100 protein-coding genes and 4 riboswitches are annotated in these 115,343 nt (G+C 49.9%); of the genes, 79 read left to right on the plus strand and 21 right to left on the minus strand.

Annotated elements, in window-relative coordinates; genetic code table 11:
* Positions 1-79 precede the first annotated feature (79 nt).
* From RB298_RS12150 to RB298_RS12175, 6 genes are all read left to right on the plus strand, one after another.
* A complete protein-coding gene (locus RB298_RS12150) occupies positions 80-2,317 on the plus strand; it encodes an MMPL family transporter (protein WP_486047174.1) in 2,238 nt (745 codons plus the stop codon).
* Positions 2,318-2,451: 134 nt separating this feature from the next.
* Positions 2,452-2,934, plus strand: coding sequence for a tetratricopeptide repeat protein (locus RB298_RS12155; protein ID WP_486047175.1), 483 nt, complete (start codon positions 2,452-2,454; stop codon positions 2,932-2,934).
* Between the two features lie 213 nt (positions 2,935-3,147).
* Positions 3,148-3,396 carry a hypothetical protein gene (locus RB298_RS12160; RefSeq protein ID WP_486047176.1) on the plus strand — a complete coding sequence of 83 codons (249 nt, stop codon included), beginning with the start codon at positions 3,148-3,150 and terminating at the stop codon, positions 3,394-3,396.
* A 231-nt stretch (positions 3,397-3,627) separates the two neighbouring features.
* Positions 3,628-5,415: an ABC transporter ATP-binding protein gene (locus RB298_RS12165; RefSeq protein ID WP_486047177.1), complete on the plus strand. Its 1,788-nt coding sequence runs from the start codon at positions 3,628-3,630 to the stop codon at positions 5,413-5,415.
* Positions 5,412-7,268 (plus strand): ABC transporter ATP-binding protein, encoded by a 1,857-nt coding sequence (locus RB298_RS12170; RefSeq protein ID WP_486047178.1) that lies wholly within the window; start codon positions 5,412-5,414, stop codon positions 7,266-7,268. Before RB298_RS12165 ends, RB298_RS12170 begins: the two co-directional genes overlap by 4 nt.
* 76 nt (positions 7,269-7,344) lie before the next feature.
* The gene (locus RB298_RS12175) at positions 7,345-7,821 is read left to right on the plus strand and encodes a GNAT family N-acetyltransferase (protein WP_213578968.1); all 477 of its coding nucleotides are present in this window, start codon (positions 7,345-7,347) and stop codon (positions 7,819-7,821) included.
* Positions 7,822-7,957: 136 nt separating this feature from the next.
* On the opposite strand, the gene RB298_RS12180 is transcribed toward RB298_RS12175, so the two are convergent.
* Positions 7,958-8,803, minus strand: a complete 846-nt coding sequence (locus tag RB298_RS12180; protein WP_096774164.1) for a chemotaxis protein — start codon at positions 8,801-8,803, stop codon at positions 7,958-7,960.
* Positions 8,804-9,047: 244 nt separating this feature from the next.
* Between RB298_RS12180 and RB298_RS12185 the strand changes: the two genes are divergently transcribed.
* Both RB298_RS12185 and RB298_RS12190 read left to right on the plus strand, forming a co-directional pair.
* Positions 9,048-9,875 carry a sensor histidine kinase gene (locus RB298_RS12185; protein ID WP_036660854.1) on the plus strand — a complete coding sequence of 276 codons (828 nt, stop codon included), beginning with the start codon at positions 9,048-9,050 and terminating at the stop codon, positions 9,873-9,875.
* On the plus strand, positions 9,872-10,531 hold the full coding sequence (locus tag RB298_RS12190; RefSeq protein WP_486047179.1) for a response regulator: 660 nt from the start codon (positions 9,872-9,874) through the stop codon (positions 10,529-10,531). The genes RB298_RS12185 and RB298_RS12190 overlap by 4 nt, the downstream gene beginning before the upstream one ends.
* 74 nt (positions 10,532-10,605) lie before the next feature.
* Here the strand turns inward: RB298_RS12190 and RB298_RS12195 are convergent, their stop codons facing one another.
* From RB298_RS12195 to RB298_RS12205, 3 genes are all read right to left on the minus strand, one after another.
* Positions 10,606-10,953 (minus strand): hypothetical protein, encoded by a 348-nt coding sequence (locus RB298_RS12195; RefSeq protein ID WP_015735863.1) that lies wholly within the window; start codon positions 10,951-10,953, stop codon positions 10,606-10,608.
* Positions 10,954-11,210: 257 nt separating this feature from the next.
* Positions 11,211-12,917, minus strand: a complete 1,707-nt coding sequence (locus RB298_RS12200) for an ABC transporter ATP-binding protein (RefSeq protein WP_486047180.1) — start codon at positions 12,915-12,917, stop codon at positions 11,211-11,213.
* Positions 12,918-12,979: 62 nt separating this feature from the next.
* Positions 12,980-13,324 (minus strand): hypothetical protein, encoded by a 345-nt coding sequence (locus RB298_RS12205; protein ID WP_096774160.1) that lies wholly within the window; start codon positions 13,322-13,324, stop codon positions 12,980-12,982.
* 221 nt (positions 13,325-13,545) lie between these two features.
* On the opposite strand from RB298_RS12205, the gene RB298_RS12210 reads away from it, so the two are divergent.
* On the plus strand, positions 13,546-14,025 hold the full coding sequence (locus RB298_RS12210; RefSeq protein WP_096774159.1) for a nucleoside deaminase: 480 nt from the start codon (positions 13,546-13,548) through the stop codon (positions 14,023-14,025).
* Positions 14,026-14,069: 44 nt separating this feature from the next.
* Here the strand turns inward: RB298_RS12210 and RB298_RS12215 are convergent, their stop codons facing one another.
* Entirely contained in the window at positions 14,070-14,852 is a 783-nt protein-coding gene (locus RB298_RS12215) for an arylamine N-acetyltransferase family protein (protein ID WP_096774158.1), read from the minus strand.
* Positions 14,853-14,971: 119 nt separating this feature from the next.
* On the opposite strand from RB298_RS12215, the gene RB298_RS12220 reads away from it, so the two are divergent.
* Positions 14,972-16,618 carry a YcdB/YcdC domain-containing protein gene (locus tag RB298_RS12220; RefSeq protein ID WP_486047181.1) on the plus strand — a complete coding sequence of 549 codons (1,647 nt, stop codon included), beginning with the start codon at positions 14,972-14,974 and terminating at the stop codon, positions 16,616-16,618.
* A gap of 365 nt (positions 16,619-16,983) precedes the next feature.
* Here the strand turns inward: RB298_RS12220 and gcvPB are convergent, their stop codons facing one another.
* Genes gcvPB through gcvT form a run of 3 tightly spaced genes read right to left on the minus strand, consistent with a single transcriptional unit; the run spans position 16,984 to position 20,896 of the window.
* On the minus strand, positions 16,984-18,441 hold the full coding sequence (gcvPB, locus tag RB298_RS12225) for an aminomethyl-transferring glycine dehydrogenase subunit GcvPB (RefSeq protein WP_277746165.1): 1,458 nt from the start codon (positions 18,439-18,441) through the stop codon (positions 16,984-16,986).
* The gene (gcvPA, locus tag RB298_RS12230) at positions 18,438-19,787 is read right to left on the minus strand and encodes an aminomethyl-transferring glycine dehydrogenase subunit GcvPA (RefSeq protein WP_375120110.1); all 1,350 of its coding nucleotides are present in this window, start codon (positions 19,785-19,787) and stop codon (positions 18,438-18,440) included. The genes gcvPB and gcvPA overlap by 4 nt, the downstream gene beginning before the upstream one ends.
* On the minus strand, positions 19,784-20,896 hold the full coding sequence (gene gcvT / locus RB298_RS12235) for a glycine cleavage system aminomethyltransferase GcvT (RefSeq protein ID WP_486047182.1): 1,113 nt from the start codon (positions 20,894-20,896) through the stop codon (positions 19,784-19,786). The genes gcvPA and gcvT overlap by 4 nt, the downstream gene beginning before the upstream one ends.
* Positions 20,897-21,004: 108 nt before the next feature.
* Positions 21,005-21,110, minus strand: a riboswitch (glycine riboswitch).
* Positions 21,111-21,113: 3 nt separating this feature from the next.
* Positions 21,114-21,216, minus strand: a riboswitch (glycine riboswitch).
* Positions 21,217-21,401: 185 nt separating this feature from the next.
* A riboswitch (glycine riboswitch) is annotated at positions 21,402-21,524 on the plus strand.
* Positions 21,525-21,693: 169 nt separating this feature from the next.
* On the opposite strand from gcvT, the gene gcvH reads away from it, so the two are divergent.
* Complete coding sequence (gene gcvH / locus RB298_RS12240) at positions 21,694-22,083, plus strand: glycine cleavage system protein GcvH (RefSeq protein WP_036660848.1); 390 nt, start codon at positions 21,694-21,696, stop codon at positions 22,081-22,083.
* A 116-nt stretch (positions 22,084-22,199) separates the two neighbouring features.
* Here the strand turns inward: gcvH and RB298_RS12245 are convergent, their stop codons facing one another.
* Positions 22,200-23,117, minus strand: a complete 918-nt coding sequence (locus tag RB298_RS12245) for a DMT family transporter (RefSeq protein WP_096774153.1) — start codon at positions 23,115-23,117, stop codon at positions 22,200-22,202.
* A gap of 101 nt (positions 23,118-23,218) precedes the next feature.
* On the opposite strand from RB298_RS12245, the gene RB298_RS12250 reads away from it, so the two are divergent.
* The 6 genes from RB298_RS12250 (at position 23,219) to RB298_RS12275 (ending at position 32,754) form a co-directional block, all read left to right on the plus strand.
* Positions 23,219-24,667, plus strand: a complete 1,449-nt coding sequence (locus RB298_RS12250) for an aminotransferase-like domain-containing protein (protein ID WP_486047183.1) — start codon at positions 23,219-23,221, stop codon at positions 24,665-24,667.
* A 172-nt stretch (positions 24,668-24,839) separates the two neighbouring features.
* On the plus strand, positions 24,840-26,027 hold the full coding sequence (locus RB298_RS12255) for an NAD(P)/FAD-dependent oxidoreductase (protein WP_486047184.1): 1,188 nt from the start codon (positions 24,840-24,842) through the stop codon (positions 26,025-26,027).
* Positions 26,028-26,065: 38 nt separating this feature from the next.
* Positions 26,066-26,926 carry an RNA polymerase sigma-70 factor gene (locus RB298_RS12260; RefSeq protein WP_192571551.1) on the plus strand — a complete coding sequence of 287 codons (861 nt, stop codon included), beginning with the start codon at positions 26,066-26,068 and terminating at the stop codon, positions 26,924-26,926.
* 250 nt (positions 26,927-27,176) lie between these two features.
* Positions 27,177-29,246 (plus strand): catalase, encoded by a 2,070-nt coding sequence (locus tag RB298_RS12265; protein WP_486047185.1) that lies wholly within the window; start codon positions 27,177-27,179, stop codon positions 29,244-29,246.
* A 253-nt stretch (positions 29,247-29,499) separates the two neighbouring features.
* Positions 29,500-30,786 carry a histidine--tRNA ligase gene (locus tag RB298_RS12270; protein WP_486047186.1) on the plus strand — a complete coding sequence of 429 codons (1,287 nt, stop codon included), beginning with the start codon at positions 29,500-29,502 and terminating at the stop codon, positions 30,784-30,786.
* Between the two features lie 180 nt (positions 30,787-30,966).
* A complete protein-coding gene (locus tag RB298_RS12275) occupies positions 30,967-32,754 on the plus strand; it encodes an ABC transporter substrate-binding protein (protein ID WP_486047187.1) in 1,788 nt (595 codons plus the stop codon).
* A 413-nt stretch (positions 32,755-33,167) separates the two neighbouring features.
* Here the strand turns inward: RB298_RS12275 and RB298_RS12280 are convergent, their stop codons facing one another.
* The gene (locus RB298_RS12280) at positions 33,168-34,091 is read right to left on the minus strand and encodes a cation diffusion facilitator family transporter (protein WP_277746158.1); all 924 of its coding nucleotides are present in this window, start codon (positions 34,089-34,091) and stop codon (positions 33,168-33,170) included.
* Between the two features lie 252 nt (positions 34,092-34,343).
* On the opposite strand from RB298_RS12280, the gene RB298_RS12285 reads away from it, so the two are divergent.
* A complete protein-coding gene (locus tag RB298_RS12285; protein ID WP_486047188.1) occupies positions 34,344-35,447 on the plus strand; it encodes a threonine aldolase family protein in 1,104 nt (367 codons plus the stop codon).
* A gap of 42 nt (positions 35,448-35,489) precedes the next feature.
* On the opposite strand, the gene RB298_RS12290 is transcribed toward RB298_RS12285, so the two are convergent.
* Both RB298_RS12290 and RB298_RS12295 read right to left on the minus strand, forming a co-directional pair.
* Positions 35,490-35,903 (minus strand): hypothetical protein, encoded by a 414-nt coding sequence (locus tag RB298_RS12290; protein WP_486047189.1) that lies wholly within the window; start codon positions 35,901-35,903, stop codon positions 35,490-35,492.
* Positions 35,904-36,151: 248 nt separating this feature from the next.
* Positions 36,152-37,432, minus strand: coding sequence for an XRE family transcriptional regulator (locus RB298_RS12295; protein ID WP_486047190.1), 1,281 nt, complete (start codon positions 37,430-37,432; stop codon positions 36,152-36,154).
* Between the two features lie 452 nt (positions 37,433-37,884).
* Here RB298_RS12295 and RB298_RS12300 point away from each other — a divergent pair, with 452 nt between their 5' ends.
* The 11 genes from RB298_RS12300 to RB298_RS12350 all read left to right on the plus strand — a co-directional run bounded on the left by RB298_RS12300 (position 37,885) and on the right by RB298_RS12350 (position 47,377).
* Positions 37,885-38,667 carry a TetR/AcrR family transcriptional regulator gene (locus tag RB298_RS12300; protein ID WP_486047191.1) on the plus strand — a complete coding sequence of 261 codons (783 nt, stop codon included), beginning with the start codon at positions 37,885-37,887 and terminating at the stop codon, positions 38,665-38,667.
* A 26-nt stretch (positions 38,668-38,693) separates the two neighbouring features.
* A complete protein-coding gene (gene map / locus RB298_RS12305; protein WP_096774140.1) occupies positions 38,694-39,440 on the plus strand; it encodes a type I methionyl aminopeptidase in 747 nt (248 codons plus the stop codon).
* Positions 39,441-39,783: 343 nt separating this feature from the next.
* Positions 39,784-40,059, plus strand: coding sequence for a CD3324 family protein (locus RB298_RS12310; RefSeq protein WP_015735839.1), 276 nt, complete (start codon positions 39,784-39,786; stop codon positions 40,057-40,059).
* Between the two features lie 161 nt (positions 40,060-40,220).
* Entirely contained in the window at positions 40,221-40,952 is a 732-nt protein-coding gene (locus tag RB298_RS12315) for a class I SAM-dependent methyltransferase (protein ID WP_486047253.1), read from the plus strand.
* Positions 40,953-41,142: 190 nt separating this feature from the next.
* A complete protein-coding gene (locus RB298_RS12320; protein WP_486047192.1) occupies positions 41,143-41,655 on the plus strand; it encodes a GNAT family N-acetyltransferase in 513 nt (170 codons plus the stop codon).
* Between the two features lie 51 nt (positions 41,656-41,706).
* Positions 41,707-42,147 (plus strand): hypothetical protein, encoded by a 441-nt coding sequence (locus RB298_RS12325; RefSeq protein ID WP_486047193.1) that lies wholly within the window; start codon positions 41,707-41,709, stop codon positions 42,145-42,147.
* Positions 42,148-42,231: 84 nt separating this feature from the next.
* Positions 42,232-42,606, plus strand: coding sequence for a VOC family protein (locus tag RB298_RS12330; protein WP_486047194.1), 375 nt, complete (start codon positions 42,232-42,234; stop codon positions 42,604-42,606).
* A 30-nt stretch (positions 42,607-42,636) separates the two neighbouring features.
* Positions 42,637-43,263, plus strand: coding sequence for a histidine phosphatase family protein (locus tag RB298_RS12335; RefSeq protein WP_486047195.1), 627 nt, complete (start codon positions 42,637-42,639; stop codon positions 43,261-43,263).
* A 289-nt stretch (positions 43,264-43,552) separates the two neighbouring features.
* Positions 43,553-45,796 (plus strand): stalk domain-containing protein, encoded by a 2,244-nt coding sequence (locus tag RB298_RS12340; RefSeq protein ID WP_192571561.1) that lies wholly within the window; start codon positions 43,553-43,555, stop codon positions 45,794-45,796.
* A 357-nt stretch (positions 45,797-46,153) separates the two neighbouring features.
* Positions 46,154-46,807 carry a type A chloramphenicol O-acetyltransferase gene (gene catA, locus RB298_RS12345; RefSeq protein WP_486047196.1) on the plus strand — a complete coding sequence of 218 codons (654 nt, stop codon included), beginning with the start codon at positions 46,154-46,156 and terminating at the stop codon, positions 46,805-46,807.
* Positions 46,808-47,047: 240 nt separating this feature from the next.
* Positions 47,048-47,377 (plus strand): four-helix bundle copper-binding protein, encoded by a 330-nt coding sequence (locus RB298_RS12350; RefSeq protein WP_375120099.1) that lies wholly within the window; start codon positions 47,048-47,050, stop codon positions 47,375-47,377.
* A 1,308-nt stretch (positions 47,378-48,685) separates the two neighbouring features.
* Here the strand turns inward: RB298_RS12350 and RB298_RS12355 are convergent.
* Complete coding sequence (locus tag RB298_RS12355; protein WP_213578948.1) at positions 48,686-49,891, minus strand: MFS transporter; 1,206 nt, start codon at positions 49,889-49,891, stop codon at positions 48,686-48,688.
* Between the two features lie 151 nt (positions 49,892-50,042).
* Here RB298_RS12355 and RB298_RS12360 point away from each other — a divergent pair, with 151 nt between their 5' ends.
* The 5 genes from RB298_RS12360 (at position 50,043) to RB298_RS12380 (ending at position 54,494) form a co-directional block, all read left to right on the plus strand.
* Positions 50,043-51,263 (plus strand): aminotransferase class I/II-fold pyridoxal phosphate-dependent enzyme, encoded by a 1,221-nt coding sequence (locus RB298_RS12360; protein WP_486047197.1) that lies wholly within the window; start codon positions 50,043-50,045, stop codon positions 51,261-51,263.
* Positions 51,264-51,707 carry a hypothetical protein gene (locus RB298_RS12365; protein WP_486047198.1) on the plus strand — a complete coding sequence of 148 codons (444 nt, stop codon included), beginning with the start codon at positions 51,264-51,266 and terminating at the stop codon, positions 51,705-51,707. It begins immediately after the preceding gene.
* An 85-nt stretch (positions 51,708-51,792) separates the two neighbouring features.
* Positions 51,793-52,596, plus strand: a complete 804-nt coding sequence (locus RB298_RS12370) for a DUF6597 domain-containing transcriptional factor (protein ID WP_486047254.1) — start codon at positions 51,793-51,795, stop codon at positions 52,594-52,596.
* A gap of 113 nt (positions 52,597-52,709) precedes the next feature.
* The gene (locus tag RB298_RS12375) at positions 52,710-53,135 is read left to right on the plus strand and encodes a VOC family protein (protein ID WP_009593736.1); all 426 of its coding nucleotides are present in this window, start codon (positions 52,710-52,712) and stop codon (positions 53,133-53,135) included.
* A gap of 32 nt (positions 53,136-53,167) precedes the next feature.
* Positions 53,168-53,267: riboswitch (purine riboswitch) on the plus strand.
* Positions 53,268-53,330: 63 nt separating this feature from the next.
* The gene (locus tag RB298_RS12380; RefSeq protein WP_277746148.1) at positions 53,331-54,494 is read left to right on the plus strand and encodes an MFS transporter; all 1,164 of its coding nucleotides are present in this window, start codon (positions 53,331-53,333) and stop codon (positions 54,492-54,494) included.
* 141 nt (positions 54,495-54,635) lie between these two features.
* Here the strand turns inward: RB298_RS12380 and RB298_RS12385 are convergent, their stop codons facing one another.
* Complete coding sequence (locus RB298_RS12385) at positions 54,636-55,640, minus strand: substrate-binding domain-containing protein (protein ID WP_486047199.1); 1,005 nt, start codon at positions 55,638-55,640, stop codon at positions 54,636-54,638.
* Positions 55,641-55,778: 138 nt separating this feature from the next.
* Entirely contained in the window at positions 55,779-56,978 is a 1,200-nt protein-coding gene (locus RB298_RS12390) for an AGE family epimerase/isomerase (RefSeq protein WP_486047200.1), read from the minus strand.
* 255 nt (positions 56,979-57,233) lie between these two features.
* On the opposite strand from RB298_RS12390, the gene RB298_RS12395 reads away from it, so the two are divergent.
* The 6 genes from RB298_RS12395 to RB298_RS12420 all read left to right on the plus strand — a co-directional run bounded on the left by RB298_RS12395 (position 57,234) and on the right by RB298_RS12420 (position 63,328).
* Positions 57,234-58,214, plus strand: coding sequence for a glycoside hydrolase family 5 protein (locus RB298_RS12395; protein ID WP_486047201.1), 981 nt, complete (start codon positions 57,234-57,236; stop codon positions 58,212-58,214).
* Positions 58,215-58,718: 504 nt separating this feature from the next.
* Positions 58,719-59,261 carry a MarR family winged helix-turn-helix transcriptional regulator gene (locus tag RB298_RS12400; protein WP_486047202.1) on the plus strand — a complete coding sequence of 181 codons (543 nt, stop codon included), beginning with the start codon at positions 58,719-58,721 and terminating at the stop codon, positions 59,259-59,261.
* 27 nt (positions 59,262-59,288) lie between these two features.
* Positions 59,289-60,743, plus strand: coding sequence for an aryl-sulfate sulfotransferase (locus RB298_RS12405; protein WP_486047203.1), 1,455 nt, complete (start codon positions 59,289-59,291; stop codon positions 60,741-60,743).
* Positions 60,736-61,746: an ABC transporter substrate-binding protein gene (locus tag RB298_RS12410; protein WP_452515494.1), complete on the plus strand. Its 1,011-nt coding sequence runs from the start codon at positions 60,736-60,738 to the stop codon at positions 61,744-61,746. Before RB298_RS12405 ends, RB298_RS12410 begins: the two co-directional genes overlap by 8 nt.
* Positions 61,747-61,759: 13 nt before the next feature.
* Positions 61,760-62,536 carry an ABC transporter ATP-binding protein gene (locus RB298_RS12415; protein WP_486047204.1) on the plus strand — a complete coding sequence of 259 codons (777 nt, stop codon included), beginning with the start codon at positions 61,760-61,762 and terminating at the stop codon, positions 62,534-62,536.
* Positions 62,537-62,551: 15 nt separating this feature from the next.
* Positions 62,552-63,328 carry an ABC transporter permease gene (locus RB298_RS12420; protein WP_090908666.1) on the plus strand — a complete coding sequence of 259 codons (777 nt, stop codon included), beginning with the start codon at positions 62,552-62,554 and terminating at the stop codon, positions 63,326-63,328.
* A 79-nt stretch (positions 63,329-63,407) separates the two neighbouring features.
* Here RB298_RS12420 and RB298_RS12425 read toward each other — a convergent pair whose 3' ends face one another.
* Positions 63,408-63,965, minus strand: coding sequence for a helix-turn-helix domain-containing protein (locus tag RB298_RS12425; protein WP_277746141.1), 558 nt, complete (start codon positions 63,963-63,965; stop codon positions 63,408-63,410).
* Between the two features lie 128 nt (positions 63,966-64,093).
* Between RB298_RS12425 and RB298_RS12430 the strand changes: the two genes are divergently transcribed.
* Complete coding sequence (locus RB298_RS12430; protein ID WP_486047205.1) at positions 64,094-64,687, plus strand: LysE family transporter; 594 nt, start codon at positions 64,094-64,096, stop codon at positions 64,685-64,687.
* Positions 64,688-64,769: 82 nt separating this feature from the next.
* Here RB298_RS12430 and RB298_RS12435 read toward each other — a convergent pair whose 3' ends face one another.
* Both RB298_RS12435 and RB298_RS12440 read right to left on the minus strand, forming a co-directional pair.
* The gene (locus RB298_RS12435; RefSeq protein WP_096774118.1) at positions 64,770-65,702 is read right to left on the minus strand and encodes an L-lactate dehydrogenase; all 933 of its coding nucleotides are present in this window, start codon (positions 65,700-65,702) and stop codon (positions 64,770-64,772) included.
* A gap of 257 nt (positions 65,703-65,959) precedes the next feature.
* Complete coding sequence (locus RB298_RS12440) at positions 65,960-66,484, minus strand: thioredoxin family protein (RefSeq protein ID WP_486047206.1); 525 nt, start codon at positions 66,482-66,484, stop codon at positions 65,960-65,962.
* Between the two features lie 257 nt (positions 66,485-66,741).
* Between RB298_RS12440 and pdxR the strand changes: the two genes are divergently transcribed.
* The 29 genes from pdxR to nagA all read left to right on the plus strand — a co-directional run bounded on the left by pdxR (position 66,742) and on the right by nagA (position 100,050).
* Positions 66,742-68,166 carry a MocR-like pyridoxine biosynthesis transcription factor PdxR gene (gene pdxR / locus RB298_RS12445; protein WP_486047207.1) on the plus strand — a complete coding sequence of 475 codons (1,425 nt, stop codon included), beginning with the start codon at positions 66,742-66,744 and terminating at the stop codon, positions 68,164-68,166.
* A gap of 108 nt (positions 68,167-68,274) precedes the next feature.
* Positions 68,275-69,150, plus strand: a complete 876-nt coding sequence (locus RB298_RS12450; RefSeq protein ID WP_486047208.1) for an arylamine N-acetyltransferase family protein — start codon at positions 68,275-68,277, stop codon at positions 69,148-69,150.
* A gap of 176 nt (positions 69,151-69,326) precedes the next feature.
* Positions 69,327-69,656, plus strand: a complete 330-nt coding sequence (csaA, locus tag RB298_RS12455) for a chaperone CsaA (protein ID WP_486047209.1) — start codon at positions 69,327-69,329, stop codon at positions 69,654-69,656.
* 126 nt (positions 69,657-69,782) lie between these two features.
* Positions 69,783-71,156 carry a hypothetical protein gene (locus RB298_RS12460; RefSeq protein ID WP_486047210.1) on the plus strand — a complete coding sequence of 458 codons (1,374 nt, stop codon included), beginning with the start codon at positions 69,783-69,785 and terminating at the stop codon, positions 71,154-71,156.
* Positions 71,157-71,268: 112 nt separating this feature from the next.
* Positions 71,269-72,186: an HPr(Ser) kinase/phosphatase gene (gene hprK / locus RB298_RS12465; RefSeq protein WP_009593767.1), complete on the plus strand. Its 918-nt coding sequence runs from the start codon at positions 71,269-71,271 to the stop codon at positions 72,184-72,186.
* 61 nt (positions 72,187-72,247) lie between these two features.
* On the plus strand, positions 72,248-72,901 hold the full coding sequence (locus RB298_RS12470; RefSeq protein WP_096774114.1) for a M48 family metallopeptidase: 654 nt from the start codon (positions 72,248-72,250) through the stop codon (positions 72,899-72,901).
* Between the two features lie 271 nt (positions 72,902-73,172).
* Entirely contained in the window at positions 73,173-73,865 is a 693-nt protein-coding gene (locus RB298_RS12475; RefSeq protein WP_486047211.1) for an aspartate/glutamate racemase family protein, read from the plus strand.
* A gap of 118 nt (positions 73,866-73,983) precedes the next feature.
* Positions 73,984-74,829: a hypothetical protein gene (locus RB298_RS12480; protein WP_486047212.1), complete on the plus strand. Its 846-nt coding sequence runs from the start codon at positions 73,984-73,986 to the stop codon at positions 74,827-74,829.
* A gap of 135 nt (positions 74,830-74,964) precedes the next feature.
* Complete coding sequence (locus tag RB298_RS12485) at positions 74,965-76,455, plus strand: arylsulfatase (protein ID WP_486047213.1); 1,491 nt, start codon at positions 74,965-74,967, stop codon at positions 76,453-76,455.
* Positions 76,456-76,497: 42 nt separating this feature from the next.
* The gene (locus RB298_RS12490; protein WP_486047214.1) at positions 76,498-77,322 is read left to right on the plus strand and encodes a GNAT family N-acetyltransferase; all 825 of its coding nucleotides are present in this window, start codon (positions 76,498-76,500) and stop codon (positions 77,320-77,322) included.
* A gap of 148 nt (positions 77,323-77,470) precedes the next feature.
* The gene (locus RB298_RS12495; protein WP_096774109.1) at positions 77,471-78,412 is read left to right on the plus strand and encodes a copper amine oxidase N-terminal domain-containing protein; all 942 of its coding nucleotides are present in this window, start codon (positions 77,471-77,473) and stop codon (positions 78,410-78,412) included.
* A 219-nt stretch (positions 78,413-78,631) separates the two neighbouring features.
* Positions 78,632-79,939, plus strand: a complete 1,308-nt coding sequence (locus RB298_RS12500) for an ABC transporter substrate-binding protein (protein ID WP_096774108.1) — start codon at positions 78,632-78,634, stop codon at positions 79,937-79,939.
* 33 nt (positions 79,940-79,972) lie between these two features.
* Positions 79,973-81,709: a sensor histidine kinase gene (locus RB298_RS12505; RefSeq protein ID WP_486047215.1), complete on the plus strand. Its 1,737-nt coding sequence runs from the start codon at positions 79,973-79,975 to the stop codon at positions 81,707-81,709.
* Complete coding sequence (locus RB298_RS12510; RefSeq protein ID WP_375120084.1) at positions 81,687-83,333, plus strand: response regulator transcription factor; 1,647 nt, start codon at positions 81,687-81,689, stop codon at positions 83,331-83,333. Before RB298_RS12505 ends, RB298_RS12510 begins: the two co-directional genes overlap by 23 nt.
* 204 nt (positions 83,334-83,537) lie before the next feature.
* Positions 83,538-84,863 carry an ABC transporter substrate-binding protein gene (locus RB298_RS12515; protein ID WP_486047216.1) on the plus strand — a complete coding sequence of 442 codons (1,326 nt, stop codon included), beginning with the start codon at positions 83,538-83,540 and terminating at the stop codon, positions 84,861-84,863.
* Between the two features lie 106 nt (positions 84,864-84,969).
* Complete coding sequence (locus RB298_RS12520; protein ID WP_486047217.1) at positions 84,970-85,896, plus strand: carbohydrate ABC transporter permease; 927 nt, start codon at positions 84,970-84,972, stop codon at positions 85,894-85,896.
* Between the two features lie 12 nt (positions 85,897-85,908).
* On the plus strand, positions 85,909-86,736 hold the full coding sequence (locus RB298_RS12525; protein WP_015735795.1) for a carbohydrate ABC transporter permease: 828 nt from the start codon (positions 85,909-85,911) through the stop codon (positions 86,734-86,736).
* Positions 86,736-87,704 (plus strand): phosphoglycerate dehydrogenase, encoded by a 969-nt coding sequence (locus tag RB298_RS12530; RefSeq protein ID WP_486047218.1) that lies wholly within the window; start codon positions 86,736-86,738, stop codon positions 87,702-87,704. The genes RB298_RS12525 and RB298_RS12530 overlap by 1 nt, the downstream gene beginning before the upstream one ends.
* 40 nt (positions 87,705-87,744) lie before the next feature.
* The gene (locus RB298_RS12535; protein ID WP_486047219.1) at positions 87,745-88,674 is read left to right on the plus strand and encodes a dihydrodipicolinate synthase family protein; all 930 of its coding nucleotides are present in this window, start codon (positions 87,745-87,747) and stop codon (positions 88,672-88,674) included.
* Positions 88,675-88,871: 197 nt separating this feature from the next.
* Complete coding sequence (locus tag RB298_RS12540; protein WP_486047220.1) at positions 88,872-90,227, plus strand: ABC transporter substrate-binding protein; 1,356 nt, start codon at positions 88,872-88,874, stop codon at positions 90,225-90,227.
* Positions 90,228-90,507: 280 nt separating this feature from the next.
* On the plus strand, positions 90,508-92,781 hold the full coding sequence (locus tag RB298_RS12545; protein WP_486047221.1) for an FIMAH domain-containing protein: 2,274 nt from the start codon (positions 90,508-90,510) through the stop codon (positions 92,779-92,781).
* 306 nt (positions 92,782-93,087) lie between these two features.
* Positions 93,088-93,762, plus strand: a complete 675-nt coding sequence (locus RB298_RS12550; protein ID WP_486047222.1) for a hypothetical protein — start codon at positions 93,088-93,090, stop codon at positions 93,760-93,762.
* A gap of 24 nt (positions 93,763-93,786) precedes the next feature.
* Positions 93,787-94,143 carry a hypothetical protein gene (locus tag RB298_RS12555; RefSeq protein ID WP_486047255.1) on the plus strand — a complete coding sequence of 119 codons (357 nt, stop codon included), beginning with the start codon at positions 93,787-93,789 and terminating at the stop codon, positions 94,141-94,143.
* Between the two features lie 298 nt (positions 94,144-94,441).
* Entirely contained in the window at positions 94,442-95,473 is a 1,032-nt protein-coding gene (locus RB298_RS12560; protein ID WP_486047223.1) for an ROK family protein, read from the plus strand.
* A gap of 137 nt (positions 95,474-95,610) precedes the next feature.
* Positions 95,611-96,186 (plus strand): sugar O-acetyltransferase, encoded by a 576-nt coding sequence (locus tag RB298_RS12565; RefSeq protein ID WP_213578916.1) that lies wholly within the window; start codon positions 95,611-95,613, stop codon positions 96,184-96,186.
* 30 nt (positions 96,187-96,216) lie between these two features.
* Positions 96,217-97,134, plus strand: coding sequence for a prenyltransferase/squalene oxidase repeat-containing protein (locus RB298_RS12570; RefSeq protein WP_486047224.1), 918 nt, complete (start codon positions 96,217-96,219; stop codon positions 97,132-97,134).
* 235 nt (positions 97,135-97,369) lie between these two features.
* A complete protein-coding gene (locus tag RB298_RS12575; protein ID WP_486047225.1) occupies positions 97,370-97,843 on the plus strand; it encodes a GlcG/HbpS family heme-binding protein in 474 nt (157 codons plus the stop codon).
* A 270-nt stretch (positions 97,844-98,113) separates the two neighbouring features.
* Positions 98,114-98,899, plus strand: coding sequence for a DeoR/GlpR family DNA-binding transcription regulator (locus RB298_RS12580; RefSeq protein WP_486047226.1), 786 nt, complete (start codon positions 98,114-98,116; stop codon positions 98,897-98,899).
* Complete coding sequence (gene nagA / locus RB298_RS12585) at positions 98,899-100,050, plus strand: N-acetylglucosamine-6-phosphate deacetylase (RefSeq protein WP_486047227.1); 1,152 nt, start codon at positions 98,899-98,901, stop codon at positions 100,048-100,050. The genes RB298_RS12580 and nagA overlap by 1 nt, the downstream gene beginning before the upstream one ends.
* Positions 100,051-100,200: 150 nt before the next feature.
* On the opposite strand, the gene RB298_RS12590 is transcribed toward nagA, so the two are convergent.
* Entirely contained in the window at positions 100,201-101,163 is a 963-nt protein-coding gene (locus tag RB298_RS12590; protein ID WP_486047228.1) for a metallophosphoesterase family protein, read from the minus strand.
* Between the two features lie 235 nt (positions 101,164-101,398).
* Between RB298_RS12590 and RB298_RS12595 the strand changes: the two genes are divergently transcribed.
* The 9 genes from RB298_RS12595 (at position 101,399) to RB298_RS12635 (ending at position 114,813) form a co-directional block, all read left to right on the plus strand.
* Positions 101,399-102,325, plus strand: a complete 927-nt coding sequence (locus RB298_RS12595) for an ABC transporter permease (RefSeq protein WP_096774091.1) — start codon at positions 101,399-101,401, stop codon at positions 102,323-102,325.
* A 17-nt stretch (positions 102,326-102,342) separates the two neighbouring features.
* Positions 102,343-103,245 carry a carbohydrate ABC transporter permease gene (locus RB298_RS12600; RefSeq protein WP_176502412.1) on the plus strand — a complete coding sequence of 301 codons (903 nt, stop codon included), beginning with the start codon at positions 102,343-102,345 and terminating at the stop codon, positions 103,243-103,245.
* Positions 103,246-103,349: 104 nt separating this feature from the next.
* The gene (locus tag RB298_RS12605; protein WP_486047229.1) at positions 103,350-104,843 is read left to right on the plus strand and encodes an ABC transporter substrate-binding protein; all 1,494 of its coding nucleotides are present in this window, start codon (positions 103,350-103,352) and stop codon (positions 104,841-104,843) included.
* A 164-nt stretch (positions 104,844-105,007) separates the two neighbouring features.
* The gene (locus RB298_RS12610; protein WP_486047230.1) at positions 105,008-106,753 is read left to right on the plus strand and encodes a sensor histidine kinase; all 1,746 of its coding nucleotides are present in this window, start codon (positions 105,008-105,010) and stop codon (positions 106,751-106,753) included.
* Positions 106,754-106,775: 22 nt separating this feature from the next.
* Complete coding sequence (locus RB298_RS12615) at positions 106,776-107,141, plus strand: response regulator (RefSeq protein ID WP_486047231.1); 366 nt, start codon at positions 106,776-106,778, stop codon at positions 107,139-107,141.
* Between the two features lie 27 nt (positions 107,142-107,168).
* On the plus strand, positions 107,169-108,365 hold the full coding sequence (locus tag RB298_RS12620; protein ID WP_486047232.1) for a helix-turn-helix transcriptional regulator: 1,197 nt from the start codon (positions 107,169-107,171) through the stop codon (positions 108,363-108,365).
* Positions 108,366-108,573: 208 nt separating this feature from the next.
* Positions 108,574-111,069 carry a GH39 family glycosyl hydrolase gene (locus RB298_RS12625; RefSeq protein WP_486047233.1) on the plus strand — a complete coding sequence of 832 codons (2,496 nt, stop codon included), beginning with the start codon at positions 108,574-108,576 and terminating at the stop codon, positions 111,067-111,069.
* Positions 111,070-111,275: 206 nt separating this feature from the next.
* Positions 111,276-112,517, plus strand: a complete 1,242-nt coding sequence (locus RB298_RS12630) for a PTS sugar transporter subunit IIC (RefSeq protein ID WP_096774086.1) — start codon at positions 111,276-111,278, stop codon at positions 112,515-112,517.
* 19 nt (positions 112,518-112,536) lie between these two features.
* A complete protein-coding gene (locus RB298_RS12635; protein ID WP_096774585.1) occupies positions 112,537-114,813 on the plus strand; it encodes a beta-glucosidase family protein in 2,277 nt (758 codons plus the stop codon).
* A gap of 157 nt (positions 114,814-114,970) precedes the next feature.
* Here the strand turns inward: RB298_RS12635 and RB298_RS12640 are convergent, their stop codons facing one another.
* Positions 114,971-115,150, minus strand: a complete 180-nt coding sequence (locus RB298_RS12640; protein ID WP_009592545.1) for an H-type small acid-soluble spore protein — start codon at positions 115,148-115,150, stop codon at positions 114,971-114,973.
* A gap of 11 nt (positions 115,151-115,161) precedes the next feature.
* Entirely contained in the window at positions 115,162-115,332 is a 171-nt protein-coding gene (locus tag RB298_RS12645; protein WP_228468896.1) for a hypothetical protein, read from the minus strand.
* Between the last annotated feature and the right edge of the window lie 11 nt (positions 115,333-115,343).

The following is a 115,343-nucleotide window of genomic DNA, read 5'->3' on the forward strand; positions in this document are numbered from 1 at the left end:
CAATGTTATATCGAAAGGTTTACGAAGGAAGAACCATGATGAAGTACAAAGACTACGTAGGAATGGAGAGGATCTGCATATGCACGGATCAGGACCGAATTACGGAAAATGGGTAGCGGGAAAGCGAAGCAAATGGGTCACGCTCTGTGTATGGATACTCATCGCGCTGGCGTTGAATTTGCTATGGCCGGCTGTTGGAGATAAAGAGGATAACAATGCAGCCAATCTGAAGGAGGATGTTCCGTCCGTCGTAGCGGAAGCGATGGCCGACAAGGAATTTCCGAGCAACGGCGGCGTGCCGGCTCTCGTCGTATGGCATAAAGAAAGCGGATTAAACGAAGAGGATCTGACCAAGCTGCAGGAATTGACGGCAAGCCTTGAGTCCGATCCGCTCCCGTATCAGACGTTCGTCGTTCCTTTCCATCAGCTGCCTCCGCAAGCCTTAAGCGCCCAGTTATCAGAGGATCGGAGCACGCTGGTGATGCCTGTATTTTTTGAAGAAGATCAGGAGACGGACCAGCTTAAGGAAGGAACGGCCGAGCTGGAGAAGCGGTCGGAACAATTGCTGGGCAGCAATCCGTTTCAGGCTGCCGTTCAGAGCGGAGACGGAATCAGCGCTCGCGTAACGGGACCGGTGGGAATATCTATTGATGCAACCGGATTGTTTGAGGATGCCGACGTATCGCTCATGATTGCAACCGTGCTTCTTGTTCTGATATTGCTGCTGTTGATTTACCGTTCACCGATTCTGGCCCTGATTCCTTTGGTTGCGGTCGGCTTTGCGTATATGGTAACAAGCCCGATTCTCGGGTTCATGGCGGATCAAGGCTGGATCACGGTGGATTCCCAGTCCATCGCCATTATGACCGTGCTGCTCTTTGGAGCCGGAACGGATTATTGCTTGTTCCTGATCTCGAGATTCCGCCAGCTGTTATGGCACGAGCCCGATAAACGCAAGGCCTTGTTTCAGGCGATTACCAGCTCATCAGGCGCTATTGCGATGAGCGGCTTCACGGTTGTATTGTCTCTGTTCGCGCTGCTGCTGGCTCAGTACGGGGCATATCAACGTTTTGCCGTGCCTTTCAGTTTGTCGATTCTCATCATGTTTATAGCCAGTCTGACATTGGTGCCCGCATTGTTGGCTATTTTCGGCAGAGGTTCGTTCTATCCTTTCATTCCGAGAACCCCGGAGATGCAAGCGGAACGCGCCCTGAAAAAAGGAAAGCCGGTTCCTGCCCCTCACAAGGAGAAGGAGAGCCGGATCGGCCGCTTGGTGACAACGAAGCCTTGGACCGTCGTTTTGGCAGCATTGGTATTACTGGGTGGACTCGCGACGTTCTCGTCCCAAATCAAGTTCACTTACGATCTCTTATCCTCTTTCCCTGAGGATGTACCTTCGCGTGAAGGATTCGCCGTCATCGGCGAGCAGTTCTCGGAAGGAGAGCTTGCGCCGGTTCGCGTGATGGTGGACAGCGGGGGGCAAGCTTTGGACCTCGAGGAGCGGCTGAAAGCGCTGGATTTCGTGGATCGCGTATCCGAGCCGCAGAATGGGGCCGAGAATAACGATATCATCGGTTATGAAATCGAGCTGTCCATGAATCCTTACTCCATGGAAGCAATGCAGCACATTACGGATCTTCGGGAGATCGCGGAGGCTTCACTGGAGAAGGCAGGTGTCGGCAATCCGGCCGAAGCCGTGTGGATCTCCGGTCAAACGGCTACCCAGTACGACACCGAGATCGCTGGCGAGCATGATGCCAAATTGATCATCCCCGTCGTTATCGGTTTGATTACGCTGCTTTTATTGGTGTATTTGAGATCCGTTGTAGCTACCGTTTATCTGATTGCAACCGTCATTTTGTCTTACTTCTCGGCCCTCGGGCTTGGCTGGATCATCATTCATTACGGCCTGGGAGCCGAAGCCATCCAGGGAGCGATTCCGTTGTATTCGTTTGTGTTCCTGGTTGCGTTAGGCGAGGATTACAACATCTTCATGATCTCGAGCATATGGCAAAAGCGGAAGCAAATGCCGCTGAAGCAAGCGATCAAAGAAGGCGTTGGAGTGACCAGCTCGGTGATCACCTCGGCCGGCTTGATCCTGGCAGGAACCTTTGCCGTACTGGCCACGCTTCCGATTCAAGTGTTGGTACAGTTTGGGATCATCACGGCCATCGGGGTTATGCTGGATACGTTCATCGTGAGACCTTTCCTGGTACCCGCAATCACGACGCTGTTGGGCAAGTGGGCGTTCTGGCCGGGCAAAGCCCATATGGCGGCTGAGGAAAAGCCAGCTTTGAACGTTGAGAACAAAGCATAAACATTAGCAGCCTGTGACACCCGCCTCATCTTTAGACTATTTATAAGATGAGGCGGGTGTTGCATTTTGACCAGTGCGGATGGCGTCTGGTAAGATAAGGTAGGAAACGCGGAAAAAAACTCAGATTGTGCCCCATGACAACGATACAACAAGCCATTGAACTTCGCGCCGAAGGCAAACCGGAGGAAGCGAAAAAAATTCTCCTTGAGCTGCTGCCCCAATCCCCGGATGATCCGGATATCCATTATCAGCTGGCCTGGGTGCATGATATGATGGGCCTTGAGAGCGAAGCGGTTCCTTATTACGAGAAGGCGATCTCTTTAGGGCTGAAGGATCCCGAACGGTGCGGCGCCTTGCTTGGACTTGGAAGCACATACCGCACATTGGGGATGTACGGTAAATCCAAGGAGACATTCGAGCAGGGACTGTGGGATTACCCCGGGGCGCGGGAGTTCAGGGTGTTCTACGCGATGACCTTGTACAATTTGCGACAGTATGACAAGGCGATGGAACTGCTGCTTAGAGAATTAAGCGAAACCAGTAATGACGAGGGGACCAGGAGCTACCAGAGAGCCATTGCTTTTTATTCTGATAAACTTGATCAGGTTTGGAAATAAACGTTATCGGCATCACTTTATTATTCTTGTTAGACGAACGATTCGTTCGAGTCTATGAAAAAACAATGTTATGCATCCAGCCCAAAGACGGACTATCATGAAATTGATCCTATCGTCACTTGCTTAACTGAATTTTAGATTGCTTTCATCTCTCACTAAGGTTCGGACCTTATACTAAGTATGTCACTACAAGTGATGGAAGGAGCAACGACGATGAACAAGAAAAACAAAATGAGTATGTGGTCGATCGGATTGGGAAGTGCTTTTTTGATGATGATGTTAGCCAACCATGATAACGTTCATGATGGTCAAGCCCGAACCGGTATCGCTTCGAATGGAGTCAGATCCAACGTAGCCATTCAATCTGTCGACAAGAACGCAGCCGTTACAACCATGCCTGAGAAGCACCAAATAACCCCTGAAATGATCAATCAATTCTTGAAAATAGTTGCAGAGACATAAGAAATCTTGATTCCTATACGTAACCTGTTAGAAGACCAGCTCCCATGCCGAGGGGCTGGTCTTCTTGGCGTGATCCAGAAGCTAGGGCTCAGGTTTTACTTGGTGCTGGTGCGTCCCATAACGATTCCTAGTAATTTATTTGAAAAACGGGAACCCACGTTCTTGTCATATCTTACCATGGAGCTTATTATTATCAATAGGGTTAACCGAAGCGGAGGGATTATAAACGAAATGCAAAGCGATCACACGTTAAACAGCAAGCGAAGGACCACGGGGATTGGGATGTATCGGGAGATGCTCGCCAGGTACGTATTCCCCCATAAGAAGCTTCTGGCAGCCCTGACGGTGCTGCTGTTATTTTCCATCGGACTCCAATTGATCAATCCGCAGATCATCCGGTATTTCATCGATACGGCTCAAGGAGAGGGAAGCCTGACCTCCCTTTATTATGCGGCAGGATTTTTTATTCTCTTTTCATTGCTTCAACAAGGCGTTTCCATAGCGGCTGCTTATTATAGCGAGAACCTGGGCTGGACGACCACCAACAAGCTTCGTGCCGAGTTGGCGGAGCACTGCCTGTCGCTGGATATGAGCTTCCACAAAACCCAAACCTCCGGATCTCTAATTGAACGGGTGGATGGCGATGTGAATGCGCTCGCCAATTTCTTCTCCAGTTTCATTATCCATCTGTTCGGCAATCTGATCCTCATGATCGGGATCCTGGCTTTGCTGTATCGGGAGAACTTCTGGATCGGCCTTGTCATGACGGTGTTCGTGGTCGGCAGCATTTACGTCATTCAACATATCCGGCGATTTGCGATACCGGTCTGGAAGCGGTGGCGCGAGCTGAATGCGGACTTCTACGGATTCATCGGCGAGCACCTTGAAGGAACCGAAGATACGCGTGCCAATGGGGCGGCCGGATATGTCATGAATCGATTTTATGAGATGGCCAGGCGGATGCTGCCGGTTCGCGTTCGTGCGTTCATCGGATTTTTCTTGATGTGGAGCACCACGATATTGGTGTTTGCGCTTGGCAATGCAGCGGCTTTTATCGTCTGCGCCATACTGTGGAAGAACGGACAGGGCGGCTTGACGATCGGCTCCATCTATCTCGTGTTTTATTATACGGAGCTGTTGGCCAAGCCTATTGAAAAGATTCGTACCCAATTGGAGGATTTGCAAAAAGCGGATGCCAGCTTGATGCGGGTCCGCGACCTGCTTGCAACCGAGCCCAGGATCAAAGACGGCCCTGGCGCGCCGCTTCCGTCAGGCCCATTGTCGGTGGAATTCCGGAACCTTTACTTCGCTTACGAAGAGGGCGGGCAGGCTACGCTTGAAAATCTGCAGCTGCGCCTTGAGCCGGGCCAGACTCTTGGGCTGCTCGGCCGTACAGGCAGCGGCAAAACGACGATCGCCCGCCTGCTGCTACGCTTCTATGATCCACAGGAGGGAAGCATCGAGCTGGCGGGAACTGATATTCGAGGCTGCAAGCTCCATGAACTAAGGCGGAAGGTCGCCATGGTCACGCAGAATATTGAGATTCTTGAGGGAACCGTCCGTGATAATCTGACCTTGTTTGATGAAGGCATAGCCGATACCCGCATTATATCCGTGTTAGAAGAGCTTGGACTAGGGGATTGGTATGGCTCGCTTCCCCAAGGGCTGGATACCAATCTGGCTTCTGGAGGCGGAAGCCTGTCTGCGGGCGAGGCCCAGCTGCTGGCGTTTGCACGCGTATTTTTGACGGATCCGGGTCTTGTCATTCTTGATGAGGCTTCCTCCCGGCTTGATCCGTTAACGGAATACCGGATCGAAGCAGCCATTTCGCGTCTGCTGCAGGAGAAGACCTGCATTATAATTGCCCATCGTCTGGCTACGGTTCAGCGCGCCGACCGGATTCTCATACTGGAGAACGGAAGAATGCTCGAAAGCGGCCGCAGGGAAGAGCTGGCCTCAGATCCGCAATCGCGGTTCAGCCGCATGCTTGCCGTTGGAATGGAGGAGGTGCTGGCATGAAAACTAGGCATTTTTTCTGGCGGTTGATTATGTACCGCCCGGGGTTGTACCTCATCAACCTGTTCGCGTGGTCCCTTATCCATATGGCCCCGCTTGTGCCCGGACTGTTAACCAAGGCCTTCTTCGACCATTTGGAAGGCACTTATTCTTTTCCTTACGGCGTTTGGGCGATTGCGGTGCTGCTTATCGGCGCTGCCTTGGCACGGATTGCGCTGATCTTCGGCGGCTTTATGACAGACGTGCATTTCCGCTTCCGCATCAGCACCTTGCTCCGCCGCAATATGCTGTCGCATGTCATGAAGGAGCCCGGCGCGCGAGCGATCCCTTGCTCGCCCGGAGAAGCCATCAGCAATTTCCGGGATGACGTGGATCAGGCCGAAGAAGCGACGAGCTGGTCAGTAGATACATTAGGGCTTGTCGGTTTCGTCATTGTCGCCAGCTGGATTCTCATATCCATCGATCTGCAGCTAACGATTCTCGTGTTCGTTCCTTTGATTCTGGTGGTGACCGCAGCCCAGATCGCAACCGCGCGCATCCAGAAATACAGGGCGGCAAGCCGGGAATCGACCGCCAAGGTAACCGGGGCGATCAGCGAAATGTTTGCCAACGTGCAGGCGATCCAGGTCGCAGGAGCGGAGAAACGCGTGGTGGAGCGTTTCGTAAGTCTGAGCGAGAAACGGCGCCAATCCATGGTGAAGGATAAACTTCTGACGGAAACTTTGTCCTCCGTATTCACGAACTCCGTTAACCTCGGTACCGGCCTGATCCTCGTGCTCGCAAGCCTTAAGATGCGAAACGGCGATTTTACCGTCGGGGATTTGTCCCTCTTTGTATATTATTTAACATTTGTTACCCAGCTCATATCGAACGTCGGCAATTTCATGACGTATTACAAGCAGATGGGCGTCAGCTTTCAGCGCATCAAATCCATGCTGCAAGGAGCACCGGCTTCTCTGCTTACCGCAGCCCATTACATTGGTATCGGCAAGGTTAAGAGCAAGCGAACCCATGAAGAGAATTCCGGTCATCATGCCGCAGGATATGGGCAACAGCATGGGGCATCCAATCACGCTGCTGGCGCTCCGATCGATGACGGGATGGAAACGGCATATATCGAGGCACCTCCGCTATCGCTGCTGGAAGCGCAAGGGCTGTCGTACCAGTATCCCGAAACCGGACGGGGCATTTCGAATATCAATCTGAGACTCGCGCGCGGTACCTTTACGGTCGTAACCGGGATGATAGGCAGCGGAAAAACGACGCTGGTTCGCACATTGCTGGGCTTGCTGCCAGCCGAAAAGGGCGAAATCCGATGGAACGGCGAAAGGGTAACGGAGCCGGCTGATTTCTTCATACCGCCACAAAGTGCTTATACTGCGCAGATCCCAAGGCTGTACAGCGACAAACTGCGCAACAACATTCTGTTGGGTATATCCGAGCAGCCGGGCAGTCTGGAACGCGCGCTTCATGCGGCCGTAATGGAAGAAGATATCAAACATCTGCAAAATGGGTTGGAGACGATGGTGGGTCCGCGCGGAGTCAAGCTGTCCGGCGGTCAAGCACAGCGGACAGCCGCGGCAAGAATGTTGGTTCGGGATGCGGAACTCTACGTATTCGACGATTTATCCAGTGCATTGGATGTTGAGACGGAGCGCAAGTTATGGGAGAGGCTGTTCAGCGAGCGCGGAGGTGCGACTTGTCTTGTGGTATCGCATCGGAAGGCTGCGCTTAACCATGCTGACCATATCATCGTGTTGAACGGCGGTGAGATTGAGGCCGAGGGCACGGCGGAGCAGCTGCTGGCTTCCAGCGAAAGCTTCCGACAGCTATGGTACGGCGAAGAAACAGGATAATTAGGCGGGAACAAATGTTCAACGCGAAGAAGACCTGATTAAATCAACGTCACCTTAGACAGAGGAGTGAGGGCCCATGCCAATCGCAGAACAAATCCAGCTTGTTGTCCGCACGGCAGAACATCTGCCCGTCTTGAAAGAATTCGAGCTACCGGAGGACCAAGTCCAATTCACCTCTCATCCGAAAGAAGTTTTAAACCTAGGGGAAGGTCAGTTTCCCATCGTCATTTTAGCTGATGGTCATCCTGTCGGTTTCTTTATCCTGCATGCTACGGAGCGCGTCAAGGAATATACAAGTCATTCTCATGCGATGCTGTTGACTGCTTTATCCATTGATCATCGACAGCAGCGTAAAGGTTACGCCAAACGAGGGATGCTTGCACTGCCAGCGTTCATTAGGAGAGAATTTCCTTCCTGCAATGAGGTGGTGCTGGTCGTGAATCATAAGAATGTACCGGCTCAGCAGCTGTATGCAAGTGTTGGTTTCAAAGATACAGGCAGAAGAAGAATGGGGCCGATCGGAGAGCAATGGGTGATGAATCTAACCATCTGATATAACAGCAGCTTTCTAAAGTGAAAAACATGCTGCCATCTTCGATCAACGTTGGAATTGGTGCTTAAGTTCATTCTATGATCGGATCATCATATAAGAGCAATGCCGCAAAGATCCTATGTCTTTGCGGCATTGCTTATTTAACCTGATTTATGCTTCGCCAGGTCGCTTCCAATTGCGAAGCGATATATTCGAGAATCGGTTTACTGTAGAAATATCCGCTGTGCGACAACGGATTCCAGCTTGTCAGCCAGTTGCCCACGTTAACGGATATGTCTTGGCGTACCGTGCGGTCATACTCTTCGTTAATGCTTTTGAGGGGGTAAGCAAGGATATCGTCCTTATCATAGAAATTGACCCATTCACCCAGCAGATGTTCATAATAGAGCTTCAGCTGAGCTGAAGGAACCACGATCGGCTTGTCAAAGTCACGATAACGCATGCTCCACAGCGGCAAAGTGGTTCCGAGCGAATAGAACAAGGTCAGAAGTTCTCCTCGCTCCAGCGGTGCTTCGGGATTAACGACCAGACGATGCCCGCGGGAGGAAAATTGCAGATCGTAGAAAAAATTGCTGGCGATCACGGACCCCAAGCTATGGGAGATTACGCATAACGGAGCACGGGGGCCGGCTGACAGGGCAAGGCGGTGCAGCGCCTCGCTGATCGTCCGATGAATGGCCTCGTAGTTCTGATCTTCGGATTCCACGGGCTGATAAGCCACGGCATCCGCCAGATTGTTGATTACGTACTGCCGGAGGTGCTGATAACGTAAACGGTAAGGTTTAATGCTGCTGCCGATTAATTCATTCTCGCGTGCCGCAAAAACATCGGCCCAATGCACGGCCTCCATGGCCAACTGCTCATGCGGGATGCCGGAGGTCCGGGAGAAGGTGTCCCTCAAGTTTTTCATGAATTTATCCGCATAACTTTTCTTTTGTGTTCCCAATCCGTGTACAATGATCACTGCAATTTTTTGCGTCATCCAACTGCAGCCCCCTTCATCGGAAATGGAATGAATGGATATCTTTTACTCTTTATAAGCGATTAGCACTTGAATTGTAAATAGGTTATTACAGCACGAGAGAATCCGGTGATTATTCGTAGCTCTATTGAGTCATTCCGCTCATGAACGATTTTGGTTACAATGAAGAGATAACCAATGGTAACATGGTAGGAAGAAAGGCGGGGTCATTACATTACTTTTATATTGAAATAGGAGGCAGGGTATGTCTTATAAACAAATGAAATGGTTGATACTCATCATTCCAACCTTGACGATTGGCATATGGGAATATGTTCGCCATGAGTTCCTGCTGCCTTATATATCGATGGATCTTGGCAATCTGCTGGCACCTGTCATCGTTTTTTTGGTTTCCATACTGTTCCTTACCCAGTTATTTTCGTTGATTGAACGGAATCAAGAGGAGTTGAACCGATCGAGGGCATTGCAAGCAGCCATGCATGAACGGGAGAAGATCGGCCGGGAGCTCCATGACGGAATCGCCCAATCCTTGTTCCTGCTGAACGCCCAGATCGACCGAATCGAGAAGTCAGGCCGTACGGGGGACATTCCGTATCAGGAAATCAAGGAAAGCGTTCATCGTACCAACACCTACGTAAGAGAGGCTATTGCGAATCTCCGCTACCCGGCAGATCCGCAAGCCATTCCGTGGATGCACAGCATGAGCAGCCTGATCGAGGAAATCAAGCAGGAGACGGACCTGCATTTCGACATCAAGTGGGGAATTCCGGACGCCATGCTGTCAGCCAAAGAAAAGGTGGAGCTGCTGGCTTCGATCAGGGAATCCTTATTGAATATCCATAAGCACGCCGAGGCAAAACACGTCAAGATTACCGCGAATACAACGGATTCGGGCTGGCATTGCACTGTCACCGACGATGGAAAAGGCTTTGATCTGGACAAGCCGCTCGGCAGCAACCGGTATGGTATCAAAATCATGAAGGATCGGGCCGAGGCCATGGGCTGGAAGTTCCAGATGGAAAGGCGGCACGACCAGACGATTATCAACATCAGGAAGGAGAGCACAGCATGAACAGTCAACCTTTTCGCGTGTTAATCATCGATGACAGCGATCTGGCAAAAGAAGGAATTCGCACCATTTTGAGCAGCGATCCGACCTTTGAAGTCGTGGCGGAAGGGCAAAGCGGTGAGGATGCCCTGGAACTGACCGAAATATGGATGCCCGATATCATCTTGATGGATATTCAGATGCCCGGCATGGGCGGTTTGGAAGCGACCAAGCTGGTGAAGGACAAGTTCCCTTATGTTAAGATCGTTATGGTCACGGTATCCGACGACATCGCCCATTTGTTTGATGCCCTGAAGCGTGGAGCCCAGGGGTATTTGTTAAAGAACTTGAATCCCGAATCATGGCACGAGTACCTGAAAGCCATTGCGGTGGACGAAGCACCGGTGAGCAGGGAACTCGCGTTCCGCATCCTGAAGGAATTTTCGCAATACGACAAGCCGGACCCGAGCAAAAGTCCCTTAACGGCGCGGGAAAAGGAAATTCTGGGACTCGTCGCCGAGGGATTGTCCAACCGCGATATTTCGAGCGACCTCTGCATTTCCGAAAATACGGTCAAGAACCATTTGAAGAACATTTTGCAAAAGCTGCATTTGGAAAATCGGGTACAGCTGACCCGCTATGCCTTCGAACAAGGCTGGATGGGGAAGAGACAGCGATAAGCAAGGTACCGATGTCCGAAGGATGTTGGCGAAGAATGAATTTAGGCAAAACAGACATCCGTGCGCAGGGGCGCTCATTTTTGCTTCACCAGAAAGATCCCGAGCGCAATAATGCCGATCCCCGCCCAGTTTTTCCAGGTGGGAACCTCCTTCAGGAACAAGTAAGCCACGCCCAACGATATCAGGATCTCCAGACATTTGGAGAAGATCAACGTGTACCCCAGCTGATCGGTGGCTTTGTAACCAAAGCGGATCCCGTACCCGATGCACATATTGGCAATGACAAAGAGCGGAAGCATCCACAACTGAAACTGCAGGGTAGGCCAGAACAGATGCTGGATATGCTTGGTTTGGTACGAGAAGACCAGATTGATGATCGACAGTCCGCCGAAGAGCAAACCGACACTGTAGATATAAAACATATAGCCCTCCTGTAACGATGGTCTTTGTAGTACGCCATTAATGTTTCCCTGCGACAACTTTCTTATCCATGGACAATTTGCAAGGATCCTCTCAACAATATTCTGATTGCTCAAAATCAGCAGGATGCTTCTTATAGGTGCGCGGCAAAAAAAGGATGACTCCCTTTCGCTGGGAGCCATCCTTTTCAGTATTAATGCGGGATGTTCATTTCTTGGAGGCGAATCTTCATCCACAACCAAACCATTCATCGGCTTCATTAATGAACTTGGTGAAGCCTGCTGTACGCACCGCCGGAGTGAATCAATTCCTGATGCGTGCCTTGCTCGGCAATGCCTTCCGAATTGACGACGATAATTCGGTCCGCGCTCTGAATGGTGGTCAGTCGGTGAGCGATCACTAGCGTTGTTCTGCCGACGGACAGCTCAGCCAGGGACTTCTGGATTTGCGCTTCCGTCTCCGTGTCCAGTGCCGAGGTAGCTTCATCCAGAATCAAGATCGGCGGATTCTTCAGGAACATTCTCGCAATGGACAGACGCTGCTTCTGGCCGCCGGACAGCTTAACCCCGCGTTCCCCGATGACCGTCTCCATGCCGTCCGGCAGGCTTCGGATCAGTTCATCCAGCGAAGCGCGCCGTGCGGCTTCCCAGATTTGATGGTCGGTTGCATTCAAGTCGCCGTAGGCGATATTGTCACGGATCGTGCCGGAGAACAGGAACACGTCCTGCTGCACGATACCGATATGCTTGCGCAGGTTTTGCAATGTGATATTCCGGATGTCGATCCCGTCCACCGTGATCGAGCCCTGATCCACGTCATAGAAACGGGGGAGTAGGCTGCAGATCGTGGTCTTTCCGGCACCGGACGGCCCGACGAATGCAACCGTTTCTCCGGCACGGATCGTCAGGTGAATGTTATTCAGTATCGTTCGGGAAGGCTCGTACCCGAAGGTGACGCCTTCGAAGCGGATATCTCCCCGTACCGATGAAAGGGATACGGCATCAGGCACATCGGCGATCTCCGGCTCGGTATCCATGATTTCCAGGTAGCGTTTAAAGCCGGCAATGCCTTTGGGATAACTCTCAATAACCGCGTTGATCTTCTCGATCGGACGGAAGAAGATGTTGGAGAGCAGCAGGAATGCCATGAATTCGCCCATCTCGATTTTGCCTTGAATGAAGAACCATGCGCCGCAGATCATCACGAATACCGTGATCAAACGCATCAGCATATAGCTGACGGACGTGCTTTTTGCCATCGTTTTATAGGCCAGCAGCTTGGTGGTGCGGAACTGCTTGTTCTCTTCCTGAAACAGCTTATTCTCATGCTCTTCGTTCGCAAACGATTGAACCACGCGGATGCCGCCGACATTGTCTTCGATGCGGGCATTGAAATTGCCCACGTTTCGGAACAATTGACGATAAGTCGTGGTCATTCTGCCGCCGAACTTAATGATCAGCCATGCCATCAGCGGCACGATAATAAAGGTCAGCAGCGCAAGCTCCAGGTTGATGTAGGCCATCAAGGAGAAGGAACCGAGCAGCGTCATGACGGCGATGAACACGTCTTCCGGGCCATGGTGGGCCACTTCGCCGACGTCGTTAAGATCGTTCGTGATACGGCCCATCAGGTGGCCGGTTTTGTTGTTATCAAAGAAGCGGAAGGACAACTTCTGAATGTGGGAGAACATTTTCTCCCGCATGTCCGTCTCGATGTTGATGCCGAGCATATGACCCCAGTACGTCACGATATACTGCAGCGCGGTATTCAGCGCATAGATGGACAGCAGGACGATGCAGGCAATCAGGATAAGCGGCCAATCCTGGCTGGGCAGCAGCTCGTCGATGAATTTGCTGACGGCAAGCGGGAAAGCAAGCTCCAGCAGTCCCGCAATGACGGCGCACGTAAAATCCAGTACAAAAAGTCCCTTATAGGGCCGATAGTATGAAAAAAACTTTCTAATCAAAAATCATCACGCTCCAAGTCCTACCTCTGTCATGGTTATTGGTTTATGAATGGCCTGGGCCATTATTGCTGGCCGTCCTGAGACTGCCTCGTATCATACAATTCAAAAGCCTGAATGTACTCCTGAATGATCTGGTCCACCGCTTTCAGCTCTCCGCTGACCACGTCCCGAATGGCTTGCAGGTCCGGATCATTGACCTGTTTCTTCAGGGTCTCCCGTTTCACAACCAGGTTGTCCAGAAAAGAGAGCGCACGTCCCCGGCGGAACGTTTGCGCCATCTTCCCGCCTTCCCTGCCGCCATGCCCTTCCTCGCGCCGTCTTCCGTGGCGTCCGCCTTGCCGGTGGCTGTCCCGGTCGCGATGCTCCGACCGGCTCTGGCCCGGCATAGGTGGTTCCTCTTGCCGCATGTAACCAACCTCCTTCAACGTCAAATGTATACGTTTGTATACCAATACTCGTGATTGTATACGTTTGTATACGGTTCGTCAATCCATTTTAGCGAAAAGGTTGGAAAATGAAGGAGATCGAAAGAAGATATGCTATGATGAGAGTTAGCCGCCCGGTCGATTAGCGTGGTTTGATTACGCACACCGGGAACGGGATGAACATGGGAAGGGAGCTGTACATAATGAATGATCATAATCATGAGTACTGGATGCATCAGGCGATTGCAGAAGCCCATCGAAACGTTCAGCATGTGGAAGGAGGTCCGTTTGGGGCGATTGTGGTTAAGGATGGCCAAGTGATCGGCAGGGGCCGTAATTTGGTTACTGCGCTGAACGACCCTACCGCTCATGCCGAGGTGCAAGCCATACGGGAAGCCTGCCTGCATTTAGAGGATTTTCAATTGAAAGGTTGCACGATCTATACCAGCTGCGAACCCTGTCCGATGTGCCTGGGGGCTATCTACTGGTCAAGGCCCGATGCCGTTTATTATGCAAGCACGAAGCAGGATGCGGCCGAGATCGGGTTTGATGATCATTTCATATACGATGAAATCGCCATGCCGATGGATCAGCGTTCCATCCCCATGAAGCAGGTTCGGACAGCGGATTATTTGCTGCCATTCCAAGCGTGGAGCTCTGCGGAGCGAAAAATTGAATATTAATCGTAAAAACCGGGCTCCCTGCTAGGGGGAAGCCCGGTTTATTGTTATTTATCGATAGGGATACCGAAATAAGTATGAAGCGCTTCGGCATATTCCTGTGGATTTCCCGGTTTAAAGGTGTGAACGCCGCCGGACTTGTAGATTCTGAACTCGTCGTCATCCACGGTGTTTCTGCCTTCAGCGGTACGTATGGATACCCGGGCCGTTTTATTAAACGGCGAATCGGGGGCATGCTCGCACCAGAAGGAGGTGGTGATGAAATCTTTCGGTAGATTAGGTTCTTCCGTAAAAGAGAAGACCGGATCCCAGGCATCTTTTTTCCACTCCTCGAGCATCCAGCCATAAGCCTCGGTCTGAACCAGCCGGTAGGTTTCGTTCCCCTGGGTTTGTTCCAGGCCATCTACCAGCTCCAAAGGGTGGCGAGGTCCGGCGCCTCCCACTCCGACGTCGGCAATATATCGCTGGTCTTCGATATCCACCTGCAGGATATGGTGCCGCCGCTTAGCAGGCGTATCGGTCTCATCCCGCCAGAAGCGACCGAAGTAATGAGTGACCTTAAAGCCCAGTTCCTGCAGCAGCCAGCCAAACAACGCATTGAGCTCGAAGCAGTAGCCGCCGCGATGGCGGGTGACGATTTTATCGTAGAGATGGGGAATATCCAGGGACAGCGGAATTCGGTCAAGGATATCGAGATTTTCATAGGGGACGGTATGCACATGCTGCTCCTGCAGTCTGGCGAGCATATAAGCGCTGTTCACAATCGGGCCCGTATATCCTATACGATCAAGATACTGGTTAACATCCAGGCCATGTGTCGGGTTACTCATTCGATCACCGCATCTTTCGTAAATTGTCAGCTTGGTAGAAGTAAGCCGTATATAATTATATACTTTATATCATAAAATAGAGCTTTCTAATAGAGAAGGAGAAGGAGGCGAAGCGGGATATGACCATGGATATCCAGGCGCTCCGGTCAGCTGCAGGAACGATCACCCTCATTCCTGAGCATTATGAACTAGTTATGGAGGATAACACTCCTAAGGGGTTCGATGAAAAAGAGAGAACGTTTATCTGGGAGGACCCTCAATCCGAGAACAGTCGAATTGAGGTTTCATTAAGCCTGAAGACCGGTCAGCTGATGAGGCTTCAGATCGATCAAGAGCGTGATGATACGATATGGGGAAGCGCGATAGAGGCAGGACGCGCCATGGAGCAGGCAACCGACATAGCTAAAACCTTCATGACCCGGCGTCATCCGAATTATGCAGCGCTTACCTGGATTCGATCAGAGATCAAACGATACTATGTTGAGATTGAATTTAGGGCCGAGGTCGGCGGAGTGCCGCTGCCGCGCTCCGGTTGTGTGATCCGGCTTGACGCCAATCTCAATATCGTGCTTTACAAGGCGGAAGAATTCCCGGGAATGGAGCTGCCGGTTTGGCCGGACAGGCTTGTTAGCGCGGAGGCTGCGAAGCAAAGGATCCTTCAGGATATGGAGATGCAGCCCATCATAACCACACTGTATCCCTCTATATATGACATGGAGGGGGAAGAGGATCAGCATCGGCTGGTGTATGAACCGATTCAGGGCCGTCGTAAGATCGATGCCGTTACGGGTGAACCCTTACATAACCTGCAGCATGATTTGCTGCCGCCGACTGTTCCAATCACGCCTGCGGATCCCGGTAATTTAGATAACGTTTATACCGTTAAGCCTGTTCTCCCATCAAGGACCGGAACCGAACATTCAAGCTCAGATGAAAATTCAGATTTAATTCCATTCTGGGAGGCCCAGCTGGGCATTGATACGGAGCGGTATGTTCTGGATCGGCCAAGGGGAGACGATCAAAACCTGATATTATTGTACTTTGATAAAAGCGATATGAACAAGGATGAAGCGGATCAATCGGCGACCGATCCGTTATCGGTGGATCGATATTTTGAACGGCGGTGGGGAAATACGCTTCGCAATCTTCAGGCAGCTCACATGATACATATCGATAAGGCCACAGGCAGCTTAGAGGCGTACCAATATAAACCGGAAAGCTCCGACGGAGAGGCGGTGCTCACTCGCGAGCAATGCTGGGAACGAGCAGAGCAGTTCTTGCAGAGATTTTTTCCGTCATACGCCAAGTATTTGCGGTTGGAAGTGAAATGGGATTGGGAAGCCGGGATAACGGACAGTGAGCAAGTGGGAGATGAGGGTGAAGCTGAGCCGCGGGATCGGGAATTCTTCCACTTGCCGCTATATATCGATCAATACCGGGTACGTCTGGAGCGTGTAAATATTTGCGTAAGTACGATTACAGGAGAAGTGCTTCAGTACCGCAGTGTGTCACATGAGAAAATCCGTGAGCTGGAGGCTTGCGGGTTTAAGGCTGCGGTTTCTGCGGCATCGGCACTCGCACGATATGCGGAACGGCTGGAGATGTCGCTCAGGTGGTATATGGATGGTGATGACGGCACGGCCCGCTACCGGTTAATCTATGATCCCGTGCACAAGAGACGAGCCAAAACAGGAGTAAGCGTTTCAGAGTATCTTTTGGAATATATAGATGCCGTGAGCGGAGAACTGATATGGTCCAAATTGTGAGCCGCTGAGCGATGCTGAATCGTTGGCATGGGTAGTACCAGGAATGACAGCAGGATTATTGAGATAGATGGAAAGGGCCAGCGATTGTCCCTAGGGTGTCAGAGCATCATGGGAGGGCAAGTGGGCTGCTGTGTGTCTGAGATCCTACAGATGCATTAAGCCTTATATTATGCAACATAAAAAGGGTGTCCCAACAGCCGCTTGTGCGGTGAGGGACACCCTTTCTTATGAGATTAGAGAGCATGAAATTCAGAGACGTTCCACATCTAATCTTTAGCTTGCAAGAAACAGCCGCTGTATGCGGTCTGGCTTCTCAGAAGGCATGTCGATAGCTGTTAAGCTATTATAACGGATCAACTCCTGCGCTATCCGCAGGTGCAGTTTAATACCGGTTTGCGCGCTGCCGTCGTTTCGTCGAGTCGCTTCACAACCGTGGTGTAAGGGGCGTTAATGACAACGTCAGGCGTAGACTCTGCTTCTTTTGCGATTTGGATCATCGTGTCGATGAAACCGTCCAGCGTTTCTTTGCTCTCCGTTTCGGTCGGCTCGATCATGATGCATTCCTCCACGTTGAGCGGGAAATAGATGGTTGGCGGATGATAGCCGAAATCGAGCAACCGCTTGGCAACGTCCAGGGTTCGCACGCCGTACTCCTTCAGCTTTCTGCCGGACAGCACGAATTCGTGCTTGCATAGGCCCGGGTAGGCTACTTCGTAATAAGGAGCCAGACGATGCATCATGTAGTTCGCATTCAGCACGGCGAGCTCGGAGACGCGGCGAAGTCCTTCCGGTCCATAGGTGCGAATATACGCATAGGCACGAACCAGAATGCCGAAGTTGCCATAGAACGCCTTCACGCGGCCGATCGACTGGGGACGGTCGTAATCCCAGTAGAAGGTGCCGTCTTGGCGCTTGGACACGATCGGTTTCGGCAGGAACGGGATCAGCAGGCTTTTCACGCCGACAGGGCCTGCGCCGGGGCCGCCTCCGCCATGGGGTGTGCTCATCGTTTTGTGCAGGTTGAGATGGACCACGTCAAAGCCCATGTCGCCTGGCCGGGTAATTCCCATGATGGCGTTGGAATTGGCTCCGTCATAGTACAGCAGACCGCCAGCGTCGTGCACGATTTCCGCAATTTCCACGATCTGCTCCTCGAACAGGCCAAGCGTACTCGGGTTCGTCAGCATAAGGGCCGCCGTATCCTCACCAACGACGGCGCGGAGGGCATCCAGATCCACCATGCCCCGTTCATTGGATTTAATCGTGATCGTGTCGTAACCGGCTACCGTTGCGCTGGCCGGGTTCGTGCCGTGAGAGGAGTCGGGTACGATGACCTTGGTGCGTTTCTCGCCGCGGCTCTCATGGTAGGCGCGAATCAGCATCAGCCCCGTCCATTCGCCATGGGCACCCGCAGCAGGCTGCAGCGTTACTTGATCCATGCCGGTCAATGCGGCTAGGTCGTTCTGCAGGGTATACAGCAGCTCTAGTGCGCCTTGAATGCTTTCCTCAGGCTGGTACGGATGAATCTTGGCAAAACCGGCAAAACGGGCAACATCCTCGTTGATCTTCGGGTTGTATTTCATCGTGCATGAGCCGAGCGGATAGAAACCGTTATCGATGCCGAAATTCCGTCGCGACAGCTCGGTATAATGACGGATGACATCCACTTCGTATACCTCCGGCAGTTCGGCCGGTTTGCTGCGCAGCAGGCTCTCCGGTATGAATGAAGCGGCGTCGGTTTCCGGTACGTCGCATTCGGGCAGGGAATAGGCGACGCGGCCGGGCTTGCTGAGTTCAAATATCAAGGCTTTTTCCGGTTTCATACAATCGCCTCCAATTCACCAATAAACTGGTCGATTTCGTCCTTCGTCCGCCGTTCGGTCACGGCGATCAGCATGCATCCATGAAGCTCAGGGTACGAAGAGCCAAGATCGTAACCGCCGATATAACCGGCCTCCAGCAGCTTCGAGTTGACCTCCTTCACGTTCGTTCCCTCAGGCAGCTTCACTACGAATTCATTGAAGAACGGAGAGCTGAATGGGAGGGATAGGGAACCCTTGGCGACAAGGTCGGCAGCGTAATGGGATTTGCGCACATTCAGAAGCGCTGCCTCCTGCATGCCGGCTTTACCCAGCGTAGACATATAAACGGAGGCACACAGCGCGAGCAGCGCTTGGTTCGAGCAGATGTTCGACGTTGCTTTTTCCCTGCGAATATGTTGTTCCCGTGCCTGCAGCGTCAGCACAAAGCCGCGCTTTCCGTCCTTATCGACGGTTTGGCCCACGATCCGGCCGGGAATGCGGCGCATCAGCGGTTCGGATACCGCAAAGAATCCGCAGGTCGGCCCGCCGAGAGAGGCAGGAATGCCAAGCGGCTGGGCATCGCCGACAACGATGTCGGCCCCAAGCACGCCAGGGGATTCGAGCAGTCCGAGCGACAGCGGGTTTACGCTCAGCACGAGCAATGCATTTTGATCATGAACCAAGGGTTCGATCGATCTCACGTCCTCAATGCAGCCGAAGAAGTTCGGCGATTGCAGAAGCACGGCTGCCGTGTCATCCGTAACGGCAGCGGCGAGCGCATCCGGGTCGGTAACGCCGTTAACGATGCCGACTTCAACGACTTCCAGATCGAGACCGTGAGCCGAAGTCAGAACGATCTCCCGGGCTTCCGGGTGAACGGCTCGGGAAATAACGATTTTCTTTCGTTTGGTCGCCCCGCTGGCAAGCGCCGCTGCCTCAGCCAGTGCCGTTGAACCGTCATACATGCTGGCATTGGCTACTTTCATGCCGGTCAATTCACAGATATAAGATTGAAATTCAAAGATCGCTTGCAGCTCGCCTTGGCTGATCTCCGGTTGGTAGGGCGTGTACGCCGTGTAAAATTCGGAGCGGGAAATCACATGGTTGAGGACGACGGGAATGTGGTGGTCATACAATCCGGCTCCGAGAAAGCTGGTATACCGGTCGAAATCGGCATTGCGATCCGCCAAGCGGCGCATATGCTTCAGCAGCTCTGGCTCGCCCAGCCGTTTCGACATCGGGAGGACGCCGTTGTATCGGACGGATTTAGGGATATCGGCAAACAGGTCTTCGATGGTCTCCGCTCCGACGGCGGCAAGCATGTCGGCCTGATCTTGATCTGTCATAGGCAAGTAACGATGCTTCATGATAAGGCAGCTCCTCTTTTATAGAATGGTGTCTTAACCACTTTGGCTTTTAATTTCTTACCGCGAATCTCGACCCATACCTCGGAATCCAAGCTTGCATAAGGGGTTTCGATCAAGGCCAATCCGAGATTTCGCTTAAGCGAGGGAGATTGAGTACCGCTGGTCACTTCACCGATCGGTTCACCATTACCGTTGAATACAGGGTAATGGGACCGCGGGATACCGCGATCAATAAGCTCAATGCCAACCAGCTTACGCGGCACACCGTCTTGTTTCTGCTGTTGAAGCGCTTCCCGTCCGATGAAATCGCCGCTGTCCAGCTTCACGAAATAACCGAGGCTGGCTTCAACGGGTGAGATCGTGCTCGAAAGCTCCTGTCCGTACAATGGCAGTTTCGCCTCGAAGCGGAGCGTATCGCGCGCACCAAGTCCGGCCGGAATGAGTCCATGGTCTTCCCCCGCGGTTAACAGGCCTCTCCAGATATCCGGCGCATCCCCGGCGGAGCAATAAATTTCAAAGCCGTCTTCACCGGTATAACCGGTCCGTGAGAGCAAGGCGGCATGGCCGCATACTTGCGCGTTCTGAATAAAATGGAAGGAGGGGAGATCGCCGAGCGTCTCCGAGGTTGCCTTCGACAAGATGTTCTCGGCGGCAGGTCCTTGGAGTGCAATCAGTGCCGTCTCCGCGGATACGTTCCGGATGGCGACATCACCTGTGACGTGTTCATGAAGCCACTGAAGATCCTTATCGATGTTGGATGCGTTCACAACCAGCATGAATCGATCCGACGACAGTTTATAAACTAGCAGGTCATCGACCGTACCGCCGTTGTCATTACACATTAGCGTATATTGGGCCTGACCGACCGTAATTCGGGTGACGTCATTCGTGGTCATGTTCTGGATGAAAGCTTCGGCGTCTTGTCCGCTGATCATAAATTCGCCCATGTGGGAGACGTCGAACAGGCCGGCGTGCTTGCGTACGGCTTCATGTTCTTGCACGATGCCGGAAAATTGCACGGGCAATTCCCAGCCGCCGAAATCGATGCAGCGAGTAGAAGGAAAATCGGAATAAAGCGGGTAAAGCGGTGTACGTTGTAATGAACTCATCTCTTCACCTCTTTAATTGGCATGGTCTATCGGGGAAACACCAAAAAAGGACAGACAGAAGGATAACAAGCCGTGCTCAAAAAGCCCGCTCGTTGCGTAATCCTTCTGCTCTGTCCTTTGTACCTGAGAGTTACCCCACATGTCATGTTAGTGTTGTGTCAAGCGTGTGTGAGTTTCCCCGTGGGTGATTCCTTATTCAGAATTCTCTCCAGAGGTGCGTCCGGTAAAGGTCCTTTTGCCTGAGAGATTCACCGTGTGATCCGGCTTACTCCTTCGGCGCTACCTGTCAGTCTGTCGGTAATCTCTCCCAATACCATCATCCGCGTGAAACATATTGAGTTGTCATCTTCCTACGTTCTTGTGATTATTATAAACGTGCCTCTCCATAAAGTGTCAACCTTTATTTCATCAAAAATTTGTTCATGTTTAAAATTTTTGTTAGAAATCTTGACATCGACTCGTCCCTGTTTTATTCTGTGGGAGAATAAGCCAACCGAATATGCGAATGACGATGGATGGGAGAGACCGCTAACGAGTTGGGGATAACCCGAGCGGCACCGAAGGAGCAAACCGTTATGCCTGCCGGGCTGACGAGTAATCTCTCAGGTAAACGAACCGCCATCCGACGCAGCTCTGGAGAGTGCGCAAGCCACCCAAGGGGAAAGATCGAACCGTTAAGAGGCGGCCGATCACAAACTCTCAGGTACCGAGGACAGAGAGAAGGCGAAAGCCTTTTTTCGCGTCCTTTTTTTCATTCACCTTAATTTCATTTTTTAAGAAAAGAGGAGTATTCGAAAATGAGCGAAATCAGAGAGAATTTGGTGTACAGCGACGATCATGAATGGGCATTGAGGGTTGATGGGAATGTGGTGCGCGTCGGTATTTCCGATCATGCGCAGTGCCAGCTGGGCGATATCGTATTCGTAGAGCTTCCCGAGACGGGCGCTGCGGTTTCCGCAGGCGATAGCATCGGCACCATTGAGTCGGTCAAAACCGTTTCGGAGCTGTATTCCCCTGTTTCCGGAACCATTACGAAAGTGAATACCTCCTTGGAAGACCAGCCTGAGCTTGTGAACGGAGAGCCGTATGAAGGCGGATGGATTATGGAGGTAGAGGTGGAAGGCGATCTGGACGAAGCGCTAGGCAAACTGCTGACCGCGGATGCTTATCGTGCCAAAGTGGATTAGGAATCGTAACATAACAATAGGAACGAACGCATAGCATAACGGCTGCGACACGTAACGAGAATTACGGATCGCAGCCGTTTCCGTTTGTCCATTCATTCGGGGAACCATGCTACGCTTTATCCTGAGCTTGATGCCATGCGGCGCGACATGAAACGTGTCCGGAGCTCAGGCAGATTCACGATCAGAATCCCGCCGATAATGAACAAACTGCCTAGGACCGAATAAAGTGAAATCGTTTCGCCGTACAGAAATGCACCGAGTCCCAGCGCGATGATCGGCGACACGAAGAGCCAGGTGGACGGGAAAAAGGCATTCGTCGCTTTTAGCAGCCAGGCATACAGGCTATGGCCCAGCATCGAGCCGACGATTGTCAAATATAAGACGGATCCTATGGCCGGCATCGTTGTCAGCCCAGTCCATTGCCCGCGTTCACTGAACAAGGATAGAAGCAATAAAGCCAAGCCCCCATGCATCATCTGCACCGCATTGATCGTAATCGGCGAGATATCCGGCATGTCAAAGGACAGTTTGCGGGTAGCAAGCGAGCCCACGCTGTAACCGATTTCGCCTATAAGGATGACCATGCAGCTCAGAATCCAGATGAGGTCGCTCCCGATCGCCAGCTTGGGCATGATGAGCACGCACACGCCCGCAAATCCGACCGCGCAGCCCCAGTAATCGCTGCGCCGGGCTTTCTTCCGCATGACAACGGATTGAATCATCAGGATCATCATGGGGCCCGTAGCCGACAGAATGGCGGCAATGCCAGAAGCTACATGCTGCTCGGCCCAATACAGCGTCGCAAACGTCAGAAACGTGCTGGTCATCCCGATCAGAAGGAATTCCTTGCGCAAGAGCAGGCTCGGTTTTGCCTTGCGCTGCAATATCATCCACAGGAAGATGAAGGCGCCCGCCAGAAGAAATCGAAGCCCCGCCGAGAGAAATGGCGGCAGCCCAGCCTCCACGCCGATTTTGATCGCGAGAAACGTGGTGCTGAAAATGGCGCACATTAATAAGTAGTTAAAAATAATCATGCTGCATCCTCCTTTTTCTATACTATAATAGGTAGTTAATAGAACAGATTTGGGTCTGATAGAACAGATTCGCCTGCAAATAGGTCAGGGGGAAAGAACGGATGAAGCTTTCGATGATGGATGAAAAGGCAGGAAAAGGGTCATTGCAGCAGCTGGTTTACGATACCGTTGCTAAGGGCATTGCAACAGGGGAGTGGAAGGAGTCTGACAAGCTGCCGTCGGTTAGGGTCATGGCGGAGCGTTTGAAGGTTCATCGATTAACGGTGTTGAAGGCTTATCAGCAGCTGTTAGAGGATGGCATCGTGGAAGTGAAATATAAATCAGGGTATTTTGTGGCGAGTAAGGCAGAAGACGTTTCGGCGGAACTCCTTGCATTCAGCCCGCCTTGGGAATATCAGGCCAGATCGCTGTACGTCAATCGCAGCCGCTTGTCCGACATTCACAGGCATCAGGTCGATTACCAGATGTCGGAAGCGCTCATCGATCCTGCGCTGCTGCCGAATGCATTCTTGTCCAACCACGTCAAACAAGTGTTTGACATGTATCCGAAGGTATTGAGCACTTATTCTTCGGTGTCCGGAGATTTGGAGCTGCGCGAGGAAATGGCCCGGTATTTCATGGAGAAGCAGGGCATAGCGGTTCATCCGGAAGAACTGCTGATTACGACGGGATCCCAGCAAGCGATTGATCTGATTTCGCGTTCGCTCGTCAAAAGCGGAGATGCTGTATTGATCGAACGGCCGACATACAGCCCGGCGATTGATGTTTTTGTTCAGCAAAATGTCAATCTGCTCCCCATCGAGATTACGCCGCAAGGATACGACCTGGAACATATCGAATATATGATGCGGACGGAGAAGCCGAAGCTGTTCTACATGAACCCGACGTTTCAAAACCCGACAGGATATACGGTACCGGTAACGCAGCGCAAGGCGCTGGTTGAACTAGCCGAACGATATGAATGCATTCTGGTGGAGGATGAGGTTTATCACGACATTTATTTTGGAGATCCGCCGCCGCTGCCCTTTTTTTATTACGATACCGAGGGTTACGTCATTCATATTCGAAGCTTCAGCAAATACGTTGCCCCTGGCCTGCGGATATCGGTCCTGGCCGCACGTCCGGAGCTGATGAAGGTAATCGTACCGGTCAAGGCGCTTTCGGACAACGGTACGCCCTTGTTGACGCAAAAGATTTTTCAGCATTATTTCTTCTCCAGCAGGCTGCAGGAGCATGTGGCCAAGCTTCGGATTGCGCTGGAGCTTCGAAAAGCGAGGATGGAGAACCTGCTGGCGGCTACGGATTGGAGCTGGAGCAGCCCGGGAGGCGGCTTGAATCTATGGGTACGGCTGCCGGAAACGATCAACGTGGATGCGTTATTGCAGCAATGCCTGGCGGAATCGGTAGCGTTTGTTCCCGGACGGATATGCGATCCGCTGGATCGGATGGAATCGTGGATCAGGCTCAGTTACTCTTATATCAGCGAAGTTCAGCTGGATGAGGGAATACGTCGCCTCGTTGAGATATCGGACCGTGTGAAGCAGGATTAGCGCAACATATTGGCATGATTTTAAGGATGAATCGGACAGCAAAGGGAGTATTTATGGGGCTTGCTGATGAAGAGCAGCCGGTTCCCTTAAAAAAGGTTGGCGGTCATGTCACAAAAGCAGCCCCCTCCTCGTGTTATGTGCAAATCGCATAAACCAAAGGAGATGGGTTGTTTTGATAAAGGATTTCACATGCGTTGTCGTAGGGGGAGGCTTTGCCGGCATACATGCCCTCAAAGCCATTCATAAAAGCTGCCAAAAAGGGCTGAACGGAAGAAAGCTAAGATTGTTCCTTATCGATCAAGGTTCCGCCCATGTGCGGAAAGTGCTTTTATTCCGCCCTGCCGTAAGTGGGGAAAGCATAACCGTCCCGTGGGAACAGGTCATGCCGGAAGGCACCCGCTTCATACAGGGCAGGGTGACTAACATTGACAAGGAGAGCAAGCTGCTGAACTTGGAAGACGGCAGAGGGCAGGAGCATAGGATGGAGTATGATGTCCTTGTGATGGCGATTGGAAGCGTCGTGCGTCAGGCAGCACCGGAACAAGGCGGCATATCGCTGACAGGCTTGGAAGCGGCGGAACGTATCCGGGAATGCTGGCAGTCCAATCTTAGGCTGGCAGCAGCAGAAACGGATGCGCAGGAGAAGCAGCGGCTGATGAGTATTGCCGTAGCCGGTGCAGGCATTACCGGAATCGAGACGTCGGCCGAGCTGATTCATGCGATGCGGGCTGAGGCGGATAAGCTCCGTTTAGATCCGGAACATATTCGGGTGCATCTGTTCAATGCTCAGGATCGCTTGTTCCTCGAAGGGCCTGCCAAAGTAGGGAAACGGCTTGAACGATATCTAACCGAGCTTGGCATCGTCCTTCATCAGGGGAGAAGAGCGCTTAAGGAGGAACAGGGGCAGCTTCATTTTCTTGAAGGAGCTCCCATCCCTGTCGGCCTTACGGTGTGGACGCTTGGTCTGGCTCCGAATCCCGCCCTGCTTAGCCTGGGGCTGCCCGTGACGGCGGACGGGCAGATCGTTGTGGATGAAAGCTACCGTGTCAAGGATGCGCCGGGAATATACGGCATTGGCGATTGCGCGCATGTGGTCGATCCAGCAAGCGGTGCCGCAGACCGGATGACATGCAAGGAAGCGATTCCGCAAGCGGCGCGGCTTGGCGGCATCGTGCAGGCGGATGTAACCGGAACCCCAGCCGCCAAGCACAGGAGCGTAAATGAAGGGTATACGGTTGGATTGGGACCCGGACACGGCCTGGTGTGGTCACGTGCCTGGGGAATGGATCTAATGATCACAGGAAAGCTGGCTTACAAGGTCAAATCGTTCATGTGGAATTATTCCAGCATGGTTCGTTAGATAAGGGACGATCCTGCTTGAAAGGATGAAAAGACGGTATGTTAGAGCTGTATGAACAGTATAAGGGTCTTCTGTTTCATCTGGCGTATCAAATGACCGGAACGGTTACGGATGCAGAGGATGCGGTACAGGATGTGTTCGTGAAGGTCCAAAGCCTTCCCATCGGACAAATACGGGAGCCCAAAGCCTATTTGTGCAAAATGGTGACGAATCGCTGTCTCGACGAGATCAAGTCAGCCAGAAATCGGAGAGAGCAGTATTTCGGTCCTTGGCTTCCCGAGCCGATTCCGGAATCCTACGGCGAGACCTATGAGACCGTCGAGAACCAAGAGCTGCTCTCTTATGCCATGCTGGTTCTGCTCGAACGGCTGTCTCCCTCGGAGCGGGCCGTATTCGTCCTGCGGGAAGCGCTGGGATTCGATTACCCGGAAATCGCCGGGCTGATCGATAAAACCGAGGCCAACTGCCGCAAGCTCATGAGCAGGGCAAGAGGAAAAATGGGGATCACGGAGGAAGACCTGATTGGCGTAGGGTCCGTCGAGGAGGAATGGGTAAACCGATTCTTCACGGCCCTGTCCGAGGGAAACGCCGAACATGTCCTGTCCCTGCTGGCGGACGATGCCGTCCTTCTGTCCGACGGCGGCGGCAAAGTGATCGCGGCGGCAAGGCCGGTCGAAACCCGGGAGCGGGTTGCCCGTTTTCTTAGCGGCATTCTGCGCCAAGCACTGCTGGAGGATGGTGTTGCGCCGGAGATCGAGGTCAGGGAATTGAACCATCAAACCGGGGTTGTTTTCCGGCAAGCCGGGAACGTAACGGGAGTCGTTTTCTTCAATATCCGGAATGGATTGCTGCAGGATATCTATATCGTGAGAAATCCGGATAAACTGACAGGGATTTAAGCCATTACAGTTTACATTGCGGCCGACCTTTTGAAGAGGGAGGCTGCTTTTTTTATTGGCAAGGGAAAGACGTTGAATGTCCCGGCGCTAAGCCTGCAGCTCGATTGCATGAGCTTTTTATGAAGGTCGCATGAAACTGGATTCGTATTCCATATTGCAGGGTAATTAGATGTCGGGTCCGCAAGCGGACCTGTTACCAAGGGAAACACTTGTCAGAGACTCATCTACTACATACCAGGAGGTTCCGATCATGGACAATTCAAATTCCAATTCGAATGTCAACAACAGCAACAACAAGACGAGCAAGGACCAACAGCTGGAACAATTTACGGTAGACAATGACGGGAAGAACTTGACCACGAACCAGGGGCTTACGGTCTCTGAGGATGAGCATTCGCTTAAGGCCGGCGAACGCGGTCCGACGTTAATGGAGGACTTCCATTTCAGAGAGAAAATGACGCATTTCGACCATGAGCGAATTCCTGAGCGCATTGTGCATGCCCGCGGTTTTGGAGCCCATGGTTATTTTCAGTTATATGAATCGATGAAAGATTATACCAAAGCCAAATTCCTGCAGGATCCTTCCGTCGTGACGCCCATATTTGTCCGGTTCTCGACGGTGGCGGGTTCCAGGGGCTCAGCCGATACCGTGCGGGACGTGCGCGGTTTCGCAACTAAATTTTATACGGAAGAGGGCAACTATGATCTGGTTGGCAACAACATGCCTGTATTCTTCGTACAGGATGCGATGAAGTTTCCCGATTTCGTTCACGCGGTAAAGCCCGAGCCCCATAACGAGATTCCGCAGGCGCAGTCCGCTCACGATACGTTCTGGGATTTTGTAGCTAACAACACGGAAAGCGCGCACATGGTGATGTGGGCGATGTCCGACCGTTCGCTTCCGCGAAGCTTCCGAATGATGGAGGGCTTCGGCGTGCATACCTTCCGTTTCGTGAACGAGGAAGGAAAGGCGCATTTTGTGAAATTCCACTGGAAACCCGTGCTGGGCACTCATTCTCTCGTGTGGGACGAAACGCAGAAGCTGGCAGGTAAGGATCCCGACTTTAACCGCCGCGACCTATGGGATGCCATCGACACGGGGAACTATCCGGAATTCGAATTTGGCGTTCAAATGATCGGGGAGGACGAGGAATTCAATTTTGATTTTGATATCCTCGATCCGACGAAGATATGGCCGGAAGAGATCGTTCCGGTCAGAATCATCGGAAAAATGACGCTTAATCGCAATACGGATAATTTCTTTGCGGAGACGGAACAGATTGCATTCCATCCGGGCCATGTCGTGCCCGGCATCGATTTTACCAATGATCCGCTGCTGCAGGGACGTCTGTTCTCCTATACCGATACGCAGCTGTCCCGTCTGGGCGGGCCGAATTTCCATGAAATTCCGATTAATCGTCCGATTGCGCCGGTTCATAACAACCAACGGGACGGGATGCACCGCATGACCATCAATAAGGGGCCGGTCAGCTATCATAAGAACGGCATTGCGGGCAACACGCCCAAGCCCGTTCCAGCCGAACGGGGCGGCTACGAGCATTATACCGAGAAGGTGGAGGGTCGCAAGGTGCAAGCCCGAAGCGACAGCTTCAAGGATCACTTCAGCCAGGCGGCTTTGTTCTGGAACAGCATGTCCGAGGTGGAGAAGCAGCATATCGTATCCGCATTCCAGTTCGAGCTTGGCAAAGTGCAGCGGAAGGAGATCCGCCAGCAGATCGTCGACCTGTTTGCGAATGTGGACAGCGAACTCGCGACAAGAATTTCGGAAGGGTTAGGAACCATTCCTCCCCAAACCAGCGGCTCCGCTTCCAAAGACTCCTCTCCGGCTCTCAGCATGATGAACACCGCGAAGCTCCCGTTAACGCGCAAGGTAGCTGTGCTTGCAGGCAATGGATTCACGGACGAGCTTCCGTTCGTGCTTGCGCAGCTTCAGCAAGCCGGCATCATCACCGAAGTGGTTAGCCCGAAGCTTGGCGTCATTACAGGCAAATCCGGCGGAGAACTGGAAGTGAAACATTCGCTCCTGGGGGCGGATTCCGTGTTATTCGACGCGGTGCTTGTCGCGGGCGGGGCGCTAAGCGTGTCAGAGCTCCTGACGGAGCAGAAGGTGCTGGACTTCATCAAGGAAGCTTATCAGCATTTCAAACCGATCGCGGCCATCGCCGAAGGAATGAATCTGCTTCCGGCGGCGAGCGGTGAAGGGATCGTGGTCGCTCAAGAGAATGAGGATTCGAAGCTGTTCGGCCAAGCCTTCATTGATGCGATTGCGGCACATCGCCATTGGTCCCGAACCATCTAAGAGGAATTGCCCTTGAATATATAAATCAGCTGCGCTATAATTCCCCTTAATCAATGGCTCAAAGTGAAGGGGATTATGACATGAACAGCATCAAATCGAATCAACTTCATCATCACAAGCAGCGTTAGCACGCCTGTAAATCTACAGGGCGGGCTAACGCTGTTCGCGTTGGCCTCCCTGCCGCATACCAAGCGCGCGGGACCATGAGGTCCGGCGCGTTTTTTATTTTCTCGGAACGAAAGGATGAGCAGCGATGCAGAACGTAAAAGGGACATATGATTATTTTGGACAGGAACAGGCTGTAAGGAGAAAGGTGCAATCGACGCTACGCGAAGTGTTTGAATGTTACGATTTCGCGGAGATGGAGTCAACCATCCTGAATGATTTGGAACTGCTGTCTTCCAAGTATGCTGGAGGAGAAGAAATACTCAAGGAGATGTATCATCTGACGGATCAGGGAGCGCGACAGCTGGGGTTGCGCTACGACCTGACGATACCGTTCGCCAAGGTGATCGCGCTGAACCCAGGCATCAGCCAGCCATTCAAGCGATATGAGATGGGGAAGGTATTTCGGGACGGCCCCGTCAAAAGGGGCAGATTGCGGGAGTTTCTGCAATGCGACGTCGATGTGGTGGGGGTTGCGGGTCCGGAAGCGGAAGCGGAGCTGATGCAGCTCGCAGCCGAGGTGTTCCGAAGACTTGAAATTCCGATCGTCCTCAGGTGGAACAATCGTGGCTTTCTGGGTGAACTCCTGGGAGCTATGGGTGTACCAGCCGACCTAAGTTCATCCGTCATGTTGACACTGGATAAGCTGGACAAGATCGGGAGGGAAGGGGTTCGGAAAGAGCTCGCGGATAAGGTGATTGATCCGGAAATTTGCCGAAGCGTCCTGAGTTTCGTGGATCTCAAGGAACCGACGTTCGAGCAGATTACCAGAACATACAACCTGGAGCCGGGGCGGGGCGCGCGCGAAGTTCAAATCCTGCAAAGCCTGCTGCAGCGTGTCGGTTTGCAGGACGTCTGCGTATTTGATCCGTTTCTTTCCCGGGGCTTGTCGTTTTACACGGGAACCGTTTACGAAATTTACGACGCGTCCCATGCTTTTCGATCAAGCCTTGGCGGCGGCGGCAGATATGACGCGATCATCGGGCAGCTTGTTGGACGGGAAGATATGGCATATCCGACGGTAGGGCTTTCGTTCGGCATGGAATCCATCATGGAGATGCTTCGGGACCGGGTGGTTGAAACGAACAGGCCACACGTTGTGGTCATCCCGATAGGAGAAGCTGTCCCGGAAGGATTGATGGCTGCTGCGGCACTTCGGAATCGCGGGATTCGTACCCGATTGGCTACCCAGCGGCGCAAATTGAAAAAGACCTTAGCCTCCGCTTCGGCGGAAGGCATCCCTTATGCCATTCTGATCGGCGAAGATGAAGCGGCGGCTGGCGTGCTTCGATTGAAGAACATGTCCGACGGCATGGAGCTTACATTAAAATTGAAGGAAGCGGAGGAGTTCATAAGCCGGAACTTGATGGCTTGATATGAAACGAAGGGCTTCTGTGATGTAACAAGGATGTGCAGTTTAAGGCTAACGGTTTAGGGGGAATGGAGCCGTTCTTTTTTGAATATAATGGATTTCTACCGAAAAGGTACTCGCGCTCGAAACGATCTCCAAGTAGAATAAACGTATTGGATTTTACCAAGGGGGGAGCGGATCGCAATGCTGTACGAACAATTTTTCATGCTGCACCGGAAGCTTGCTGTTAACGCTCCAGTCCATACCGCTACGGAAGTGACGCTTGAGCAGATTGCCGACACGCTTTATTGCACGTCGCGCAACGCGAAGCTCGTTTTGCGCAAGCTCGAAGAGAAGGGCTGGATTCTGTGGAAAGCCGGACGCGGGCGAGGAAACCGGTCCAAGCTGACCTTTCAAGCGGATCAAGCAGAGCTGCTTCAGGAAGCGGCACAGCAGCTCGCGGAAAAAGGGGAATACAAGCAAGCCTTTGAGCTGCTTCGTACCTACGGACAAGGCATTCGGACCAACGACTCCTACGTGGAGTGGATGAACGGGCATTTTGGCTTTTGCAAGGAGATGAAGGAAGGGGAGGAAGAAGCCAGGGACTCGCTGCGGCTGCCGGTTTATCGGCTGATCGAAACCTTGGACCCCGCCGAGTGCTATTACAGTTTTCAAGCTCATATGATCCAGCAAATATTCGATCGATTGGTGGTATACGATAAAGCAAAGGATCAATACATGCCTGTGATTGCGCATCATTGGGAGAGCAGCGAGGATGGAACGAGCTGGACGTTTCATCTTCGTAAAGGGATTCTGTTCCATGACGGCAAGGAATTAACGGCCGAGGACGTGAAATTCACCGTGGAGCGCTTGGGTCAGGATCGACGGAATGCTTGGACCGTGCGTGAACTGCACAGCGTAGAGGCGGTGTCGCCCCGCGAGGTCCGTTTTATCCTGAATAAGCCGAATCGGATTTTCATCCGGTTTCTCAGTTCCATATGCATGTCCATCGTGCCTAAACATCTGCTGATTCAGGATGAAGAACAGTTCTGGAGGCTTCCTGTCGGAACGGGGCCCTTTCAGGTGGAGGAATGGACCGAGGAAAGGCTGACCATTCATGCGAATGCCCACTATTATCAAGGGCGGCCGCATTTGGACAGCATCCAAATCATTATGATGCCGGAAGATGCCGAGCACTGCAACGTCAGTTGGGAGCGGCTGCTGCAGGATTCGGAGCAATTCGGTCATGGCGGCGACCATCATGCTGTGGATATCATAGAATCCTCCGAAGGCTGCACGACTTTGATTACATGGAATATGAAAAAACAGGGGCCGTTTCAATCCGTCGAATTTCGCCGCGCATTCAATCTGATCCTGAACCGTTCGGAGATGATCCGGGAGCTGGGCGACAATCGTCTTTATCCGGCCAGAGGGTTCATTATGGATGAACAAGCGCCTTACCGCAAAGACCGTTATGATCCCGAGTTCGCCAAGTCGCTGTTGAGGCAGTCGGGTTACGACGGTTCCCCCGTCATCATGGCAACGCTGGCCAATCATATCAAGGATGCCGAATGGATCCAGAATCAGTGTGCTTCCGTTGGGATTTCATTGATGATCCGGGAGATACGTATGGATACCATGCTGCATCCCGACGTGGTGAATAGTATGGACTGCATTTTGCACGGCCTAGTTCTTCCGGGCGAAGAAGTATGCATCATCGAGAATTACGAGCAGGAGGGCAGCATTGTCAAAGAGTTCCTGGATCCGTCCCTGCAGGATTGGGTAAAAGAATGCATCGATGACGCGCTTGCCAGCGAACGGTGCGAGGAGCGGTTGAGCATTTTATCGAACATCGAGGAGAGGCTGCGGGAGGAAGCGCATGTATCATTCCTGATTCATACGAGATTCTTCGCAAGTTTGCATCCTTCTTACAAGGGAGTCGTCATTAATAATCTGGGATGGCTGGATTTTAAGCAGATCTGGCGGGCGTGATTCCCGTAAAAAAGAGCAAGCGCGTACAACCGCGCTTGCTCTTTGGCTTATAAGGATTTTGAATGGGTTTTTCGTGATCTCCGTTTTCGAAAGAACCCGTAAAGCTTATCGATAAGTCGACGATTCCTCGCATTTGACTCCGATTCACCAACGCCGATCTCATCATGAATAATGAATCTTCCTTGACGATCCAGTTCGTCCCAATGTGCTTGCCGATATTCATTTAGCTTCTCCAGCGTATATATATCGTTATTCATGGCAACCTCCCTATCAGACATTCAGGATTTCGCGGTAACTTACGTAGAATGTCTTGATAGTCTCATTATGGAGGTCAACCGAGCTTGTAAAAAGTGTAAACCTCGGCAGCCGGATTTCCCCTTTTCATGAACGGAAGGACTACCGCAGGAACCAGATCACACTTTATATTCTTTATGAGCGATGGCGCTGTTCTCAATCTGGATGGTTGAATGCTCAATGTGGAATCGACTTTCCAGAAGATCAATCGCTTGTTGAAGGATCTCATAACCAGGCACGTCATCATTCACGACAAGATGGCAGCTCAAGGAGTCGAAATTGGACGTGATCGTCCAAATGTGGAGATCATGGATGCCCGTGACTCCCGGAATGGACAGCAGGGATTTCGTTACCTCATCAGGGTTAATCGCTGCAGGTGCACCCTCCATCAGGATATGAACGGTATTCTGTATAATTCTCCAGGCGCTTTTCAGGATCAAGATCGAAACCAGAATGGAAATCATAGGATCTGCAATATACCATCCAAATGCAATCATGAGAATCCCGGCGACAATAGCACCTACGGAGCCAAGCGCATCGCCGATGACATGGAGGTAGGCGCTTCGCAGGTTCACATTGTTCTTCACGTCGCCCATCCGCATCAAGGACCATGCACTTAAAAGATTAGCCAACAAGCCGATGGATGCAATGAGCATCATGCTGCCGCTGGCAACTGCCGGCGGGTCATCAAAGCGTTGAATCGCCTCCCAGACGATAAAGCCGGCGATGACAAACAGGGCGACGCCATTCAATAGTGCTGCCAGTATTTCGAAACGGTAAAAGCCGTAGGTCTTGTTCGGCGATGAGGGCCTTGCGGCAAACCATAAAGCGACCAGACTGAGCAGCAAAGCGCTGGCATCGCTTAGCATATGGCCGGAATCGGATAACAGGGCCAGACTGTTGGTAAGCAAGCCTCCCACAAATTCTAGAATCATAATGCCGAGCGTGATGATCAGGGCGATGGCAAGACCTTTCTTATTCCCTGAGCGGGCGTGATCATGGTGACTGTGGTCATGACCGTGCCGGTGGTTGTGATGGTGCATAATCGTAAACTCCCTTCAGATAAACCCTAAGAATGTTGAACGAATGATTCAAAAAGCCGATTGAATTTTAATATGAACATATGCTCATATACAATGTTATTTCAGACTGCTCCTGTTGTCAAGTTTTTCCGAAAAGTTAGGTCATCCAAATTATTTTTCACTTGCTCATTTATCTAGTATGCTTAAAGGGTGGTTCATTCAATGTAAAGAGAATAGGCTCAAAATCGATGGAACAAGGGGAGTTATTGCGACATGGGAGAACAGCGAAAATCGCTTGGCGAGGCTTACGGCGAAACAGCATACCCATTGATTGGCCATAGCCGCAGGAATGTTGAAGTGCTGCTCGAGGCATTTCGCAGCGCGGATGGGTCGCAGATGGGGGATACATACGGCAAGGGCGCCATCATCGAAGAGTTTCAGACGCGAATGGCAGAGGTTCTGGGTAAGGAATCGGCGGTATTCTTTCCCAGCGGAACGATGGCGCAGCAGATTGCTTTGCGGATCTGGTGCGATGATGCGGATCTGAAGCGAGTGGCGTATCACCCGCTTTGCCATTTGGAGATTCACGAGGAGGACGGGCTTAAAGAGCTGCATCATATCGAGCCGATTCTGCTTGGCGATCAGGAGCGTTTGATTACGCTTGAGGACGTGCAGCGTTTGGATCGTGACATTGCATGTCTGCTTCTGGAATTGCCGCAGCGTGAAATCGGAGGGCAGCTGCCTGATTACGCGGAGTTGGAGGCCATTTCGGCCTATTGCCGTTCTCAAGGCATCAAGCTGCATCTGGACGGGGCAAGATTGTTCGAGATTACACCGTATTATCAGAAAACGGCTGCAGAAATCTGTGCTCTTTTTGACAGCGTGTATGTATCTTTCTATAAAGGAATCGGCGGGATTGCCGGCGCCATTCTGGCCGGCGGGACCGATTTCACGGCAAAGTCCAAAGTGTGGAAGAGACGGCATGGCGGCGATCTGGTCAGTCTTTACCCGTATATTATCAGCTCGGATTATTATTATGCGGAAAGAATAGGCAGCATGGGCCGGTATTACGAAGAAGCCAAAGAGTTAGCAGCGATGTTCGGCCAGTGCCGAGGCGTGAAGACGAAGCCTGCCGTGCCCGTAACGAATATGTTCCATGTGTACTTTGAAATGGACAAGGAACAGCTGGAACCGATCCTGATTGATGTGTACCGTTCGACGGGGGTCGGATTGGTCGCTTATCTGAACGAGGCAGGGGAAGATCAGTGTTATTCGGAAGTCAACATCGGGGAGAGGTACGGCAAGACGCCAAAAGAGAGCATTCACGAAGCCTTCCGAATGTTGAACGAAAAATTGCAGGAAGCTGCAGGCATATAACAACAAAAAGGACCTGATTCAGGTCCTTTTTACGTGGCGCATTCAGCTTATCAGCCCCATATAGACCAGTTCCGATGGATTGGCTGGATGCTGAGCGAGGCCGATGGTATCACCGGCTCTCGGAATTTGCAGTTTCGATACGAGCGTTTCCAGCGTTTTGGTATATTGCTTTCCTCCGTTCTCGGTGACATCCAGTTCTAGGATGACGACGGGATCGAAATTGATCAGCTTTCCGGTATCCCGTATGGATCGTACGTTGGCGGTCGCCGTTAACGAAAGGGCGCCTGCCGCTGCCATCTGTGCCTGTTTCGCTTGCTCCAGACTTTGATTGATGGCGTGTCGATGTTCTTTCGGCACTAAACCCTTCATCATCATACCCGTCAAACCTTTGTTCATCATTTGATCTGCTTTCTCCAGCGATTCCTGCGGACTTTTCTTTTTGCTAAACCATCCCATAATCGAGCACCTCGCTTAGATGAATTATTTATAATTCAATGTTAGCCTCGGTGAGCTGTGGCGACAATGGTTTCGCAAGGAAACAAAACTTCGGGCAATATGATGGAATGAACCTCATCGTTTCGGAAAAACTTTTGCGGTATTCATAGGGTTCAATCAAGTTGATTCGGTTGCAAAGCCAATGAACGGTAAGTCATGATGAAAGTTTTGCGAATGAAGTTGGTCGTTTCGACCTTCTAACGCATGAATTATTTGTTTCGAAGCAGGTAGACCAGCTTTTTATAATAGACGGTCGACTCCTTGTATTTCCTTGATTCCTCCGATACGGCCGCCAATGCTTCATATAAGGATTCTAGTCGCATGGTGAGCTGAGCGGATTCGTAATACGGCAGGCATTTCAGGGCATACTCCATAAATTCTTCATGGTGTCCATGAGCCAAGGCGAGCTGGCATTGATAAAAAAATGCGGACATCTCTTGATCCGTTGTCAGCTCCAACGATTGGAGCTCTTGCATGTACTGGGTTAATAGCCCCCATTGCTTTTGAGCCGCAGCCGACTCGCAGCGGTAAATCAATAGGATCGGACGGAATTGCTCCCGTACCTCCGCCGATTCCCGTTCGAGAAGTTCCGCAAAGCGCCGGATTTCTTCCTCCGCTTTTTCATGCTCTCCCTGCATCGTCAGCATGATGATCCGGTTGTTCATGATGGTGGATAACATATTCCCCTGGTTTACCGCATACACCAGATTGGCTTCCGCCATCGACAGGGTGACTAGCGCTTCCTGATACAATCCCATCGAGTAACAATAACCGCTGTAAGCGATGTACAGATCGGTCAAGCGGTGAAATAGCCGTTCTTCATAAACCCGTCGCATCGTTCCTTCAAACACCTGCTTGGCCTGGTCGTATAACTTCAAAAAAATGCTGGCCTCCATCTTGAAGTTTTGCGTGGTCAGCCATAAATCGGTCCCTTCCCGCACATATTCGCTTAACCGGTTCGCGTGGCTTAAAGCCTCATGATAACGGTTCTTGGACCGGTAGAATTGGATTTTGTAGAAAAGCATCGCTTTCTTCGCAGGCAGCGGGAGCTCGGCTTCATCGGGGCGCCCATACTTCTCGAGGTAAAAATTCAGATAGTTCTGGTGCAGGTAATCATGGGATACCGCATCATTCACTTGTTGGTAATAAACGGCTTTCATCAAAGCTACGGTGAGCTCCACCGTTAAACAATCATGGCGATCGGGAAGATCGTGGATACGCTCTTCTGATAGAAGCGAAGCCGCTTGGGAAAGCTCTTCAAAAATGCGATTTGCGGTCTCCAGCGTATCTTGATCGGTGTTTCCTGCCTTCACCAAGTAGGAAGGAGACACTTGAAGGCGCTGCGCCAGATGCCCGGCAAGGTCTTCGGGCAATGGATATCGTTCGGCAAGGATGTTCGCAAAGTGGGCAGTGGTCACGAATCCTTCAACCAGCTCTTTGCGGGATATTCCTTTCTTCTTGCACAAGTAGTCAATGCGTTCTTTTAGCACGGTACAGGCTCCTTAATCATTGAATGGTTGGGAACAGTATACCATGCTCGGTGTCCGCCGGCCGGAATGAACGTTTAAAAGAGGAGAAAGGTCCTAGTATTAAGATTCTGAAATAAAACGTGCTTTAGCCTCAGCCTGGGGATTAGCGGGATTTCCGGCCCGAAACGATCAATCGGTGCTTGGCCGGAAGAGTGTATGCGGGTGCGTAAAAGAGGGGAAATATCTAATGGTTGTTGGTGACAATGATTTGAGTTCTGGAACCGATTAAGGCTATGAGAAACGTTAGCGCAGCAATGTTCTAAACAGGTCCGCGCGTTTAAGGCTAACCCGTGGTCAAGCACCGATTTCTAGGCTGAACCGCAAATCCTCCAGCTATACTCTTGTTATTCGCAAGCTGATGTTTTATATTGACATAAGAGTAGGTCAAAAAACAAAAGAGGTGAACGGACGAGATGACTCCACGGACGAAGGAACAAAACGAAGAGATCCGGCTGCGGCGTCTGGCGCAAATCCGTAAAGCCGCTGCCGATGTGTTTTTGAATAAAGGGCCTTTACTGGAAATCCGGGATGTGGCTGCGCAGGCGGAACTCGGCTATGGAACGGTATACCATTATTACAGCAATAAGGGCGATTTGCTCCACGATCTGCTGTGGGACGCATTGGAGCGGGCCGGGGAATGGCTGGGGGTCCCGCTGAATGCCCCTCCGAAGGTCTCGCCGGATGCTCAACGGGAGGTCCCGCCGGAAATCTCGCGCGCATCTGCTTCGGGAGAGGCGCCTGTGGGCTGGCCTTTCGGCTTGGCTGCGGCGGCTGACATCGGCAATTCGGCTGCCGCGGATTCCCGCAGCGCAAGCCTCGAAACGGCTGCTGCCGCAGAGCTTGGCCCCGTCGCCGCCGCCGGCGTCCGGCTGCTGCAGCTTTGGGCGGAGGATCACGCCCTATTCCTGCTGCATAAGCTGGCCGGTGAGGGCTTTGCCGCGCTGCCTGAAGCGCGCTCGGCCCCGCTTACGACCGCCTTTCGCCGAGAGGTGCTTGTGCCGCTTGCCGCGCTGCTGGAAACCGGGCGGGCGGCGAACGAGGCTGCCGCTTCCGGCGCAAACGCGGCGGAGCCGCCGTATCGGCTGCAGCGCGCGGAAATGCTGCTGGCCGCCTTGGTCGGCTGCGCCTCGCTCTCGCTTCGCCGCGGAAAGCTGCACGAGGAGGCCATGGATATCGTGCGGTTTTTAAAACTATAGAGCTGATAAGGAGCGAATAAACATAGATGATCATTTTAAAATCACCTAAGGAAATCGAAGAGATGAAGCCGGCGAGCCAAATCGTTGCGGACTGCTACCGCGAGGTGGCCAAACTGATCGAGCCCGGGATCACCACCCGGGAGATCAATGACTTTGTTGCCAGACACATCACCAAGCTGGGCGGCAAGCAGTTTACGAAAGGGTACAACGGTTTCCCCGCCGAAACCTGCACATCGGTCAACGATGTGGTGGCCCACGGCATTCCTTCGAACCGGGCGCTGATGGATGGGGACCTGCTGAAGCTCGACATCGTCGTGGAATACGGCGGATGGTTCGGCGATTCGTGCTGGTGCTATCCAGTGGGCAATATCCGGCCGGAGGCGCGAAACATAATGAAGGTGGCAAAGGAATGCCTGGATCTGGGGATCGCCCGGGCACTCCCCGGGGGCCGGCTTGGCGATATAACGTCGGCGATTCAACAGCATGCGGAAGCGAACGGGTTCTCGGTCGTACGCGATCTGCTGGCGCACGGGATCGGACGGAGCCTGCACGAGGAGCCGAACTATGAGCATGTCGGCGTAGCCGGCAAAGGCATTCGGTTAAAGGAAGGCATGGTGTTTACGATTGAACCGATGATCAACGAAGGTACGTTCCGCATCACGATCGACGACGATCAGTGGACGGCGAGAACGGCCGACGGCAAGCTGTCGGCGCAATATGAGCATACGATCGCTATCACGAAGGATGGACCGCTGATTTTAACGGCCCAGTAAGCTTTTTTTACATTCGTTTGTCTACTAGGTTGCTGGGTAGGTGTGGGATCGGGAGAACTCGTCATCTCGTTATTCGAACCTGACACAAAGGAAATCGAATTTGTTACAATAGAGGGAAGCGTATGAACTTTGTATCATCCAATCGGGCGAGGTGAAAATGATGATGGCTCACGTTAGGAGCACGACCGTTCAAGTGGTTAAATCAGGCTCCGGGCAAAGCTGCACGGAAATAACGGGCAGAGAAATTGTTCGGAGCCTACTTCCAACATGAATTAGCCGCTGTTATATTTGTGCTGGCTTTGCTCACTATTTACACGATTCCATGTAGATAGGGGCAAGGAGTATGAAATACGAAAAAGCACAACATATTTTGCCGGAACACGTAATCAAAACCATTCAGCAGTATATTGATGGAAGTTATATTTATATTCCCAGAAAGTCGGAGAACCGCAAGGGCTGGGGAGAACAAACCGGAGCCAAGCGAGATCTGGACGAGCGGAATCGGAACATTTTCAAGTGTCATATGAAGGGCGATTCCATTCGTACATTGTCTGAACGTTATTATTTAACGGAGCAATCGATACGAAGAATTATTCGGGCCGAACGAAGGAAAAGTTAGAATGCAGCGATATTTGAAGGATCGGTGGCGATCTTCAGATATCGCTTTTTTATGGGTGTTTGATCCTGTTTAAGGCAGAAACAAACATAAACTTGAGAACCACGCATGAAGAAAGTAAGTTTAGGAGAGATATTCTAGACGAAGGAAGTGCTATAACGGTGATGACGCAAAACATTTATGATGATGAAGGATTCTTTCAGGGTTACAGCCAATTAAGTCGTTCCGTTCATGGCTTGGACGGCGCTCCCGAGTGGGAGTCGCTGCGATCGATGCTGCCGGATCTGAGCGGTGCCAGCGTTCTTGATTTAGGCTGCGGGTTCGGCTGGTTCAGCCGATGGGCGAGGGAGCATGGCGGCGCCGAGAAAGTGATCGGAGTTGACGTGTCCGAGAATATGTTGGCACGGGGGAACGCCGAAACGCAGGACTCCAACATCAGCTATATCAAAGCGGATCTGGAGACACTGGAGCTAGATTCTGAAAAGTATGATCTGGTGTATAGCTCGCTCGCTTTTCATTATATTGAAAACTTGCAGGGCCTCTTAAAGGAAGTGCACCGTTCACTTAAGCCCGGCGGAAGCCTGGTATGCTCCGTCGAGCATCCGATATACACGGCTTCAAGCCGCCCCGAATGGATTCAGCATCCCAGCGGGCATCAAACTTGGCCGGTTGATCATTACCAGCAAGAAGGACCGCGTACAACGAATTGGCTTGCCGAAGGCGTAATTAAGCAGCACCGGACGATGGGCACCTATCTCAATATGTTGATCGGGCTTGGCTTTACCATAACTCATGTTGAGGACTGGGGTCCTTCTGAGGCACAATTGGCGGCACATCCCGAATGGGAGGAAGAAGGTCACCGTCCGATGTTTATGCTGATGTCGGCCAGAAAGTAGCAGAGACCGAGTTTTTTGCTTAGCAACAGGGTTATTTGTGGTAAAAATCGGGCAGCGGCCGGGACATTCGTCTTGGCCGTTTTGATTTCATGCATCAATTGCTTCGGAATGATTTACCAAGTTAAGGAAAAGCATTAAAATAGAGGCTGACGGTACTCACCATACCAATACATAACAGCGAGGTAACCCTATGGACATTACATTGAAAGTTTTGGGTAACGCAGACCTTAAACGTACTTGGAAAGATGCATTTGAACAGCAAAAAATACAACGCTCGGATGAGTATTATGATCGTTGTGAATTAGAAAACCAAATCGGCATACGCATCACGTTGTTGGCTTTTGTACAGGGTGAGCTGGCCGGCGTATCGCATTTGAAATATGAGTCGGCTTATCCGTATTTTCGGGATCAGAACATTCCGGAAATCAATGATCTGAACGTGTTTCCCGAGTATCGAAAAAACGGGATCGCCAATCGGATCATAGAAGAATTCGAGATCATCGTGAGCAAGAAACTGCCGCGTATCGGCATCGGGGTGGGATTATACAGAGACTATGGAGCGGCTCAAAGAATCTATGTACGGCGCGGTTATATTCCGGACGGCAACGGGATCATGTACAACAACGAACCTGTGGTGCCGGGCGACATGGTATGCGCGGATGATGATCTGAATTTGTATTTGATTAAAGAGCTGATTTCATAAAGCGGCCTGCCGCATATCGGTTACAGTTGAATGCGTGCAAGGAGAGTGGATATGAACTTCATCATTCGATTAAATATGGCGGCTGCTTTGTATGCGCTGTTCCCTTTTGCCGGGATTGAACTGATGGTCAACGTGTACCGGATTGGCAGATTGACAGGGTGGGACCTGGATCACGTGAATGCGCTGACCTTAGTCTATTGCGTTGCTGGATTCATTCTGTCGGGTTGGGGGGTTCCGAAGCTGGTCCGATATTGGTTAAACGGTCGCAAAGCAAGTTTTTTTGCTCTAATTTTATGGATTCCCTATTTCATGATGCTGGTTTACATTACGGCTGCATGGTTCCCGATCACGAATCCGGCCGACAAACCCAGCCCTGTAACAGGACTCATTGCCATAGCGGGATTGGCGCTTTACCCATTCTACTTAGCGATTCTTCATCTGTTTGGCATTGCGTCAATTTCTGGGGATCCGGGAGAAGATCCGGTCACATGAGCGATCCGGGATATACGGGAAATGAAGGATAAGCAGTTTAGTCGTTATGAAGAGGGCTAGAACAGGAGATAAGGAGATAGAACCATGAGTACAGGGTTTTCCCATTGCCTGCAAATCTTTCCGACATCTGATATCAAGAGGACAAGTCAGTTTTATGAAGAAATCGGGTTCCGTGCCGTGAACTATCTTGATGCAGACGAACCGCATGTGTGCTTATACAGGGATTCCATTGAAATCGTATTAACGATGACAGGCGTGGAGGTCGTGCCGAATCGAATCCGTTACGGTTACGGGTACGATGCCTATTTTGTTGCGTATGGACTACAAGAGATCGAGCAGGCGCTCATGGAATTGAACGTGAAGATTGTCAGACCGTTAACCATAACGGATTATAACAATCATGAGCTTGTGTTTGAGGATGTGGACGGGCGCTGGATCGCTGTTGGCAAGAAACAATAATTACTGAAGGATGTAAGTGAGGGACTGCATATGGTTGAAATTCTAGTCGTCAGACATGGACAGTCGGAAGCGGATATTCTGAATCGGTGTGAAGGATGGGCGGATTATGCTTTAACAGACCTCGGTCAACAGCAAGCACGACTGCTGGCGGATTGGATTCATCATGCATATACGTTGGATGCGATTTTTTCCAGTACGCTTCAGCGGGCCAAGCAGACCGCTATCATGATCGCTAAAACGACAAAAGTACCCGTTACCTATGATCCTGATTTGATGGAGCAAAATAATGGGGTTATCGCGGGTATGTTAAGGGAAGAGGCTTTGATAAAGTACCCTCTGCCCCTGGGCGGAAGGAAGCGGCATGATGCCATTAAAGGCGGAGAATCTGAAGTGCAGCTCAGAGCAAGGGCCGAGCAATTCATGTCCAAGCTGTTTACTACCTTCGATAACGAACCCGAGTTGAAAAGCGTCTGCATTGTTTCTCACGGCGGGATGATCTCGATGTTATTTCGGAGCTTCTTGAATCTTCCTTATCATACCGACATTCATGTCCCGACAGGAGATACGGGTCTTCATCTGTGGAAATATGACCCGGCAAGCGGGAGAAAGGTTATTGCGGCTACGAATTTGCAGGAGCATCTGAACGTAGAACAATGAGCTCGGTTGATTACAATGCCTATATTGTATATTCCAAAATGATGATGAATCGGAACCTTAGGAAGGTTAATGGATTTATGAAATCTAGGAACATTTATATGAATTCTATCGTGTGACCAATTAGTCCCGTTTCAGCGTTGATGCTGTTTCGGGATTTTTTATAGGTTTTTAACAAAGTTCTACATCATCTTAAATATTATTCACAGTTCAGAGAAACTTTTTTACCAAAATTTACGTCTAATAGTATGACCTCATTAAAATATCAAAAAGGATTAGAAGGAGTTATGGAATGAAACTGAAGAAACGATCATTGCTAACCGTATTGGCTGTTGCCCAATTGGCCGCAGCTTATCCGGCGAGCGCGGATGCCAATGCCGCAGACCAAACGCAACCGTCAGTCACCCAAGAAGTGTATGAGCAAAATTCAGCGGCAACGAAATCACTAAAATCCGGGGGTACAAACGCTTCAGGCGCTGCTCAAGAGACATCCGATACGACAGAGACAGAAGGAACTCAAGCGCCGGATGAAGCAGGAACCACTGAAACAGGTACAACCGAAACAGGAACGACCGAAGTGCCGGTGGAGGAGTCCGGTGAAGTCCAAGATCCGGGAACGACTACGGTAGGGCAGGATAACCAGAATAACACGCCATCCGTGACGGGCAAGGAACTTATTCTTTATTTTAATAGCACGAAGATGGTTCAAGACGGCGTTACCTACAATGCACCACAGCCGATGCAAGTCAAGAAGGGAGTATCCTATGTTCCCATCCGTGCCCTTGTGGATCGTGTAGGCTTCAAGGTCACTTACGATAAGAAGACCAAAGAAACGATTATCACTAAAGGAAGCAATGAGCTCCGCTTCAAAACGGACAGCAGCAAGTATACCGTCAACGGCGTAACCAAAACTATGAAAGGCACCTCTTACCAAACCAAGAGCACCTTCATGGTTCCGCTGACAGCCATCACGCAAGCGCTGGACATTCAATATAAAGTGGACAATGTTGGCAAGCGCGTCATCATGAGTCTGGAAAGCAAGCCGGTTGCCAAGTTTACGGTAGGACCTAAAGAGATCTTTGCAGGGCAGACTACAGTTACCTATACACCTCAGGTTGAGAATGTACAAGGTGAAATCATCGACGAGCGTTGGGAAGGCAAGCAAGATATATTTGATGCGCCAGGTCAATACATAGTCACTTACTCGGTTCAGGATTCGACGGGAGCTTGGAGTGAACCATACAGCCAAACGATTACGGTCGTTCAGCCGAACCTTCCGCCTGTAGCCATGTTCGAAACCGACAAGATGGAATATAAAATGGGCGAGCTGATCACCTATACGGATCAAAGCTACGACGACCAGGACAAGAACGAGGACCTGACGTACAAGTGGGAGAACAAAGAGTATGCCTTCTTCTCGCCTGGCGTGTATACCATCAAGTTGACCGTCACCGATAAGAAGGGACTTAGCTCCTCCTACGAGACGACCATCAACGTAACGAACGAGACGTTGTATGAGCAAGACGACTTCAATATGCTGTTCATTCCGGAAGGAGAGAAATTCTCGTTCCTCGGCAATGTCACTTCGCGTCCGAAGATCAATTATGATTTTTACGACGAGCCAAGCACGCTGATCCGCAGTAACAGCCCGGAAACCGTAAACAGCGAGGGCATCGTGTATCAAGAGACAGCGGTAGGCGACATGCGCTTCATGATTCACCACGTGAACAATCTGAACAAAAACGTGAAGATGTACGTGATTGCAACTAACAAGAACAGTACTCCGGTAACGCTCAGACAAGATTACCTGGGATTTGCAGGTCCATCGCCGATCGCGACGGCAGCAGGCAAAAAGTCCGTGCTGAATTATTTCCAATCCATGCAGGACGATTCGAAGCGAACTTCCGTAACGCTTGCACCTGGCGAACAGAAGCTGGTCATGACGGAGCTGAGCGAGATTCGAATGAAGCAGGGGCATGTCATTTCCCTGTACTCGGATATGTATAGCGACCTGCCGATCCAGTTCGACGTCGTAATGATTGACGAAAAATCCGATCCGTTGAAGGTGCTGAGCACGCTGCCGATCCTGGATCGCGATGGCGTTCATAACCGCGGCACCTATCCGGATTCGACGCGGATCATTCGTTATTCCGAGCTGGTGGGGGCAGAATCCCAGCGTCTCGTTCTTGGAGACAACCAGGATGACCCTAACCTGCAAGGCATGGATCCTATGGTTGGAGATATTACGCACAATACCGGCAACTTCGGGGTCCTGTATAAAATCACGCTGGATCGCGTAGCGCCGAATACCCTGATCTCGTTTAATCCGCGGGGCGGCAAGTACTCGGGTTATGCCATGATGAACGGAACGATCGTACCGATTTATTCCTTGGGCCAGGTATCCCCAGGAGAGCAAGCGGTTCTCTACCGTACAGGCGATTTTGAGCAAAAGGTTGAAATCATGCTGACGGCTGCGCCGGGAAGCAATTTGCCGGTAAACCTGCTGTTTACCCAATTGCCGGAAGTGATTCATTAAGATTGGAAGGATAAAGGCTTTGCGACTTGAGCTTCTGCTTGAGGAGCGAAGCCTTTTCTTTAGAGCGGATCCCGTCGACGAGACGCGCTGAGTTGAGTTCAAAGGTACATAAGCAGGCGGGAGCATGGATCGTCATTCTCTATTTTTTAAGAGCGTGATGATTTATAATAGGGACACAACACAATATGAGCGTTCAACACGGCCTTTTTCTATGATAGCGTGAAAGTCATACGGGATTTTAGATGTAATCGTTGAGCTTGCTGACGGATATATAAAACTTTGGAGTGATGGCTTGTGGTTAAAGCGGTGGATGTACCCTCCTGAAATAGAACGATTTTATTTTAGGAGGGCAAATAAATGAATTTCCATACCATTGATATCGAGCGGTGGAACAGACTGCCGTATTTCGAGCATTACACAAACGTAAATCAATGCACCTACAGCATGACTGTCGACACGGATATCACGCTGTTGCTTCAAGCACTGAAGATTCGGGGGTATAAGCTTTACCCGGCTTTTATTTACATGGTGACCCGGGTTGTCAATGAACGCGCAGAATTCAAAACCTCGTATAGCCCAGGGGGGCAGCTGGGGTACTGGGATTCCATGACGCCAAGTTATACTTTTTTTCACAAGGATGATCATACCTTCTCGAGCTTATGGACTGAATTTGCGAACGATTTTGATCGATTCCATGATCTATATGAGCAGGACATGGAACGTTATCGAGATGTCAAAGGGATCTTCGTTAAGGAGAATCCACCACCCAATACGTTTCCCATATCCATGATCCCTTGGGCAAGGTTTAGCGGGTTCAATCTGAATATTGCCCATGATAAAGAATATTTGCTGCCGATCATCACGGGCGGCAAATACGCCGAGCAGGGAGGGCGCATGCTGCTGCCGGTTTCATTGCAGGTGCACCATGCGGTGTGTGATGGTTACCATGCCAGTATGTTCTTTCAAGCTTTGCAAAAAATGGCGGATTCCTGTGAGGACTGGCTAAAATAATGGGATGTTCGATGAATGCCCAACTCGAAGTATATTAACGGGAAATGGTGCATTCATGGCATCATGAAAAAGGAGAGACGGCTGCTGCGCAGTCGTCTTTTTTAATCTAATCACACCTTTAAGCTCGACAACTCGATGCTCCAAAAAATCCTCATTGAATCTTCACAAGTTTTGGTTAATAACATACAACCTTGGTACAAGGTAATCCTATAATCGCTAAGACTGAAAGGAGAATGTTGTATGTCACACGAATCATTTCGAAAATGCATCGAGGAATGCTTGCGCTGTATGGTAGCTTGTAACCATTGTTACACTGCATGTTTGGAGGAGCAGGATGTTGCGATGATGAAGGAATGCATACGATTGGATCGACAGTGCGCGGATATATGTAATTTTGCGGCTCAGGCCATGTCCACGAACAGCATGTATGCCAGAGAAATATGCAGGATCTGTGCCGATGTTTGTGAAGCTTGCGGAAACGAGTGCAAGAAGCATGATGCTAAGCACTGTCAGGAATGTGCGGAAGCCTGCTTCAGATGTGCGAAGGCATGCCGGGAGATGGCGGCTTAAGCAGGGGATCGATCGAGCGGATGGACGATGCGGAGGCTCGCTATATGCTGGAATGGTCCTATAATTGGATACATGTAGACTAAGTGGGCAGATGTAGAATGAGGGGGCACCGCTGCCTGCTGGAGTGAGACTGTTATGGTGATTGTGAGGACAGCTAATGGGTGAGTCGGTGATACGTCGCAACCCCTATATTGGTGAAATCAGCCGAATAGGGAGACGATGGGGACAGAGGATCCGCTATTTACTGGTATCGGTACGATATTGGACTCATGCTTATAGAAGAGGCCCAGCTACATGCTGGAAAATGCCCCAAATGGAGCTCATGAGGACAGAGGATCCGTTATTACGCCGAAATGGGCCTATTATGGTGATCAAGCGGACACAGGATCCGTTATTGCACCATAATCACGGACGAATCCACGCTAAATCCGACAATAGCGGAACTCTTGTCCGCATAATGCCATGAAATAGGTAAAAACAATGGAATAGCGGAACCAGTGTCCGTTATTATCACAAATCGAAGGGGTTTAACAAAGCTGTATCTATGGCGTTATCCAAATGGATGAGTGGTAATGCGACGCAGCCCCTATATTGGTGAAATCAGCCGAATAGGGAGATTGTGTGGACAGCGGATTCGCTATTTGCAGGAATCGGCATGATATTGGACTCATGCTTATAGAAGAGGCCCAGCTACATGCTGGAAAATGCCCCAAATGGAGCTCATGAGGACAGAGGATCCGCTATTTCGCCGAAATGGGCCTATTATGGTGATCAAGCGGACACAGCATCCGTTATTGCACCATAATCACGGAAGAATCCACGCTAGATCCAACAATAGCGGATCTCTTGTCCGCATAATGCCATGAATTAGGTAAAAACAATGGAATAGCGGAACCAGTGTCCTCTAATATCGCAAATCCAAGGGGTTTAACAAAGCTGTACCTATGGCGTTATCCTAATGGATGAGTCGGTAATGCGACGCAACCCCTGGTGTTTTTTTCGGTGAAATCAGCCGAATAGGGAGATTGTGTGGACAGAGGATTCGCTATTGGCTGGAATCGGAATCGGCATGATATTGGACTCATGCCGATTCCTGCCGAACTGAATAATAGGATAACAAAAAGCTTACACCGTTACATAACGGGTAAGCTTTTTGAATTCCAAATAGGCTTTGGATTAGTTGACCATCGAATGAATACGAGTTTACTGTGCCATTTTAGTGATAAGGTATCTGTTATAGCGAGAATGACCGATTTCCGCCGTTCAAAAAAATCCCTCTCACCTAAAATGAGAAGGATTAAAATAGTTCTATGAAGCTTTAACCGATGTCAGGAGCGTTAACTCCGATTGCTCTTGGTCGAGCTGATGGCAGCGGGAAGTTATGACAAAAGCTCCTATAGCGAATGCAACTGCGGCCCACGGCAGGTAGGCCAGGCCAATGCTGTCCACGACCAGGCTGCCCAGAAGGGAGCCGAGCGCAATTCCCATGTTGGATGCAACCGGCATGAGCGTGGAAGCGAAGTCCTTGGAGCCGGGCGAAGATTCATCTGCCAAGTCAATCAGGTATAACTGAACGGCGGTACTGAGCGCAAAGGAGAAGCAGGCGACCAGCATCAAGGATGCTAATGCCATCCACGGGAGCGATAGGGTGAGAGCCAGAGCCGTCATAATCATCGCTTGGATGGTGAAAATCACTTTCAATTTAACCCGGGAATTGCCTTGCGCTACCTTGGCGCCAAGCCAGTTGCTTAGAATCGTGAAAGCGCCGTAAGCCAGCAGGACGGTGCTGATCCATTGCTGCGGTATCCCCAGCACGTTCTCTAACAGCGGCGTGATGTACGTGTATACGATAAATACGGAGCCTACGCCGAAAACCGGAATGAAGAACGCAAGACGAATCCGTTGGTTTTTGAATAAGGCAAATTGCTGCTTCATGGAGCTTACGCTAATCGTATTGCTCTTGGGCATAACGGCCAACATGAACGCAAGCGGGATGATCCCCACAAGTGAAGTAACGATAAAAGCGGTTTGCCATCCAGCCATTTGGCCGATCTGCGTCCCGACGGGAACGCCCAGGACATTCGCTATGGAAAAACCTCCAATGATCCAGGCAACCGCGCCAGCCCTGCGGGAAGCGCTCATATGCTCACTGGTTGCGGCAATGGCCAGCGACAAGGTCAATCCGCACAGAATGGCGGTGATGATGCGAATGAACAGCATGACAGGATACGTGGTGGCGAAGATGGTCAAGTAATTAAACACCAACACCGCAATGTACGCTGACAGGATGGTAACATGCCGTGGAATGCGTCCGAGCAGCGTCACTGCAAAAGGCGTTCCGAGCGCATAAGCGATAGCAAAGCAGGATACGAGGACACCTGCAGCCGCAAGCGAAATGCTGAGAGTTGCGCTAATGTCCTTCAATAATCCAACAATGACGTATTCGGTGGTACCCAGCACAAAGGCTGCAAACGTAAACGCGATAATAAAAATGGTTTCTCTCAATCTGGTCATGGTTGTCTCTTCTCCTGGTTTCTCTTTTTGTATGGTTCGATCTTACGATATGAAAGGCTTTTCAAGTCAAGCCCCAGATCGGAATTCCAAGAGAAGCTAAAGCCGGCTTCATGCTATAATGTAGGAAAAAAAAGTGGAGTGGGTGGATACCATGCCGAATCAAACTTCTAAGCGATCATGGCGTGCAGACAAATTATCACAGATCGGTTCTTCGATATTTGCCGAGGTCAGCGAATGGAAACAAGAAGCTGCCCAGGCGGGAAGACATATCATCGATTTGAGTATTGGCAGTCCTGACCGTGGTCCTTCTGACGATATACGCGAGATCCTGAGCCAAGAAGCGCTAAAAGAAGATAACTATACATATCCGGGCACCAGAGGAACCATGGAATTCCGAGAGCAGTCGGCAGCATGGATGAAGCACCGCTTCGGCGTGAACGTCGATCCCGACACGGAAATACTGGCCTTAATGGGCTCTCAGGACGGATTATCGCATTTGGCTCAAGCCATATGCAATCCGGGGGATTTGGCTATTGTGCCGAATCCGGGATATCCGATTTATGCCGGAGCCCTTGCGATCGCAGGGGTAACGCCTTGGTATTTGCCACTGAAAGAAAAGCGGGGGTTCGTGCCCGATCTGGACAGCATACCGGACGAGATTTGGATGAAAGCAACCTTCATCCTGCTGAATTTTCCGGGGAATCCGATTGCGGTTCAGGCCGATCTTGCTTTTTTTGAAAAGTTGGTCGGTTTGGCGAAAAAATGGGACGTGCTCATCGTCCATGACCTGGCCTATTCCGAAATGGGCTTTGACGGTTATCGCCCGATAAGCGTACTGCAGGCTCCAGGCGCCATCGACATCGCCGTGGAATTTCACTCCTTCTCCAAAAGCTTTAATATGGCAGGCTGTCGCATCGGTTTTCTTGCCGGTCATGAGGAAGCTGTCGGCGCGCTGCGGGAATACAAAAGCAACATCGATTTCGGCGTGTTCAAGCCGGTTCAGACGGCGGCGGTCCATGCCTTGCGTCAAGCCATGGCTGCTTCCCACGAAGAACGCGGTGTTGCTTCGCTGTATGAACAACGCCGTGATGTCCTCGCAGCTTCCCTGGCCGAAGCGGGGTGGGACGTTCCTAAACCGCCGGCCACGATGTTTCTATGGGCTCGGATGCCAGAAGCTTTTCGCGAGGAAGCATGGAGTTCGCGGCGGTTCGCCCGCGAATTGCTGTTGAATACAGGCGTGGCGGTTATACCAGGAGATGCTTTTGGCTCTGAAGGTGAAGGCTACGTGCGAATCGCGCTGGTCCAGGAAGAGGAGGCTTTGCGCGAGGCGGTGGTGCGCATAGGGAAATTTATTGGAGGTGTTTCGCCGTAAATGAAATGGCTTGGAGTCGGCTTCGCCATGTTTCTGGCGCTGACGCTGTTCCCTCAGAGTGCGGGCGAACTCGTTCATCATCAGGCATCGTACATAGAGGAAGTTGATGGTGCTGACAGCAACACGCCTTTTAAGGTGCAATATATAGACTTGGATGAGTACCAGGGCGTCAATGCGTACGAAAACACGTTTACCACCATGCCGGAGCAGGGCAGCAAATTAACCGTTGAGGTTCATAACAAGAACAGCACGGGCCACGTGATGCTGAAGGTCTACCGGGGAACGGAGGAATTCGGATACGCGGATGTCAAAGCCGGCACGGAGGGAACCCGGACATTCGCCATGCATGACGGGCGTGGAGTAACGGGGGATTGGAAGGTTTACATTACGTCGCGAGACGGGCAAATTATGAACCTGCAGATACGTTCAGGACAGCATGATTGATAGACGCTAAGACTACATTTTTACTTTCTTATCAAGTTGTTTGTTAATTCAAGCATAATTAAGGGTGAGCGCATTGCGGAATTTTATGCCTGTACAAGCACCGGTCATAGAGATTCAATCTCCTGTTTCAGAATATGCCTATACGGAATATAGGCCGTGCCAGCCATTGATGCCATATGTAGCCTGTTATTGGAGCTTGGAATACCGAGTCACGTCCATTCAAGCTCCGCTCCATCGCATCCTTCCCGACGGCTGCGTGGATATCATATTTAATTTGAAGGCACGGACCGCTTCGGCTTCCGGTTTCGTTACGGGCCTGATGTCCCGTTATGAAGCGGCGATACTCACGCAGGAGCAGTCTCTGTTCGGTATTCGCTTCTATGCGGAAACCGTTCGTCCGTTCATCCAATTTCCCGCTTCCGAATTTCGTGAGGGTCCCGTCCTCTTGGATGAAGCGTGGGGTGCAGAGGTGAATCACTTGAACGAAGAAATGGTGACAGCTCTCGACTCCGCCCGGCGCATCGAGCTGATTGAGACTTTTTTATTCAACGCGTTAAGACGGAGTAACATTCGCTCTGAACCGCTGGTGGAGCAAGGCATGCAGCATTTATACGCCTCCAAGGGGAGAATAACGATTCATGCTCTGGCCGAAAAAATGAATTACAGCGAGAGAAACATAAGAAGAGCATTTCAGAAGGAATTGGGCATGAAGCCGAAGGAAATGACGGACATCATACGATTCCAGAATTTGCTGCAGGAGATGCGCCGTTCCAAGCCTAACCGGTTTCCTGAAATCGCTGCCCAATACGGATATTATGATCAGCCTCATTTTATTAACACCTTCAAACGCTTATACGGCATGTCGCCGAAGCAGGCTTTTCAACCATAAATTTTGTATGCTTGGCGGCGGCAAGGTTTGTCCGTTTTTTACAATCTTTCATTCCGGTGTTGAACGACAATGGGGTAGAAGTAACAATGATGATGTACAGGAGGTAACGTAAAATGAGAGCAAGCATATCCGTACTTACGATTGGCGTTGATGACCTGGAACGGTCCCTGAAGTTTTATCGTGACGGGCTCGGGCTCCCGACCGAAGGAATCATTGGCACTGAATTCGAGCATGGGGCTGTAGCATTTTTTGACTTGCAAGCCGGTGTGAAGCTGGCGATATGGAATCGCAAGGATCTGTCGGTTGAAGCGAATGTTCCCTTATCGTCCCCGAGTTCTTCGGAATTCACGATCGGCCACAACGTCGGCAGCAAGGAAGAAGTGGATGAGGTGATGGAGCAAGCCAGTAGAGCGGGCGCTACCGTAACCGTACCGGCACAAGACACCTTTTGGGGAGGCTATTCCGGTCATTTTCTCGATCCGGACGGACATTTGTGGGAGATTTGCTGGAATCCTGCATGGGAGGTTGATCTTTCGTAACGGATGTGATAAATTAATCAACGATTGTTGTGCAACTGAATATTTTATTTGAATGTATAACCTCATTAATATGGTCTGAGGGTCTCTACCAGGAACCGTAAAATCCTGATTACAGAAAATGTTTGTCATTTTTTGTAGTCAGGATTTTTTTGTTGATTATAAACATGACATCGAAGAAAGGGGATTTCATTCCAGATGAATCTGAAAGTATTAATTCTAGCGATTTCGACGATATCCGTCGGGCTGGTTGAACTTATTGTTGGCGGGATACTGCCGCTCATTGCGGACGACTTGCATATTTCGCTCGGTACGGCGGGTCAGCTGATTACCGTGTTCGCCCTGGTCTATGCGATAGCGGGACCGGTGCTTCTTGCGCTGACGGCAAGAGTGGAGCGCAAACGGCTTTACCTGATTTCCTTGTTTATTTTCTTTATTGGTAACTTGCTGGCTTATGTAAGTCCGAACTTTACGCTGCTCATGGCAGCCAGAATCTTAACCGCGATGAGTACGGCATTGATTATCGTGTTATCTTTGACGATTACCGCCAAGGTGGTTGAGCCTGCACATCGCGCTAAAGCCTTGGGCGTTATCTATATGGGGATTAGTTCGTCATTGGTGCTAGGCGTGCCGCTCGGCATCCTGATCAGCGAGGCTTTCGGATGGCGGGTGTTGTTCCTGGGTATCGGCTTCCTGTCGATCGGTTCCATGATTTTGATCTATATGTTCCTGGACCGGATCAAGCCTGAAAATGTTACGCCGTTATCCGTTCAGATCAAGGCGCTGGGCAAGATGAAAATCGCCGGTGCGCATCTGGCCACCTTGTTCATGCTTGCAGGGCATTACACCATATATGCGTACTTCACGCCGTTTCTTGAATCGGAGCTTGGGCTGAGCCCTTATTGGATCAGCATCTGTTACTTCCTGTTCGGACTATCCGCCGTCGGCGGCGGGGCGTTCGGCGGCGCGCTTGCGGATCGGCTCGGATCGCATAAGAGCATCGTGATCATCATTACGTCATTCATGCTGGTATTGTTCGTGCTTCCGTTATCCACATTTTCGATTGGCGTGTTTTTAATCGTGATGATGATATGGGGGGCATTGAGCTGGAGCCTGGCTCCGCCTCTGCAGAATTATCTGATTCAAGTGGATCCGGGTTCGTCCGATATCCAGCAAAGTTTTAACAATTCCGCGCTGCAAATCGGCATTGCATTGGGCTCTGCCATTGGAGGCCTCGTGTTAGAGAAGGGAGGCACCGTAGCCAGCACGGCCTGGGTCGGCGGGGGGATCGTCATCGTGTCCCTGGTTTGTGCCGTTTATTCTTTGACGAGACCTGCGCTAACGTGGAAGACAAGCAAATAAATAGCCGTAAATTTTTAACGAATTTAAAAGACAGCCGCATCCATGCAGCTGTCTTTTCTTTTGCAATCGTTTTGTACATCGTGCGCACTGCTCCCTGTGTGCACGATGCGTGGTTCGGGGCATGCTTGATGGTGGGAGGGTTTACATCTTGGCGACGGAAGAACGATAGATGATCTTGCCCTTCACCACAATTCTGCCGAATTTGGTATCAGGGGTGCTGATTTTGCTTAAGATGGACTGGATCGACGTTTGAGCCAGCTGCTTCATATTGACTTCAACCGTCGTCAGGTGCGGCACGGTCAGCGTAGCGTAGATATCGTTGTCAAAACCGACGACGGAGCAGTCGTCGGGAATGCGGTAACCCATGCCTTGCAATTTCTGCACAACCAAATAGGCGACCTGATCGCAATTACATACGAAAGCTGTTGGCAATTCATCCGGTATCTCGATGTCGAGATAATTGCCGTGCTCATTCCGATCGTTGATTACCCAGTCCTGCCGAAGCGAGATATGATGCTCCAGCAGCGATTTATAGTAACCCAGGAACCGATCCTGAATGCTGCTTGTGGCATGCAAGCTGCCCACATAGGCAATGGTGCGATGTCCTTGCCGGATCAGGTAATTGGTAAGTTCATAGGCACCGTAAAAATTATCCGAAACCACCGCATCAATATCCGAATGGTCATCGTAGAAGTCCAGAAACAGAATCGGCGGTTCGATGGCGTGCATGATCTCGATGTAAGGTTTGCTGATCTGTCCCAGCAGAATGAATCCGTCCACTTTGCGATCATAATAGATGCGCGGCAGCTGCAAGGCCTGTTCATCCGAGCTGCTTAAAATATGAAGTATGCCGTAATACCCGTAGTCTTCCAATCCCTTGGAGATTTCTTGATAGACGCGAAGATAGAACGATTGGTCGGGTCCGGTAAAACGTTCGGGAATGATGACGCCGATGTTGTAAGTCAGCCCTTCGCGCATGGACCTGGCAACGGTGTTCACCCGATAGCCCATTTCGCTGGCGATGGCTTTGATTCTTGCCTTTAACTCGTCGCTTACGCCTTCCTTGTCGTTCAGGGCTTTCGAGACGGTCACCGTGCTGACGCCAACTTGCTCCGCGATGTCCTTCATCGTTATGTTTTTGTTCATCGCGTTTGTCTCCTTTTATCTACAGTCGAAGTAGACCATCTGTCCGAGTATGTATGCAATCATTCCATGATCCAAGTACAGTATACCTGCTCGTCTGAGACAAATAAAGGCGAAGGCGCATTTCTGATTGTTATTCTGTTAGAGCTTGCTGCTTACAAGTTCGATTCGATTTAAGATTTCCAAGCAAAATCGACTGTTATGATACGGACATTTCCATGGTCCGGCCATCTCGTGCTGATCCGGCCGTCCGTTCTCATTGACGGACCAAAACCATTCGCTGCCCGGGCGGGAATCGATAATATTTTTTTTCGTATAATTCCACATTCTGAAGACCTGTTCAAGAAATTGAATATCTCCCGTACGCTGATAGGCATTGAAAAAACCGACCATAGCCTCAGCCTGGACCCACCAGATTCTGGAGGTATCCAGACGTGAGCCTTCTTGCTCATTCATGAGCGAACCATCCTGCTGCACGGCCCGTTCAGAAACGGCATACGCCAAGTCCAGAACCATGCGCTTATAATCCGGATTCGTGCTTCCGATGATCTCAAGCGCCTCATCCATCAACCAGTTGGCCTCGATATCATGGCCAAATGAAGTGACATCCACGAGCGGGTTCCAATCCTTGTCAAAAAACACCCCTAAACGTCTCCGATCAGCATCGAAAATATGATGGTACAGAATGGACAGCAGGTTATGAAGCGATTCTCGGACCACCGCCTCGGGCCATGCCCGATAAAGCGTGGAGTAAGCTTCCAGGACGTGAATATGCGTATTCATCGTGATATGCGCGACCACGCCGTTGCCGCTAAGCATTTCGTTGGGCTGCTCGTTCCACTCCCGGTCGAACTCTTCCTTGTAGGCCTGCCGTTTCGCATCATACCCCTTACTCTCGATCAGACGGTACAGCTCTTTGGCCAGATCCAATGCCTCTTGGTTCCCGGAAGCGCGGTGGTATTCGCTTAATGCATATACGCCGAAAGCTTGATTGTAGATATGTTTCCTCGTATCTGTCGGGACTCCCTTGTAATCCACCATCCAATACAGTCCGCCATATTGGCGATCAATGAGGTGGCGCGCGAGAAATTGAAAGGCATGCCTGGCATGCGATGCGTAGATTTCGTGCCCCGTCGTCCGATAGGCTGCGCTAAAGCTCCATAAAATTCTTGAACAGGTAATCCCGCCTTTGGCTGCTTGTTCATCAATCTTTAAATCGGCGTTCACTTGGCCGTAAAACCCGCCGTTGGTTTCGTCCTTCAATCCTCCCCAAAAAGGCAGGATATGCTCCAGCCATTCTTTTCGGATTTCAGAACCCAGGGTATGTAAAGTCATTGTCATATAAAGCCTCCGTTATTAAGTTATCGTTAACCTTAGAAAATATTTTAAGAAAGAGTATCGTTCGATGTCAACGAAATCTTTTACACGCAACATTATTATAAACATATATACACCATTGACAGGTGAAGGTGAGGCATATAAAATTCGAATTATTACTTAAACGATTACCTAAATAATCTAATCACTTCGGTTTTGTTTCATCAGCTAGTGTCGAGGCTAGAAATCAAATGATATGAATCCAGAGGGAGGAAGATGATGTTGATATGGATGCAGGGATGGAAGTCTATTCTAGTCGCGATCCTGGCGTTTGTGTCAGTAGGCGGTGGGCTTCCTAGTCCAGAAGCAGCCACAGGATTTTATGTAAACGGTACCAAGCTGTATGATTCAACGGGCAAGGCCTTTGTGATGAGGGGTGTAAATCATCCCCACACCTGGTACAAGAATGATCTGAACGCGGCTATTCCGGCTATCGCGCAAACGGGAGCCAATACCGTACGAGTCGTCTTGTCGAACGGGGCGCAATGGACCAAGGATGACCTGAACGCCGTCAACAGTATCATCTCGCTGGTGTCGCAGCATCAAATGATAGCCGTTCTGGAGGTGCATGATGCGACAGGCAAAGATGAGTATGCTTCCCTTGAAGCGGCCGTCGACTATTGGATCAGCATCAAAGGGGCATTGATCGGAAAAGAAGACCGCGTCATCGTCAATATTGCTAATGAATGCTATGGAAATTGGAACAGCAGCGGATGGGCCGATGGTTATAAGCAGGCCATTCCCAAATTAAGAAACGCGGGCATTAAGAATACGTTGATCGTTGATGCAGCGGGATGGGGGCAATACCCGCAATCCATCGTGGATGAGGGGGCCGCGGTATTTGCTTCCGATCAACTGAAGAATACGGTATTCTCCATCCATATGTATGAGTATGCCGGTAAGGATGCCGCTACGGTGAAAACGAATATGGACGATGTTTTAAACAAAGGATTGCCTTTAATCATTGGGGAGTTCGGCGGCTATCATCAAGGTGCCGATGTCGATGAGATTGCTATTATGAAGTACGGACAGCAGAAGGAAGTAGGCTGGCTGGCTTGGTCCTGGTACGGAAACAGCCCGGAGCTGAACGATTTGGATCTGGCTGCAGGGCCAAGCGGAAACCTGACCGGCTGGGGAAACACGGTGGTTCATGGAACCGACGGGATTCAGCAAACCTCCAAGAAAGCGGGCATTTATTAAAATCGGGTTAAGGTAGATGAGATTGCATGTTAACAGCAAGCTCAAACATATGGATGCATGCAGGCTGTCGAGGAACCGTCTCGACGGCTTTTTTCTATAGGATTTTCTGAATCGACATACAGCCTATTCTTGCATCCTCTTCGAGACCTATCGACAAAGAAGAGGAACAACCTTTATGCGATATCAATATGCTTGGCTTTGGAGAAACCTGCATCTAGTGCGGGGTTTTGTTTTGATGGTTTAAATAAATATTTAATTCCTACTTGACAGGTGGTATTAATTGGTTTAATCTAGCCACAAGCAAATTCATTCAGTCCTCATTAAATGATCATTCATTATCTTAGTATTGAACGATATATCAGCCGATTGGTCTACCAAAGGCTCCTGTTTACTCGATTTCGTTATTTTGACGGAAGGGGAAATGGGAGCCTTTCTGTATTTTCCGGACATCGTTACGGATTATGACTTGGAGTCTGAGGCTATCGTTCCACAGGAAGGAGCGGCATGGAAGAAACGGATTGGGCATTAATGGAAGAGGCGGATTGGCATTTTCGCAAAATGGTGCGGAGATTTGTCAAGGAGCGTGACAAAATCTCGATAGAAGGCGTATCGCTGCCAGGTTTGTTGATCCTGAACACCATATTGCGGGATGGGGAGCAGAAGCTTGGGGAGCTTGCGGAACAGCTCGATTTTACGTCCGGAGCGGTAACGGCCTTGTGCGATAAACTTGAGGTTTGCGGGTTCGCGGTAAGAAGACGGAGCGAGAGCGATCGGAGATCGATTGTGCTGGACATCACAGATGCTGGAAGAGAAATGGTGAAGCGTAACGAATACATAGGCTGGCGTTCGATCGAACGAATATTCGGAATATTCTCGCAGGAGGAGCTGCGGGATCTGATCCATTATTTTGAACGGTTGAACGATCATCTGGAGGGCTTCTCGGATTTCGTGCTTCGACCGCCCCGCCCATCTTTCGATATGCCGGCAGCAATTGATCATAGCAAACCAGGCTCACTGAAACGCTCGAACAAATTCATTTCTTACTAAAATTCATATTAGAAAGGAAGTTGAACGATGGGACATCCAACGATTTATCCAACGGGTACAACCGTATTTCAACCGGGGAAGGCGTGGAGCGGCTACACGATTTATCAAGCCGCGGATACCGGCGCCCTCCTGATTGACATGAACGGCAGGGAGGTTCACTTATGGAAAGGGCTTCGGGGATTTCCGAACAAGCTCTTTCCCGGAGGTTATGTGCTTGGGAGCACCTCAGAGCGCGATCCGAAGTACGGGTTTCAGGATGAAACCAATCTGGTACAGGTCGACTGGGAAGGCAATATCGTCTGGAAATTCGATCGTTATGAATACATAGAGGATCCGGGTCATCCGGCACAATGGATGGCTCGACAGCATCATGATTACCAGCGGGAGGGCAATCCCGTCGGTTATTATGTACCCGGGCAGGATCCGAAGGTAGGTTCCGGCAATACGCTTATTCTTGCTCACAAAAATGTGAAGCGTCCCGAAATTTCCGACATCGAACTGTTGGACGATACGATCATCGAAGTGGATTGGGAAGGCAATGTCATTTGGGAATGGGCGGTTAGCGATCACTTTGATGAACTCGGGTTTGATGAAGACGCGAAGCTAGCGTTATCCCGTGATCCGAATACCCGCGGCTTCGGAGCCCATGCCGGAGATTGGATGCATATTAACTCGGTATCTGTGCTTGGTCCTAACCGGTTTTATGATGCGGGGGACGAACGCTTCCATCCCGATAATATGATCTGGGATGCACGGGAAACGAACATTATTGCCATCATCGACAAAAAAACCGGGAACATTGTCTGGAAGCTTGGCCCTGACTATTCCACGGAAGAAACGAAGCATATTGGCTGGATTATCGGCCAGCATCATGCTCACCTCATACCGAAGGGACTTCCGGGCGAAGGCAATATTCTGATCTTCGACAACGGCGGCTGGGGCGGATACGGAAAGCCGAATCCGGAAGCGGCAGATGGCTTGAAAATAGCGCGGCGCGACCATTCGCGAATTCTGGAAATCAATCCCGTAACCTTAGAGATTGAATGGCAGTATACGCCCACGGAGGCCGGCTTTCAGGCTCCGCTGGACTCTTACCGCTTCTACAGTCCGTATATCAGCTCAGCACAGCGTCTGCCCAACGGCAACACCTTGATTACCGAAGGAGCCGACGGCCGAATATTCGAGGTGACAAGAGAATTTGAACTGGTATGGGAATATATTTCGCCATATAAAAATATCCGCAACTCCAATATGGTCTACCGCGCATACCGGGTTCCTTATGAATGGGTGCCACAGCTTGAATTGCCCATAGAGACCGAGATTGCTCCGCTTGATGTGGCAGATTACCGCCTGCCAGGTGCCGCACCGAGAGGTGCCGTTAGTACCGTGGAAGTAGAAGGCACGATCTCCTATGGGGAGGGGGCGTTATGCGTGGCCAGGACCGATGAAATAACGCAGAAAGAAAGGGATCGCGATGAGTAGACCTTATTTGAAACGATGGCATGCTTGGTTTCTGATATCGACGCTGGCAATGAGTTTGCTTAGCGGATGCGGTAAGGCCAGCGGTGACAGTCAAGAGAGTGAATTTCAATTGAAAATCGCCGATATTTCCACGAATGCGGTGTTTCGTATAGCTAAGAGCAAGGGAATCTTCGACAAACACGGGATTGATGCCGAGCTGGTGAACTTCGCAACGCCGGCCGAAGGCGTGAACTCCTTGTTTATTAAGCAGGTGGATGTTGCATTCGGTGCAGACTTCCCACTCCTGAATGCTGTCAGCAAAGGCGATTACTCTATATTCGCCTCAACCGGAACAGCCACGGATTTGAGCGCAAGCGAATGGAAACTGTTCGTCCGTAAAGAGATCGCCAGCGCTGCCGATCTCAAGGGCAAGAAATTGAGTTTCTCCAGAGGCACATTCATTCCCTATCTGTGGGATGTTTATCTCGCCGATAACGGGGTTGCATTGTCGGATGTGGAGCTGATCGGGCAAGGAGGCTTCGACGAGGCCTACGTGGCGCTGAAAAAAGGAGAAATTGACGCCGCATGGGTATATGGCGCAGTGCTGAACGAAAAGTTCGGTGCCCTTGCCGAAGCCAGAGAGCTATCGGATATGTCGAAGACGCCGGTAAGGCTTGGCACCGGTTTAATCGCTTCAAATGAATTAATCAACAGCAACAAGGAAGGATTCGTAGCGCTTCTGAAAGCGCTGGATGAAGCGTCGGCTTATGCCCAAGCCCATCCGGAGGAAACAGCGGATTTGATGTACGAAGAAGTCAAGCAGCCGAAGGAAGCGACCTTAAAAGATCTGCCGAAGAATCCATGGAGCATTGGATTTACGGACAAAGCCTATGCGGGATTGCGGGGACAGAAGGAATACATGGTCGCTAACGGTATCATCGAGAAGGATTTCGAGCTGAATGATAAATTGAATCTGGATTTGGTAAGAACAGCCTTCCCGGATCGAGTCATTGATTTGAAGTAAGGAGATGATGAAAATGAGAGCAGCGTCAAGGCAGAATGAAATCCATATTGAGCAGTTGAATAAAAGTTACACGCAGGCATCAGCAGGCGGTTTACATTATATCATCCAGGACGTCAACCTGGCGGTTAAAGGCGGGGAGTTCTTCGTCCTGCTGGGACCGAGCGGGTGCGGGAAGTCGACGCTGCTCAGTCTGATCGCCGGCTTCGTCTCCAAGACATCAGGTCAAGTAAGGGTAGGGGAAAAGGAAGTGGAGCGCCCCGGCCAGGATCGTGCCGTCGTATTTCAGCAAGCCGACTCATCCTTGTTTCCGTGGTTGACGGTTAGGGAGAATGTGGAGTTCGGCCTCCGCATGAAACGGATGCCAGCTGAGAAGAGAAGGGAGATATCCGGCGAATTTATTGAGCTCGTGGGCCTTGCGGGACATGAAAGCAAATATCCGCGCGAACTGTCTGGCGGCATGAAACAACGGGTACAGCTGGCACGGGTGTTGTCCAATGATCCCTCGATCCTGCTCATGGATGAACCGTTCGGCGCATTGGACGCGATGACAAGACGCACGATGCAAACGGAATTGGTCCGCATATGGCAGGATACGGACAAAACCGTCATCTTCGTGACGCACGATATTCAGGAGGCACTTCTGCTGGGAGGACGCATCGGCATTATGTCTGCAGGACCTTCCTCTAGAATAACGGATATCTATGAGGTGCCGCTTGCATACCCGAGAGATTTGTCAGACCCGGCCTTCCATGCCCTGTACAACCAAATCCAATCGCATTTTGACGAGTAGTGAGGAGGCGTTCCCGTGAGCAATCATCTTAAAAAATGGTCCCTGCATATCCTGTTATGGATGGTAGGACTTGGCGTCTGGCATCTGCTGTCCCTTGCGTATGGCCCGGAAATTCTGCCCGGTCCCGTCTATACGGCAAAGGGCGGATACGAATTGTTGACGGACGGCACCTTGATTCAATATATCGGAATCAGTTCGTACCGCGTGCTGCTTGGCTGGACGTTTGGCAGTCTGCTAGCGATCCCTGTCGGAATCATGATTGGGAAGGTCGGACCGATCCGTGCTTTCGCCGAGCCTTTCCTCAATTTCATTCGGTTCATTCCTCCGATTGCGTTCATAACCCTGTTTCTGGTCTGGTTCGGCATCGGGGAGACATCGAAGATCATGCTTATTCTGTATGCAACCTTCTTCATCGTGGTCTTGAATACGTTGACGGGCGTTTTATCCGTTGAGGAGGATAAGATCCGCTCCGCCCGCAGCATGGGGGCGTCCGAATGGCAGATTGTGCTGCATGTCGTCATTCCTGCAACCGTCCCTTTCATGTTCACCGGCATTCGGCTTGCCATGGGAACCTCGTTCATGGCGATTATCGGGGCCGAGATGATTGCATCCAATGAAGGCGTTGGTTATCTTATATGGAATTCACGATTGTTCTTCCGTACAGATTGGATATTTGTCGGCTTGATCTGCCTGGGGTTGATGGGATTCCTGACAGACCGGGCCGTGGGGCTGCTCGGCCGCAAGCTGCTGTCCCGGTATGGGGTGGTCAGCGCAAATTCGCTGCGTCGGTAAAACGTTAATAATACAACAGCATCAAAACAGCAACGGCACCCTTCATGAAAAGGGGGCCGTTGCTGTTCTTCCATCGACATCATGATCCGGAATAATGGATCACCATGCTTAACCGGTTCAGGGAATTACCCGAATTGTGATAGACATGTGGTTTGTCTGCCTTGAAGCGGATGGATTCACCTTGCTTTACCGTATATTCCTCATGATCGACACGAATGGTGACCTCACCATCGAAAACGGTAATAAACTCTTCCGTACCCTCGATATGGGCCTCTGCACTTAAATAACCGCCATGTTCCATTTCTAATGAATACATCTCGAAGCGCCGCCCGTCTTCATACGGGAAATACGGATAAATTCGAATGCGGCCGTTATCCTCAACCAGTGCCTGCACCTCTTCCCGTGATACCACGACGATACCGGAATGCGGCTCATTGATCAACGACGAAAAAGAAAGCTTTAATCCGTTGGCGATCTTCCATACGGTGGTTATGGAGGGGCTCGATTCCCCGCGTTCAATCTGACCCAGCATCGTCTTGCTGATGCCGGTCATTTCCGCGACTTTATCCAAACTCAGCTTTCTCTGCTCCCGGAGCATCTTTAAATTGTTCGCCAATATCAGATTGATGGGCTTCAAATGATGGTTCACCTCTATACTGTACATATTGTGCGTTATAACATACATAAAGTATAATGATAACGCACGGTCGCTATAACGACCCATTAGAATCACTATAACATACAAACAAGAAAGGAGTTAAGAGCTTGTTTATCCTTCCGCTGTTGACCTATGCCATTGTAGCTTCATTTACGCCCGGTCCCAACAACATTATTTCGATGACCAATGCACGAAGTTACGGTTTTCGAGCAACGATGCGCTTTATCGGCGGGGTTGCAACCGGGTGTTTGATCATCATGCTGCTGTCCAGCTACTTCAACTTGGCAATGTATCAATACATCCCGAAGATTCGATCGGTTATGAATATGATCGGTTTCCTGTATATGATTTATCTTGCCGTAAAAATCATGCGAAGCAGGCCGCAGGGGGATGCAGATGATAAGCCAGGCGGATTTAACAGCTTTACGTTCGGATTCATATTTCAATTCATGAATCCGAAGGTCATTTTATACGGGATTACAGCCGTATCGACCTTCGTGATGCCAATCGCAACAACCCATGTGCATCTGTTATTATTCTCGATACTGCTCACCATCGTTGGCATTTGCGCCAATATGACCTGGGCGCTATGCGGTTCGCTGTTCCAGAACCTGTTGTCCCGATATGAACGTACGTTTAATGTATTGATGGGGCTGCTTCTGATATACAGCGCATTCTCAATTTATGCAGCGAATGGATAGCAAGCGGGCCTCGTCGTGCACGGATGCCATACCAAATAAAACAAGGCTTTCCGGAACGTTCATCCGGAAAGCCTTGTTTGGGTTATTCGAAGATTTTGGAAATCTGTTCTTTCAGTTTGTTAGCGGAAGCATGGAATTGGGTCAATTCCTCGTCGTTAAACTCAAGGCTAAGAATTTCCCGCACGCCGGTGCGGTCAACCACGCAAGGCACCCCTAGATATACGTCGGACACGCCATGGTAGTCTGTAAGCAGCGTGGACACATTGAGAACGGAACCCTCGTTTTGCAAAATGGAGACGATGATCCGGTCAAGCGCCAATGCGATAGCATAGGAAGTGGAGCCTTTGGCGTTGATGATTTCATATGCGGCGTTCTTGGTACGATCAAAGATATCTTCCCTTTCCTCGTCCGTCAGATCGATCCCGATACCGGCAATGTTGGCGATGCTCCAGAGCGGCAGCTCGGAATCGCCGTGTTCGCCGACGATATGGGCGTGAATGCTGCGCGGATTGATGCCTTTGTTTTGCCCGATCAAATAACGGAAGCGGGCGCTGTCGAGCAGGGTACCGGAACCGATTACCCGATTAACCGGGAAGCCGCTCTTTTTCAATGTGACGTAAGACAGGATATCAACCGGATTCGTAGCCACGAGAATGATGCCGTGATCATTGTATTTCACGATATTTTGAATAATATCGTCAAATATGGCCGTATTCCGCTTCAATAAATCAATTCGCGTCTCGCCCGGTCTTTGGTTGGAGCCTGCGGCAATGACAATGATGTCTGCATCCTTGCAATCGCTGTAATCTCCAGCCCAAAGTTTCACCCCGCCGGCAAAAGGGAGGCCGTGGTTCATATCCAAGGCTTCGCCAAGAGCCTTGTCATGGTTGGCATCGATCAATACCAGTTCAGATACTCTTTCCCGCAAGAATAAGGTGTACGCAGTCGTTGCTCCTACAGCTCCTGTACCGATGATCACGACGCGGGACGGGCGCTGAGCTTCATTTTTTGTCATCCATGTTTCTCTCCCTTGCACTCAATTAATGAATTCCTATACATGGAAAGCTTCTAATTACTTACCCTAATAAGCAGTTGTATACACAACAACTCCATTAGGCGCTTTCGATAGTAATGATAACATATTCAGGAAGATTTAAGCAGTGGGAGTGTGATTTAAGTTACGTTCATGCTCACTATAGAAGGTTTTGATCGCACGTTACCTTGTATATGTCCTAGATGCCGATGTCGAACCGCAGTCAGTGCGATTCCATTTCATGCGAATGAAGTAAACCGCTCCTTTAGCTCCTGAAGCATGACCTTCCGGTAATCGTTCCCGTCATGGTAGAGTTCACCGATCCTTGTGTAGACCTGATCCAATTGTTCCTGATATGAATCGGCTTGTTTATCAGCGTGTTTTCTTTTGAACTCGTCCATGACGTATTGGATGTATGCCGGTCGTGCGCCCCATTGTCCAAGAACCGCGCCGGTTGCCGCATTAAGGAAGAGGGCGATCGGTTGAGCGCGGCCACCGCCCGTAAGAAAGAGATCCATCGTTTCCAGATGCTCTTCCATGATGAGCACTTCGGTCAGTATGCGGCTGTATTCCATTACCCGGAACAAGACGGGAACATTCCAGATCACATCCGGACACCAATCCGTACAGAGGATAAGGCAGTGCAGTTGGCCATGCTCGTTACGTTCAGCGAAGAACCGTTGAACTTCTTGGTCGTCCCATTGAAAGCGGTCATAGACTTGCCTAAACTGTTCCTTGGTGTTGGGGATTCGGCTCAGTTTCATTTCCAGGCTCCTCATGCCCTCCATAAATTGACGGGGGGATATGCCTTGCCCTATTTTGTGCCGAAGATGGATAAGCGTTGTCATTGGCTCATTCGTCCTTTCGTACTGAACGGGTAGTTTTAGTGTACATTCAGCCTATAGCTAGCTTAGAATATATTTGACCACATAGAAATGGTCACTTTGGAGCTGTTTATGCAAGTCAGATTGAATGGAATGTGGGTCGTGAATTTATATTAAAAAGCCTGAGGTGGTCCATTATGTTTGATATCCTTTTACCCGAGCAAAGCGAGTTTCCGTTATACCAGCAATTATACCTTCAACTTCGTGAGGGTATCCGAAACGGCGCCATTCCCGACGGACAACGATTGCCATCCGTGCGATCCCTCCAGCTTCAGCTTAATATAAGCAAGACGCCGATCGAGACGGCTTATCAGATGCTGACGGCAGAAGGGTATGTGATCAGTAAACCGAGGTCGGGGCTATACGTCATGAATCCCTACAAGGAATTCTCCTACTCCCAACAGCATCAACAGCCGCCCTCCATGACCACGATGCCGGTTATTCGTTCCCATGCGCATACCAATCCCAATGTCATCGATTTCAATCCAACCCGATTAGATCAAGCTGCCTTCCCGGTACGAATTTGGAATAAAATGCTCAAGGAAGCGCTGGACCACCATGTATGCGAGATCGGAGGGTATGGGGATCCACAAGGCGAATACGCCCTTCGGCGCGTGATTTCCGAATATTTGCGGAATTCCAGAGGGGTCAATTCGACGCCGGATCAAATAGTTATCGGTGCCGGAACGGCATATAGCATAGGTCTCCTCTCCAGGATGCTGAAAGGGATGAAGCATGTTGCCGTTGAGGAACCGGGTTACAGCCTGGTACGGGATCAATTTCAGCTGAATGGCTGCGAGATTCTTCCGATATCGCTTGGCGATAAGGGGATCTCGCTTGACCGATTGGAGCAAAGTCATGCAGAGCTCGTGTACGTAACGCCTTCTCACCAGTTCCCGACGGGAAGCATTATGCCGTATCCGGAGCGGGAACGATTGCTGGAGTGGGCGAATGCTAAACATGCATATATCATCGAGGATGATTACGACGGCGAGTTTCGCTATCAAGGCAAGCCGATTGCTTCGCTGCAAGGATTGGACGATAACGGACGGGTGATTTACGCCGGCACCTTCTCGAAAGTGCTCACCCCCGCACTGCGAATGAACTATCTGGTTCTTCCACAGGCACTGCAGCATCAGTTGACCCAAATGCAGCAGGAGGTGTTCTTTGCCCCATCGCGTGTGGAGCAGTGGGCCATGACCGCTTTTTTCGAACAGGGGCATTGGTTTCGCCATATTCGCAAAGTTCGTAACCTGTACAAGAAAAGACATCATCGGTTGATCGAGCTGATCGAGGCTCATCTTGGCAACTTTGTTGAAATTACGGGTCAGAATGCCGGACTTCACCTTCAACTGCTCGTCAAAAAGGAAGCTACCTCGGAGGAATTGATTCAGGAGGCTGCGAAAGCCGGCGTGAAAGTATACGACTTGCGGAAGACGTGGATAAATCAGCGTCAAGACGCTGGACAGTACCCGAGGATATACTTGGGATTTGCCAGCTTGAATGCGTCCGAAATGGAAACGGGCATTCGGCTGCTGCAAAAAGCCTGGAACATGAACTAACCACTCGGGACCCTCCTGTCTTTTATAACACCAACAAACTGACCATTCCATGCAGGTCAATTTGTTAGTTATGATAAGCTAAAAACAGGAGAAGGAGAGCAGGTATTTATGATCACGCATAGCGAGGTAAAGGCGTATTTGAACCGATTAGGAATATCCGAAATCAAGGCTCCGACAAAGGAATATTTATTCGAGCTGCATAAAGCGCACGTGGCAAGAATTCCTTGGCAGACCCTGGATATTTTTTCCGGGAAACCGACTCCCTTGGATATCCAAAATTCGGTGCAACTGCTGATCCATCAACGAAGCGGTTATTGTTTTCATTTGAATGGAGCTTTTACCGCTCTTCTTCGAGCCTTGGGGTATGCGGTTAGTTGGCATAAGGCCGGCGTACAGCCGTTAGGACAAGAGCCACGGATTAACGGCTTCCATCTTGGGTTAACGGTCAGCCTCATGAACGAAGAACTTGGGGAAGAAGAGTCTTGGCTTGTCGACGTCGGTCTCGGGGATATGCCATGGGAGCCGATTCCATTGAAATTCGGGAAATATGAACAGGGGCCGTTCACGTATGTGCTTGAGCCGTCCGGCATAACGGATCAGGGCTGGCGGTTGATTCATGATCCCCAATATTCCTATGTAGGGGTAGATTATGCGCCTGAGGTTGTAAACAGCTTGGAATTATTTAAAACAAATCATGAATTTTACAGCCGATCGCCGGAATCCCCATGGATGGATCTATTGGTTGTCAGGCAGCGGCACGATGTGGGCATGAACGAGCTTAAAGGCTGTATTTGGAGAAAATGGAACGGCAGCATGCTGGATACCGTAGAGGTCTCGTCGAAATCGGAGTGGTTCGAGATCCTGGCGGACGTATTTTACGAGCCGCTCGTCAACTACTCCACTTTAGAACGGGATCAGATTTGGGCAAAGGTGTGCAAGCATCATCAGAATTGGCTGAGGCTTGTGGAAGATCAACGATCTTAGAGGGGCCAGTCAGGCATCTCGTGTGACTCCTAAGCTGATCTCTCCTTCGTCATAGAACGATCTAAACCAATCTGTCTCTTGAATGCCTGCAACCCCAGGTGGTAAGATGGTACTTAAATTTCATGTCGCGAAGCACATGAACATGTTCCATAACCTACCTGTAAGGAGTTAAATGCATGGCAACCATCGATGATTTTACCAAGCTGGATATTCGCGTCGGGACGGTCGTGGAAGCAGAGCCCTTCCCGGAAGCGCGCGTTCCCGCCATTAAAATGAAGATTGATTTCGGCCTGCTCGGGATCAAGCGTACAAGTGCGCAGATTACGAAACGGTATGACGCGGATAGCGTTGTAGGAAAGCAAGTCGTGGCCATCGTCAATTTCCCGCCTAGACGCATTGCCGGCTATCAATCTGAGGTGCTTGTGCTCGGCGGCGTACCGGAGCAAGGGGACGTGGTGCTTCTGAAGCCGGATTTCGATCTGCCGAATGGAACGCCCATCGCTTAAGCTTATTCCATTTACCGATCCAAGCGTCGGTATTATGGTGAAGCTCTGCTCATAAATGCGTTCCGGGACGGTCGCCTAACCGTCCTCCTTTGAATATATCTGAAGTATCAGATGATTCAAGAGAGGATGTTGGCCTTGCAAACTGTTTCTCATGGTATCGTTCAACTGTGGATTGCCTACACATCGAACCGCGGCGGATCGTTCGACATATGGCTGTACCGCCCTCGGGACGGTTTTGATTTTCAACTTACTCAAGGGCTCGGCGCGGAATTTTCGGTTCCCTATTGGTCGCCCGACCGGAGGAGTATCGCATTCATCGGTATCGGCAATGTGGTCCATGTGCTGGATACCGTATCGTTCACTGTAGCCAGAATTGATCAAATCGAACCGTACACGCTGCTGGACTGGTCTCCCGATAGCCGGTCTTTGGCGTATGTCAAGAATGATCGGATCGTCATTTATGATACGGCCTCTCATCGAAGCTATTCCATCCCGGAGACCGGAGCAACGGACGCCCAATGGTTCCCTTCGGGCATGGAGCTTCTATTTGCGTCTCCTGATTCTGGCGGGGTTACGCAGCTCTACCGCATTCGGACCGATGGCACGGAACGGAGACAAATCACACGTCTAACGGACGGTCCGCTCCACGACGTTCGGATTTCCCCGGATGGAACCTTCGCGTTGTATACATCCCCTGGAGCAAGCATCTCCATGATTTCGACGGTGGATTTGGCAAACGGCACCATCTATGCATTGGAAGGCGGCCCACTCGCGAAAAACTATTTTCCCGCGTGGTCTCCTGATTCTAAAAGCATCGCTTACAGCGCAACAGCCTACAGCGAGCCAAATTACTATTCGCTCATCCAGATTGACAGCCGTACCGGTCAGGATCAAAGGACGGTTGCAGTTTCCAACTGTTTCGCCACGCCCGTCGATTGGTCGCCGGACGGTGCCAAAATCGCCTATTTGTCCGGGTGCACTGTTGAAGAATTCGCTAGTCAGCTTTGGATCGTCGATATCAGGGAACAGATGCCGATGCACGTCGTTAGCGGAGGCAGGATTACTGCCTTGCACTGGTCCCCAGGTGGCAGGAAGGTTCCGAAAAGCATGTTCACAAGCCTTGTATACCGGGTGTCCTTCCCGTATCCCGCAAATTGGCGGCCGGTCAGTGAAGAGAGATACGAGGGCTTCGACGGTTTCTTCCAGGTATCCGCGATTTCGTCTGGCGACCGGATTGCCGATGTATGCAGCTCCGAAGCTTTTCATCCATTAATGCCTTACGGTTCTTCTCCAAGGATTGTCCCTGCTATGATACAAAATCAAGAAGCGTGCTTCATTTATCCGTCAGCTGACCAGCCAACGGAGATGAATAACCAAGCAGCCCTTATTGTGAGATATCCGAGCCCTGTCCAAATTGGGGATATGTTCTACGCTTATTTCATCTTGTGGGCAGACGTTAACCATATCGGTCAAATCGGCGCGAGGCTGTCGTTCATCTAGCGTTTGAGCAATGAGTTGCAGGAAAGTACCCCTCGGCCGTTGAATATATCCGAATGCTGCAATAATGATCAGGCCTTTTCAGGAACACTTATAGCCGCAGGAGGAGAACAACATGAAGTCGATCACCGTTCAAAGTCTTACGGAGTTATTTCATTTGGAAGTGCTTGCAGGCGCCAATCGCATGGATCGAATGATTACCCGTCCGCAGACGCACAGACCGGGTCTGGAGTTCGTCGGGTATTTCGATTTTTTTCCGATGGAGCGAGTGCAGGTGCTCGGCCGTAAGGAGATTAACTATTTATTGACGCTTAGCATAGAAGAACGCAAACTGCATATCGGAAATATCGTCAAATATCATCCGCCGTGCTTTATTGTCACCTCAGGACAGCAGGAGATCCCTTATCTGACTCTATTCTGCAATCAGGAAGGCATACCGTTGTTGCGTACAACCGAGACGACAACGGAGTTTATTGCCAAGTTGAACAGTTATTTGGTGAAGACGCTGGCTCCGGAGATGTCGATCCATGCGGTGTGCGTGAATGTATCCGGCATTGGAATCCTGCTCCGGGGCAAATCCGGTATTGGCAAAAGCGAAACGGCCCACACCCTTATCCGGCGGGGCCACCGGTTTGTGGCGGACGATATCGTGGTGCTCAAAAAGCTGGGCCCTTCGACTCTTCTCGGAACGCATAATGAGACAACCCGGGAGTTTCTCGCGCTGCGAAGCATCGGGTTGATCAACGTGGTGCGTCAATACGGGCGCACGGCTTTTCAGGATGAGACGCGAATCGTGCTTGACATTGAATTGGTGCCTTGGCGTGAAAATTCCCTAAACAACGAGCTGGAGGCCGTGCCTCAATTTACGGAATATCTAGGCATCCAAATTCCTCATATCGAGGTTCAGCTTCAGCCGGGGCGCGACGTAGCCAGTCTGATCGAGGCGGCGGCCAACAATTGGTATCTTAAACAACTCGGCTACAGTGCGGCCGAAGACTTTATGAAACGAATCGAAAACGAGATGCAATCGTGAGGTTTAAACGACTTTCCGCCATCTGACAATAAAAAACTTACGGAAACGATGTTGGTGATAGATGAAAATCCAAGTAGGAGAACTACAAATCGAATGTCATGTAGAATACGGTCCACGCAAAAAGCTTTCGATCCATGTCCACCCATCGGGTCTGATCACGGTGAAGGCACCGAATCGTACAAGCGATGAGACGGTGATCAACGCCGTAAGGCGGCATGGGAGCAAAATCGTGAAGCAATTGCAAGCGATCGAGGCAGCCCGAACGGCTCCGAAGGTCAAGGCATACGAGGATGAAGGCAAATTCCTTCATCTTGGGCAGTATTATTCGCTGCATGAGTTAATCGAAACGGACGGGCGAACGGAAGAGGAGCTTCAACGGGATCTGAAGAAATTTTACTTCGCAAGCTGCAAGAAGGTGATCGCGGAACGAATCCGAATTTATCAGAAGCAGCTCAAAGTCACGCCGAAATCCTTCATCATCGAGGAGTCCAAAACGAAATGGGGCAGCTGCAGCTCGGCGAAGCATCTCACTTTCAACTATCGCCTCGCGATGGCGCCCATCGAGGTCATTGATTATGTGGTCATTCATGAACTCTGTCATCTCTTGCATATGAATCATGACCGATCCTTCTGGCGATGCGTCGGCAGCGTGATGAAGGACTACAAAGCTAAGGAAGCCTTCCTCGCGAAATATGGACATGCCATGACTTTGTAATGCACTGATTATGAGTCATAGAGAGAGTTAGGGCACTGCCTGATTTGGGCAGTGTCCTTTTTTTGAATGGATGCTGATCGGCTGATCTGATTCCATTGGCCACTGGCAGCGTTGGCGCCAGGGCTGCTGCTCATTATGATTAACGGATTCCTGGCTTTCGGCACGACGGCCGTCTTGTCGACCGGTTACGAAGGCTGCTGCTTGCGTTGATCATAACATCTATTTACATTAGAGTAATGACACAGAAAAATTGATACTTACGGAGGCAATGATGAAAACAATTGGACTCATCGGAGGCATGAGCTGGGAGAGCACCGTGATGTACTATCAGATTATAAATGAGGTCGTAAAGGAACAATGGGGTGGGCTGCATTCCGCAAAAATTTTGCTATACAGCGTGGACTTCCAAGAAATTGAAGAATGCCAGGCCGTTGGGAATTGGAACAAGAGCGCAGAAATTTTAGGAGATGTTGCCGTAAACCTTGAAAGGGGTGGTGCGGATTTTATCGTAATCTGCACCAATACGATGCATAAGGTTGCTCCAATCATTCAGCAAAGAATCCGTATTCCCATTATTCATATTGCAGATGCCACTTCGAAGAAGCTCATGGAAAGCGGCATAAATCACGTAGCTTTGCTTGGAACCAAATACACGATGACTGAGGATTTCTACAAGGAAAAACTGATTGCAGCCGGCATTCATATGCTGATTCCTGATGAAGATGACATACAACTTATCAACCATATCATTTATGACGAATTGTGCTTGGGTATTATTTCTCAACGATCCAAGAACGAATATTTGCGTGTGATCAACCAATTACAGAAGCAAGGTGCCCAGGGAGTCATACTGGGCTGTACTGAGATTGGTCTTCTTATTAAACAGGAAGATACGAATATTCCTGTTTTTGATACGACTCAGATTCATGGAACAACAGCAGCCCTATTTGCACTTGAAAAATAATCATTGATGTTTATTGTCGTAGGAGTTGCTGTTCGTTTCGTTCGATGTATAATGTTCGTATGGGTTCATATAAATCCATTTGAGTTCATTATATGTCTTGAACAAGGAGAGAAGGATCATGCCAAGAATCAAAATTGAATTGCTGAATCGTGAACAGAACGTGAGGGTGGAAGGTGACCGTCATTCGCAATCCTCCCATGACCGCGTGATGGAGCGGGAAGACGAGGATTTCACTTATCTGGCCTGTCAACAGCTGGAATACGCCGCCGGCGACAAATTTAGAATTACGACGGAGCACCCGAATCGGTATTTGGTGGTTCAGTTGGATGAGGCACTCTTTCCGTCCCTGGTATATGTCAAGGGAACCAGCTGGGAATACGAAATACCGTTGTCGTTCAAGCAAGCCTACCCAGAGAAGGCATTTACGGGGACAAAACATTATGTTTCGGTACGCTATGCGGCGGATAGCGAAATTACCCAATATCGGAATTTGGTATTGAATACCCATGACCAGAAGCATGATTCCAACGCTTACCCGCATGCTCACGCCAACGTGGAAACCCGAAATGATCCCACCTTCTTTGCGCGCAATGCGATCGACGGCATTTATGCCAACAACAATCACGGCTCCTATCCATATCAATCCTGGGGTATTAACCAGCAGTCGGATGCGGAGCTGACGCTGGATTTCGGGCGAACGGTTGAGCTTGACCGGATCGGTCTTGTTTTACGCGGCGATTTTCCTCATGACAGCTGGTGGAAGGAAGTCACGATTGCATTCTCCGATGGTTCAACGGAGCAGCTCTATCCCGTGAAAAGCCGGAGCATCCAATATTTTGAGATTCAACCCCGCAAAGTGGAATGGTTGGTGCTCAAACGATTGATCAAAGGCGATGAGGCGCTTTTTCCGGCATTAACGCAGCTTGAAGCCTATGGCAAAAACGTAGACGTAACAGAGAAGTAAAGCAGAGTAGGATTGGTGGATTCATAACCGTCGTAATCATCCTGGGCCATTACGGATAATCGCAGAGTAATTGACAACCCTCAGCAACAAGGTATGATCAAATAGATATCAGTATCATGCCGAGGAGGGAATATGATGAATTCGACTCAATGCCAGGGAAGGCCGAATGTGCTGCTCATTACGGTCGATCAGATGCGCTTTGATTGCCTTAGCATAGCAGGTCACCCTGTGGTGGAAACGCCCAATCTGGACGAGCTTGCAAGGAGCGGCGTAAGGTTTAGCCGTGCGTATTCTGCCACACCCACCTGCGTACCTGCAAGAGCGGCGATCTTCACCGGCCAATCCCAGCGCGCTCACGGCCGTGTCGGCTATCAAGACTGCGTCCCGTGGAATTACAAGGAGACGCTGCCGGGGGAATTGGCTAAAGCCGGTTATCACACGCAGTGTATCGGTAAAATGCATGTTTACCCTGCACGCAATCTGCTGGGGTTCCACAACGTAATGCTTCACGATGGTTACCTGCATCACAACCGCAATAACCACGGCATTCCGATGCAGGAGCATTACGATCAAGTTGACGATTACTTGCAGTGGCTTCGCGAGAGGGTGCCGGGCGCCGACATGACCGATCTTGGTTTGGACTGCAATTCATCAACCGTCGCTCGTCCTTGGCATTTGGCGGAAATGCAGCATCCAACCAACTGGGTGGTAACGCAGTCGATTGACTTTTTGCGGCGACGGGACCCCGGGAAGCCGTTCTTCCTGTGGATGTCATTCGTCAGGCCGCATCCTCCGTTCGACCCTCCGCAGGCCTACTTGGATCTGTATGAGGATGCCGATATTCCGGAGCCGCCGGTTGGCGATTGGGCAGAGACGGAGGACCCGGATCTGGCCGGATACTCCCCTATAACGGGGCGGGGACTTGTCCCGAAACGCCGTCTGCGTAAAGCGATGGCTGCCTATTACGCCCTGATCACGCATATCGATCACCAAATCGGACGCTTTTTGCAATCATTGAACGAATATGGGGAGCTAGGCAACACGGTGATCCTGTTTACTTCCGATCATGGCGAGCTGCTGGGGGACCATCATTTATTCCGAAAGTCTCTTCCGTACGAAGGCAGCACCCGCGTGCCGTTTATCGTCAACGATCCCGGCAACCGTTTAGGCCTGAAGAGCGGCACGGTTTCAGATCATGTCGTGGAAATGCGGGACATCATGCCCTCGCTGCTGGAAGCGGCCGGCGTGCCTATACCGGAAACGGTCGAAGGCGAGAGCATCTGGAGACTAGCGTCAGCAGGAAGGGATGGGGGAAGCAAGCCTGCTTGGCGTCCCCATCTTCATGGAGAGCACGCTCAAGGGCTTCAGTCCAATCATTGGGTTACCGACGGAAAGGAGAAATACATCTGGTTCTCCCAAACAGGCAAGGAGCAGTTCTTCGATCTGGTTGAAGATCCCAATGAGCTGCACAACGCGATCGGGGACGAAGATCGGCAGGAACGAATCCGGTATTGGCGTTCGGTCCTCATCGGAGAGCTTGAAGGACGCGAAGAGGGTTATACGGATGGCCAACAGCTGATCACCGGCCGGAAGCCGGTAGCCGTATTATCCCATATTTTGAAATAGCACGAGACCGTAAATTACATTCAGAACCGATTAGGAGATAACATGCTAACGACACAACAGCTAAAAGACATTGAACGATTGCAAGCCGAGTGCGAACTTCATGACCATGTCCAATTAAAGCTGAATTGGGAAATGCTCAGAGAACGCAAAACGGAGAATCTGGATTTTTTTCATTATGAGGAAAAGGAACTTGTAGCGTTTCTTGGGCTATATCCGTTTGGCTCGACCGTCGAAGTATGCGGCATGGTAAAGCCTGCCGAACGACGAAAAGGGCATTTCCAGCGATTGTTTCATCTCGGAATGGAACAGGTAAAACTCGCCGGATACAAGAAAATCTTGTTGAACGCGCCAGCGGGATCCGATGCGGCAAAGGCATTTTTGCACCAACTAGGTGCGGAGCATGCTTTCTCGGAGCATCAAATGACGTGGCAGGAAATGCCGCTTGAGGATTCGGACGGTATTCTGCTGAGGCAGGCAACATTGGAAGATTATGAAACAAGCGTGCGCTTATCCGTGGAAGCATTCGGATTGGACGAAGAAGATGCCAGGGCGATGGAGAGCCATCATTTTGCTGATAATACGGGTATGTTCATGATTGACGTAAACGAAGAAACGGTCGGGAAGCTTCGAGTCAGCCGCGAAGAGGGGCAGGCGTGGATTTATGGTTTCTCCATATTGCCGGAATATCAGGGCCGAGGAATAGGCAGAAAAGCGTTGCGGCGAATCGTGAAGGAACAGAGCTCAGCCGGATACTCGGTGCACTTGGAAGTCGAAACGAAAAACGACCATGCGCTGAGGTTATACGAGTCGGTTGGATTTAAAGCCGTGCATGCACAAGACTACTATCAATATGAATGCAGATCATAACAAAATAGATGTGCAAGAAAAGTCGCCCTCATGGCGGCTTTTTGATTTTCACCGCATTATTCAAATCTTTACGATGATCTATTGAAGTCTATTTTTTCTGCCGATAAAGAATGGAGCATGCATATCTGATCATTCAGGAGGAATCATCATGAAAAAAACAGTCATCCTGCTAACCAGCGCGGCCCTGATGTTTGCGACCGCCGCAGGCACGATCTCAGCCAAACCAAGCAACACGCCCCCCGGCAAGACAAGTAACGCGGCATCGCCAAAGGGACCAAAAGAAAAAGAAACTCGTAATGACAAGCAGCAAACCGAGGAAGTCGATTCCTCTGATAAGTCCAGCAAAGAAGAGGACCAGGTTCAGGAATCCACAACGCCGGAAACAGAGAAAGCAAACGACCCTTCCACCGATAAAGTCGATTCCAAGAACAAAGGACACAAAGGATACAAAGGTTTGCTAAATGCCATTCAAAACGTTGAGGATAAACCGGCAGGCGCCGTTCTAGCCAATATTTTGCTTACCGAATATGCGGCCGAGTTAACGGACGAGCAACAAAAACAACTTGAGGCCATTATAGAAAAGGACAAGGCGTTAGAAGCGGCAGCGGACATGCTTGAAACAAACGGCAGCGTTACTGAAGCCGTGTATTTGCAAGAAGAAGCCATCAAAGCCAATTTTAAAAACCTGGATCTTTACAAAACCATGGGAAAGCTCAATAAAAAGGCAGGTAAAAAGAATGGAGTTAAGCTGTATGTGAACGGCGAAGCTTCGGACACCGAACCGTTTGTCAAAAAAGGCAATACATATGTTCCTTTTCGCGCCATAGCCGAGGCTTTGGAGGCTGAGGTTATATGGAATCCTGAAAAGCGTTCCATCACCGTCTCGAAGGACGGAGTGAGCATCCAACTCCTGGTTGGCAGTAAAACAGCGTCCGTCAATGGCAAGAAAATTTCGCTGGATGCCCCAGCTACCGTTACAAAGGGCAATACGTATGTGCCCGTACGATTTATAAGCGAGGCATTGAATGCAACCGTCAAGTGGGAAGCGGAAAGTCAGACCGTCGTTGTCTATGAAGAGAAAGCAGAATAGGTGAATTTCTAAGCCGCTAATCGGAACGAGATCAGCGGCTTTTTTCTATTAATAAAGTCTTTGATAAAGAGGGCCATTTCGTCTGTCGTAATGCCGAATGAGAATTAGGTCCATGCATGAAAGGCTAAATATGTATACCATATGTTAAATTTTTTCAGTGTCTTCTCCATTGTAAACGCTTTAATATCGATTTATGACCGACTGACAGGAGGGGAAGTTATGAAGTTTGCAGGACGTTTCTGCATGGTGTTATGGATTGTCGTCATCATGGTGTCGGCGACCGGATGCATGGCGGGGAGGAACGGGGCCGACAGCAGTATGTCTCACCAACCGGAACGCCCGTTTGACAATGTGCGGATTACCGCATATATGGCTAAAAATCCGGTTGCGGACATCCTTCGCGCCCATCTTCCCGAATTTGAGAAGCAGACGGGTATCAAGGTGGATTTTCAAGCGTTGACCAATGAGCAGCTCAGCCAAAAGATGTTCGTACAGATGACGGTAGGTAGCGAAAGTCCCGATGTGTTCATGATCCGGCCGCTGGAAGAGCTAATTCTGTATGAGAACAACGGCTGGTTAACGCCCTTGGAATCGTATGCCGTATCGAACCCGCGTTACGACTTCGCCGATTTCTCTTCAACGGCGCTGGAATCGGTAACGGTGAACGGGGAGCTGCTTGCCGTCCCGCTATCGACGGAGCAGCAGATACTATACTATCGCAAGGACCTGCTAGAGAAAAAAGGGATCGAAGTCCCGCAGACCTTAGAAGAGCTGGAAGCGGCGGTTAAACAGGTGCATGATCCCGAGCATGGCATGTACGGATTTGTCGCTAGAGGGCAGCGAAGCGCTCTCGTAACCCAGCTATCGTCATTCGTTTACTCCGAGGGCGGGAATTTTCTAAGCGCAGATAAAGCGGCATTGAACACAAAGGAAACGCTCAAGGGGATTCAGCGATATGTAAGGCTGCTCGGAAACTATGGACCGCCCGATGCGCTTAGTTACAGCTGGCCGCAATCCGCAGATCTCTTTGCGCAAGGAAAGGCGGTATTTTTCACCGATGCCAGCGCGATCTACTCCCTGCTAGCGCAATCGGGATTAGCCAAGGAGAAGATCGGGTATGCGCTCTTTCCGGCAGGTGATGCCGGTCGCAAGCCGTATAGCACCACTGCATGGGCCATTGGCATCAATGCGAATTCTGCCCGCAAGGATGCTGCCTGGGCATTCATCGAGTGGGCTTCGGGCAGGGACATGGTGCTGCAAGCCCAGAAGATCGGTAATCCGGGAGCGCGGAGCTCGCTGTGGCATGACAAGGAAGGAATCTCCGGCTTTCCGGATGAGCTGATTCCGGTGATCAATGAATCCATTCCGATCGGAATGAGCTACGACCGTCCAAAAGTCATTCACGTGAAGGAAGCACGGGACATTATCGGCGGTATCGTGGTGAAAGGAATTATCGGCGAAGATGTCGGAATTGCTGCGGAGTCGGCAAACGTTCAATTGCAAGAACTGATCGACAGCGAGAAGTAGAGCGAATCGCTCTGACACGGGGGTATGTTATTGATGAAGCGGTTAAGAACAAGTACGTTTGCCAAGCTTACAACATTGCTGGCGGTCCTGGTTATTCCGATTATTTTGCTGTATGCCTACTCCCATCAGGTCAGCATCAACGTCGTCCGTTCGGCTGTGGAGGAGGGCCAGCGGAACCGACTGACGTTTTTCATGAGTCAGATGGACGCCATGATCGACCAGCTAACGAAATATTCGGTGATCGCGAGCAATGATGACGGGATTAAGAGTTATCTGGCGGAGCGCTCAGGCAGCACTCCCATGGAACGAATCGACAGCCAGCAGCGGATCACGGATATGTTGAACATGCAGATTGCAACTAGCAGCTGGGACAGCCAAATCTTAATGTACCTGACGCAGTATCGTGAATTGCTGACAACCGACTTGTCGGCAAGGTATGATGCCGAATACTTGGCTCATGCCCATAAGCAGAACTGGACTTATCAACGGGATTCGCGAGGACAAGCTTTTTTTAGCTGGATGAGAACGTCCGCTTCTTCGCAGGATCTGATCGTGGAGGTCCGTTTCACCGACCAGAATCTGGTCAATATGCTGAATCGGTTGAAACAGGACGGGGACAGCGAGCCATTCCTGTATGCACCTGACGGAACCGTTATTGCCAACAGCACATCGGTCGAAGAAACGATACGAATGGCCGCCGGCACCCTGAACGAATTGCAGCTTGGGGAAGAGGGCAGCCGAATCGTGCAATCGGGGCAGGGCAAATATGTAATGAATTACGTCTTGTCCAGCAGTTTGGGCTGGTATCTGGTGGATTTCGTCCGCCTGGACAGCGTATATTCCCCGATCACTTTAAGCAGCGCCCTCTTTTATATTTCCGTATCGCTCCTGCTTGTTCTCGTTTTACTGCTGACCTTGTTGTTGTACCGCAATGTCCAGCGTCCGATTTCCCGCCTGCTTCATGCGGTGAGAAGGATCAGGGACGGTCAATACATGACGCGCCTGAAGGATGTGCCGAAGAACGAGTTCATGTATCTGTTTCACTCCTTCAACAACATGGCAGAGCAAATCGAGGAGCTCATCGAACGGGTGTACAAAGAGTCTTTGCGATCCAAGGAAGCCACGCTTAAGCAGCTCCAATCGCAAATTAACCCTCACTTCCTGTATAACTGCCTGTTCTACATCAAAAACATGGCCAATCTTGGCGATAAGGAAGCTGTCGTGGCCATGGCCCTGAACTTGGGGGAGTATTACCGGTACACGACGCGACTGGAAAAACCGACCGCGCCCCTTGAAGAGGAAGTGAAGCTGGTTGACAATTATTTAACGATTCAGATGCTGCGGCTTCAGCGACTAACCTTCGAGATCGAGATTCCTGACAGCATGATGCAGCTCGAGATTCCGCGTCTTCTGCTTCAGCCTATCGTGGAAAATGCCGTCATCCATGGTGTTGAGGATCAGTTGGATTTCGCGATGATTCATATTTCCGGAGAAATCGAAGGGAGTCGATGCAGGATCAGAATTGACAACAACGGCCAGGGCATGGACGTAGGCATCATCGACAAGCTGAAGCGGCAGGTCGAAGAGCCTTTGAACGAAAGCGGGGGATTCGGCCTATGGAACATTCATCAGAGACTGGTCACCCGGTACGGCAAACATGCGGGCTTGTCCTTTTCAGAATCGCCGTCAGGAGGACTTCGCGTGGAAATATGCTGGGAAATACCGAGTAGGGAAGGGAGGGATAACGTTGTATACATTGCTGATCGTTGATGATGAAGCAAGCGTGGTGGAGGGGCTTGCGCATACGATACCTTGGCAGAAAATCGGAATCGATGAGGTGCGCAAGGCATACTCCGCTTTCGAAGCGCTGGAAATACTGCAGACGCAGCCGGTCGACATCATGATTTCCGACATCACGATGCCACGGATGAACGGCCTCGAGCTTGTCGAGATCACGAAATCAAAATGGAAGCATATCAAAACGATCCTGCTGTCCGGGTATGCCGATTTTGCTTACGCGAAGGAAGCCATTACGCTTGGCACTTATGAGTACCTGCTAAAACCCGTCAGCGACGAAGTCGTTCTTGAAAAAGTAGGCGGAGCTGTGGAATCGCTGCGGCAGGAGCGTGAGTCCAGCGAAACCTATAATCGCGCGGTTCAGGCTTTTCGGGTTAATCTGCCACATATTCGAGGCGAATTCCTGAATCAGCTGCTTCAAGGCATGAAATCACCAAAGAACGTTTGGGCCGAAAAACTGGAGCTGCTTGAAATGAAATCCGCCAACGGAAACCAAGCGGCTCTGATGCTTGTACGCATGGAGGACCGTCTGACGGAAATGAGCCCTTATGACTCCTCCATCATGGAGTACGCGATCGGTAACATGGCGGACGAGATCTTCGGGGAACGGTTTCGATTGTGGCGATGCAGGGACATACATGGATATCTCGTCTTTTTTGTTTTTGAAAGCGATGATTCGGCGGCTAGGATGCACCCTCATGAGCATACGGAGGAGAATGAGCTCAAGCATTTCGCTGCACAGCTGCAGATGAATGTCAGCCGTTACCTGAAAGGAACAATCTCCGTCCTGATCGGAAAGCGAGGTTCCTTCCCGGAAGATGTCCGAAAGCTGTATCAAGACAGTCTTTTCGCTTTGCGCCGCCATATCGGCAGCCACAGTGATATGTTCGTTTACGCAGAAGATGAGGAGGAGCTGCATCCGGTCCGTTCCTTGCAAAAGTGTTATGAGCCTCCGCTGCTCCCTCATCTGCTGGAATCCGGCAGTTGGAAGCAAATCCAAGAGAAACTTGAGCAGATCCTGAAGGAATTGTCGCTCGCGCACAGCCAATCGCAAGAGCATGTAACCGAAGCCTTTTTCTATATATATTCCTCGCTAAGCGCATATGCGCACAAGAACGGACGCAGTCTGGCCGATATCGTCGGAGCGTCCCTTGCGGATGTAACGGGACTCTCGCAATGCACGACTGCGGCCACGCTCGGCAAATGGGTGGGCCAAGTTCTGCCTCTACTGGAGTCAAGCGCCGAACAGGCAACGCGCAGCGACCGGAGCGCTGCCGTGTCCCGGATGAAACGGTTCATACGGGATCATCTGTCTCAGGATATTTCCCTGCAAGCCATTGCGGACCATATGTATATGCATCCGGTTCACGTGTCCCGCCTCTTTAAAATGGAGACCGGATCGAACGTGAGCGATTATGTGCTCCGATTGAAAATGGAGCAAGCGGCCGAGCTGCTGGCCGACCACTCCTTGAAAAACTTCGAAATTGCCCTGAAGCTTGGATACCACAACCCGAATTATTTTATTCGGGTGTTCAAAAAGTATTATTCCGTGACGCCGCAAGAATACCGAAACAGTTTGGAAACCGGAATGCCGTAATAAAGCCTGTAATACCGTCCGTTTTCAGCCATGCATTTGGGCTGGAAGCGGGCTTTTTTTGTCTAATTCGGCCGCTGCTTTCGATTGCGGCATCATGTTAAGTAAGGAGAGCGGATGTTAAGCCTATATCATTTAACCCAGTTTATGAAGCCCTTACAATGAATGGTGTAAGGACATTCCACTATATGCTGAGGGGTGAACATGATGAAGATGAAGAAAAACTCCATACGATGGGTAACGGCAGCTTTAGTCATGATATTGATGGCAGGATGCAGCGTAGGGGGAACGGGTGGCAGCGGATCAGGGAGTGAGGAGCCGGGCAAGGAAACCCTGACATTCTGGATGAAGAAGCAGATGTTCGAAGAGCAAAACCAGATGATCCAAGAGAGGGCAAAACAGTTCGGGGAAGAGCATGATGTGAATGTCAACGTGGAGTTTATCGCTTACGAGGACTTTTATCCGAAATGGTCGGCAGCCATCGAATCGGGTACTACGCCGGACGTCTCCTTCTTCGGCTACCAGGAAGTCGGACAGTTCTATGCCAAGGACGTTCTTGAGGAGGTTACCGACGTTGTGGGCAGCGTGGAGAACGCAAACGGGGAAATACAGGACAGCCTGAAAACCTCCGTGACGTTCGAGGACAAGTTATACGGAGTGCCGTTCTGGACCGAGTCCACGGCTTTATACTATCGCAAGGACATGCTTCAGGCAGCCGGTTACAGCGAGCCGCCTGGAACCTGGGAGGAATTCCGCGAAATGGCGAAGGCACTCACGGATTCTTCCAAAGGGATATACGGCGCTGGACTCGGGTACGGGAAAGGCAATTCGGATGCCGAATGGCTGACCCGGGCGATCATCTGGTCCTACGGAGGTTCCCTCGATACCGAGGACGGCAAGAATGTAGCGGTGAATTCGCCCGAAACTCTTCAGGCGGTTCAGTTGATCAGGGACATTTTCATCGAAGATAAGGTAACGCCTCCGAGCTCCATCGGATGGGATGACAGCGGCAACAACAAATCGTATTTAAGCGGCCAGTCGGCCATGATCTTCAACGTCGGCAGCTTGGCTGCGACGATCAAGAACGATAATCCCGAATTGTACGAGAATACGGGGATCGCCATGCTGCCCGCAGGACCGAAGGGAGCGGTAGTGCCTGGCATTAGCAACAATCTAGGCATATTCAAGGCATCTGCGAACAAGGAGCTTGCCAAATCCTTCATCGAATATATGACGGACAAAGCCTGGTACGGCCAGTGGGTGCAGAATGGAGCTCCATTGACCGGTCCGATTTACACGGACCTGGCAAACGAATCCGTATGGCAGGAGGAGAAGAACAAAGGATTCGTCGACTCCATCGCACATTTCGCTTTCCTTGGATACCCTGCGGAGTATAACCCGAAGGCTGGAGAGATTTATAACCTTCGATATGTCAACGACGTTTTCCAAAAGATGCTTCTGGATTCCGGCTTCACGGCTCAACAAGCAGTGGACGAATTACAGAGCAAGATCGAGGCGGTATACGTGAAGTAGGGTTATGACTTAACCGCGCATCAGGCTCCGCAGTCCGATTACAAGGCATCGATGCAAGGTCCGTGGCTGCGGATGAGCCTGAGGCGTCAGAAAGAAGGTGCTCTCAATGAAAAGCTTGGAAGTCCAAACAACGCCGGGGAAAACCCGGGCGCCTAGGCGGGAAATAAGTGATACAAGCAGCAGGCTGGCTTATCTTCTCATGAGTCCGGTGCTAATCTATTTGCTGGCTGTCATGGCGCTCCCTTTTTGCTGGGCGGTCTATCTTAGCTTGACGAATAAAGTGGTCGGCGTTCCCGAAACGTTCATCGGCCTGCGCAACTATACGGAGCTATTTACCGATTCCGTGTTTTGGAAGGCGGTATGGAATACGGTTGTCTTTACGATGGTGGCCGTCATTTTGAAAGCGGTCTTCGGGATGATTATGGCGCTCGTGCTTAACGAGAATATCGTTGCTCGAAACTTTTTCAGGGTGATGCTGTTTCTTCCGTGGACCATCCCCACGATCGTCTCCGTATTTACCTGGCAGTGGATTTACTCCGACGTCGGCGGCGTGCTGAATGCCATGCTCCTCAAAACAGGGCTCATCGACAGTCCCGTCGGCTGGTTGGCCACACCGGACCTGGCCATGTTCTCGGTCATTCTCGTCAACGTGTGGCGGGGCATTCCGTTCATGGGCATTGCCATATTGGCCGGACTGCAGACGGTGTCCAAAGAGATGTATGAAGCCGCTATGCTGGATGGAGCGGGAGCGATCAAGCGCTTTTTCTACATGACGCTCCCCTCGGTAAAAGAAGTGACCATACTGTCTTCCGTCATCACCACCATCTGGACGCTGAACGACTTCGAGATTATCTGGCTGCTGACACGCGGCGGTCCAGACAATGGCACGCAGGTGTTATCCACGCTTAGCTATACCGTCGGCTTTCTGAACATGAGTCTCGGCAAAGCAATTGCGATTTCCCTCATTACGCTGCCGCCGCTTATCATGCTGATCAATTATGTGACCAAGCGTTCGCTGGCGTCCGACAAGTAAGGAGTGATCTTAATGAAGAACTCGCTCGGCAAGCAAATTACGGTATACTCGACGCTCGCGCTGCTGCTAATATTCGCGCTCTTCCCTTTATATTGGATGGTGATTACCTCCTTCAAATCCAACGGGGAGATCTATTCCATGACGCCTACGTTTTGGCCGAAGGAATTTCTCGGAACCGCCTACGATAAGCTGATCAACGAAAAGGGCTTTATGACGAATATCAAAAACAGCTTGTTCGTCTCGTTGATCGTATCCTTGTTCTCGATCACGGTCAGCATGTTGGCTGCATATGCGATCTCCAAGCTCAGGTTTCGAGGAAGAAGCTTCATCTCCAAAAGCATTCTGTATGCGTACCTGATGCCGAGAGCCGTTCTGTTTATCCCGCTGTACATGCTGGTGACGGCCATCGGCATCAACAATTCCATTTACGGTCTCATGCTGATTTATCCGACGATCACGATTCCGTATGCTACGTGGATGCTCATTTCCTATTTTAGATCCATCCCGGACGAAATCGAGGAAGCGGCCATGATCGATGGATGTTCGCGAATCCGTACGATGACCAAGATCATTTTTCCGTTATCGGCTCCGGGCATTGCGGCTACCTTCATTTTTTCGTTCACGTTATGCTGGAGCGAATATCTGTATGCATTGGTTGTTGTCACAAAAGGCGCTGACAAGACGATCACGCTGGGATTGTCGGATATGATCGTCGGCGACGTCTTCGCATGGGGACCCCTGATGGGTGGCTCCATTATTGCATCGATTCCGGTCATCGTGATGTATCTGTTTACATCAAAATATATGGTAAGCGGAATGACGGTAGGAGGAGTTAAATAATGAAGGCGAAAAAAGTGTTAGTAACGGCTACGAATTACTCCAAACTGTGCGCGGATGCGAAGCGGCTGCTCGAAAGCCATGGATGCGAGATCATCGAGAATCGTTTCGGACGTCCGCTGACGTTCGAGGAACTGAAGGAAGTGGTGGGATCGGTCGACGGCGTCATTGCCGGCGTGGATACTTGGAATGAGGCGGTATTCAAGCTTGCGCCGCAGCTTCAAGGCATCGCCCGTTTCGGCGTTGGCGTGGACAATATCGATTTGGAGGCTGCAAGAAAGTATGGGATACAAGTAACCAATGTACCACGAGGCAATGCCAACGCGGTGGCCGAGCTGGCGATCGGATTGATGATCTCGGTCCGTCGGCACATTCCCGAGCTGGATCGATCGACGAAGAACGGCGGCTGGGAACGTTTTGTCGGCTCTGAGCTAGCTGGAGGAACGATCGGCCTTTTAGGTTTCGGGAATATCGCACAGCTCACCGCGAAGAAGTTGAAGGGCTTTGATGTCGAGATTATCGCTTATGATAAATATCCAGATACAGCTAAAGCGTCGGAATACGGCGTTGCAATGACAACTTTCGAGCATGTGCTGGCGCATAGCGATATCGTCAGCATGCATTTACCCAGCGTGAAAGAGACGCACCATATTATGAATGACAAGGCTTTTGCCAGGATGAAACCATCCGCCATGTTCATCAACACCGCGAGAGGAGCCGTCGTGGATGAACAGGCGCTTTCCCGGGCGCTGTCGTCTGGAGTCATCGCCGGGGCGGCCATCGATGTCTACGAGTCAGAGCCCGTAACCCCCGGCCATCCGATTCTGCAAATCGGGAACCTGATAACGACGCCGCACACCGCAGCCGAGACTTTCGAGACCTATACGCGGGTCAGCATGATTACCGCTCAGGCATTGCTGGATATATTCGAAGGAAGGGAACCGCAAAATATACTGACTGCAAAAGAATAAAGCACAACCAATGATACGAACCATTCAGGAGGGGACGCATATGTATCAGATCATCACCGATGGCAACTGGCCGGTTATGCTAACGCCGTTTACGGAGCAGAACAATGTGGATTACGAGGCCTTGGAGCGCCTTATCGATTGGTATATCGAACGGGGGGCAGACGGACTCTTTGCCGTCTGTCAATCCAGCGAAATGTATACATTGACTCTGGAGGAGCGCGTATTGATTGCAGCCTTCGTCAAAGCGAAGGCTGCCGGCCGGGTACCGGTCATTGCATCGGGTCACGTATCGGATGCGTTTGAGGACCAGGTAACAGAGCTGAACGCCATGGCCGAAACCGGCGTCGATGCCGTCGTACTAATCACGAACAGGCTTGCCGCCGCTGAGGAATCCGATGATGTGTGGCTGGCGAATCTCGATAAGCTGCTCGGGCGTTTACCAGAACAGGTCCCCCTCGGATTATATGAGTGTCCAGCCCCGTATCGGCGGCTTCTGACGCCCGAGATGCTGAAGAAATGCTCCGATACCGGACGCTTCAGGTTTATCAAGGACGTGAGCTGCGACCTGCAGCTGATCGGGGATAAACTCAAGGCGGTCCGGGGCGGAAGTCTGAAAATCTTCAACGCCAATACGGCGACGCTTCTGGACAGCTACCGGCTCGGCGCTTTCGGCTTCAGCGGCGTGATGGCCAACTTCCACCCCGAGTTGTATGCATGGCTGTTCAGGAATTGGGAAAGCCAACCGGAAGCGGCAGGGGAACTGTCTGATTTTCTTAGTGTGTCGTCATTTCTTGAGAAGCAGCTCTACCCGGTGAATGCCAAGTATTACCTCATGCTGGAGGGCATACTGACAAACTATCGCTGCCGTTCGAAAAATCATGAGGAATTCAGTGCCACCCAACGGCTGGAGATCGAGCAATTATACCGGGTGTCCAAACAATATGCCCGGAAGTATCCCGTTTTTACTTAAAGCGATATCGGAAAAATACGTTGAAGTGTAAAGTCGCCTATCCTGGCGGCTTTTTTTGTAGCATTGTTAATTCAACGATTGTCTGCCCGGATACAGCTTTCACAGGATTTCATTTTGCCAAACGAACTGAAGAGTGATTATACTATAAGAATGGATTGATGCAGCAAACCAGTTATGGTAAATAAAGGTGGTCTCATATGGCTAAATCCGACCGGTATACGTATCAAAATAAAATGAAGCACATGGTCACCGACCTGCGCCAACAAATAAAACGCGGCACTTACGCTCAAGGCGAATATCTACCATCGGAGATGACCCTGATCGAGCTGTATGGACTGAGCAAAAATTCAGTCCGGCAGGCGCTGGATCAGCTGGTTCAGGAAGAATTGATCGTGAAAGTGCCTCGCGTAGGCACCCAAGTAGTTGCAGCTTCCCGGCAAACCCGTAAGATTCGTTTCGGTTTGTACCCTTCCCTATATGCGGAGGCCGAAATGGAAGATGTGCTCGCCTTATTTCAGGAGCGGCATCCGGGGGTGGCTGTGGAGATTGTGGACCTTCCCTACGAACATCCGGAAAGCATCGCCAATCTGATGAGGCTTGGCATTGTGGATGTGCTGTCCGTCAACATCCAGGATATGATGCATTTTCAGGAGAACGGCAGTACCGGTCTGTTTTACCGTCAGGAGCCGCGCGCGTCTACTTATACTTTTTTGCACAGCCCGTTCATGGATGCCGAAGGCCGGCTGGCGGCGCAGCCGTTCATTCATTCTCCCGTCCTCTTGGCCTACAATAAAGAGCATCTGCGGGAAAAGCGCCAGTTTGAGCCGGACAGCAGTTGGGGCTGGGACGATCTCCAGCGAATGCTGCGTGAGCTGAGAAGCCCCGGGCGCTACAGCCTGGCCTTGCAATTGTACTCGTTGAACCGCTGGCCGATATTCCTCATGCAGCGAAGGGGCAATGCTGAGATTGATGCTTCGTGGAGCCGTGCGGTCGAGGGGCTGTCTTGGCTTCGCGGATTGATTCACGAGGACGGCATGTTCCCGCTGGCCTTGGCCCAAGGCGCTTTTGAAGCAGAGAAGCTGTTCCGCGAGCAAAAGGTCTCTGTCATTCTGACGACCTATTATCTGCTCAACCAGCTGAAGGGAGCGACCTTTGATTATGACGTCGCGCCGCTGCCGCATTTTGATCATGGGACAACCCTGCTATTGGGCACCGGAATCGGGGTCAGCGCGTGCTCCAAGGAGCGGGAGCTGGCCCAGAGCTTTGCCGATTTCTTAGTCTCTGACGAAGTGCAGGAATACATTCGCAGGCATACTTACAGCATTCCGGCGAACCGTTACATCACCGAGAACGTAGATCCGGAGATGGAAGGCCGGCCGTCCCGTCTCAACCTGCATCGAGAAATAGCCCCGCTGTATAAGACCTGCAGAGATGTAGGGCTTAGCCTGGACGAGATGCTGCTGTTCCGGGAACGGCTGAAGCAATATTTCTCCTACCTTGTAGACGAAAGGGAACTGATATCCGTGCTGAGCAGGAAAACGGCAGGAACCTAAATGGTTACGAAAGCTGCGACCGATGAGGTCGCGGCTTTTTTTTTGAGTTATCGTTTTCTATTTGAATAACCAGATAAGAACCAGTTGACAGACAGTGGGGTGTATGCTAAATTCTTTGCGAACATATGAACTACATAAATACCAGAGAAGCATGAACAACACTTCATAACGGAGGAGGGATGCCGCGATCCTTGCTAGGTAAACGCTCGAGTTGCCCTTATAGGTCGGTCCATTTGATTGATTTGGCAGTACATTCCATACCAGAAACGAGGATGAATTGATGAACGTTACCCACAGCAAATCTCAAGCGAAGAAGGGACTCCGTCATCTATGTCTCGCCATTTGCATCACATTGCTGACTGCGGTTTTCTTCCCGGCAAGCGCCTCGGCGGAAATCGGCAAAACCTACAGCGACCCTATCGATTTGGGCTCCCCGATGCAAAGCGTTGCCATATATGACGGGGCCTTTGGCATACAAGACGGACGGGAGGTTATTTATACGACGGTGTCCGGCAAGCCGGCTATTTTTCATGTCATTGATCTGAAAACCAAAGAGGTGCTGAGCACGCATCCGCTAACGGGTTCCGAAAGCTCGTGGACGCATTTGACGACCCCGGACGGCACGGTGTATATCGGGGGCAACGGCACGCTGTACGCCTACTCTCCGGTCACGAAACAGCTGAAAAATCTGGGCGGCATCGGTGAGCAGGTTGTGTACGGCCTGTCTCACGATGAACAGGGCCGTGTCTACTTTGGTTCTTACCCGAATGCGAAAGCGGGCCGATACGATCCAGCTACAGGGGAAATGAAGGACTACGGCATCGTAGGCACGGGCCAAAGCTACAGCCGTTCCACGGCATATCATGGCGGATATCTGTATGTCGGCATCGGGATTGAAGGCAGCATTGTAAAAGTGAACGTAGCGACTGGGGAGAAGGAAAACATCCAGCTTCCGTCCTATAACGGAGCGGTAGACATCGGTATGGTGAACCAGCTGGACGTTGCGGGCAAATATTTGGTTGCCGGCATCGGCAAAGGGAACAGCGGGCTTCTGTTCTATGACCTGGAGCTGCAGCAATGGAGCGATACCTACCATCTGAACAATAAAGGCATCCGCCTCTCTTACGGGCCGGAGGGCAGCAATAAAATCTATTTCGTCCAGAATAACCATCTGATGGAAGTGGATTTGAATACCCTTGCTGCTGTTGACACCGGCGTCGTGTACGGAACGTTCCTGCGCAATACGGCCTGGGTGGAGGTGCCGAACGATCCGGATCTACCGGGTGTTTCGCTTGCAACCGTTCAATTCGGAGGCAGCGTCGCTTACATGAATCTGACGACCAAGCAGGTCAAAGCCGTACCTTATCCGGTGAAAGGTAATCCGATTCCTGTTCAAACCATGGAGAACGGTCCGGATGGACGGCTGTTTATCAGCGGTTACCCTGGCGGCACAGGGTCCGCGTATTCCATTGACACCGGAACCTTCGAAACCTTCCCAATGGGTCAGTCGGAGGGCATGGTCGCCATGAACGGCAAGATGTATATGGGCGTATATCCGGGTGCGGATATTTTTGAATACAATGCGGAGAATCCGACTCAGCGCAAGAGCCTGTTCAAAATTACCGGTCAGGACCGTCCGTTTATCATGAGAGCAGCGGAAGGTAAACTGTTCATCGGCACCATACCGGACTACGGCAAGCTGGGCGGCTCCTTGACGATCTATGATCCGGCAAACGGCAGCCAGTATACCGAATACAAAAACGTCATCAACAATCAATCGATTGTCGGCATTGCGGTAAAAGACGGTAAGGTATATGGCTCAACCACCGTTGCCGGCGGGCTGGGCATCACGCCTTCCGAGCCGGCTGCCAAAATGTTTGTCTGGGATATCGCGACGGGCAAGGTGGAGAAGGAATGGGTTCCTTCTATTGAAGGTGCTTCTCCAACGCCGCATATTATTAGCGGAACCAGCTTCGGTCCGGACGGACTGCTGTGGGCGGCTTACGACGGGACGCTCTTTGCCGTAGATCCGGATACCCTGGAAATCGTAAAAAGCAAAACGATATACAAAGGCGTGGAGAAATACGGCAACTGGCGTCCGGTGTATATTCGCTGGAGCGAGGACGGCCTCATGTATCTGACGCTTGCCGGTCACGTCACCGTGGTTGACCCGGTTACGATGGAGTTTCAGACGCTGGCGGAATCCCAGCATGTGAATCTCGGACACGACGGCCATATTTACTACACGAATGATACGCAATTGATGAAGATTGAAGTGTCGGATGCTGCAGCATCGGATACGATTGGGGCACTGATGGACGATATTCAGTCCTGGAAGCAACAAGGCGATATCAGCCATCCGCTGAGCCAGCAGATCGGCAATGCGCTGAAACAAGCGGAGCTGAAGCAGAAGCAAGGGAAGCAGGAACAGGCCGTGAAACATCTGAATGATGCGCTCAAGCACCTGAATAAAGCTAAAATCGGCGGGATAACCGAAGAGAAGCGTTCGGAAGTGAAGCAGCGCATTCAAGCGTTCATTGATGAATGGTCCTGATTGAATCAAGGAGATGGTGGTAGGTTGAAATTACCGCAACCATAACGGAATTTTTCATGACAAAAGTCGCCAATCTGGCGACTTTTTTTGTTCCTGCGATGCAGGTGCTTACCTTTGGACGATAAGAAGAGAGACGAACCTATCAACACAGCCGTCTAAGGTGATGGCTTATTGTTAACCGAAGCCAATGAAGGAGATTTGTGTGTTAATATAGTAACGTGTTTAGCTGAGGGGCATTCGGTCGGTGAACTTTTGATACCAGAACCTTAATAACCAGCTTAACGGCCGAGAAGGAGAAGGGTACATATGGATAAGCAGGCTTATGCACGGTATCTGCTCAACCTGATGGATGAAGAAGCAGATTCCGATGAGGCCGTGATTGAAGAAGCAGCGTTATATGGATATTTTCAAATGTATATGCCTAGCGGAAGAGGGGTGGAGGCCACCTTTGAGCCGCTTGAGGATGGACATGCTTACTTGCGGCGGATCTCCCGGATTTACGAGATGCTGGACCCGGAGGATTTTACCGGAGGAACAGTGCCGGCCTATTTTAACGGCAAAGGGGATGAGGTATCCGAGGACGTATTGAGAGGTTATGGCGAGCAGTTTATTCGGGAGTTAAAGCAGCTGCTGGATATTTTTGCGAAATGGGAACGTGCAGCGGAAGCGGTCGCCTACCTGGATGGAATCGAAAAAATCGAGCTTCTTCCTCCAGGGAAAATAGACAGCGTTCGCGAATCCTATGATCCCGATGTCTATGAGGCGCTGTCCGAAGTGATTATGGAGCACAAAAACGAAGAGGAGCCTATAGAGATTCTGGACGAGGCTTTTTATTCGATTGCCTGCGATTACTGGATCTCCTACTATTTGCAGTGGCACCGTTACGGGCTAAAAGGCGACCCGTTGGCGCCGTATTTCGAGCTGCACAGGTTGGGGTATTCGGCTGTTTTCTCAGGCGAGAAGCTGTATATCGGCACATAGCATAGAAGGAGGAGAGAAGTCTTGATGACAGCGGCCGAGATGTTTTCGATGATCAGCGCAGGCAGCTTTTTTGAAAATGTCTTTGATAAAGAAGTGGATTGGAATGCCGAATTAGATGCGCGGGACACGCATGAATTTGACTCGGCATGGAATTCATGTTACGAGAAATTGCATGAACTTTGTCCCTCTGAAAGTCAGACAACCCGGGATATTCGGGAATATGCATTCAAGCAAACGTTCAGGATCACCCGGAATGCTGAACTGGCGGGTTATGTATCCGATGACTGGGGCCTGATTTCCACGGCGCTGGAGAACAGCATTCAGATTGAATTTATCAATAACCTATGGGACTCCTATCTTAAAGGGAATTTTCCAACATGATCCTAAAAATGAAAATGCAATGTCCATTAGACGGGCTAGCAGACACTTGAAATAGGAAGTGGATGCCCGATTAAGAGGCTGGGCACAACTCTGGCAATCATGGTGTAGAGTCGGTTGCCAGCCTTTTCTTTTTTGAACGAAGGATTGGGTAAAGGATCACGAAGTGTTATCAATTGCCGTCGTTGTTTTACCTGAATTTTATGGATAGAGGGCTGGAATGATTACTGGTAGACAAACGAATAACGATATAATATAGTACATATTATAAGAGTTATAAAAACTATTTGAGGTTTTGATTATGAACTCCATTACAAACAACACCATGTTGGTTAAACAAATGAATCAGGAGAAAGTTCGACAGGCGCTCATGGCGATGAGAACGGCTACGAAGGCCATGGTCGCGCAAGCTACCAGCTTAAGCATCGCCACTTGTAATCATATTCTTAACGAGTTGCTGGATGCCGGTGAAGTGTTGGAAGTGGCTTTGGATGACTCGAAGGGCGGACGTCCAGCCAAAATGTACCAGTATAACATGCATCATTCATATATTATTGCTGCCATTGTCAAAACCGAAGCGGGATCCCGCTCTCTTACATATGCAATCGCCAATATGGCCGGGGAGATTGTAGACCAAGGGTATGAAGAACATAATCGAATAGATCCCGCCTTAATCGATCGGGTAATCGAGAGGCTTATCTTGCAATATCCGCAAATACGGGCGGTTGGGATCGGCGTCCCCGGTGCAGTCGACCAGGGGGTCATCAATGTCAGTGATATACCGGAACTGATTAACGTTCCTTTGGAAGCGTTCATTCGCGATAAGCATAAGGTTGAGGTCATTCTTGAAAATGACATGAACTTGACCGTATATGGCTTCTACCATAAACAAGGGTATGATGAGAAACAGACGGTTGCCGTCGTAACTTTCATCGATGGCAGCTTACCCGGTGCAGGCATGATGGTGGATGGGCGTATTCATCGAGGTTTTACACGATTTGCTGGCGAAATTGCTTTTTTGCCGTTAGGCATATCCCAAGAGGCTCAATTCCAACAGCTGCACGATCGGAAAACTTTTCATGTACTGGCTGCGCATTCAGTGGCAAGCCTGATCGCCATATTAAATCCAGAAACGATTGCTTTGACTGGGAGCCTGGTGCTGCCGGATGATGTGAACATCATCCGGCAGGAATGTCTGAAGTATATTCCGGAAATGCACATGCCTCAAATGATATTACAAGAACATCCGGATCAGGACTATATGTACGGGTTAATTGCCAGGACCTTGGAAAGCCTTGCTTATTCGCTTGAGCTTGTGGAGAAGGGGAAGTGATATCTATCTAATGACTTCCTTCTGTGGGGCGGGTCTTATTGGCAGAGAGCTATGCCGCTTTAGACAGGACGTTATGACACAACTAGTTTGTCGGACAGAGACTTGACTTCAAGATGAGAGAGGATTGGATTATCAGGATGAAAACAGAAAAACAAAAGATGCTGGATGGAGAACTATATATCGCTTCCGATCCTGAACTAATGCGAGACCGGGCATATGCAAGGCGAATGACACGGCTGTTTAACCAGACTACGGAGATGGAAGATCAACAACGAATTCAAATATTGAAAGAATTGCTGGGATCAACTGGCGATCACATAGGAATGGAGCCTAACATTCGTTTCGACTATGGCTACAACATACACGTAGGCGAGAACTTCTTCGCGAATTTTGATTGTACCATCCTGGATGTGTGTGAAGTGCGAATCGGCGATAACTGCATGTTCGGCCCAGGCGTTCATGTGTATACGGCAACGCATCCGGTGGACCCGTTCGAGAGAATTAAAGGGCCGGAATATGGAAAGCCGGTAACCATCGGAAACAACGTATGGGTCGGAGGACGTTCAACCATCAATCCAGGCGTCACGGTAGGCAATAATGTCGTGATTGCTTCCGGGGCAGTGGTTACCAAGGACATACCGGATAACGTGGTCGTCGGGGGCAATCCAGCAAGGGTGATTAAGGAAATCGAAATCCGAATGACGGAAGCGTGAACCGGAAAATGTCAATGAAGGGGATGTAGAATGGAATCTAATCAGAGAATCCGTTTGGCAATTGAAGAGTCGATCCAATTCCTTGAATCTACTTCGCAATGGGAGACGGGTCACGGCGAGAACAGCCGCCATAAATGGGATGGCGCTTGGTGGCATATGGCCGCTCTATACGAAATGGGAGAGGTGAAGCTGATCCCGGAATCGGTTATCGCCAGGGCTAAACATCTACTCGAAACCCAGGTTTGGCGGACCTTCGTCATTACAGCCGATGACCAGCCAACCAACGATAGTGACCGGTTGAAGATGGATTGCTGCCATTGTGAACTTGCCGTATTCTATATGATTCTGAAAGCATATGGCTGTGATGTGGACACGGAGCTGCCCTGGATTCGCGAATGGCTCTTAAAGCATCAGCTGCCAGACGGCGGTTTGAACTGCGAGCCGGAAGCTTACATTCATTCAAGAAAAAGCTCTATCATTTCAACGCTTCCCCCGCTGGAAGCGATCTTATGGCATACAGACCGTGAATTCACCGAACAGGAAGCCGCTTTCTTGGATGAAGGCGCCCGGTATTTGATCGAGCATCGTCTGGTGTGTTCGAAACAGCATGGCGGCGTTCTGGATATGGATTGGCTTAAGCCTTGCTTTCCGCGTTTTTTTGAATATGATATCCTACGCGGGATGTCCTTCTTGGCAGAATGGTCCCGGCGCAGAAACAAAGCGCTGCCGGTCGACCTGCTTGTGGAAGGTGTGGAACGGTTGAAGATTTACATTGAAGAGGATGGCTTGCGGATCGGCAGGCAGGTCCATGATCCACATGGCCCTTGGGGTGGGCAAACCTTCCCCTTGTTAGAAGCATTAGCCGGACTGGGTGAGGTCTCGCCTTATTTAACCGGACAATTGGATCGAATTATCGAACGGTTGGGACTGGCATTTGCCTATGCCTAACACAGGCTTCAGTATTGCCACACTAGTCGAATAGCATTGCACCAGGAGTACGCAGCCTTCTTTCAAAGCGGGAGGAACTCAACATGGTGCCAAATAAGTCGCGGAAATCGCGGCTTTTTTTGTTATTAGCTTGTTCTAATGTCGCCGTATTCCGGAAGTACTGGCATTGGGCAATTCACCTATATAGGCAACGGCAATATAATGTAGTATTTCTTTTAAGCAAAGGAGAGCTACCATGTACAAACTCACTTTAACTGCGGCTAAGAAGTTATTGGAAACTGCTGAACACCAAGCACGACAAATGGGTCTTAATTCTGATGTAGCGATCGTTGATGAAGGGGGGAACCTCATTGCTTTTCATCGGATGGATAACGCGAGAATAGCAGGCATCGATATCGCCATTGGCAAGGCTTGGACCAGCGTAGCGATGCAAATGCCGACGGCGAATTTAGCGCAATCTGCGCTTCCAGGCGGAGCTACATTTGGCATTAATACAACGAATCAGGGTAGAGTCGTCATACTTGGCGGGGGGATTCCGCTCGTTCACGAAGGCAGGGTTGTCGGCGGCATTGGTGTAAGCGGAGGAACTAGCGCACAAGACATCGATGTAGCCAATGCCGCTGGGCAGGCGTTCGAAAATATGAGATATCAAGAAAATCAATATTTAAATGCAAGGATCGGTACAATCCAGCAATCATTTACTTATTAACGGGTTCCATGCATCGACGGTAAGGGCAGGCTGCTTCCGTTCAAGAAGGAATCTATCATCATCCAAGCTATGAGTAGTGACTTACATCACGATTACCGGAACGGGAAATGTCGAAGAGCTAACATATGTCTACTAAAAAACCACGATGATCGTGGTTTTTTAGTGTTTGTAATAATACGAATAAACTTATAAATACTTATTGTTTGTTTTTAATTGCTTATATATACTTATAAATATAATGCAAATGCTTAAACAAAGGAGGAATGAGATGTGTTCCAAGAAGAACGACTCGTAAAAATCCTGGATTATTTAAAACAACATAAAACGATGAGTGTTGGCGAGATATGCTCGTTTTTTCAAGTGTCGCGGGATACCGCACGCAGGGATATTGTCAGATTAGTACAAGAAGGAGTGGTTGTTCGAACACACGGAGGGGTAGCCTTGCCTGATCTGCAAAAGGAACTGACTTCATATCAGGAACGACTTATTGATGAGCCCACAGGCAAGAACGTGATCGGCAAGCATGCCGCTAAACTGATTCGGGACCACGAAACGGTATTCTTGGACGTATCTACGACCGTACAATTTGTTGCGGAGCATATTCAAGCGAAACAGATAACAGCGGTTACGCACTCCATAGATAATGTAGGGATACTTTCCAAACGAGAAGATCTGAGCATCTACGTGCTCGGCGGTTATCTGCATACCCAAAATCGATTATTATACGGTCCTTCCGTCATCGATAAAATCAGTGAAATCCGCGCTGACAAAGCGTTCATCGGTGCGACGGCAATCCAGACTGACGGACTCTATTATCCATATGAAGACGATGTCCGGGTGAAGAGGGAGATGGCCCGGCGCTCGGATCAGGTCATACTTGTTGCGGATCATACCAAATTCACGGTGAAATCAAGGTTCAAGCTGGACTTTGATCATGTGGATATTATTGTAACCGATCAATCGATCCCCGTTGACATACAAGAAATATTAGACCAGAAAAATATTACGCTCATAGAATGTCAGACTCATAACCCACAGGACGGAGTTGAGCCATAATGAACAACAAAATCATTCAACATGTCAAAGTCCACCTGCCTCATCAAATACTTCCTTCTGCAACGGTTTGGATTTCGAACGGAAAGTTGAAGAGAATAGAACCAACGCAAGAAATTGAAACAATCGAAGGCGATGCTGAACGGTTTGATGGAAACGGAATGTGGCTTATACCGGGGATGATTGATGTTCATATCCATGGGGCCAATGGCTATGACATGATGGATGGAACCGAGGACAGCATTCAAGAAGTGTCACGCGCTTGTGCGGCAACCGGCTGCACCTCGTTTCTGGCAACTTCCGTGAGTTCAACGATAGAGGATCTGTTGAACATGATCCGCAGCGTAAAAGCTGTCATCGGACGAGAACAAGGGGCAAGGATCGCCGGCATTCATTTGGAAGGCCCTTATTTGAATCCGAAGCGTAAAGGGATGCAAAACGAGAAATATCTTCGCCACCCGAATCTGGAAGAAATGAAGTTGATTATTCGGGAAGCGGGTTCGCTGATCAAAATGGTAACGATCGCCCCGGAATTGCCTGGAGGCTTGGAGCTTATATCCTTTCTGAAAGAGCAGGGTGTCGTGATTGCCGTAGCTCATTCCGATGCTACTTACGAGGAAGCAAAGCTGGCTTTTACAGCCGGAGCGAGTCATGTAACCCATTGCTTTAACGGCATGAGACCGATTCACCATCGAGATCCCGGACTGATTGTAGCCGCGTTCGAAGAACCGCATGTAAGCCTGCAAGCGATTGTCGATCAAGTCCATCTTCATCCGGCCATTGTCAGATTAATGCATCGTCTCAAAGGGCCGGAAGGCATGGTGCTTATTACGGATGCGCTTCAGGCGATGGGATTAGGTGATGGAAATTATATGTTTGGTGGTCATCACGTCACCGTTTCCGAGGGGATTGCCAGGCTTGCGGATGGCACTTTAGCATCGAGTACCGTGACTATGAATGAAGCGTTGCGTCTAACCGAAGCCAACGGCATTTCGATGGAGGATGCCGTGCGCATGGCTTCAACAACGCCTGCCCATATTCTAGGTTTATCTCGCAAAGGAAAAATCGAGGTTGGATACGATGCGGATCTCGTTCTGATGGATGAAAGGTATCAAGTGCAGTGGACGATGATTGAGGGTAACATGTACCAATGAAGGACACGTAACTTCTTATTCATTCACGCATTATCATACGACAGACAGGGGGCGCCCCAGGTCAATGGACCTTTTGGGGCACTCCCTTTTTTTGCATCCAAAACTTTAACAGCCTTTTAGTGCGATATAAATAGATACAGACAATTCAGTCTAAGTCGATTCGATCTTAAGAGCGCGCCCTTCGGGTATATGCGCAGGCTGATCATGAACGATGCTTCCATCTTCTAGATGAAGCCATGTTTCAAAGCTCCGCTGGCCTTCCGTTAATTGGATCACCCTTGCTCCAGGTTGAAATGGTCGATCCAGATAAGCATTGCGGGACGTACGACCATAACAAAGACGGATTCCATGCAGCGTTCCCCAGAAATCGTTCCCATGGTCATGGCCTACAAAAGTTCCCATGATATCGCCCATTTCCAGCATGGCCGCAAAAAATCCGGTATTGATGAGCGGTGCGCAGCAATAGGCGTCTAACTTCTGTCCGTAACAGACCGAGAAATCCCAGATGTCATTGTATTCCGGCAGAGGAATATGAAAGAAGCCGAGTGAAGGGAGGGGCTCACCTCCGTTTCTAGCGGTCAGACGATGAGACGCTTCCGTATACCATGCGATCTGACTTCGGCGAATCCAGTCATAGAATCCAACCCGCAGATGCTCAAGCGGTGAGTAGCTCCCCGAATCCAGAAAAAACAAGGCGGCTGCCGGCTGGTGAAGCCCGTCCAGAATTTCAAGCACATAATTGCCTACCCCGTGGACATTCGGCGGATCGGGCTGTGCATAACAGTACCGATGTGATAGCTGGAGATAGTGCATCTGCTCACGAGTCATTTCAGCAGCTTCGGAATCATGATTGCCGAATACGGCGGCCCATGGAATGTGCATTTCTTCGGGGACCGATACCGCATCTTTAAAAGCTTGAATGGGATTCGGACTTTTATTGCTTGCAATGACATCCCCGGTATAAATCACCAAATCCGGCTGTTCCTTCTCCAGAATTCTCTTCATCATGGCCTTCATCTGCATTTCTTCCTCATCCGGTTCACAAAATTCCGTGTCGGTGAACTGTACGATCTTAAACGTGCCATTTGACTTAAAATGCAATGATTTTCTCATTTGCGCCAACACCCCTTATTCATACCATCTGTCTAGATTTTCATATGAGCCATGACAGCGATTACGCCCCTAGCATAATGAGTCTGGTTGAAGCTGTCAATTGCCATTTGAAGCCGGGTGAGAAGAAGTCACCATTGTGGTATCAGAAAGTCATATGGATAGTGGTTGACCGGAAACATCGGTTATAGAATGAGGATGTAAAGGTTTACATGACGTGATAAGAAGGGGCTGGAACATGAGGGGTTCGTCTCATTTACGGAAGAGGCTAAAGAAGTATAAGTGGCTGCTGCTAATGACATTGCCGGGGATCGTCTACTTGTTCATCAACAACTATGTCCCCATGTACGGCGTGATTCTAGCATTCAAAAACTATAATTATGTCGATGGTATATGGGGAAGTGCGTGGGCCGGGTTCGATAACTTCAAGTTCTTGTTCAACTCACAGGATGCGTACATCATTACCCGGAATACCTTCCTTTACAATTTCGTTTTTATTGTGCTAAACCTGGTGTTAGCCGTTATGGTAGCGCTGCTGATTAATGAAATTAAGGATAAAGCGATCAGCCGATTCTATCAAAGCACATTCCTGCTGCCGCATATCATTTCGATGGTCGTGGTCGCCTATCTGGTCTACAGCTTTTTGAACGTGGATAGCGGTCTTGTGAACAGATTATTGATCCATTGGTTTGGTTCTGAGGCGGTATCTTGGTACGGGGAACCGAAGTATTGGCCTTACATCCTGGTCATCGTCAATGCATGGAAGAACGTTGGTTATCTATCCATCATCTATTTCGCTTCCATTATCGGAATAGACAAAGAATATTATGAAGCCGCCACAATTGACGGTGCAACCAAGTGGAAGCAGATGACCCGGATCACCATCCCGCTTATTTTGCCAGTCATCACCACCATGACCCTGCTCGCCGTCAGCGGCATTCTGCGGTCCGATTTCGGATTGTTCTATCAGGTACCTATGAATACAGGCGCTTTGATCCCGACCACGAATACCATCGATACCTTTGTCTATCGTGCCATGATTCAATCTGGAGATATCGGCATGTCGACAGCGGCTGGATTCTATCAATCCGTCGTTTGTTTGGTGCTCATCCTGGTAGCGAATACGGCAGTAAGGCGCATTAATAAACGCGACGCTTTATTTTAACAGAGAGGGAGGCAGAGATGGTGAAAGTGTTGAGTACGAAAAAATGGATCGGCGCATCATCGATTCACCTGTTCTTTTGGGCATTTACAGTTGCTTCGTTAATTCCGTTCATCCTGGTCTTTATGGTGTCGATCTCCAGTGAAGATTCCATCCTGCAGAACGGGTACTCATTGTTTCCCAGTCAAATCAGCTTTGCGGCCTATCAATTTTTATTCAATGATTTTTCGGAAATAGCGAAAGCTTACGGCGTTACGATTTTGACCACGCTGGTTGGAACCGTCGTAAGCCTTTTGATAACAGCGCTTTTTGCTTATCCGTTATCCAGACCCGAGCTGCCGTTTCGCCGTACCATTTCCTTTTATATTTTTTTCACTATGCTGTTTGGCGGCGGTATGGTACCTTGGTATATCACGTATGTGAATATGTTTGACCTGAAAAATACGATATTCGCCATGATCATTCCCAACCTGCTGTTAAGTGCCTTCAATGTCCTGCTCATGCGAAGCTTTTTCGCCTCGACCATCCCGGAATCCGTGGTTGAATCCGCGACGATTGACGGTGCAAGCGAACTGAAGATTTTCTTTAAAATCGTCGTTCCGCTTTCTTTGCCGATTATGGCCACGATTGGACTGTTTAACACGTTGTCCTATTGGAATGACTGGTACAACTGCATGCTGTTTATCGATAAACCCGAGCTGTATAACATCCAATATCTGATGACAAAGACGCTCACGAACATTCAGTATCTTCTAATGAAGTCTAACAGTTCGGCTCAAGTCGGGGACCTGCTCGCCAAGATGCCAAGGGAAACCGTCCGCATGGCACTTGCCATTGTCGGCATTGCCCCCTTGATGTTCGCCTATCCGTTCTTCCAGAAGTATTACATCAGCGGGATTACAACCGGTGCCGTGAAAGGTTAGCAGTCATTTGATCGTTCAATAGAGGAGGTGGGGCAGGTTAGGCGATTTGCACTCCATTTCATGCCTTAGATTAAAGTTTATTGTTGAGAGGAGAACTTAGGGATATGAAAAAAGCGCATTATCTGGTGCTTATGATCATGCTTTGCGGAATGCTTGCATTAACAGGCTGCAGTAAGGGGGGGACCGAAAATGCTACGGATACAGGGGGGAAACAAGCCCAAACGGAACCCTATAAAATAACGCTCGTATATCCGGCAACCGCTCCCAAAGACTTGCAGCTTGTTCAGGAAGAAATGAGCAAATATCTGACGGAGAAGATCAATGCGACGATTGAGCTCAAGCCTATCGAATGGGCTTCCTGGGATGATAAAACCAATTTAATGAAAATCTCCAATGAGCCTTTTGATTTGATGTTCACAGCCAGCTGGTTCTCATACGCAAAAGATGTCGCCAAAGGGCAGTACTTGGACCTCGACGAATTAATGGCCCAACACGGCAAAGATATTCCGGGCATTCTGGGTGAGGATTTTATTAAAGGCTCCAGAATCGGCGGCAAGCTGTACGCGCTTCCGACCAAGAAAGAATTCGGACAGGGATTCGGATTCCTTCTCGACAAGAAGCTTGTAGATAAATACAAGTTCGATATTAATGGGGTTAAGACCCTGGAAGATATGGAAGCGATGTTCCAAACGATTAAAGACAATGAGCCTGGCGTGATTCCAATTGTTTCAAGCAAGTTTACGAATATTTGGGATGCAGCCAATTATGATGGCATCGTTGCCAATCTTTCGATTCCGCGGGGAAGTACGGAGTTGAAAGCCGTCGATACCCTGGAGGATCCAAAATTCATCGAATTCTACAAACGGATGCATCAGTGGAATCAGAACGGTTGGTTTGATAAGGATATCCTGACATCAGACGCGGATCAGGGCATGAATATGATTAAGGCGGGCAAAGCCTTTGCGGTTGCCCAATCCTTAAAGCCGGGGAAAGACAAGGAAATGAGCATAACATCGGGTGTAGAAGTTGTGCAGGTAGAGACGGCGGAGCCGTTTACGACGACAGGTGACGCGCAGGGGGCGATGCTCGGAATTTCGCGAACCTCTAAGGATCCTGCAAGAGCCATGATGTTCCTTAATCTGCTGTACAGTGATCCTAAGCTGCTCAATATGCTGTACTGGGGGATCGAAGGCAAACATTATGTGAAGAAATCGGATAACGTGATCGATTATCCTGAAGGCGTGAACGCGGACACGCAAGGCTATCCTAATCCGGGAGGCTGGATGTTCGGGAACCAGTTCAATTCTTATTTATGGGTAAATGAAGATCCGAATAAATGGGAAGAGTTCAAGAAGTTTAATGAACGAGCGGAGCATTCCATCGCGCTCGGATTTGCCTTTAATCAAGAGCCCGTCAAATCGGAGATGGCATCCATTGCGAATGTCGAGAAAGAGTTCGGGGCTACTTTAAAATCGGGAGCCTTTGATCCGGAGAAAATCATTGCCAAGTGGAAAGAAAAACGGAAATCTGCCGGCTTTGACAAGGTTAAAGCTGAGGTTGAAAAGCAGCTGGCGGCGTGGGCAGAAACTCAGAAATAACGAAGATAAAGGAATAGGGGGATTCCGAATCGGGACTATCGTTGTATGTCCTATAAGGGATTCCCTTTTTTCCTGTATGTGACTATACTCAGAGTGTAGATGGCCTGCTATACTGCAGAAGCACATTCTGCCAACCTTTCCATGGAGCCGAGGTAGTGTATGCTATGTTGAATATTAAAGACTCGCTTCGCTTTAAGCTAATCATCGGTTTCGTTACGATCGCGGTTCCTCTTGTTGCCTTGCTTCTCTACAACAACTACTATGCATCCAATACGATCAGGGAGCAGGTGGCGGACTCGAATAAAAATTCGATGATTCTTTATTCGCATCAGATCGAGGCGGCCTTAAACAAGGAAACGAATTTTTTGTACAACATTGCTGTTGAAGATCCTAATATTGCCGCACTCTCACAGCTTCTCAATGACCCTGACGAGTACTTTCTTGCCAAGGCCAGAATTTTGAATACGCTTACGCGTTATCATCGTTTTGACAACAGCGTCGATCTTCAATTTATCTACTCCGTGCAGAAGCAGGATTTATTCAGTACACCGATCAAGACCCAATCTTACGATGAGTTGTTGTCCATCAAAACGACCATTGAACAGCTGGTCAAGGAGGTTGGACCGGACAGCGCCTATTTCCGCGAATGGAAGGCGATTGAGTACAGCCAGCATAAATACGCATTGATCAGACTGGTGGATACGGGAGATGATTTTTACCTCGGGGCGTTTGTGGAACTGGAGAACCTGATGATTCCGCTGGACTTGATTCATCTGGAATATGGCTTTGCCAGCTTTGTGAATGAGCAGGGTGAATTGATTACCAATACATCAGCTATCGGAACGAACCGCCTGAATACCGCTCTCGCCTCTGAATCCAACGAAGTCTATCAAATCGTAAAGAAGGATGATCAAAAATATATCGTAGTCATGAATCAAATTCAGGGCACGGATGTCATACTCAGCGCTTTTGTACCCGAGTCCCAGATGCTGAAGAATCTGTATCACTTTCGTCGAGGGATTATCATCATATCCATCGTGGCATTCATCATTCTGATTATCTATTTGGTTTATCTCAATGAGATCATCCTGAAGCCCATGAACAATCTTGTCCGCGGGATGCGCAGGATCAAGCACGGGGACTGGGACACGCGGCTTCATGCCTCTAAAGCGAAGGAATTCACCATGATCAACGAAACATTCAACAGCATGGCCTCCGAGATTCATGAGCTGAAGATCAGCGTTTACGAGGAACAGATCAAGGCGCATCAGGCCGAACTTAAGCATTTACAGCTCCAAATCAATCCCCATTTTTTATTGAACTCCATCAATATCGTCTACAATTTGGCTGAAATCAAGAATTATAGCGTGATCCAGCTCATGTGCATGAACCTCGTCAAGTACTTTCGTTTTACAACGAAGACGAATCAAATCGCGGTAACGATTGCCGAAGAAATGGAGCATATGGAGAGTTATATCAAAATCCAGCAGGTCCGTTTTCCAGAGCGAGTCACCTATGAAATCGACATTTCGGAGGGGGCAGACCAAGCGGCAATTCCGCCGCTCTTAATTCAGCCGTTTATTGAAAATGCAATCAAATACGGATTTGATTTCATGGATCATCCTTTCCATATTGCGATACATATCAGCCTTCCTATCCATGATCAATTGGAGATCGTGATTTCCGATAACGGGAGCGGCTTCTCCCGGGAAGTGCTGGAGAAATTACAATCAGGCGGTTACATGGAGAATCAGACAGGGGAGCATCTAGGAATCACCAATGTACAATACCGTCTTAGGCATATCTTTGGACATATGGCTCGCCTGGAGTTTGACAATGCTCCGAATTCAGGCGCCAGAATAAGAATTGTACTTCCTTTCCGAACGGTAGAGCAGTTTACTTCATATTGATGATCTGTATGGGGGTAGTCGCATGTATAAGGCGCTTATAGTAGATGATGAGATCTATGCAGTAATGGGAATTAAGAGCGGCGTGAATTGGCAGGAACTGCAGGTATCTGAAGTGTATGAGGCTTATAATAGGCGCGATGCATTACAGATTTTTGAACGCACACCGATTGATATTATGATTTGCGATATCGAAATGCCCAAAGGGACAGGTATCGAGCTGCTCGAGCGGGTGAATGATATTTCTCCCGATACAGAGACCATTTTTCTAACCGCCCACTCCGCATTTGACTTCATGAAGAGAGCAATTCAGCTGGATGGCTTCGATTATTTGTTAAAACCGATCGAATTTGATTTGCTTCAGGCAACCATAGCCAAAGCGCTGCATTAGATTAAACAGGAGCGGGAGCTCCGTCATATGCGAGAGCATTACAAACCGTATTATGAGCTGTGGCAGAAGAAAAAAAGCCTGATCACGGATAAGTTTTGGAATGATGTATTTTCGGGAAGGATCGTCTGCACCCCAGCTAATGTTACGGATGTTCTTGAGGAGCATGAGCTTAGCGGATTGCAAGAGGCTGTATTCATGCCTGTTCTGGTGAGCGTGGAATCGTGGCTTCGCGAGCTCAGCACAAAGGATGAAGAAATTATGGAATATGCTATCCGCAAAGGCGCATCCGAAATGCTGCTGCCCGCCGGCCATGGAGAGGTCATTCAGACCAAGCAGGGGGTGAACGTCGTCCTTATTGCTGGAGAAGAGGGGACGGAGGGGGATGTCACACATGAACTGAAGTTACGCTGTGAACAATACATTCAGGACTGTTATACCTACTTTGGTTGCAATATTTCCTGTTATATCGGCCATCGGTCCACTTTGTATGAAATAGCCGACACGTACAGGCAGCTGCTGGAGATGGAGTACAACAATCTGAATAAATCTAACCAAGTGTATAAGCTGGCTTCATTAGGCACCCACTCCATTAAGACGATGATCCCGCGAATATCGACCTGGACCCTCCTTATGGAGCTTGGGCAGCTGGAAGAAATGCAGCGAGAGATTCATGGGCGTATGGAAGAATTGAGCCAATATCCGCAGCTTTCGGTTAGTGAGCTTGAAGGCTTCCGACAAGAATTTATGCAAATGGTGCACTATATTCTTCATAAAAATGGACTGTCTGCGTTTGAGTTGTTTCAGGATCAGGCAGGAATTCATCTGTATGCTCAGCCGCGAAATATTGAACAATTGAAAGCAACGGTTCTCCAAGTCGTTCAGGTCATCCATGATCAGCTCCATCCAAGCTGCTCCGTGATTCAACGCATACAATCCTATATTAAGGAACATTTGCACGAATCGATCACAAGAGAACAGCTTGCCGGCTTCGTACATCTCAATCCAGCTTATCTGTCCCGTCTGTTCAAACGCGAGGTGGGCGAATCGATTACAGATTACATATTGCATGTCCGGATGTCGCAGGCTAAGGATTTGATCTTAACATCGACCATCCCCATATCCGAAGTAGCCAAGACCTTTGGTTATCATAATTTCTCGCATTTTTCCAAAATGTTCAGAAAAGTATATCAAGTTTCTCCGCAGGAGTTTAGACAGCAATCTTAATCTTAACGAGGATTTTCATTCGATAAGCCGTCAAACTAATAACGGATGGCCTGTTTTCTAATGTATGTATAAGTCGTAAACGATACATGCTATAATGATAAGCTTCTAAAATCTAAGAATATGTTTGTAATCTATGAGACACTGAATAATCCAATCGCTACTTAAACAAAGCTATATCGTTTCAGTTCATTAGAAATGAGGGCAAATTATGCGTTACCTTTATGAATTTATCGAGCATCAAGAGGATATGCCCTTTAAACTGTTTGTCAACAGCGTGAAACATGTTCCATTTCACTGGCATAAAGAGGTGGAGATTGTCTATGTTCTCCAAGGTTCGGTTATCATGCATCTTGATCAGAAGGAGTATGTTCTACATCAGGACGACGTCGTAGTGGTGAACAGCATGTCGATCCATAAGTTTGAGCAGAATGACCATGACAATATATTATTAACGCTTCAGTTTGGGCCGGAATGGCTTCAAAATAACGTTTTCATTTCTTGTAATTCAGCGAATGAGCCTGAGCCGGTCGGTTTCCGATTGGACACGATCAAGCAAGAGCTTGCAAAGATGGTATGGGAAATGAACAAGAAGTCGCCAGGCTATCGAAGCTTTACCTTGGGAAGGCTGCAAACGTTATGTGGACATTTATTGCGATATTTTTCGGAAGGAATCAACCCGGAAGCTGAAGAAGGCGGCAAGAGCTATGACTATAAAAGGTTGAATCGGGTTCTAACCTATATCGATCAAAATTACAAAGAGAAGATTACACTGCAGACGATGGCGGAACAAGAGCACTTAAGTTTGCATTATTTTTCTCACTTCTTCACCGATAAAATCGGTATTCCTTTTCAAAAGTATTTAACGCTGATCCGTTTGGAGAAGGCCCAGTCGGAGCTTTCGGGAAGTGAAAAGAGCATTACCGAAATTGCGATGGATTGCGGTTTTGCGAACGTAAAGCTATTCAATAAGTACTTCAAGGAGAAGTACGGTTGTACACCGAGCTCGTACCGTGAAGCCGCTGCCTCGCTTCAGGATAAGCCTAATCGAAAACCGCTTACCTATGAAGAATCCTCGAGCGGAGACTATTATGAATTAGATACGATCAATGCGATGGGGTCGTTATATCGGTACCTGGAAGTGAAGCCGGATCAAGAACGGGAGAGAGCAATCCCTTTAACAGCGGTTGTTACGGATCATGAGCAAATACAGATTCAGCCGGGAATGTCGTCAGCAGCGTACAAAAAGCACTGGAACGTTATTACAACAGCGGGCAGGGCAGTTGAAGGGCTGCGCGATGACTGGCGTCGGCAGCTGACCGAGCTTAAAGCCCGAATTCCTTTTGAATACATACGCTTCCATGGCATCTTTAATGATGAGATGATGGTGTATAACGAACAGGATGACGGGACTCCTGTCTATAACTGGGCCTATGTTGACAAGCTGTATGACTTTCTTATTGGGCTGGGCATCCGGCCGTTCGTGGAGCTTGGTTTCATGCCGACCCTGCTCAGCCGCTCCAGCGAAACGGTATTCTGGTGGAGAGGGAATATTTCCCCTCCGGCCGATCAGGCAAAATGGGAGGCGCTGGTTCGTGAGTTCGTCCAGCACTGCTTAAACCGCTATGGGGCTCAGGAAGTAAAACAATGGTATTTTGAAGTCTGGAACGAACCGGATTTATCAGGCGTATGCTGGGCAGGCAGCAAGGAGGAATACTTCTCGTTTTATGAGTCTACCGTTCGAGTGATCAAGTCGGTTCTGCCTGAACTAAAAACAGGGGGACCGGCTTTAGGTTATGGGTCACTCTGGAACGACACATGGACCGAGGAGTTTATGGAATATTGCAAAAGGCACCAAGTTCCGGTCGATTTCTTTTCCTTTCATATCTATTCGGAATATCCTCAGCTTAAAGCAGAGCAGAACATATTGACGAGAATGATGCCGCCAACCTTTTATAAAGAGAGCATCCATCGACTGCAGGAAAAAATGGAGGTGGCCTCTTTCCGGGATATGGAGCTGCATATTACCGAATGGAACTTTTCGCTCTATGACCGGCACCTGCTGCACGATACCATGTTTATGGCCCCATTTGTGATGTATCATGCGATGAATACACTGGGAGACGTAAAGGCCATGGCTTTTTGGTGCTTTACGGATGTGTTTGAGGAAAGCCTTGTTCCATCCTCTCCGTTTTACGGAGGTTTTGGTTTAATGAATCGGGATGGACTTAAGAAGCCGAGTTATTACGCCTTTGAGCTTCTTCAGAAATTGGGTGAAGAGATAACCGTTAAGGGTGAAGGCTATGTGGGCACTCAGAATCAAGATGGGAGCATGCAGCTTCTGCTGTATCATTACGTCCATTTGGATCATATGTTTTCAAGCGGAGACTGGTCGGAAATGTCCAATCATAACCGTTACGGCGTGTTCGAGGAGAAGGGCAGCAAGGAGTTTCAAGTCAACATTCCTCATCTTTCAGGAACCTATAAGTGCACGACTTATCAGATGGACAGAGATCATGGCTCCGTTTTTGACGAGTGGGTCCGTATGGGAGCACCCGAAATCTTGACGGAGGAGGAACTCGCGTATCTTCGCGGAAGAAGCGGCCCTGTCATCCGAACAGAGACTATAGAGGATCAGGGTTGGTATAAAGAGATCGTTCTTCCACCGCATGGTGTCCTATTGCTCACCTTAGAGAAACAGTTTTAAACACTAAAGGCTTCAAGAACACCACCGCTCTATAAGAGAGGGGTGTTTTTTGCTGTCCGATCCTGGCGGCTTAGATTTGTTGGCTCCAAAAACGAGAAATAAACAAAAAACGACCATAGACGAGGCAATATACAACGAGTAAGCGTTAACAATGAAATCTATACTATAGCTATGTCCACAACAGAAACACAGGAGGGAATAAACAGATGAAGCGTTTCATGAAATGGATGACGGAATCCTTTGCGCCAAGATTGGATGCGATTACAAATAACATTTGGATAGCATCGATTCAAGAAGCCATTATGGTTGCCATCCCAATGATCTTTATTGGTTCCATTATTACTTTGATTTCAATTTTGCAAGACTTCATTCCTGGAATGCCGGATTTAACGCCAATTACGACATTCAGCTTCGGTCTTCTCGGTTTGTTTATTGCATTCCTAACGCCGTATACGGTCATGGAGAAGAAGGAGAGACATAAAATCAAGCTACTGGCGGGAATGACCGGCATATCCTTATTCCTCATGCTGCTTAATCCCGTCGTAAACGAGGACGGTACCGTTCAGTTCGTTCTGGAGCGTTTCGGTCCTGCGGGTATGGTAACGGCACTCATTGTAGGCGTCTTCATTGCCGTCATCATGAATGTCTGCGCTAAGTTCTCTTTTTTTAAAAAAGGGTCTTCCATGCCAGAGTTTATTATGGATTGGTTTGACTTCCTGGTACCGATTGCCGTGATCATGGGCATAGGCTGGGTTCTTGTATATCAGCTCCACTTTGATATCTTTGGACTGATTATGAGCGTGTTTGAGCCTATTAATGCTATGGGGCAAAGCCTGATTGGGTTTGTTCTGTTCAACTTTATTGGAGTTGTATTGTATTCCTTCGGAGTCAGCCCATGGGTTCTGATGCCCATCTGGTATGCCATATGGATTCCGGCGATTGAGGAAAATGCCGCATTGGTGGCGCAGGGGCTGGATCCCGTCAACATTAATACCTTTGAAACATTCTTCTCCGGATGGCTTGGAATCGGAGGGATGGGCGCAACCTTACCGCTTGTGATATGGTTCCTGTTTGCCAGATCCAAGAAGCTGAAAACCATTGGTAAAGCCACTTTGATTCCTTCTCTATTTAATATTAACGAGCCTGTTGTGTATGGAGCGCCGGTTGCTTTTAATCCGCTGTTGATGGTGCCTATGTGGATCAATGGTCTTATTACACCCATCATCGTCTACCTAGCTCTTGATATGGGGTTTGCACAAATTCCGAGTAAAATCTTCCAGCTGTGGTATACGCCGATCGGTGTGTCGACTTATCTCATGTCCGGATTCAATGGACTTATTCTGCTCGCCGTTGTCTTACTGATTGTGTTTGCCGTATGGTTTCCGTTTTTTAAACTGTACGATGCGCAGGAATTGAAGAAAGAGCGGGAGTACCAAGAAGAAGCTTGATATGAAAGGGTGGATACAAATGAATGCATCGATTAACGAATGGATAAAGGAAATGACACTTACTGAAAAAGCATCCCTCTGCGCGGGATTAAACATGTGGATGACCAAGGGGATCGAGAGACTCAACATTCCGCCGGTTCATATGTATGACGGAACGAATGGGATCCGCAAAACGAACAGTGACGATGAAATGGGGATTACGACTGAGAATGTTCCGGCAACATGTTATCCCACTGGCTCAGCTATCGGTTCTTCGTGGAACACGGAACTGCTGCGCGAAGTCGGGGAAGCACTCGGTAATGAATCCAAAGAGATGGGCGTAGAATTGCTGCTCGGCCCAGGGATCAACATGAAACGGACTCCGCTTGGGGGAAGAAATTTCGAATATTACTCCGAAGATCCTTGCCTGACAGGGGAACTGGGCGCTGCTTTCATCAATGGCCTCCAGAGCAAAGGAGTCGGGGCTTCACTTAAACACTTTGCTTGCAATAACCAAGAATTCGAGAAGATGGTGACGAGTTCAGAAGTAGACGAACGAACGCTGCGCGAAATTTATTTAAGCGCCTTTGAACGAATTATCAAAAAATCGGATCCTTGGACCGTCATGTGCTCCTATAATTTGCTTAATGGCTCGTATACCAGCGAGAATGAACACTTATTGCATGATATTTTGAGAGAAGAATGGGGATACGAGGGGGTCGTCATCTCGGACTGGACGGCCGTGAATGATCGGATTCGTGGGTTGAAAGCAGGACTTGATCTCGAAATGCCGGGACCTGCCGGCTATAACACGAAAGCGATTATCAAAGCCGTTGAGAGCGGAGTTCTTGCAGAAGAGCAGCTCGATAAAAGCGTTGCCCGTATTCTAAAACTCGTACAACGTGTAACCGGTATGGAAGAAGCTGTTCCGGCATCCCCTATGGAGTACCACAATCTTGCGAGAAAAGCTGCGGCAGAAAGCATTGTGCTGTTGAAGAATGAGAATGGCATCCTTCCGATCCAGGCAGAATCAACCCATTCCATTGCAGTGATCGGCCGTTTTGCCAAAAAACCTAGAATTCAAGGAGCCGGCAGCGCAAAAGTTACGCCTACGCGCGTTGATATTCCATTTGATGAAATGAAGCGGTTGGCTGGAGCTTCCGTTGAATTGAGTTATGCCGAGGGCTATCCTGAAGATGACTCCGTTCATGAGGAAGTGATTAAGGAAAGTGTTGCATTGGCGGCAAAATCTGATGTTGCGGTTATCTTCGTTGGCCAGCCTGAATACGCAGAATCTGAGATGCGTGATTTGAAGGGCATTGATTTGCCGGAACAGCAGGTTCGGCTTATTCAGGCGATTGCAGCCGTACAACCGAAGTGCATTGTGGTGACCACCAGTGGTACAGCTTTGGCGATGCGTCCTTGGGTTCAGCATGTTCCCGCTGTCATTCACTCATGGCTTTCCGGACAAGGCATGGGTAAAGCGATTGCTGAAATCTTGTTTGGGGAGGTGAGTCCCTCCGGTAAACTGTCCGAGACGTTTCCGGTTAAGCTTTCAGACAATCCTTCACATATGAGGATTCGCGGTGAAAACGGAAAGCTGTATTATCGTGAAGGGCTGTTCATCGGCTATCGATACTACGATCGAAAGGAACTCGCTCCGCAGTTTCCGTTTGGCCATGGCTTATCCTACACTTCGTTTGCCTATAGGGATATGAAGACAACTCAAACAGAGACAGGGATCACGGTCTCTTTCTGGCTGGAGAATATCGGGAACCGAACAGGGAAAGAGGTCGTTCAGCTTTACGTGCATGACGAAGAATGCACCTGGACGCGTCCGGAGAAAGAATTGAAGGCATTTTCTAAAATCGAGTTGGCTCCTGGGGAGAAACAGCAGATTGTTTTTGAACTTGAAGAAAGAGACTTTGCTTATTACAACACCAAGTATAACCGCTGGGTAGCGGAGAGCGGTTATTTCCAAATTGCGCTTGGCAGCTCTTCTCGCGATATAAGAATTACGGAGCGATTGTATTGTGATTTTGGAAAGGAAGAAGTATCATTTCATAAATTCAGCCTGATTAGCGATTGGATTAGCGATCCAGTCGCGAAATCAGTATTGGAAGAATGCCTCGATGAGATGAACCAGCATGTCGTTGAAAAGATTTACCTCAATGATGAATTCGTCGGATTTTGGGAAGATGGTCCACTCATTAAAATATTGCAAATGTATGGTCAAACCTGGTTGGGTGACCGGTCGCCTGATGAAATTATTGAAGAACTTATAAGAAGAGTTTATGAGCGACGCATCAACGTATAAGACTATTCCTTATTATAGCTTGGGACCAGAACAGGGTCCCAAGCTTTTTGATGCCTATAAGAAAGTCGTTTTAGAAATAAAAAATCCCATCCACTGAATCTGGATGGGATTTTTTTTTGAAGGTTTGAATGGGCTGTAGAAGCTTATATCTTCTATCTTACGGATGCTCCGTGAGACTGGATAAAGGGACGGTCATTTCCTGCTCCGAGTTGCCGATCGGATAAACCCGAGCGGTTTCATCCTCATTCACATGCTGGATATAGATGGGGGTATCCTGATAAGTTACATGTTTCATAATGGCCGATTCCGAAATTTCAATCGCTCTTTGTTTATTCATGACAATTCTCCTTATTCCGAAAGGTCATTCAATGGATCAGCCTGCCGGTTAACGGCTTTTTTAATTTCCCGGTCCAATTTCGGCGTTCCTTGAATTTCTTCGGCAGCCTCCATTTGATGATTGAGCTGCTGCTCGACTTGTCCGATCCCATGTGCTTCCTGTTGTTGTTTGCTCTTTGCCAAAATGATCCCTC

Source organism: Priestia sp. BR_2, assembly GCF_041954005.1.
In the GTDB taxonomy this organism is placed as follows: Bacteria; Bacillota; Bacilli; order Paenibacillales; family Paenibacillaceae; genus Paenibacillus_AQ; species Paenibacillus_AQ lautus_A.

Excerpts from the sequence above, each read along its gene's own strand:
- RB298_RS12150 (WP_486047174.1), top strand. The coding sequence starts at position 80 with ATGCACGGATCAGGACCGAATTACGGAAAATGGGTAGCGGGAAAGCGA.
- RB298_RS12155 (WP_486047175.1), top strand. The coding sequence starts at position 2,452 with ATGACAACGATACAACAAGCCATTGAACTTCGCGCCGAAGGCAAACCG.
- RB298_RS12160 (WP_486047176.1), top strand. The coding sequence starts at position 3,148 with ATGAACAAGAAAAACAAAATGAGTATGTGGTCGATCGGATTGGGAAGT.
- RB298_RS12165 (WP_486047177.1), top strand. The coding sequence starts at position 3,628 with ATGCAAAGCGATCACACGTTAAACAGCAAGCGAAGGACCACGGGGATT.
- RB298_RS12170 (WP_486047178.1), top strand. The coding sequence starts at position 5,412 with ATGAAAACTAGGCATTTTTTCTGGCGGTTGATTATGTACCGCCCGGGG.
- RB298_RS12175 (WP_213578968.1), top strand. The coding sequence starts at position 7,345 with ATGCCAATCGCAGAACAAATCCAGCTTGTTGTCCGCACGGCAGAACAT.
- RB298_RS12180 (WP_096774164.1), bottom strand. The coding sequence starts at position 8,803 with ATGACGCAAAAAATTGCAGTGATCATTGTACACGGATTGGGAACACAA.
- RB298_RS12185 (WP_036660854.1), top strand. The coding sequence starts at position 9,048 with ATGTCTTATAAACAAATGAAATGGTTGATACTCATCATTCCAACCTTG.
- RB298_RS12190 (WP_486047179.1), top strand. The coding sequence starts at position 9,872 with ATGAACAGTCAACCTTTTCGCGTGTTAATCATCGATGACAGCGATCTG.
- RB298_RS12195 (WP_015735863.1), bottom strand. The coding sequence starts at position 10,953 with ATGTTTTATATCTACAGTGTCGGTTTGCTCTTCGGCGGACTGTCGATC.
- RB298_RS12205 (WP_096774160.1), bottom strand. The coding sequence starts at position 13,324 with ATGCGGCAAGAGGAACCACCTATGCCGGGCCAGAGCCGGTCGGAGCAT.
- RB298_RS12210 (WP_096774159.1), top strand. The coding sequence starts at position 13,546 with ATGAATGATCATAATCATGAGTACTGGATGCATCAGGCGATTGCAGAA.
- RB298_RS12215 (WP_096774158.1), bottom strand. The coding sequence starts at position 14,852 with ATGAGTAACCCGACACATGGCCTGGATGTTAACCAGTATCTTGATCGT.
- RB298_RS12220 (WP_486047181.1), top strand. The coding sequence starts at position 14,972 with ATGACCATGGATATCCAGGCGCTCCGGTCAGCTGCAGGAACGATCACC.
- gcvPB (WP_277746165.1), bottom strand. The coding sequence starts at position 18,441 with ATGAAACCGGAAAAAGCCTTGATATTTGAACTCAGCAAGCCCGGCCGC.
- gcvPA (WP_375120110.1), bottom strand. The coding sequence starts at position 19,787 with ATGAAGCATCGTTACTTGCCTATGACAGATCAAGATCAGGCCGACATG.
- gcvT (WP_486047182.1), bottom strand. The coding sequence starts at position 20,896 with ATGAGTTCATTACAACGTACACCGCTTTACCCGCTTTATTCCGATTTT.
- gcvH (WP_036660848.1), top strand. The coding sequence starts at position 21,694 with ATGAGCGAAATCAGAGAGAATTTGGTGTACAGCGACGATCATGAATGG.
- RB298_RS12245 (WP_096774153.1), bottom strand. The coding sequence starts at position 23,117 with ATGATTATTTTTAACTACTTATTAATGTGCGCCATTTTCAGCACCACG.
- RB298_RS12250 (WP_486047183.1), top strand. The coding sequence starts at position 23,219 with ATGAAGCTTTCGATGATGGATGAAAAGGCAGGAAAAGGGTCATTGCAG.
- RB298_RS12260 (WP_192571551.1), top strand. The coding sequence starts at position 26,066 with ATGTTAGAGCTGTATGAACAGTATAAGGGTCTTCTGTTTCATCTGGCG.
- RB298_RS12265 (WP_486047185.1), top strand. The coding sequence starts at position 27,177 with ATGGACAATTCAAATTCCAATTCGAATGTCAACAACAGCAACAACAAG.
- RB298_RS12270 (WP_486047186.1), top strand. The coding sequence starts at position 29,500 with ATGCAGAACGTAAAAGGGACATATGATTATTTTGGACAGGAACAGGCT.
- RB298_RS12275 (WP_486047187.1), top strand. The coding sequence starts at position 30,967 with ATGCTGTACGAACAATTTTTCATGCTGCACCGGAAGCTTGCTGTTAAC.
- RB298_RS12280 (WP_277746158.1), bottom strand. The coding sequence starts at position 34,091 with ATGCACCATCACAACCACCGGCACGGTCATGACCACAGTCACCATGAT.
- RB298_RS12285 (WP_486047188.1), top strand. The coding sequence starts at position 34,344 with ATGGGAGAACAGCGAAAATCGCTTGGCGAGGCTTACGGCGAAACAGCA.
- RB298_RS12290 (WP_486047189.1), bottom strand. The coding sequence starts at position 35,903 with ATGGGATGGTTTAGCAAAAAGAAAAGTCCGCAGGAATCGCTGGAGAAA.
- RB298_RS12300 (WP_486047191.1), top strand. The coding sequence starts at position 37,885 with ATGACTCCACGGACGAAGGAACAAAACGAAGAGATCCGGCTGCGGCGT.
- map (WP_096774140.1), top strand. The coding sequence starts at position 38,694 with ATGATCATTTTAAAATCACCTAAGGAAATCGAAGAGATGAAGCCGGCG.
- RB298_RS12310 (WP_015735839.1), top strand. The coding sequence starts at position 39,784 with ATGAAATACGAAAAAGCACAACATATTTTGCCGGAACACGTAATCAAA.
- RB298_RS12315 (WP_486047253.1), top strand. The coding sequence starts at position 40,221 with ATGACGCAAAACATTTATGATGATGAAGGATTCTTTCAGGGTTACAGC.
- RB298_RS12320 (WP_486047192.1), top strand. The coding sequence starts at position 41,143 with ATGGACATTACATTGAAAGTTTTGGGTAACGCAGACCTTAAACGTACT.
- RB298_RS12325 (WP_486047193.1), top strand. The coding sequence starts at position 41,707 with ATGAACTTCATCATTCGATTAAATATGGCGGCTGCTTTGTATGCGCTG.
- RB298_RS12330 (WP_486047194.1), top strand. The coding sequence starts at position 42,232 with ATGAGTACAGGGTTTTCCCATTGCCTGCAAATCTTTCCGACATCTGAT.
- RB298_RS12335 (WP_486047195.1), top strand. The coding sequence starts at position 42,637 with ATGGTTGAAATTCTAGTCGTCAGACATGGACAGTCGGAAGCGGATATT.
- RB298_RS12340 (WP_192571561.1), top strand. The coding sequence starts at position 43,553 with ATGAAACTGAAGAAACGATCATTGCTAACCGTATTGGCTGTTGCCCAA.
- catA (WP_486047196.1), top strand. The coding sequence starts at position 46,154 with ATGAATTTCCATACCATTGATATCGAGCGGTGGAACAGACTGCCGTAT.
- RB298_RS12350 (WP_375120099.1), top strand. The coding sequence starts at position 47,048 with ATGTCACACGAATCATTTCGAAAATGCATCGAGGAATGCTTGCGCTGT.
- RB298_RS12355 (WP_213578948.1), bottom strand. The coding sequence starts at position 49,891 with ATGACCAGATTGAGAGAAACCATTTTTATTATCGCGTTTACGTTTGCA.
- RB298_RS12360 (WP_486047197.1), top strand. The coding sequence starts at position 50,043 with ATGCCGAATCAAACTTCTAAGCGATCATGGCGTGCAGACAAATTATCA.
- RB298_RS12365 (WP_486047198.1), top strand. The coding sequence starts at position 51,264 with ATGAAATGGCTTGGAGTCGGCTTCGCCATGTTTCTGGCGCTGACGCTG.
- RB298_RS12370 (WP_486047254.1), top strand. The coding sequence starts at position 51,793 with ATGCCTGTACAAGCACCGGTCATAGAGATTCAATCTCCTGTTTCAGAA.
- RB298_RS12375 (WP_009593736.1), top strand. The coding sequence starts at position 52,710 with ATGAGAGCAAGCATATCCGTACTTACGATTGGCGTTGATGACCTGGAA.
- RB298_RS12380 (WP_277746148.1), top strand. The coding sequence starts at position 53,331 with ATGAATCTGAAAGTATTAATTCTAGCGATTTCGACGATATCCGTCGGG.
- RB298_RS12385 (WP_486047199.1), bottom strand. The coding sequence starts at position 55,640 with ATGAACAAAAACATAACGATGAAGGACATCGCGGAGCAAGTTGGCGTC.
- RB298_RS12390 (WP_486047200.1), bottom strand. The coding sequence starts at position 56,978 with ATGACAATGACTTTACATACCCTGGGTTCTGAAATCCGAAAAGAATGG.
- RB298_RS12395 (WP_486047201.1), top strand. The coding sequence starts at position 57,234 with ATGTTGATATGGATGCAGGGATGGAAGTCTATTCTAGTCGCGATCCTG.
- RB298_RS12400 (WP_486047202.1), top strand. The coding sequence starts at position 58,719 with ATGGAAGAAACGGATTGGGCATTAATGGAAGAGGCGGATTGGCATTTT.
- RB298_RS12405 (WP_486047203.1), top strand. The coding sequence starts at position 59,289 with ATGGGACATCCAACGATTTATCCAACGGGTACAACCGTATTTCAACCG.
- RB298_RS12410 (WP_452515494.1), top strand. The coding sequence starts at position 60,736 with ATGAGTAGACCTTATTTGAAACGATGGCATGCTTGGTTTCTGATATCG.
- RB298_RS12415 (WP_486047204.1), top strand. The coding sequence starts at position 61,760 with ATGAGAGCAGCGTCAAGGCAGAATGAAATCCATATTGAGCAGTTGAAT.
- RB298_RS12435 (WP_096774118.1), bottom strand. The coding sequence starts at position 65,702 with ATGACAAAAAATGAAGCTCAGCGCCCGTCCCGCGTCGTGATCATCGGT.
- RB298_RS12440 (WP_486047206.1), bottom strand. The coding sequence starts at position 66,484 with ATGAAACTGAGCCGAATCCCCAACACCAAGGAACAGTTTAGGCAAGTC.
- pdxR (WP_486047207.1), top strand. The coding sequence starts at position 66,742 with ATGTTTGATATCCTTTTACCCGAGCAAAGCGAGTTTCCGTTATACCAG.
- RB298_RS12450 (WP_486047208.1), top strand. The coding sequence starts at position 68,275 with ATGATCACGCATAGCGAGGTAAAGGCGTATTTGAACCGATTAGGAATA.
- csaA (WP_486047209.1), top strand. The coding sequence starts at position 69,327 with ATGGCAACCATCGATGATTTTACCAAGCTGGATATTCGCGTCGGGACG.
- RB298_RS12460 (WP_486047210.1), top strand. The coding sequence starts at position 69,783 with ATGTTGGCCTTGCAAACTGTTTCTCATGGTATCGTTCAACTGTGGATT.
- hprK (WP_009593767.1), top strand. The coding sequence starts at position 71,269 with ATGAAGTCGATCACCGTTCAAAGTCTTACGGAGTTATTTCATTTGGAA.
- RB298_RS12470 (WP_096774114.1), top strand. The coding sequence starts at position 72,248 with ATGAAAATCCAAGTAGGAGAACTACAAATCGAATGTCATGTAGAATAC.
- RB298_RS12475 (WP_486047211.1), top strand. The coding sequence starts at position 73,173 with ATGAAAACAATTGGACTCATCGGAGGCATGAGCTGGGAGAGCACCGTG.
- RB298_RS12480 (WP_486047212.1), top strand. The coding sequence starts at position 73,984 with ATGCCAAGAATCAAAATTGAATTGCTGAATCGTGAACAGAACGTGAGG.
- RB298_RS12485 (WP_486047213.1), top strand. The coding sequence starts at position 74,965 with ATGAATTCGACTCAATGCCAGGGAAGGCCGAATGTGCTGCTCATTACG.
- RB298_RS12490 (WP_486047214.1), top strand. The coding sequence starts at position 76,498 with ATGCTAACGACACAACAGCTAAAAGACATTGAACGATTGCAAGCCGAG.
- RB298_RS12495 (WP_096774109.1), top strand. The coding sequence starts at position 77,471 with ATGAAAAAAACAGTCATCCTGCTAACCAGCGCGGCCCTGATGTTTGCG.
- RB298_RS12500 (WP_096774108.1), top strand. The coding sequence starts at position 78,632 with ATGAAGTTTGCAGGACGTTTCTGCATGGTGTTATGGATTGTCGTCATC.
- RB298_RS12505 (WP_486047215.1), top strand. The coding sequence starts at position 79,973 with ATGAAGCGGTTAAGAACAAGTACGTTTGCCAAGCTTACAACATTGCTG.
- RB298_RS12515 (WP_486047216.1), top strand. The coding sequence starts at position 83,538 with ATGAAGATGAAGAAAAACTCCATACGATGGGTAACGGCAGCTTTAGTC.
- RB298_RS12520 (WP_486047217.1), top strand. The coding sequence starts at position 84,970 with ATGAAAAGCTTGGAAGTCCAAACAACGCCGGGGAAAACCCGGGCGCCT.
- RB298_RS12525 (WP_015735795.1), top strand. The coding sequence starts at position 85,909 with ATGAAGAACTCGCTCGGCAAGCAAATTACGGTATACTCGACGCTCGCG.
- RB298_RS12530 (WP_486047218.1), top strand. The coding sequence starts at position 86,736 with ATGAAGGCGAAAAAAGTGTTAGTAACGGCTACGAATTACTCCAAACTG.
- RB298_RS12535 (WP_486047219.1), top strand. The coding sequence starts at position 87,745 with ATGTATCAGATCATCACCGATGGCAACTGGCCGGTTATGCTAACGCCG.
- RB298_RS12540 (WP_486047220.1), top strand. The coding sequence starts at position 88,872 with ATGGCTAAATCCGACCGGTATACGTATCAAAATAAAATGAAGCACATG.
- RB298_RS12545 (WP_486047221.1), top strand. The coding sequence starts at position 90,508 with ATGAACGTTACCCACAGCAAATCTCAAGCGAAGAAGGGACTCCGTCAT.
- RB298_RS12550 (WP_486047222.1), top strand. The coding sequence starts at position 93,088 with ATGGATAAGCAGGCTTATGCACGGTATCTGCTCAACCTGATGGATGAA.
- RB298_RS12555 (WP_486047255.1), top strand. The coding sequence starts at position 93,787 with ATGACAGCGGCCGAGATGTTTTCGATGATCAGCGCAGGCAGCTTTTTT.
- RB298_RS12560 (WP_486047223.1), top strand. The coding sequence starts at position 94,442 with ATGAACTCCATTACAAACAACACCATGTTGGTTAAACAAATGAATCAG.
- RB298_RS12565 (WP_213578916.1), top strand. The coding sequence starts at position 95,611 with ATGAAAACAGAAAAACAAAAGATGCTGGATGGAGAACTATATATCGCT.
- RB298_RS12570 (WP_486047224.1), top strand. The coding sequence starts at position 96,217 with ATGGAATCTAATCAGAGAATCCGTTTGGCAATTGAAGAGTCGATCCAA.
- RB298_RS12575 (WP_486047225.1), top strand. The coding sequence starts at position 97,370 with ATGTACAAACTCACTTTAACTGCGGCTAAGAAGTTATTGGAAACTGCT.
- nagA (WP_486047227.1), top strand. The coding sequence starts at position 98,899 with ATGAACAACAAAATCATTCAACATGTCAAAGTCCACCTGCCTCATCAA.
- RB298_RS12590 (WP_486047228.1), bottom strand. The coding sequence starts at position 101,163 with ATGAGAAAATCATTGCATTTTAAGTCAAATGGCACGTTTAAGATCGTA.
- RB298_RS12595 (WP_096774091.1), top strand. The coding sequence starts at position 101,399 with ATGAGGGGTTCGTCTCATTTACGGAAGAGGCTAAAGAAGTATAAGTGG.
- RB298_RS12600 (WP_176502412.1), top strand. The coding sequence starts at position 102,343 with ATGGTGAAAGTGTTGAGTACGAAAAAATGGATCGGCGCATCATCGATT.
- RB298_RS12605 (WP_486047229.1), top strand. The coding sequence starts at position 103,350 with ATGAAAAAAGCGCATTATCTGGTGCTTATGATCATGCTTTGCGGAATG.
- RB298_RS12610 (WP_486047230.1), top strand. The coding sequence starts at position 105,008 with ATGTTGAATATTAAAGACTCGCTTCGCTTTAAGCTAATCATCGGTTTC.
- RB298_RS12615 (WP_486047231.1), top strand. The coding sequence starts at position 106,776 with ATGTATAAGGCGCTTATAGTAGATGATGAGATCTATGCAGTAATGGGA.
- RB298_RS12620 (WP_486047232.1), top strand. The coding sequence starts at position 107,169 with ATGCGAGAGCATTACAAACCGTATTATGAGCTGTGGCAGAAGAAAAAA.
- RB298_RS12625 (WP_486047233.1), top strand. The coding sequence starts at position 108,574 with ATGCGTTACCTTTATGAATTTATCGAGCATCAAGAGGATATGCCCTTT.
- RB298_RS12630 (WP_096774086.1), top strand. The coding sequence starts at position 111,276 with ATGAAGCGTTTCATGAAATGGATGACGGAATCCTTTGCGCCAAGATTG.
- RB298_RS12635 (WP_096774585.1), top strand. The coding sequence starts at position 112,537 with ATGAATGCATCGATTAACGAATGGATAAAGGAAATGACACTTACTGAA.
- RB298_RS12640 (WP_009592545.1), bottom strand. The coding sequence starts at position 115,150 with ATGAATAAACAAAGAGCGATTGAAATTTCGGAATCGGCCATTATGAAA.